Raw genomic sequence first — 93,388 nt, 5'->3', positions numbered from 1 at the left:
TACAGGATAGGCGGGAGCCATTGAAACCGGAGCGCTAGCTTCGGTGGAGGCGCTGGTGGGATACCGCCCTGACTGTATTGAAATTCTAACCTACGGGTCTTATCGACCCGGGAGACAGTGTCAGGTGGGCAGTTTGACTGGGGCGGTCGCCTCCTAAAGTGTAACGGAGGCGCCCAAAGGTTCCCTCAGAATGGTTGGAAATCATTCGTAGAGTGCAAAGGCATAAGGGAGCTTGACTGCGAGACCTACAAGTCGAGCAGGGACGAAAGTCGGGCTTAGTGATCCGGTGGTTCCGCATGGAAGGGCCATCGCTCAACGGATAAAAGCTACCCCGGGGATAACAGGCTTATCTCCCCCAAGAGTCCACATCGACGGGGAGGTTTGGCACCTCGATGTCGGCTCATCGCATCCTGGGGCTGTAGTCGGTCCCAAGGGTTGGGCTGTTCGCCCATTAAAGCGGTACGCGAGCTGGGTTCAGAACGTCGTGAGACAGTTCGGTCCCTATCCGTCGTGGGCGTAGGAAATTTGAGAGGAGCTGTCCTTAGTACGAGAGGACCGGGATGGACGCACCGCTGGTGTACCAGTTGTTCTGCCAAGGGCATAGCTGGGTAGCTATGTGCGGAAGGGATAAGTGCTGAAAGCATCTAAGCATGAAGCCCCCCTCAAGATGAGATTTCCCATAGCGTAAGCTAGTAAGATCCCTGAAAGATGATCAGGTTGATAGGTTCGAGGTGGAAGCATGGTGACATGTGGAGCTGACGAATACTAATAGATCGAGGACTTAACCATATAATATGAAGCGATGTTATCTAGTTTTGAAAGAATATAAAAAACTTGTTGACTTTCAAAAGTAAATGAGTTAAAATAATTCTTGTCTTAAATGAATACAGTCTGGTAATGATGGCAGAGAGGTCACACCCGTTCCCATACCGAACACGGAAGTTAAGCTCTCTAGCGCCGATGGTAGTTGGGACCTTGTCCCTGTGAGAGTAGGACGTTGCCAGGCAAATGGAGGATTAGCTCAGCTGGGAGAGCACCTGCCTTACAAGCAGGGGGTCGGCGGTTCGATCCCGTCATCCTCCACCATTTAGCCGACTTAGCTCAATTGGTAGAGCAACTGACTTGTAATCAGTAGGTTGGGGGTTCAAGTCCTCTAGTCGGCACCAGAAATCATGGCGGTTGTGGCGAAGTGGTTAACGCACCGGATTGTGGCTCCGGCATTCGTGGGTTCGATTCCCATCAGTCGCCCCATTTTTCTTAAATAAATTAATATGCGGGTGTGGCGGAATTGGCAGACGCACCAGACTTAGGATCTGGCGCCTTTGGCGTGGGGGTTCGACTCCCTTCACCCGCACTTTTAATTAAATAACTCATACATGTCTTGCGGAAGTAGTTCAGTGGTAGAATACAACCTTGCCAAGGTTGGGGTCGCGGGTTCGAATCCCGTCTTCCGCTCCAATTTTCAATATGACATGCCGGGGTGGCGGAACAGGCAGACGCACAGGACTTAAAATCCTGCGGTGGGTGACCACCGTGCGGGTTCGACCCCCGCCCTCGGCACCATATGCGCCCGTAGCTCAATTGGATAGAGCGTTTGACTACGGATCAAGAGGTTAGGGGTTCGACTCCTCTCGGGCGCGCTTTTATTAACGGGAAGTGGCTCAGCTTGGTAGAGCACCTGGTTTGGGACCAGGGGGTCGCAGGTTCAAATCCTGTCTTCCCGATATTCCCAAAAAACATGGGGCCTTAGCTCAGCTGGGAGAGCGCCTGCCTTGCACGCAGGAGGTCAGCGGTTCGATCCCGCTAGGCTCCACTTATATTAATAACATTTATGGCGGTGTAGCTCAGCTGGCTAGAGCGTACGGTTCATACCCGTGAGGTCGGGGGTTCGATCCCCTCCGCCGCTACCATAAAGGACCTTTAGCTCAGCTGGTTAGAGCAGACGGCTCATAACCGTCCGGTCGTAGGTTCGAGTCCTACAAGGTCCACCATTAGACGTATATATCTCGGAGGTATACCCAAGTTCGGCTGAAGGGATCGGTCTTGAAAACCGACAGGCGGCGAGAGTCGCGCGGGGGTTCGAATCCCTCTACCTCCTCCATTTTTTCTAAAGTGAATATTTTATCATCGCGGGGTGGAGCAGCACGGTAGCTCGTCGGGCTCATAACCCGAAGGTCGCAGGTTCAAATCCTGTCCCCGCAACCAAATGGTCCCGTGGTGTAGTGGTTAACATGCCTGCCTGTCACGCAGGAGATCGCCGGTTCGACCCCGGTCGGGACCGCCATTTTTTACATAAAGGCTCGGTAGCTCAGTCGGTAGAGCAGAGGACTGAAAATCCTCGTGTCGGCGGTTCGATTCCGTCCCGAGCCACCATTTTGAAATCACGAGCCGACTTAGCTCAATTGGTAGAGCAACTGACTTGTAATCAGTAGGTTGGGGGTTCAAGTCCTCTAGTCGGCACCACTTTCAAAATGAGCCATTAGCTCAGTTGGTAGAGCATCTGACTTTTAATCAGAGGGTCGAAGGTTCGAGTCCTTCATGGCTCACCATTTACAATTTAATGCGGGTGTAGTTTAGTGGTAAAACAAGAGCCTTCCAAGCTCTGGTCGAGAGTTCGATTCTCTTCACCCGCTTTTCAATTATGGGCCTATAGCTCAGCTGGTTAGAGCGCACGCCTGATAAGCGTGAGGTCGATGGTTCGAGTCCATTTAGGCCCACCATAATTGTTCCGCAGTAGCTCAGTGGTAGAGCTATCGGCTGTTAACCGATCGGTCGTAGGTTCGAGTCCTACCTGCGGAGCCATATTTATAGAGAAGTACCCAAGTGGCTCAAGGGGCTCCCCTGCTAAGGGAGTAGATCGCGAACGCGGTGCGAGGGTTCGAATCCCTTCTTCTCTGCCAGAATTGGCCCGTTGGTCAAGTGGTTAAGACACCGCCCTTTCACGGCGGTAACACGGGTTCGAATCCCGTACGGGTCATACTAAAAGAGATAGCATAATCTGCTATCTCTTTTTTGTTGTATAAAGGTGGACTTTGGATAGTCTGCATCTTTTATGCAATAGAAGAAATATGAAGTATGGGCTGTTGCAGTTGGGTATATAGAGCCGTAAATACAATCATGTTGTTTATTTGGGCCTGTATGAATATGAAGGAACTATCTATCTAATAAATGATACCTCAAGTTGAACTTTTACCCCAGCTGTATGGCTATAGCCTCCTACACTTGGAGAAACCGATGAAAATAAATAATATATAGAAGAAGCTGCTTTCTCTCAACAGGTGTGATCTACTGAAGACAGCTTTTTTATGTTGTCAGTATTGTCGAGTTTTGTCGGTAAGTCGATATATTGCAAAAATCGCTGATATAATTTGAGTTACGATCGATAAATTTTAATAATCGCTGATATATTTGGAGTTACGGTCGATATATTCTAAAAATCGCCGATATAATTTCACTTACCGATGAAAAACACAAGAAAAACCCTTTCACAATCTAAAGAAAACGCCTCCATTGAAATGGATTCCACACCTGTTCCAATAACTTTACACTCTATGTGAAAAAGTTCACAAATAGGTCATAATTTGTGAAGTAATTCACAATAATACGTGCTACAATATGAATGTAAAGAAGTTAAACAACATTAAATTAGTATTTTAATTAATTACTTAAACAATCATAAAAAAATATATGTGAACAATAGAGAGGGGAAATTACCATGAAAAAAGGTATCAATCGTGTAGTATTAGTAGGAACAGGAGCTGTAGGTTGTAGTTACGCTTACTCAATGATCAACCAAGGTGTAGCTGAAGAATTCGTATTAGTAGATGTTAATGAAGCAAAAGCAGAAGGGGAAGCAATGGACTTAAGCCATGCGGTACCATTCTCTCCATCACCAACAAAAGTTTGGAGCGGTAGCTATGCAGATTGTAAAGATGCAGATTTAGTAGTTATCACTGCTGGATTACCACAAAAGCCAGGTGAAACTCGTTTAGACTTAGTTGAGAAAAATACAAAGATCTTTAAACAAATCGTTCGCGGCATTATGGATAGCGGATTCGATGGAATCTTCTTAATCGCAACTAACCCAGTTGATATTTTAACTTACGTAACTTGGAAAGAATCTGGTCTACCAAAAGAGCGCGTAATTGGTTCTGGTACTACTTTAGACTCTGCTCGTTTCCGTTACATGTTAGGTGACTACTTAGATGTAGATCCACGTAACGTTCATGCTTACATCGTTGGTGAACACGGTGACACTGAACTTCCAGTATGGAGCCACGCTACTATCGGTGTACAAAAATTAGAAACAATCTTAGCTAACAACGAACAGTACAAACAAGAAGACTTAGACAAAATCTTCGAAAACGTACGTGATGCAGCTTACCATATCATCGAGCGTAAAGGTGCAACTTACTACGGAATCGGTATGTCACTACTTCGTGTAACTAAAGCAATCTTAAACAACGAGAACAGCGTATTAACTGTATCTGCATACCTTGAAGGTCAATACGGCGAGAAAGATGCTTACGTAGGTGTTCCAGCTGTAATTAACCGCGAAGGTGTACGTGAAATCGTAGAACTTGAGCTAAATGAAGAGGAAAAAGCGAAATTCGCTCATTCTGTAAAAGTATTAAAAGAAACAATGGCACCAGTACTATAATAATTGCTAAATAATTCAGAGGTGGGAAACTGCTTCTTACCTCTGAACTTATATAATTTAATATAAATTCCTTTTCCGGTTTCCCTTGTATATCCCCAATATACCCCTTTTGCTGGATAAGGGTCGTTTATAGAAAAGAGCACTCTATTTTACGTAGAGTGCTCTTTATTATTCCGCTATTTGCCGGGCAGTAAAAACCCACTGATTAAAGTTTCATTTTATTATTTTTTAGGTGTTAATCCTAATTTCTTTAAAATATCTGCCAGTGTACCGCTTTTGGATTTTTCTACAGGTGTTTGTGATTTAGATGCATCTGGACCTTTTTTCAAGAAGTTCCTTTCAACGAAGCGAATATCTTTTTCGTCGACAATACCATCTTTATTAAGGTCTCCGTCTTTTACAGTTAGTCCTTTTTTACCATAGTTGCTAGCGATAATTTCAGCATCTTTAATATCGATTACTTTATCAGCATTTACATCGCCGGCAAGGTTTTCGTCAGGTCTTGCATAATAATATTGGCCAAGCAGCTTACCGTCTTTTTCAGTACCAAGTTTCGTTGTTATGCGGCTTGTTAAATGTCCTGGCACCTCTACATATAAGTTATAGTCGCGTTTATTAACTGGAAGTCCATTTAGTTTGAAGTATCCGTATTTATCTAGTGAGCCTTCAAACTTATGACGGTAAGAATCAGTCGCATATACTTTTACGCCAAGCTTTGTATAATCGAACTTTTCATCTAAATATTCGCGTTCATTTAAGAACGCACCAGGTTTAATATTTCCTTCTACTAGTGAGTTTAAGGACATAACTGAGAATGTTTGATCTTGAAGTACACGCATTCTATTTGGTTCTGATTCACCTTGTTTCCAGTAAACAAAAATTGGTGACTCTAATTGAGCGTTTGCTTCATAAAATTCATCATTTTCTACTTTGAAAGTTACATCAATGAACGGGAAATCACCATCTAATCCAGCAAAGTTTTTGTCATCGATAGCGCCGCCAACTGTAACAGAACCTGCCTCTAATTTCGGTTCATTTACTTTTGCGGTTACTCCTTTTTCGGAAAGTAGCTTTTCAAAAGCAGGATTAAATTTCGCATTTCAATAACATTGTGACAAAAAATATTGAGAAACATTTTTTTATGACAGATTATTTTGTTTTGATTTTGAGTGGAAAATAGCATGAAAAATAGGATAAACATAATAAAATAAAGGTTGAGAAAAAATAATTGGTAAAAATATAGAAGAATAATAAAGCGTTTTCAATGAATATTCGTCAAAATTCGATATTTTACACGGAAATGTGAAGAAAAACTAACATTTTTAAGAAAAAAACGAATGTTTTTTATAAATTAACAAGGATATTGCAGTTTTTCGCAGAAATAGTTAAAGTATAAAAAATTCTGTCATCTAAGTGAGGTGAGCATATTGAGTGTAATAAATTGTGAAGAAGTGAAACGAGATGAGTTTCATACAGAAAAGTACTATGAAAGTTATAACATCTTTGGCGCACATGTTGTGACGGAAGATGAGATTCAAGGGGTACGATTTACAGTCTGGGCTCCTCATGCGAAAGCAATGAGTGTTGTTGGAGATTTTAATGAGTGGGATTATGAGCAACATAAGATGCTACAAGTGACAGAAGAAGGCATTTGGTCCTTATTTATACCGCATATTGAAGAAGGAGAAATATATAAATATGCGATTGAAACGTTGGCTGGTGACGTCATTTTAAAGGCAGATCCGTATGCTATATATGCAGAAGTAAGACCGAATACGGCATCTGTAGTTTTTGATATAAAAGGATATGAATGGAATGATAAAAACTGGAATCGTAAGAAAAAGAAAAAACCGATTTATAAAGAAGCGATGACAGTTTATGAATTACATTTTGGTTCTTGGAAAAAGAAAGAAGATGGAACACTATATTCTTACAGGGAAATGGCAGAAGAACTCATTCCGTATGTGGTGGAACATCAATTTACACATATTGAAATTATGCCGCTTGTTGAGCATCCATATGATCGTTCTTGGGGATATCAAGGAACGGGATATTATGCAGCGACGAGTAGATTTGGTACACCGCATGATTTAATGTATTTTGTCGACGAATGTCATAAATATGGAATCGGTGTCATTTTAGATTGGGTACCGGGGCATTTTTGTAAAGATGCTCACGGTTTATATTTGTTTGATGGCACACCGACCTATGAATATAAAGATAAAGATGTACAAGAAAATCTAGTATGGGGAACTGTCAATTTTGATTTAGGAAAGAGAGAGGTACGTAATTTCTTAATTTCAAATGCGTTATTTTGGATGAGATATTTCCATATTGATGGTTTCAGAGTAGATGCAGTTGCGAACATGTTGTACTGGAATAAAGAAGGACAAGAGCAAAGTAATGAGTACGCTGTGTCATTTTTACGGGAGTTAAATGAAGCAGTGTTTGCAGAGGATGAAGATTTTCTTATGACGGCAGAGGATTCAACAGCTTGGCCACTTGTAACAGCACCAACGTATGAAGGTGGGCTTGGATTCAATTACAAATGGAATATGGGCTGGATGAATGACGTGCTGAAATATATGGAGTGTGCGCCAGAGTACAGAAAATATATTCATGAGAAAATGACGTTCTCTTTACTATATGCTTACTCTGAAAACTTCATATTACCCCTTTCTCATGATGAAGTCGTTCATGGGAAAAAGTCGTTATTAAATAAAATGCCAGGTGATTACTGGGATAAGTTTGCTCAGCTTCGTTTGTTATATGGATATTTCTTTACTCACCCAGGAAAGAAATTACTTTTCATGGGAGGAGAATTCGGGCAGTTTGATGAGTGGAAAGACCTTGAAGATTTAGATTGGAATTTACATGATTTTGAAATGCATCGTTATATGCATGATTACTTTAAAGAGCTCATAGCATTGTATAAGCGCTCAAAACCACTTTGGCAGCTTGATCATTCGCCTGAAGGTTTTCAGTGGATTGATGCTAATAATAACGAGCAAAGTATTTTCTCGTTTATCCGCCAAGGGGATAAACAAGAAGATGCATTAGTTATCGTATGTAATTTTACGAAAGCTACATATGAAAACTATAAAGTAGGTGTACCAGATTTCGAGTATTATAACGAGATTTTAAATAGTGATGCTGAGCAATATGGCGGGTCAGGGCAAGTAAATAAGAAACGTCTGAAGGCGATTCAAGAACCGTTTCATAATCAAGCAGCACATGTAGAAATTACAATTCCACCATTTGGCGTATCCATATTACGACCAGTGAAGACGAGAAAGGGGAGCAAAAAACAAGATGGCTCAAAAACAAAAGTGCGTAGCAATGTTACTAGCAGGGGGAAAAGGTAGTCGTTTAAGTGCATTAACAAAGAATTTAGCCAAGCCAGCTGTTCCATTTGGTGGTAAATATCGCATTATTGATTTTACGCTAAGTAACTGTGCGAATTCTGGTATTGAAACGGTTGGGATTTTAACGCAATATCAACCACTCGAACTTCATAATTATATCGGAATCGGAAATGCGTGGGATTTAGACCGAGTAAACGGTGGGGTCACAGTGTTACCTCCTTATGCGGAGTCTTCAGGGGTTAAGTGGTATACAGGTACGGCAAGTGCCATTTATCAAAACTTAAACTATTTAAGTCAGTATGAACCGGAGTATGTTCTCATTTTATCAGGCGACCATATTTATAAAATGGATTACAGTAAGATGCTAGATTACCATATTGAGAAAGAATCGGACGTATCCATTTCTGTTATTGAAGTACCTTGGGATGAAGCAAGTCGCTTTGGCATTATGAACACAAATGAAGAAATGGAGATTGTTGAGTTTGAAGAGAAACCGCAATTTCCAAGAAGTAATCTTGCATCAATGGGAATCTATATTTTTAATTGGTCAATTTTGAAAGAGTATTTAGAGATGGATGCAAGAAACCCTGAATCTAGTAACGATTTCGGAAAAGACGTACTTCCGCTTTTATTGGATGAAGGGAAGAAGCTAATGGCGTATCCGTTTGAAGGATATTGGAAAGATGTTGGAACGGTGAAGAGCTTATGGGAAGCGAATATGGATTTGCTTCGCGATGAAACATCACTGAATTTAAATGATCGTAATTGGCGTATTTACTCTGTCAATCCAAACGAACCGCCTCAATATATTGCTGAAAAGGCGAAAGTAGAAGAATCGCTTATTAACGAAGGGTGCGTCATTGAAGGGGACGTGAAGCATTCTGTGTTATTCCAAGGAGTGACGGTGGAAGAAGGAAGTATGGTGATTGATTCTGTCGTTATGCCAGGGGCTAAGATTGGTAAAAATGTTGTGATTGAAAGAGCGATTGTTGGATCAGAAATGGTTATCGAAGATGGAACAATCATTCGTCCAGAAAAGAATGTTGACGATGTAGTATTAATTGCTGAAGGGAAATAGAAAAGGGGGATGAAATGAATGGGAGAAAAAATGTTAGGAATTATTAATGCAACGGGAAGTTTTCCTTCCTTAAAGAAAGTAACAGGGCATCGTTCACTAGCGGCGTTACCGTTTGGGGGCCGTTATCGACTCATTGATTTCATGCTTTCAAATATGGTGAATTCTAGTATTCATAGTGTGGCAGTTTTTACAAGCCATAAAAATCGTTCGTTAATGGACCATGTTGGTTCAGGAAAACAGTGGGATTTAGATAGAAAACGAGACGGACTATTTTTATTCCCGCCAAACTGCCAATGTGACCAAGATGAATTTGGGTCTTTTGCACACTTTAGAAGACATATTGATTATTTTCTAAGAAGCAGAGAAGAGTACGTTGTTATTACGAATAGCCATCTCGTAACAGCATTAAATTTTCAAGCGGTGTTAGAGCGACATATACATACGGCAGCTGATATTACGGAAGTTTGCCATGAAGGGGTTTCGCTTCAAACATATGTGTTAAAGAAACAATTATTGTTAGACTTATTTGAGTCATATAAAGATGTGGAACAATACAGTTTATTTGATGTAGTGAGAGAAAAGCGCGGGAAATCATTACACATTGCTACATATGAACATACTGGATATGTAGCAATTATTGACTCGATTGAAAGTTACTATAAACATAGCTTAGAAATTTTGCAACCTGCTATTTGGAAGCAATTATTTAAGAAAGAAGCACCGATCTTTACGAAAGTAAAAGATGAGCCACCAACTCGTTATCTAAAGGGTGCAGTCGTGAAAAATACAATGATTGCAAACGGTAGTATTATTGAAGGGGAAGTCGAAAACAGTGTTGTTTCCCGTTCAGTTAAAATTGGAAAAGGTTCAATTATTCGTAACAGTATTATTATGCAAAAGAGCCAAATTGGAGATAACTGTATAATAGACGGTGTTATTATTGATAAAGACGTGAAAATTGGTGACGGTGTTGTACTAAAAGGAAACGCCGATGAGCCATACGTTGTAGAAAAAGGAAGCGTTCAAAACAGTACGATTAATAGTTATTCTTAAAAGAATCAGTGGGGGTCTTCCTCCACTGATTAAAGTTTTAATTCAAATGAAAACTCGAAGGGAGGAAGCTGCAAGAGGAGTAATAAAAACTTTTCGCGCAGTGGGACAACAAGTGAATATTTTATTTGCAGTATCAGAATGTGTACCGTTTGTGAAATCGGGAGGATTAGCTGATGTAGCGGGTGCGCTCCCAAAAGAGCTGAAAAAATTAGGAGTGGACGTTCGTATTATACTTCCGAATTATAGTCTCATTCCGCAAAAGTTAAGAGATGGATGTACGTTACATAAAGTAATTAACGTCCCGCTTGGGTGGAGAAATCAATATTGTGGAATTTTAAAAGGTGAGCAAGACGGGATTACGTATTACTTAATAGATAATGAGTATTATTTTAAGAGGGATTCTCTGTATGGTCATTATGATGATGGAGAGCGTTTTTCTTATTTTTCGAAAGCAGTTTTAGAGTGTATTCCGCATCTTGATTTCGAAGTGGATGTTCTTCATAGCCACGATTGGCATACAGCTATGGTTAATTTTTTACTACGTGAAAAGTATCAAGATAACCCATTATATGAGCATATTAAAACGGTATATACAATTCATAACTTGCAGTTCCAAGGTGTATTTCCTCCTGAAGTGATGTACGACTTGTTAGAACTTGGTGATGAATATTTCCATAGTGAGCAGTTAGAGTTTTATGGAAATGTGAACTTTATGAAGGGCGGTATTATCGCTTCTGATCAAATTACAGCGGTTAGCCCGACATATAAAGAAGAAATTCAATATGAATTTTTCGGTGAGAAGTTAGATGGGTTGTTACGAAAATATAATGATAAGCTTAGCGGCATTGTAAATGGAATTGATACGAGCGTATATAATCCAGAAACGGATTCGTATATTACTGCTCAGTACGATGCAGAGTCATTAGAGGAAAAGAATGAAAATAAACGCGCCTTGCAGCGTTATTTCGGTTTGCCAGAAAAAGAAGATACGCCGATTATTTCAATGGTAACGAGATTAACGAAGCAAAAAGGTCTTGATTTAGTACGTACTGTATTCCGTGAAATAATGGAGGAAGATGTACAATGTATTATTTTAGGATCAGGTGATTCGGAATATGAGCAATTCTTTGAGTGGATGGCATACGAGTATCCTGAGAAGGTAAAAGTGTATATCGGCTTTAATGAAGAATTAGCTCACCAAGTATATGCGGGAAGTGATTTATTTTTAATGCCATCACTGTTTGAACCGTGTGGACTTGGACAACTTATCGCATTAGCTTACGGTACGATTCCAATTGTAAGAGAAACAGGCGGATTAAATGATACGGTACAATCTTATGATGAAGAAACTGGAGAAGGAAATGGTTTCAGTTTCACGAACTTTAATGCACATGACATGTTGCACACAGTTCTTCGTGCAATTGAATTTTATCATGATAAACCGGTATGGGAGCAGCTTGTAAAGCAAGCGATGACGGAAGATTATAGTTGGGAGAAGTCAGCTCTTGCTTATAAGAAATTGTATAAAAGTCTCATGGAATAACATGTAGGTGGTGAAGAAATGTTTACTCATGTTGAAAGTTTCAAATCAGCTTTTCTAGAAAAGTTAGAGACGATGTATGGTAAAAGTTTCAAAGACTCTACAACTCGTGATCAATATAATACACTCGGCCATATGGTACGTGAGTATATGAATGGTCAATGGATTGCAACGAACGAGAGTTATCGATCCGGAGAGCAAAAGCAAATGTATTACTTGTCTATTGAGTTTTTGCTTGGACGTTTGCTTGGAAGTAACATCTTGAATTTAGGTATTCGAGATGTATGCGAGCAGGGGTTATCTGAACTAGGGATTTCGTTACAAGAGTTAGAAGAAGTGGAAGCAGATGCAGGTCTTGGAAATGGTGGACTTGGACGATTAGCAGCCTGTTTCCTTGACTCACTTGCATCGTTAAACTTACCAGGTCATGGTTGTGGCATTCGTTACAAACACGGCTTATTTGATCAAAAGATTGTTGATGGTTACCAAGTTGAATTTCCAGAACAATGGCTTCTTCATGAAAACGTATGGGAAGTAAGAAGGCATGATCAAGCTGTAGAAGTAAGTTATTTCGGCAATGTTGAACCGCTATACATTGATGGACGTTTAGAGTTTAGGCATACGAATGCAGAAGTGATTATGGCAGTACCATATGACGTTCCGGTAGTAGGTTATGAGACGAGTACTGTAAATACACTTAGACTTTGGAATGCTGAACCAGTTCCTTTCCCGCAAAATTGCAAAGATATTTTGAAATATAAGCGTGAAACAGAGGCGGTATCGGAGTTTTTATATCCAGATGATACGCATGATGAGGGGAAAATACTTCGTTTGAAACAACAGTATTTCCTCGTATCAGCAAGTTTGCAAAATATCGTTCGTATGCATAGAGAAAGATATGGTGATCTTCGTCAATTACATGAGAAAATTGCGATTCATATTAATGATACACATCCAGTTTTGGCGATTCCAGAATTGATGCGTATTTTATTAGATGAAGAAAAACTAGCATGGGAAGAAGCTTGGCACATAACGACGCAAACGATTTCTTATACAAATCATACGACGTTATCAGAAGCGCTTGAGAAGTGGCCAATTCACATTTTTAAACCGTTATTACCGAGAATTTATATGATTATTGAAGAGATTAATGAACGTTTCTGTCATGAGCTTTGGGAACGTTATCCGTATGAATGGCATCGTATTGAAGAGATGGCGATTATTGCACATGATCTTGTGAAAATGGCTCATTTGGCAATTGTCGGTAGCCATAGCGTAAACGGTGTAGCAAAAATTCATACGGAAATTTTAAAGCAACGTGAAATGCGATTGTTTTATGAGTTTTATCCAGATAAGTTTAATAATAAAACGAATGGGATTGCTCATAGACGCTGGTTAATGAAGGCGAATCCACAGCTGACAAACCTTATTTCAGAGGCGATTGGAACAGAGTGGAAGAAAGAACCGATTAAGCTTCAAGAGCTACAATTAGTTCAATACGATGCGAGTTTCCAAGAGAAATTTGCAGAGGTAAAACAAGAGCGTAAAGAAATTTTAGCGGCGCTCATTCATAATAAAATGGGGATTACAATTGATTCTAATTCTATTTTTGATGTGCAAGTAAAAAGACTGCATGCTTACAAACGACAATTACTAAACGTTCTTCATATTTTATATTTGTATAACCGTCTGAAAGAGGATGCTAGTTTTACATTTTATCCGCGTACTTTTATTTTTGGAGCGAAAGCATCACCTGGCTATTATTACGCGAAAAAAATTATTAAATTAATAAATGAACTCGCAAGAAAAGTGAATAATGATCCGTACGTAAGCCAATATATGAAAGTTATCTTTCTAGAAAACTATCGAGTTTCTGTAGCGGAAGATATATTCCCAGCGGCCGATGTAAGTGAACAAATTTCAACTGCGAGTAAAGAAGCATCGGGAACAGGGAATATGAAATTTATGATGAATGGTGCGATTACACTCGGAACGCTAGACGGAGCGAATATTGAAATAAAAGACAGGGTCGGTGATGATAACTGTTTCATTTTCGGTTTAACAGCAGAAGAGGTTCTTCATTACTATCAAAATGGTGGATATCGTGCAAGTGATTATTATCACCACAATGGGCACATTAAAAAGGTAGTAGATCAGTTAACGAATGGTTTCTTTGCACAGTCGGGAGCCGAATTTGAAGCAATTTACGATTCTCTCGTTATTCAAAATGATGAATATTTCGTTCTGCGAGATTTTGGTCCATATGCTGAAAGACAAGAAGCTGTCGGTAGAGCTTATGAGAACCGAACGAAGTGGCTAGAAATGTCGATTTTAAATATTGCACAGTCTGGTCATTTTGCGAGCGATCGAACGATTTTGCAGTACAGTAATGAAATTTGGGGTATTGGTAATGCTGTTAAACAGTTTTAAAGAGGTTGCTATATTGGGAGATATATTATCGATTTACCAACAGAAATGGATATTAATAAATAAAACGGGCTTAATAAAATTAAGCTCGTTTTATTTATTTTGCTTAAGAAAGAAATGGAACAGTGGTATATATGATACCTGCCCCATCATACTCTCCTGTCGCAAAGTATGAAAATGTAAAGAAACCTGTAACCGTAAAAATTACAATAAGGAAAAATGCGAAGATAAATTTTAACATGTAAGGTCCCCTCATCCAAAAATAACTTCATAGATTATTATAGTATACGAATATTTTATTTCCAATTGTTTACTGGTTAAAAATGAGAAGTCAGACATGTTTTGTATGTTGTAATGGAATGATTATTTGTAATGGATTTTGTGTTTTTTGTAAATGTCATGTTGTGATGGACGTGTGCATACTCCCAGTCATGATCATTAAAATTTATGTTTCGGGGAGGGAGAAGTGGAACGACATCGAATAAGTTGACGAAACGAAAGCTACTAGCTACTTGTAGTTTATAATAATTTCGAAAAGCGATATCTCCTACTTTTGGAGAAGCGAATGTATAAAGTCCATACTGTGCGAAGGCAGTATTTATACGTGCATCTAATATGTGTAATGTGGCAAGCGCGCCACCTAGACTATGCCCAGTAGCTAGCAGTTTTTTATGTGCTGGCAATGATACGAGCATATCCATAATAGAATCACGACAAGACTCATAAATAGAGAGAAAACCGTTATGGACATTTCCGCCATTTAAAGCATAAGGATAAGGTTTTTGATTGACGAGAGAATCAATAATCCAATCTGGATCTGTTTGAGTGCCTCTGAAGGCAACGATAATTGTATCCTCAGATTCTAATATAAATCCGAACCATTCTGTTGTTTGAATGGCCTTTCCTTGAAAACCTTGTACATATTGAAAACCATCTGGTATTTCGAAAATACCATTTTGTTTATATTGTTCATACGTTAACTCACAACAAGAAGCTAACAGTATGGCAGTTTCTTTATCAAAGGATAAAGGAGTACGCATTAAGGTAGCCCTCCTTAAGAAAAGGTATAGTTTAATATATGCGGTGAGGAACTTGATTCATTCTTTTGGAGGTGGGGAATAGCTTGTATCGCTTACCTAAATCAGTGGAGGAAATTATAATGTCAAAATAAAACAGTGCCTGATAAGGGCACTGTTTACTCTTTTTCATCTCAAGGAATCGACTTTTTTAGTTATTCTTAATGAACTGACGCATGCGTTAGTTGCATAAGTAAGAGGTTTGAAAAAATAGCCTGTATATATTTGAATGATGAATAACTTACCTATTTTCTTGTGTTTGTTTGCGTTACATACAGAAAAAATTCGGAAAATAAAACATATTATTTATCTGTTTGTTTTTGCTTCTTTTTCAAATACTCCATACGCAATTTTTCAAGTTGCTGCTTTTTATCAAATTTGGCAGGCTTCTGTTTTTCATGGAACTTTGCCACAGCTACCTGACTTTTGGAATCCAATTGATATTTTCCCACTTTGTTCACCTACTTTTCTTGTCTCTAAAGAGAATCTACTCAACAAATATAATATACCTTATTTTCCTGAAGTAAACCTTATTACTTTATTTTAACTGCTTTTTCTCGTTTGTAGACGTAAATTAAAACACCCTTTCACTTTATTACTGCAAGCAAGGGTGTTTTAATTTTATTATTTTATTAGTTGATGGCCATGCCCACATAAGGGCACAGTTTACTCTTTCCCATCTAATAAACGACCAAGGCCACCTAATACACTACCTTCACCAGTACTTTGCGCTGCTGGGCTTGTAAGGCGTGCTGCTAATCGGCTAAGTGTTAAGGACTGAATCCAAACTGTTCCAGGTCCTTCTAACGTTGCGAAGAATAAACCTTCGCCGCCAAATAGAGCTGTTTTTACTTTTCCAACGAACTCGACATCATAGTTAATGTCTTTTGTCATAGCAACGAGACAACCTGTATCAATGCGAAGTTTCTCACCAGGTTTTAATTCACGTTTATATACAGTTCCACCTGCGTGCATGAAAGCAAGACCGTCACCTTCAAGTTTCTGCATGATGAAACCTTCACCACCGAAGAAACCAGTTCCTATTTTTTTCGTAAATTCAATTCCGATAGAAACACCTTTTGCGGCACAAAGAAAGGCATCTTTTTGACAAACTACTTTTCCTTGATATTCTGTTAAATCTACAGGAATAATTTTACCAGGATAAGGAGCAGCAAATGAGACGTGGCGTTTGCCGTGACCTGTATTTGTAAATACAGTCATAAACATACTTTCGCCTGTAACGAGACGCTTACCAGCGCCCATTAATTTTCCGAATAAACCTCCAGATGGGCCAGAACCATCACCGAAGATTGTTTCCATTTCTATGTAATCTTCCATCATCATCATTGCGCCAGCTTCTGCGATCACGCTTTCTTCTGGATCTAACTCAATTTCAACAAACTGCATATCATCTCCGTATAACTTATACTCGATTTCATGTGCTCTCATTTTTTTCACCTCGTATGTAATAGATACTTATATTGTACAGAATTTAATAGGATTAGAATACTTTAGTTTTGTTAATTTTCAAATAAAGTAGGGCCACCCAAAACGGATTAGCAGTTCCCGCCAATCAAGCTGCCCGTAAATGGTGGGATAAAATATGAATATGGAAATTCAACATTATATTAAAATTATAAAAAAATGGTGGAATGAAAGTGTTCTCATTTGACGTTTTGGATATAGCGTGATATAGTGAAATCACTATTGAGCTACATAATGTGGTACGGAAATAAAGCACGTTGAATTAAAGGCTGTAAGCTTGTTATACATTCATGTCCTTTATATCCACCTTTTCATGTGGATTCATAGTTTCATTTTTATTTAGGAGGTACATGACATGCAAACAGGTAAAGTTAAATGGTTCAACAGCGAAAAAGGTTTCGGTTTCATCGAAGTTGAAGGTGGAGACGATGTATTCGTTCACTTCTCAGCTATCCAAGGTGACGGATTCAAAACTTTAGAAGAAGGTCAAGAAGTTTCTTTCGAAATCGTTGAAGGTAACCGTGGACCACAAGCTGCTAACGTTACAAAAAACTAATTAGCTAGCGATAAAAAGCATTCCGATTTTCGGAATGCTTTTTTTTATTCTTTGGAACTCGACTCATTTGAAGATAATTCGCCCTTAAAGGTACGCTCTTCAAAGTCATCAAGCATTTGCTCATATTCTTCATGTTCTTCCGTAGCGAAAACTTGCGGATTTTTTCCATACATATCTGTACCGATAAAGTTTTCGAAATCCTCTACGTAGCCTACGTTTTCTTCACTATTTACGTACATGCCATTATAGTTTTTCGAATCTTGTCTTTCTAAATCAGATGGTGTTTCAGATGTTCCGTAATTAGCAACATCTTGCCATGCATCTTCTGCATCATATTCAACAGAACGATCTTCATCATGTTTGTGGAAAGAAGGAGATAACACTTCTTCTTCGACTGGTCGTGTATTCATATTTAGCTTATTTGTCGCGTGCTGGATGCATGTTGTAGCAGTCGGCATTGCTTCTAATCTTTCAAATGGAATTTCTTCGCCAGACACTTCGCAAATGCCGTACGTACCCGCTTCTATTTTTTGCAAGGCATGTTTCGTATCCTCTAGCTGTTTATGCCAAAGTTCAATAAGCCCGAAGTCTTTTTCACGTTCATATAGCTCTGTTGCCATATCAGCTGGATGGTTATCATAGCTAGATAATTCTCCAACAGACTCACGTTCAGATGCACGATCTTCATTTTCGTGTGTTTGTATCGTTTGCTCTAGTTCGTGTTTTTGTTTTTCTAAAACGGATTTAAATTGATTTATTTGTTGTGGAGTTAACATAGTCGTCCACCTTCCTACAATTCAGTTTCTTTACATAGTATGAGCGTTGCGAGTAGGAATTATGAGAGGAATTTCAGATATGAATTTCAGATATGAAAAAGGAGCCGCATAAGCAGCTCCTTTTATAGAAAGTATCCAAGTAATAATCCGATTCCCATGAGGAGACCGAAGATCGTATTTGTTTTTGCTGTTGCAATCATCGCAGGTACCATTTCCATTGGAATGCTTTTGCCGATAAAGCCTTTCGTCGCTTTAAATGCTTTCGGTGCACTTAAAAATACGATAAGCATCCATGGTGATACGATGCCCACGATAATTAAAGCAATTGTCCAAATGTAGGAAACGATGAACATAGAAGCAAGTACACCAACCGCTCTTTCACGTCCAACGAGAATTGCTAACGTTTTACGACCGTTTTCTTTATCGCCATCTAAGTCACGAATATTATTAGCTAGTAAAATGGCACCAATTAAAATGGAGCTTGGAATAGATAGTAAAATGACTTCTGATGTTACAGTTCCAGTTTGAATAAAGAATGAAATTCCAATAATGATAACACCCATAAATAATCCGGCTGTTAACTCTCCAAATGGTGTATAGGCAATGGGAAGTGGGCCACCCGTGTAAAGGTAAGCAACGGCCATACAAACAAGACCGATTGCAGCAAGCCACCAGCTAGAATTCATACAAATATAAACACCTAATAGTATTGCGATGCCGAAAAATCCAAATGCTAAGTTAAGCACTGTTTTTGGCTGAATGCCATCGCGAACGATAGCGCCGCCGATACCAACTGAACCTTCGTGATCGAGTCCTCTTTTATAATCAAAGTATTCATTAAACATGTTTGTTGCTGCCTGAATGAGAAGACAAGCAAGAAGCATTATAAGGAAAAGAGGGAGATGTATTTGATTTATACCTCCGACCTGCATTGCATAGGCTGTTCCGATGAAAACAGGAACGAAAGCTGCTGTTAATGTATGGGGACGTAGTAAACTCCACCAAATGCGCCAGCCTGTTTGCTTGCTTGGTTTTGGCGCCGTAGGAGAGGAATTCGTTTCGACGTTCATTTCCATGTTGAATCCTCCTTTGGTCACATATTGTACACAACTAAGTGTAGAAAAAGCATCATTTAGTGTCAACGTTTATTTTCTAGGAAGAGAAGGTGAATTTCTCAGAAATGCTAAACGTTGACAGGCCTTTCGTTTGAGGTGTATCTTAAAATCAAGCGTAATTATGACTATTTTTCGCCCATAGGGGGGAGACAATTGTGATTCAAACGAAACAAAAAGGCTTGCAAGAAGTTCTTAGTGCAGCCATTAAGCATGCAACTGATGAAAAAATATTGGTTAGTTTTGTAAAACAAATAGACTGGATGGATCCGCTTCTGTTTTATGCAGCAGGAAAAAGGATTGCATTGGAAAATAGATGTTATTTTGCAGATCCAGCTCAGCATGTAATATTTGCTGGAATTGGCTCTGTTTTCACTATAGCAAATTCTTCTCACAAACGCTTTCAAGCGGCTCGTGACGAGTGGGATAAAGTAAAAGAGAAAGCATTTGTACAAAGAGAAAAATATGAATTTGGAACAGGTCCTCTTTTATTTGGTGGATTTTCATTTGACCAAGAAAAAGAGAAAACGGACTTATGGAAAGAATTCGATGATACGACATTTTCACTACCAGCATTTTTATTAACTGTAAAAAATGAAAAAGCATGGTTAACAATGAATACATTCGTTTCAGCAACAGATTGTGCAGAAACTCTTTATAACGAAATTGTTTCTTTAGAAGAGAAAATTTTGGGGGAGAGTAAATGTGCATTAGAAGGATCGAAATTAACAGTTACTTCTAAAGTGGAAGTAGATCCAAAAAGCTGGATGAATGCCATTGAGAAAGTGCAAGATGAGATGAAGCAGGGGAACGTGCAGAAGGTTGTATTAGCGAGGGAGCTAAAAGTAGAAATGGATCATCATATTGATTCTGCTCTCGTTTTAGAAGCACTTCGCATTGGGCAACCGGATTGTTACGTATTTTCTTTTGATTATAAAGGAGCATGCTTCTTAGGAGCGACGCCAGAGAGGTTAATTCGCAAAGAAGATGAGAAGTTTACTTCGATGTGTCTTGCTGGTTCAACTGGTCATGGTCAATCTATAGAAGAAAGTAAGCGAAATAGTAATGCGCTTCTTCATGATGAAAAGAATTTAGCTGAACACGGTTATGTTGTAAACATGATTCGAGGAGTATTAAATGAGCACTGCGAATCTGTTAATATTCCGGAAAGTCCGGGCTTATTAACAACGAAAAACTTAATTCATTTATATACGCCTGTAGAGGCAAAGGGCGATGCGAGTCTTTTAACAATGGTAGAAGAATTACATCCAACACCAGCTCTTGGCGGGACACCTCGTTTGGAAGCGATGAAACTGATTCGTGATGTTGAATTGTTAGACAGAGGATTATATGGCGCACCGATTGGCTGGATAGATGATGAAGGAAATGGTGAGTTTGCGGTTGCACTCCGCTGCGGGTTATTAAATGGCGAGAAAGCATCATTATTTGCTGGTTGCGGGATTGTAATTGATTCTGTACCGCAACTTGAATATGAAGAAACAAGTTTGAAGTTTAGACCGATGCTTGGTGCTTTGGAGGAATTAATGAAATGAACAATCATATAGAAGCATTATCATATTATTTAGGCGCGTTCGTGGATGAACTGACGCGTCTAAATGTATGTGATGTTGTCATTAGTCCAGGCTCACGGTCAACGCCGATTGCTCTACTAATGGAACAACATGAAGGAATGAACACTTATTTACATGTAGATGAAAGATCTGCAGGATTTTTTGCGCTCGGTATTGCGAAAGCAAAAAAACGCCCAGTAGCATTATTATGTACGTCAGGAACAGCAGCAGCGAACTATTATCCAGCTGTATGTGAAGCTTTTCATTCAAGGGTCCCGCTTATCGTCTTAACAGCGGATAGACCGCATGAATTAAGAGATGTGGGTGCACCACAAGCAATGAATCAATTTAATTTATACGGTACTTTTGTGAAACAATTTACAGAGATGGCACTGCCAGAAGCAAGTGAGGCGATGTATCATTACGCTCGTATGACGACGCAGCGTATAGTAGCAAATGCTTGTTTAGCGCCGCAGGGTCCTGTTCATCTTAATTTTCCAGTTCGCGAGCCGCTTATCCCTGATTTCTCACTAGAAAGCTTATGGGATAAAGGACGTAGTGAATATACAGGAGTAGTTCAGCAAGGAAACGCGGTGATGCCGAGTGAATATGTAGATTCTCTTGTAGGGCGCCTTTCACATATGGAAAAGGGGCTTATTATTTGTGGAGATGATAGTCATGCAGAAATTGCAATGTTTGCAACGCAATTAGCTGAGAAAACTGGCTATCCTATATTAGCAGACCCACTTTCTAATATTCGTAGCGGACACCACGATAAAACGATGGTAATTGACTGTTACGATACATTTTTACGAAATGAACAGTTAAAAGAAACATGGAAACCGGACGTTTTAATTCGCTTTGGTAGTATGCCTATTTCTAAATCATTAACGCAGTTCATAAAAAAACAAACAAAAGCAGTTCATATCGTTGTCGATGAATCAGGACAATGGAGAGATCCAGCTCTTGTTGCGACAGAAGTTGTGCAAGCAAGTGACATTGAATTCTGCAAGGCATTAATAGAAAAAATGCCAGTTATGAAAAAGAATGATTGGTTCAGTATGTGGCAACATATAAACGAAAAAACGAAGGAAACGCTTCGTGAAATGGAAACATATGAAACTGCATTTGAAGGAAAGGTTATTACAGATATTGTGCGCGTATTACCAGAAGACGCAACGTTATTTGCGAGCAATAGTATGCCAATTCGTGATACAGACTCATTCTTCTTCACATCGGATAAAAATATCCATGTGATGGCAAATCGTGGTGTAAATGGTATTGATGGAATCATTTCGACAGCTCTAGGAGCGAGCGTTATTTGCGACCCACTTGTATTAGTGATTGGTGATTTATCATTTTATCACGATTTAAATGGACTGTTAGCAGCGAAATTACATGAATTAAACATAACAATTGTCGTTGTAAATAATGATGGCGGGGGTATTTTCTCATTCTTACCACAGTATGAGAAAAAGGAACATTTTGAATCATTATTTGGAACACCAATTGGACTTGATTATGAGCACGTTGTCAAAATGTACGGTGGTTCATTTAGCCGTGTAAACGGTTGGGAGCAATTCCGAGAAGAGGTACAAAAGGGAACAAGGGCGGAAGGTTTAAACGTTGTGGAAATTTGTACGAATCGTGATGAGAACTTAACATTGCACCGTACATTATGGACAAAAACGATGGACGTAATTACTACATCTTTACAAGGTGAATCAAAATGAAAGTAACGCTGCAAGGTGTATCGTATGAATATGAAGTAGTCGGAAGCGGGGAACCACTTCTACTTCTTCATGGTTTTACGGGAAGCATGGAAACGTGGCGTTCTTTTATCTCTTCATGGAGTGAGCAGTTTCAAGTTATTGTAGTGGATCTTGTTGGACATGGAAAGACCGAGAGTCCTGAAGATGTTGCGCATTATGACATTCGAAATGTGGCATTGCAAATGAAAGAACTATTAGATTATCTTCATATTGAAAAAGCACATATACTTGGCTATTCAATGGGCGGTAGATTGGCGATTACGATGGCATGTCTATATCCAGATTATGTACATTCTCTTTTATTAGAAAATTGTACAGCTGGGCTCGAAAACGAAGCAGATAGAAAAGAACGTCGTGAAAAAGATGATCGACTTGCCGATAAAATTGAGCGAGAAGGCATAGAAAGTTTTGTATCGATGTGGGAAAATATTCCGCTTTTTGAAACGCAAAGACGTTTAGCAAAAAACGTACAAGAAGCGGTGCGAAAAGAACGACTTGCTAACAACCCAAAAGGGCTCGCAAATAGCTTGCGAGGCATGGGAACTGGGGCTCAGCCTTCATGGTGGGATGAGCTGAAAAACTTAAAAATACCTGTTCTTTTAATGAACGGAGAGCATGATGAAAAGTTCTTTCGCATATTAAAAAACATCGAAAAATGCGTCTCTGACGCGAAATTTGTCAAAATTGATGGTGCTGGCCATGCAATTCATGTGGAACAACCGGAAAAGTTTGATACAATAGTAAAGGGATTTCTAAAAACTATGCAGTGATGCTTTTTTCAGTTAAGAATGAAGTTACACTTATAGAGGAAATCAGAAATATACAAGGAGGTAGTTGTAATGGCTATTGAATGGATAAAAGAAGGCAATTACGAAGATATTATTTATTCAACATACAATGGTATCGCAAAAATTTCGATTAACCGTCCTGAAGTACATAACGCATTCCGTCCAAAAACGGTAATGGAGTTAATCGACGCTTTTGCACAAGCTCGTGATGATGCAAATGTTGGCGTTATCATTTTAACAGGTGAAGGTGGACGTGCATTCTGTTCTGGCGGCGACCAAAAAGTTCGTGGTCATGGTGGATATGTAGGTGACGACCAAATCCCACGTCTAAACGTATTAGACTTACAACGTCTAATTCGCGCAATTCCTAAACCAGTTATCGCAATGGTAGCAGGTTATGCAATCGGTGGTGGACACGTACTTCATATCGTATGTGACTTAACAATCGCTGCAGACAACGCTGTATTCGGACAAACAGGTCCTAAAGTAGGAAGCTTTGACGGTGGATACGGAGCTGGTTACTTAGCTCGTATGGTAGGCCACAAGAAAGCTCGCGAAATTTGGTACCTATGCCGTCAATACAGTGCTGGGGAAGCGCTTGATATGGGCTTAGTAAATACAGTAGTACCATTAGAACAACTTGAAGCAGAAACAGTACAATGGGCACAAGAGATCTTAGCAAACAGCCCAATGGCACTTCGTTTCCTAAAAGCTGCATTCAACGCAGACACAGACGGTCTAGCTGGTATTCAACAATTAGCTGGAGATGCAACGTTATTGTACTACACAACTGACGAAGCAAAAGAAGGTCGCGACGCGTTCAAAGAAAAACGCAGTCCGGACTTCGGTCAATTCCCTCGTTTCCCTTGATCAAATCAAAAGCGGAAGCGGCTCGCTTAGAATGTGAGGGGGATGGAGCTTCTGACGTAGAGGCGTTTTTTGCCTCGTAGGAAGAAGTGAAGCCACCGAACATTCTAGCTGCTGTAGCTGGATGAAACCAAAAGCGGAAGCGGCTCGTTTAGAACAAGAGGGTGTTGGAACTCCTGACTTAGAGGCGCTTTTTGCCTCGTAGGAAGGCGTGAAACGACCGACTGTTCTAGCCGCTGTAGCTGGATGTGACAAACCGGAAACAAAACAACTAAGAGACTTGATGTCATATCAAGTCTCTTTCTTTCATGAAAGGAGAATGTATGATGGAAACTATGCCAAATTGGTTAATGCAACGTGCGTTTTTAACACCAGATCGAACTGCAATTGAAATAGAGGAAGAGAAAGTTACTTTTATGCAGCTGCATGAAACAGTAGTATCTGTTTGTGAACGTCTCACGCATGTTGGAGTGAAGCGAGGGCAAAAGGTGGCTGTTCTGATGAAAAATGGTATGGAGATGATTACAGTTATTCACGCCCTATCGTACGTAGGGGCAGTAGCTGTGCTTTTAAATACACGTCTTTCAAGAGAAGAGCTACTTTGGCAAATGGATGATGCTGAAGTTATTTGTTTAGTGACCGATCAAGAATTTGATGCTAAAGATGTTCCTGTCTATTCATTCGCCGAAGTGATGAATGGACCAAAAGAGGAAGCCTCTATACAAGAAGAATTCTCTTTAGAAGAAGCGATGACGATTATTTATACGTCAGGGACGACAGGAAAACCGAAAGGTGTTATTTTAACGTACGGCAATCACTGGGCAAGCGCGGTTGGCTCTTCGCTTAATTTAGGACTTCGTGATGATGATTGCTGGTTAGCGTGTATGCCGATGTTCCATGTTGGCGGGTTATCTCTTCTAATGAAAAATATTATGTACGGCATGCGCATTTTACTCGTTCCGAAATATGATGCTGATTTTATTCATACAGCACTTCAAACGAGAGGCGTAACGATTATTTCAGTCGTATCAAAAATGTTAACTGATTTATTAGAGAGACTTGGAGAAGAAACATATCCATCTTCTTTACGATGTATGTTACTTGGCGGAGGACCAGCGCCGAAGCCGTTATTAGAAACGTGTGTAGATAAAGGAATTCCTGTGTATCAAACGTACGGTATGACAGAAACGTCTTCGCAAATTTGTACGTTGTCCGCAGATTACATGTTAACGAAAGTAGGATCAGCTGGAAAGCCACTATTTCAGTGCCAACTTCGTATTGAAAAAGATGGCGTAGTAGTGCCGCCACATGCGGAAGGTGAAATCGTAGTAAAAGGACCGAACGTAACAGGTGGTTACTTTAACCGTGAAGATGCGACGCGTGAGACTATTCAAAACGGATGGCTTCATACTGGCGACCTCGGTTATTTAGATGAAGAAGGATTTTTATACGTATTAGATCGCCGCAGTGATTTAATTATTTCTGGCGGAGAGAATATATATCCGGCTCAAATTGAAGAAGTGTTGCTGTCCCATCCAGCGATAGCGGAAGCTGGTGTTGTAGGTATGACTGATGATAAATGGGGACAAGTACCCGCTGCTTTTGTTGTGAAAAGCGGGGCGGTAACAGAAGAAGAAATTCTTCGCTTTTGCGAGGAGAAATTAGCGAAATATAAAGTGCCGAAGAAAGCATGTTTCTTAGAGGAATTACCACGTAACGCTTCGAAAAAATTGTTAAGACGAGAGTTAAGAGAATTAGTGGAGGAGAAAGAAACAGTAAACAAAAACATAGACAAAAGTAGGCATATATAATAAAAAGTAATTATGAAACAATATAAACCAAAAGAATTTTCAGAAATGCTTAATGTCTCTGTTAAGACATTGCAAAGGTGGGACAATCAAGGTGTTTTAACTGCTTACCGAAACCAAAAAGGAAGATGATACTATACAGAAGAACAGTATAAGGAATATATGGGTATTCAAGAAGAAAATAAAGTAGGCAAAGTAGTTATTTACACAAGAGTATCAAATCCAGGTCAGAAAGATGATTTAGAAAATCAGGTTGAGTTTTTAAAAACATTCGCAAATGCACGAGGGATGATTGTAGATGAAGTTATCAAAGATATTGGTAGCGGATTAAACTACAAAAGAAAACAGTGGAATAACCTGATTGACAGTTGTGTGGAAAGAAATATTTCGACTATCATCATTGCACACAAAGATAGATTTGTACGTTTTGGATATGAGTGGTTTGAAAAGTTTCTTCGTAAAATGGGAGTGGAAATTATGATTGTTAACAATGAAAAACTATCTCCTCAAGAAGAACTTGTGCAGGATTTAATATCTATCATTCATGTATTTAGCGGTAGAATATATGGGTTGAGAAAATACAAAAAGAAAATGTCGGAGGATGAAGATTTATGAAAAGAGCATATTTAATAGAAATCAAACCGACAACTGAACAAGTTAGTAAAATCCGTCAAACTATTGGGGTGTGTCGATATGTATATAACCTGTATATCTCTAAAAATAAAGAGGCATATGAGTCGGATGGGAAATTTCTTAGTGGCTATGACTTTTCTAAATGGTTAAACAACATTCATACAAAAGAGTGTGACCAGTGGATTAAAGAAGTGTCGAGCAAAGCGGTAAAACAAGCGATTATGAATGGAGATAAAGCTTTTAAGCGATTTTTTAAAGGTTTATCTAAGTTTCCACGATATAAAAAAAGAAGAAGCAAGATGTGAAGTGCTACTTTCCGAAAAACAACAAAACAGATTGGACAGTAGAAAGACATAGAGTAAAAGTCCCTACAATTGGTTGGATAAGGTTAAAAGAGTATGGATATATTTCAAAAAATAAAACTGTAAAAAGTGGTACAGTATATCAAAGAGCAGGAAGATACTATGTGTCTATACTCTGTGAAGTGAAAGAGGTAAAACCAAATTCAATTCTCAATGCAGTAGGTATAGGAATTGATTTGGGAATTAAAGACTTCGCTGTACGTAGCGATGGAAAAACTCACAAAAATATAAATAAAACAGTACAAGTAAAAAAGATAGAAAAACGGTTAAAACGTGAACAACGCTCTTTATCACGCAAATTTGAAAATATAAGAAAGAGAGGTGAACAACCTGTTACTAATAAAAGAGCGAATATAAACAAAAATATTCTTAGGGTGCAACAGCTACATGCTAGGCTAGCAAATATTCGATTAGCGTATGTAAAGTCTATTGTAAATGATGTGGTGAAAACCAAGCCAATGTTTATTACAGTAGAAGATTTGAATGTGAAAGGTATGATGAAGAACAAACATCTATCTAAAGCTGTAGCGCAACAATGTTTTTATGCTTTTAAAACATGGTTATCAACGAAATGTAGGGAATATGGAATTGAACTACGGCAAGTGGACAGATTTTATCCATCTTCTAAAATATGTTCATGTTGCGGTCAAAAAAAGTCGGATTTAAAGCTGTCTGACCGAGTATATACATGTGATTGTGGAAATGTAATGGATAGAGATTTAAATGCATCTATCAACCTTTTACAAGCAAAAAAATATACAATACTAACGTAAATAGATTGTATATATGTACGGTGGGCTACATCGGAATTTACGCCTGTGGAGTGTCACAGCAAACTGTAGTAGCAAGTGATTAGCGAGGCAGGGCACGTAGAAGCAGGAATACTCTAAGAATATACATTTGTCTATATTTTTAGTAGCAGATGTAGGTGGAAATAAAAAAAGCGACACTTCATATAACAGAAATGCCACTCGTAATCCCGTTTGCTGCAAGCTACGGAACGTATGAGAAGCGTGAGAGCATCGTTATTAAATTAGAGGATACGGACGGATACATTGGATTTGGCGAAGTCGTCGCCTTCTCTGAACCGTGGTATACGGAAGAAACAGTGAAGACAGCATTGCATGTACTGCAAGATTTTTTATTACCTGATTTATTAAAGGCTGAAATTTCTCATCCGAATGAAGTGCCAAGTTTGTTCCAGCATATAAAAAGAAACCGAATGGCAAAGGCAGGAATAGAAGGAGCTGTTTGGGATTTATATGCGAAGCGACAAAAGAAGTCATTAGCGACATTACTAGGCGGGACTAGACCTGAAATTGAGGTCGGTGTTGTAATTGGTATCAATACAATTCCGGTTATGTTAAAACAAATCGAAAAGTACGCAGAAGAAGGGTACGAGCGTTTTAAAGTGAAAATAAAGCCAGAGCATGATTACGAATTATTGAAAGAGATTCGAAAAGAGTTTCCGCATATCCCGCTAATGGCAGATGCAAATTCAGCATATACATTAGGGGATACGGAGAGGCTGAAACGACTAGATGAATTCCAATTAATGATGATTGAACAACCGTTAGCCGATTATGATTTTCTTGATCACGCGGAGTTGCAAAAGAAAATTGAAACGCCGATTTGTTTAGATGAAAGTATTCATAGTTTAGAAGATGCACGCGTTGCGATTACCCTTGGTAGCTGCCAAATTGTGAACATTAAACCAGGGCGAGTGGGCGGATTAACAGAATCGGTTCAAATCCATAATTATTGCATGGAGCACAACATACCCGTTTGGTGCGGCGGTATGGTGGAGATGGGGATTTCAAGAGCACAAAATGTTGCGCTTGCCTCATTGCCGAACTTTACGATTCCAGGCGATATATCTGCTTCTAGCAGACATTGGGAGCAGGATATTATTTCGCCGGAAGTGACGCTTAAGGGCGGAAAAGTTATGGTGCCGCAAAGTGTTGAAGCTGAGTATGAAGTAGACCGCGGAAGGTTGGCGGAGATCACGAAACAGCGAATTGTTTTGGAGCGGTAGGTTGAGTCTTTCAAATAGCGGGCGAATTTCGTCGGTAATTGTCGGTAAGTCGATATAACTGAAAAATCGCTGATATAATTCGAGTTACGGTTGATATAATTGGAAAATCGCCGATATAATTCAAGTTGTGGTCGATATATTTGAAAAATCGCCGATATAAATTTCATTTACTAAGGTTACTCCCGCGAGTAACCTTTTCGTATTGTACAAATTGGATAGACTAGTTTACAATCGAGCGTATAAAGGGGGAGTAATATGAAGCGCATTTCAATTTTAATAGCGGATGATGAGGCAGAAATTGCCGATTTAATTGAGATACATTTAGAAAAAGAAGGTTACCACGTCGTGAAGGCAGCGGACGGGGAAGAGGCTGTTCATATTATTGAAACGCAGCCAATCGACTTAGTGGTTTTAGATATTATGATGCCGAAAATGGATGGGTATGAAGTGACGCGTCAAATTCGCGCGAAGCACCATATGCCAATCATTTTCTTAAGTGCGAAAACTTCGGACTTTGATAAGGTGACAGGTCTTGTATTAGGCGCAGATGATTATATGACGAAACCTTTTACACCGATTGAATTAGTTGCACGTGTAAATGCACAATTACGTAGGTTTCTTACATTAAATCAGCCGAAAGTAGCGGAGAATAAATCTGCTTTAGAGATAGGCGGAGTTATTATTGATCCTGAGCGAAGAACAGTGAACGTCTATGGAGAGCAAATTGAGTTAACACCGAAAGAGTTTGATATTTTATATTTATTAGCGAGCCATCCGAAGAAAGTGTATAATGTGGAAAATATTTTTCAGCAAGTATGGGCAGATGATTATTATGAAGGCGGAAATACAGTTATGGTACATATTCGTACGTTGCGGAAAAAGCTTGGGGAAGATAAAAGAAAGGATAAATTAATAAAAACAGTGTGGGGAGTAGGTTATACTTTCAATGGCTAATATGATGAAAAGTTTTCGATTTAAAATGATTGCCTTATTTGCGTTAAGTATGGTGCTTGCAGCAACTGTAACTTATATAATTTATAAAGGATTGCAGCTGTATTATAAAACGATGGTTCGCTACGAAGAGCCTTTAGCGCAATTTAGGTCAGTGGTAAGGGAATTTGGAGACATTAACTTCTTTTTAATTTTCTTTATTCCGTTATCTATTATCTTTTTCTTCTTTTTGACAAAACCGTATTTAAAGTATTTTAGTGAGATTTCTAACGGGATTCATCATCTTGCGAACGGTAACTTTACGAATAAAGTTCAAGTTTCATCAAACGATGAGTTTGGAGATATCGCACGTGAAATAAATGTTGCGAGTGAAAAGTTAAAAGAAGCGGTGGAAAGAGGAGACTTTGCTGAAAGTAGTAAAGATCAGCTCGTTGTAAACTTAGCTCATGATTTAAGAACTCCATTAACATCCGTGTTAGGGTATTTAGATTTAATTCTTAAAGATGAGAATTTAACAAAAGAACAAATTAAACATTTCTCCACAATTGCATATACGAAATCGCAAAGGCTCGAAAGTTTAATTGATGAGTTATTTGAAATTACACGTATGAATTATGGCATGCTAAAGCTGGATAAAAAGCCGATTGATATAAGTGAACTACTTATACAGTTAGATGAGGAATTGTATCCTTTATTAGAGAAACATCATTTACAAGCTAGGTTGAATATTGATCCTCATTTGCCAATTAACGGTGATGGAAAATTGTTAGCTAGAGTATTTGAAAACTTGTTAACAAATGCCGTTCGATACGGATATGATGGGCAATTTGTTGATCTGAATGGGTATATCGATAATGAAGAAGTTGTCGTACAAGTTATAAATTATGGAGATAGTATTCCAGAAGAAGATTTACCGTATCTTTTTGATATGTTTTATACAGGTGATAAATCGAGAACTGAGAACCGTGGCGGGACAGGCCTTGGACTGTTTATTGCGAAAAATATTGTTGAGCAGCATAACGGTACAATTTCTGCTGAAAGTAATGTAGTTAGAACAATGTTTGAAGTGCGATTGCCAAAAGACGAGAACTTAACAATTTAATAAAAATTTAAACTTTACCCCACTTTTTATTTTAATAGTTTTTTCTATTCTATACGTAAGTTACGTTAAGGAGGAACTAGAAATGAAAAAGTGGGTATTTATTTCTTTTTTTATAGCATGCACAGTATGTGTAGGCTTTTATATATCACCGTTATTTCAGAAGGAAATCGATGTTAAAATTGTCGGAAAAGATGAGCTAGTAAAGGCGACAAATACCGAGAGGAAAGAGATTACGAAGGAACAAATTTATAAGGGTGATTTATTATTAGTTAATAGGGATTATCCAGTAAAAAAAGATAGTATTAGGTCTGATATTATAAATGTAAATCATAATAGTGAATTAGTGAGAGGCTACGTAATATTTGATAGAAATCTTCGTTTATCAAAGTATGTTGTAAAAAAGTTTTTGAACGTTGTCGATGCGGCTGGAAAAGATGGCGTACAGCATTTCTTAATGAGTAGTGGGTATCGAGATTTTAAAGAACAAAGTAAATTATATAAAGAAATGGGATCTGATTACGCGCTTCCAGCAGGATATAGTGAACATAATTTAGGATTATCACTAGACGTTGGATCAACGCAAAAGAAGATGGAGAAAGCGCCTGAAGGAAAATGGATCGAAGAGAACGTATGGAAGCATGGCTTTGTATTACGTTATCCGAAAAATAAAAGTAACATTACTGGAATTCAATATGAGCCATGGCATATCCGTTATGTTGGCCTACCTCATAGCGCAATTATGCAAAAAAAAAATTTCACACTAGAGGAATATTTAGAGTTTTTAAAAGAGGAAAAAGAGATTTCAACTGAAGTAGAAGGTAAGAAATATACTGTTTCTTATTATAAAGTTTCTGAGAATATGAAAGTGAACGTTCCAGCAAACAAGCAGTATGAAATTTCCGGGAACAATATGGATGGGGTTATTGTGACGGTTCAGGAATAAAGAAAAAGGCTGTGCCATTTGGGACAGCTTTTTTTATATAAGAAAGGAATTGACGTTTCTTGTCGGTAAATCGATATTCCTTGTCGAATCGTTGATATATTATAAGTTATGATAGATATAATTGAAAAATCGTTGATATATTGTAAGTTATGATAGATATATTCAAAAAATCGTTGATATAATTTCCTATACTATTACCATTTTGGAGGAGCATCTTTTTATTCACTTTCAAACATTATAACGTTATATTTACTTCTCCCTTTTTTTGTGTTACGCTAAACGTGTGAAAGACATATAAAATGAAACTTTAATGTAAGCGTATTCTTATGGCTTCTTATAGAAAAGGGTGGAAGTACAATGACAGAACGATTCGTACTACGTAATGTAAAACGTGTGAACGGGGAAGAGATTGACATTGTAATTGAAAATAATAAAATCGCACAGGTGACGAAAGCTGGTGCTGGCGAAGGTGGAAAGGTTCTTGATTACTCAGGTACTTACGTATCGAGCGGCTGGATTGATTTACATGTTCATGCTTTTCCGGAGTTTGATCCGTATGGCGATGAGGTGGATGAAATTGGCGTTAAGCAAGGGGTAACGACAATTGTTGATGCGGGCAGCTGCGGAGCTGATCGTATTGCAGATTTAATAAAAAGTAGGGAGCAGGCAAAAACGAATTTATTTGCCTTTTTAAATATTTCTCGCATCGGTTTGAAACGAATTGATGAATTATCCAATATGGAATGGATCGATAAAGAGAAAGTAATAGAAGCAGTAGAAAAGTATAAAGATGTAATCGTTGGGTTAAAGGCGAGAATGAGTAAAAGTGTCGTTTGTGACAGTGGAATTGAACCGCTTCATGTTGCACGCTCGTTATCTCGTGAAACATCATTGCCGATTATGGTACATATCGGTTCAGCACCTCCTCGCATAGAGGAAGTTGTACCTCTTTTAGAAAAAGATGATGTCATTACACATTACTTAAACGGGAAAGAAAATAATTTATTTGATGAAAAAGGAAAACCGCTACCTGTATTACTAGATGCAGTGAAGCGCGGTGTTCATTTAGATGTTGGTCACGGTAATGCTAGTTTTTCTTTTAAAGTAGCAGAAGCGGCGAAGCGTCACGATATCACCTTTAATACGATTAGTACAGATATTTACCGGAAGAATCGTATACACGGTCCCGTGTATAGTATGGCTCACGTTCTTTCGAAATTCCTTTACTTAGGTTATCCGCTAGAAGAAGTAATTGATGCGGTTACGAAACATGCGGCAGAGTGGCTGAAAAAACCAGAGCTTGGTCGTATTCAAGAAGGCGATATTGCAAACTTAACTTTATTTACGGTGAAAGATGAGAAGGTTACGTTAATTGATTCAGAAGGGGATCAGCGCATTGCTGAAAGAAGAATTGATACGAAAGGGGTTGTCATCAATGGGTCATTCATTGAATGCTAAGTACGGATTAAAAAGAGTAATTAATGCGAGCGGTAGAATGAGTATTTTAGGTGTATCCGCTCCGACAGATACAGTGATGGATGCGATGAAACATGGTGGACAAAATTATGTGGAAATTGCTGATTTAGTAGATAAAGCGGGAGACCATATTGCGAGAATTCTAGATTCAGAGGCAGCGGTCGTTGTGAATTCAGCATCGAGCGGAATTGCACTTTCTATCGCTGGTATCGTGACAGAAGGAAATCGCCGTAAAAGTGAAAGACTTCATCAAGAGGTCATCGCGAAAAACGAAGTGATTATGTTAAAAGGGCATAACGTTCAATACGGTGCTCCAGTCGAAACGATGATTTATTTAGGCGGCGGTAAACTTGTAGAAGTTGGCTACGCAAATGAAGGGAAAGCAGAGCATATTGAAGATGCAATTGGTGAGAATACAGCAGCGATTCTTTATGTGAAATCCCATCACGCCGTGCAAAAAAATATGATTTCTGTTGAAGAAGCATGGGAAGTTGCGCAGCGAAATAACGTACCACTTATCGTTGATGCGGCAGCTGAAGAAGATATTCAAAAATATGTGAAGTATGCAGACCTTGCCATTTATAGTGGTTCAAAGGCAATTGAAGGACCTACTTCTGGTATTGTTGGCGGGAAACGAAAATATATTGAGTGGCTGAAAGTGCAATTACATTGCATCGGAAGAAGTATGAAAGTTGGGAAAGAAACAACTTTCGGCTTACTTCAAGCGCTTGATGAGTACGGCGTAAAAGAAGATAAAAGTGAGCAAGAAAAAGAATTGCTACAAGTACTTATGCCGCTAAAAGAATTAAAAGGTGTAAATGTAACGATCGTTCAAGATGAAGCTGGAAGAGCAATCTTTAGAGCACGTATTCATATTAGCGAAAAAGAGTTAAATAAATCGGCAAAAGACGTTGTGACAGCATTACGCGAAGGGGAAATCGCAATCTATACACGTGATTACGGAGTAAGACAAGGATTCTTTGATATTGATCCACGTCCACTTCAAGGTGATGACATACATGTAATTGAAGAAAAATTGAGAGAAATTGTAGGGGGAAACTAAAATGACAAATATTCAAAAACGTTTTTATAAAGGCCGCGTAGCATTAAATGTATTAGCGAACAATACCCGAAATGCGAAAGATATTTTTGAAGCAGCAGAAGGTTATGTAGTAGTGGGAGTGTTATCAAAAGACTACCCAACAGTAGAAGAAGCTGTTACAGCGATGAAAGCATACGGAAAAGAAATTGATGACGCTGTATCAATCGGACTAGGCGCAGGAGATAATCGCCAAGCGGCAGTTGTCGCTGAAATTGCGAAGCATTATCCTGGTAGTCATATTAACCAAGTGTTCCCTTCAGTTGGAGCGACACGTGCAAATCTTGGCGAAAAAGATAGCTGGATTAATAGTTTAGTATCGCCAACAGGAAAAGTAGGTTACGTAAATATTTCTACTGGCCCAATTAGCGCAGCTGGAGAAGAAAAAGCAATCGTTCCAATTAAAACAGCGATCGCACTTGTACGTGATATGGGCGGAAATTCATTGAAGTACTTCCCGATGAAAGGGCTAGCTCATGAAGAAGAATATCGTGCAGTTGCGAAAGCTTGTGCGGAAGAAGGATTCGCATTAGAGCCAACAGGCGGAATCGATAAAGAAAACTTCGAAACAATTGTACGTATTGCGCTTGAGGCAAATGTAGAGCAAGTTATCCCGCACGTGTACTCTTCTATTATTGATAAAGAAACTGGCAATACGAAAGTAGAAGATGTTCGTGAATTATTAGCAGTCGTGAAAAAGTTAGTTGATCAATATGCGTAAGAAAATTGCAGCATTTGGTGAAGTAATGATGCGCCTGCAAGTACCAGGATATGAATTGTTGTCGCAAGCTAACACATTAAATTACTCATTTTCTGGTACGGGTGTGAACGTTGCAGCAGCACTTTCTCATCTCGGTCATGAAGGCTTTCTTATTTCAACTTTACCGGAAAATTCTGTTGGGGATGCTGCAGTATCACATATTCAAAAGTTAGGCATTCAGGCACCGTTTATTTCAAGAAGCGGTAAATATGTCGGCATGTACTTTTTAGAAAATGGATTTGGCGCACGGGCAAGTCGCGTTACATATTCGAATCGATTAGAAAGTAGTTTCAATACGGCATGTGAAGACATGTATCAATTTGAAGAAATCGCAAAGGAAATTGATATCGTTCATTTTTGCGGAATTACACTTGCGATGAATGATACGGTGCGCCATCATATGAAATCTTTAGCGAAAGCAGTGAAAGAAAGCGGAGGCACTGTCGTCTTTGATTGCAACTATCGTCCATCTCTTTGGGGAGAAGATGGGTATGAGCAGGCGAAACCACATTATGAAGAAATGCTGGCTCTTGCTGATATCGTTATGATGAATGAAAAAGATGCAATGTTCGTTCTTGGAATGAAAACAGAGGAGACGGAGCGAGAAGCACAACTTATTGATCTTATTCCAAAGGTGGCTGAAACATATCATATCGCTACAATCGCTGGTACACATCGCTCTATTAATAGTGATAATACACACTCGCTTCGCGGATTTATATGTAAAGATGGTGCGTTCACTTTTGCAAAAACACTTACGTTTTCTGTATATGATAGAATAGGTGCTGGAGATGCTTATACGAGCGGGATTATTCATGGCGAGATAAAAGAGTTTGCACCAGAGAAAGCTGTTTCATTTGCGTCAGCAGCTGGAATGCTTGCACATACAATCGTCGGTGATACGCCAATGTCATCAGAGAAGGATATACTTCGGGCAATGACGGCATCAGTAGGTGATGTAGAAAGGTAGTGGGTGTAACGGTGAACGTAACGAGGAAAAAAGGACCATTATATTTACAAATAAAAAATATTATTCGTGATCGAATATTGCATGGTGTATATGCGATTCATACGAATATTCCTTCCGAACCGCAGTTAGAAGAAGAGTTCAAAGTGAGCAAAATTACAGTGCGTAATGCAATTAAAGAACTCGCTCAAGAAGGATATTTAGAAAAGAAAAGCGGTAAAGGAACGAAAGTTATCCGTAATACTTCTGCGACAAAGTTGTCAAAAGGTAAGAAATTTACAGAAGTGTTAGTGGAAGAAGGATATAAAGTACAAAAGAAATTGCTAAAAGCAGAAATCGTTCATAATGAAGAAGGAACGGTGCCATTTCGATTATTCGGCAAGGAGAGTTTTCGTATTGAACGTTTATATACGTTAAATGATGCACCTTACATTCATTATACGCACTATTTCTCAGCAGGAATGGCAAGTACAGATTTATCGGACTTTGACTTGCAATCGCTTTATGATTTAGTTGAAGACCGAGGCATTCACTTAGAAAACTTCAGAGATGAATTCGCTGTTGGACTCGCGCCTAGTTTCGTTTCAGAAGCGCTAGGTGAAAAAGAGGGGACAGCGTTATTAAAACGTATGCGCTATTCTTATGATGAAGTTGGCGAAGTAATTGAATATAGCGAAGGCTACTACAATACAGAAATGCAGCATTATGTAGTGAATTATGACGTATAAAAGAGGGGATGTTCCCTCTTTTTTTATAAAGTAAAACTTTAATTAGTGGAGGAGGGCATCACCCACTAATTATTAGCCCACACCAATCGGGATAAAAGTAAGGAGAATGAGAGATGGATATATACTTATTAATCGTCACATTACTTGCAATTGCGATTGTTATTTTAGGGGTATCATGGTGGAAATGGCATGCATTTATTAGTTTAACAGTGGCGAGTTTATTTTTAGCTATTATGTCTGGACTGAATTTGACGAAAATAGTGACTGCCTATGAAACTGGTGTTGGTAGTGTACTAGGGCATCTAGTTGGTATTTTAGCCCTCGGAACAATTTTAGGAAAAATGATGTCCGATTCAGGGGCGGGCATGCAAGTGGCAGACTTCTTTATTCGATTTTTCGGTGTGAAGAAACTACCTTGGGCTATGTTATTTGCAGGTTTTGTTATAGGGATTCCAGTGTTTTTTGAAGTGGGGATCGTCATATTATTACCACTTGTTATTTCGATTCGAAAAACGACGAAGCAAAATATATTATTAATTGCGTTACCTGTTATTGCTGGATTATCTATTGTGCACGGGCTTGTGCCACCACATCCAGGGGCGATGACAGCAATCGGTATTTATAACGCGAACTTAGGAAAGGTACTTTTATATTCATTACTTATCGCGTTACCAGCAGCCATTATCGCAGGACCGATATTTGCAAAGTGGGTACATAAAAGGGTTATACCCGAAAATGAACCAGAGCTTGTTCGAGTTACGACTGTATCAACAGATTTACCAAGTCGTAAAGTTTCATTTTTCATTATTTTATTACCAGTTGTATTGATGATTTTATCAGTAGTGGCACCATATATTTCATTACCGAAAAAGATAACTGAATTTTTAGTATTTATAGGAAGCCCAGTAATTGCTTTACTTATTTCATGTTTCGCAGCATTTTATTTACTTGGAATAAGACAAGGGATTAATAAAAAGATGATTAAAAAGTTAACGGATGAAAGTTTATTACCAGTCGGTTCCATTATTTTAATTATCGGTGCAGGCGGTGGGTTTAAACAAATATTAATTGAAAGCGGCGTTGGAACAGCGATTGCGCAAATGGCAGAACATATATCGTTATCACCGATCGTGTTAGCTTTCATGGTAGCTGGATTAATTCGAATCGCAACAGGTTCAGCAACAGTAGCATTAACGACGGCAGCAGGAATTGTTTCACCAGTTATTCAGCACATGTCAGGTGTAAATTTAGAATTGCTCGTTATAGCAACAGGTGCGGGATCATTAATGTTTTCTCACGTAAATGATGCAGGATTCTGGCTTGTAAAAGAGTATTTAGGATTAACGGTGAAGGAAACGTTTAAAACGTGGACGGTACTTGAGACATTGTTATCATTTATTGCATTTGGTTTTGCACTTTTATTAAATATGTTTATTTAGAAGATACCTTAATTGGTATCTTTTTTTGATGAAGCCCATTTCCGAAAACAAGCCCGTTTTTAAGAAAGCCAAGCTTCCTATTCGCCCTGAAAACATACTATAAATGGAATCCCCTCATTTAGAGCAAGGTGAACTTGTTATGAATGATACTAAAGGAGGAATAGAGTAATGAGCGAAAAGTGTGAACACAGACATGATGATTGTAACCGCAGACATGGGTGCGGAGGCGGTTTTGCGCTTCTAATCGTATTGTTTATTTTATTAATTATCATCGGTGCTAGCTGCTTCGGCGGAGGCGGCGGTTGTGGTTATGGTGGTTACGGCGGTTATGCTGGTGGCTACGGCGGATATTGCTGCTAATTATTAAAAACTATTGAAAATGGCCTTGTGCAATATGCACAAGGCCATTTTATTCATATTTTTATATGCTGTGATAATTTATTAATGTACAGAGAGCGGATTAAGAAGAAGAAAATAATCTCGATAATCCCGAAAAAGGTGAGTACGATACATGTCTCTTTTAGTAATGAGAAAGAAAACATGCTTTGTAAAAACTTAACCGCAAATAACGTGTGAACACCAGCAACGATGTAAGGAACGAAAAATAAAATTCCTAATTGAATGGTAGCAGAGCGAAACATTTCTGATTCAGTTAAGCCAAGCTTTGTAATCGTAATATACTTTTGTCTTTCAGTTGTTAAGTCATTATACATACGGAAGTATAGAACACTAGCCGCACCGATAAAGAAAATAAAGCCGAGAAATGCCCAAATAAAGAATTGAGCAACTGCATTTCCTTTACCGTAAATAAGTTCATCCGTAGCCGTATGTATGAAGAAAGGAACTTGAGCTTTCTCTTCAGTATGCTTTTCGTAGAACTCACGTGCATCACCACTAATAACACGTAACATATTTTTTGTTGGAACGATTGCATTTTCCCAGTTTTCTACGAAGTAGTTATAGATTACAGTTGTTTCAATATGAGGAATCATATTATCAAATACATAATCTTGTACGACAGCTAAATGAGGGAATGCAAATGATGGTTCGATTCCTTTATTAATAAACCCTTTAATATGAAATTCTTTTTTATTAGATCCAAGTGTAATCGTATTTTGCTTTGCAAATGGATTAGATACGAGATCGAGAAGTTCTGGTGAGTGGCGAGAAATAATATACACTTCTGTAGAATCAATTGTTATTTCCGATCTTTTCAATTGTTTAGCAATTGCGTTATAATCACTCATCTTCATAAGCATAATATCTTCTTTGGAAGCTGTATCTTTTAATACTGTAAACTTATATTTTTTGTAAAGAAAATTATTAGTTGTAAGCTCCGTTTCAATTGTAGAAATATGCTTTTGTTCAAGGGAATTGTCACCTTCTGATGTATACGTGAAGGGAACGGGATATCGCTCTAGTACTGATGCCTTCGTATTGTTATTAGCGGCGAATAATCCAATAATAATCGTAAATGCAAGTGCAGATAGCATAGAAACAATAAAGAGTACATTAATATTACTGCGTGTACGAGAAACTAAATCTGAAATCCATAACATATTTATTTGTTTCAAATAAAACTTTCTGCGCTTCTTTAAAATATAGATGAAAAGAAGGAATGTTTGTGAAAAGAATAAATATGTCCCGACTATTACGAGCGGTAAAATAGATAACATAATAAAAAAGACAGATCCATTTTGCACATTTTTTTCCGTTACGTAGCCTTGCGGATAACCAGCGATATAATAGCATAGCCCTAAACAAATTAAAGCGAATAAAGAGATGAGTATAGATGGTCTTTTTTCAGCTGGCATTTTCTTGTTCCCTTTAATGAGGTGGGCTGTTTTTCGAGTACGAATAAACATTGGTGTAAACGTAGAAACGATTAAAAATAAAATGATAAACGTTACGGTTGTAACGATAATCGCTTCTGTTGGCCAATATAAATAGAGACCTTTCGCACTTGTTAATTTCGAAGTGACTAATAAGAAAAAGTTAGAAAATACAAGTCCACCTTGAATGCCGATAAAGATAGACAATATCCCGATTATCATATTTTCAGTAAATAACAGTCTCTTTAATTGTCTCTGTGAGATACCGAGAATGGTGAGTATCCCGAATTGCTGCTTCCGTACATTTAAAAATGTTCCAATTGAATATAAGAGAAAGAAGAACGAGAACATAACGATCACAAGCTGTGCTGTACTAGCTAAGTTCATTAGAGGATCACGTTCTTGGAAACTTTGTACACTTTGTAACCGCGGGTGATACGCGTATACAGTAAATGAAAAGAAAACCATGATAGAAAACGCACTACTTACAAAGTAGGCGAAATATGCTTTCGAATTACGTGAGACATTTTTAAATGCGAATTGCCAAAATGTCATCCACGTCTTCCTCCTAATAATGCTAAAACATCTAATATTTCTTGATAAAATTTCTCGCGATATAATCCGCGGTGCAGTTCATTGTAAAGTTCGCCATCTTTAATAAAAATAACACGGTTACAATAACTTGCTGCAAACGGATCGTGCGTAACCATTAAAATCGTTGCATCTTCTTCTTTATTTAATTTCGTAAATAACTCCATTACGTCAATTGCCGCTTTTGAATCTAAGTTTCCTGTCGGTTCGTCGGCTAGTAGAAGTGAAGGATGATGAATAACAGCACGTGCTACTGCGGTACGCTGTGCTTGTCCTCCAGAAACTTCAAAAATACGTTTGTCCAAAATATGATCAATTCCAAGCTTTTTTGAAATGTTATCAAGCTTTTCATCCATTTCTTTTAATGGAACATTATCTAATGTTAAAGGTAGTACGATATTTTCACCGATTGTTAGTGTATCTAGTAAGTTAAAGTTTTGGAAAACAAATCCTAACTCTTGTCTTCGGAAAATAGCTAACTTCTCTCTACGAAATGTGTGCGGTTTTTTTCCGTTAATCACGACATCACCAGAAGTCGGAGAATCGATTGTAGAGATAACGTTTAAAAATGTAGATTTTCCGCTACCAGATGGTCCCATAATGGCAACGAATTCCCCTTTATCCACGTGTAAATTTATATTTTTTAAAGCAGTATGAGGGACTTTTCCCTCATATACTTTTGAGACGTTTTTTATGTGTAATACTTCTTCCATAGTAATCACCTTTCTACTTTTTAAAACTTAATGTGTTGTGATAATTTTTGCATATAAAAGGAACGAATTAAAAGGAAAAATAAAATTTCAACTGTTCCAAAAATCAACAGTACGACTGTAATTTCAGCGAAGAACGAGAGATGTAATATTTCTTGTAGCATCTTTGTCGCAAACATCGTATGGATTGATGCCATAATGTAAGGTACGAAGAAAAGAATCGCAAGCTGAATTGTCGCTGAACGTTTCATTTCAGTCTCAGTTAAGCCGATTTTCGTAATCGTTATATATTTTTCTTGCTCATTTGTTAAATCTGTATACATCCGGAAGTAAAGAACACTGCCAGCACCGATAAAGAAAATAACTCCTAGGAAAGTACCAATTAAGAAGAACGAAGCGACATTTAGTTTTGTCTTATATAGAGAATCGCTCGCTTCACTTGCATGGAAAGGTGGATGCTCTGCTTGAATTGCTGCATTATCGTTATGGATTTTTGTTATAAACGATGAACCGATATTATGTGCTTTTTCCCAATCTGTAACTTTGAAGTTATATACACTCATTTGTTTGGAAACGGTGGATAAGGCTTCTACATTTTCATCAGATAGTATGAGTAATTGGTATATTAAGCTGTTTGGGAATGGGCTATAACTTTTATATTCTTTCACTTGTAGTTGTAAATTGTTTTGAGTAAGTGTAAGAGTATTTTTCTGTTCTTTATTATGGAGCGTTCCAATAACTTGATCATCTAAGTCTTTCATAAGAATATAAGATTCATTCTTATTGACCGTGAGCGTTTCCCAATTTAAAGCCTTAGCAAGTACATTATAGTCACTTTGTTTAATGGCATAATAGAGCTGCGTGCTATCTTCAGCCGAAGATACTTCATATATATCCGTTTTAAATTTTGTATAAGTAAAGTGCTCTTCATTAAATTTCTGCTCTAACCAGTTTAAATGTTCATCAGCTAACGTATTTTCAGTATGCGATAAATAAGTAAACGGGAAAGGATTTTGTCTAATCGCATCAAACTTTGTAAATTTCCCGAATCCATATAAGAATGTAATCATTGTAAAAGCGAGCGTCGATAGCATCGCCACAATAAAGAGCATATTAATATTCGTCCGAATACGTGATGCTAGATCAGAAATCCAAAGCATATTAATTCGTTTCATATAAAACGTTCTTCGTGTTTTTAAAATACGAATAAGTAAAAAACTAATTTGTGAAAAGAAAAAGTATGTTCCAGCTGCAATAAGCGATGGGATGACAAATATACTAGAGACGGCATATAAAAGTCCAATTATGTCACCTAGCGACATAAAATACAGCGGATTTGCGGCTAACGCATATCCACATATTAAACAGATCGCACCAAATAGAGAGATGAGCACGGATGCTTTTCTTTCTTTTTGTTGTTTTCCTTCTTTTAAAAGACGTACGGCTTTTCTCGTGCGAATGAGCATCGGTGTAAAAGATGATACGAGAATGAAGAGCCCGAGAAAGATGATGATAGTTAAAACGATAGCACTTGTAGGCGGATATAAATATAAACCAGGTACGTGTGTAATTTTAGCGGTAACTAACAAAAAGAACTGTGAAAAGACAAGTCCAAGTTGAATGCCAAAAAATATAGAAAGAGCACCAATTAACATATTTTCTATAAATATGAGTCGCTTTAATTGTTTTTGAGATATGCCAAGTACTGTTAAAATCCCGAACTGTTTTTTTCGTACTTTTAAAAACGTCCCGATTGAATACAGTAAAAAGAAAAATGAAAAGAATACAATGACAACTTCTGAAATTGTCATTAATATGTTCAGAGAAAAATTCACGTCTGTCATATGCAATTTAGGATGAAATAAATAAACTGCAAATGAGAAAAAGATTGCGATGGAGAACGCACTGCTTACAAAATAGGCGAAATAAGCTCTGGCGTTTCTTGTGACGTTTTTAAATGCAAACTGCCAAAATGTCATTCACCTAAACCTCCTAATAGTGTGAAGATGAAAAGATTATGAGAGATACTCTTTTCATCAAGTTTGTTTTAAATATTTTGTCCACTCGTGTAATGTGATAGTTTTTGCATATAAAGTGAACGAATGAATAAGAAAAATACGATTTCAACGAATCCAAAAATAATAAGAACGGCTGAAACTTCTTTGAACAAAGACAGACCAATTACATCTTGTAGCATTTTTGTTGCGAACATTGTATGAATGGATGCCATAATGTACGGAACGAAAAATAAAATACTAAGTTGAATGGTTGCAGATCGTTTCATCTCTGTATCTGTTACACCGATTTTAGAAATCGTTATATATTTCTCTTGTTCGTTCGTCAAATCTGTATACATTCTAAAGTAAAGAACGCTACCAGCTCCAATGAAGAAAATAACTCCTAAAAATGTCCCGATTAGGAAGTACGCGGCACTGCCTGATGTTATTTTGTATAACGATCCCGCTGATTCAAAGGAGCGAATAAGTGGTCCTTCATACTGGTATTTATTTCGATCTTTTTGCACCTTTTCTATAAAATTATCAGCAATTTCATATGTCTGTTCCCAGTTTTGAATTTTGTAATTGTATGCTGATATATGCTTTACGGTGCTAGGTAAGTTATTTACGATAACATCAGGCAAAACTATCGTTTGATATGAAAAGCCAGATGGAATTGCATTTACATGCTCATAGCCTTTAACTCTTAATTTCGTATTTGTACTAGAGAGTGTAATGTAATCTCTATTGTAGCTTTGCTCAAATTCGTTGAATATGGTGATATAAGATGTCCCTGTTAACACATATGCTTCGTTATCATCCATAAATAGTTGTTTCATTCGTAAAGAATTCGCAAGTTTGTTATAGTCACTTTGCTTAATTGCGTATACGTCATTATAAATAGCTATATCTTTATCTTCTTTTAGTGGTGTTTCATATATATCAGCTTTTATTTTTTGATAAGGGAAATGCTCTTTTTGTAATTGTTGCTCAAGCCAATTTAAATGCTCTGTAACAAAAGGGTTCGCATCATAAGAGAAATAAGAAATTGGGAAAGGGGAAGTTCTATTCACCTCTAGCTTAATAAATTTCCCGAATCCATATAGGAACGTGATCATTGTGAAAGCAATTGTAGAGAGCATCGCTACAATAAAAAGCATATTAATATTCGTCCGAATACGGTTTGCTAAATCTGAAATCCAAAGCATATTAATCCGTTTCATATAAAATCTTCTTCTTTTCTTTAAAATATAAATCAGTAAGAAACTAATTTGAGAAAAGAAAAAATATGTTCCTATTGTAACTAGCATTGGGATAACGAAAATACTCGAAACCATATATATAACACCGATTTGCGGGCTTACTGATACGAAATATTTAGGATTTCCAGCTAACGTATAACCACCAAATAAACAAATCGCACCAAATAATGAAACAAGTATGGATGGTTTTCTTTCTTTTTGTTTTCCACCATTTGTTTTTAAAAGGTGTACCGCTTTTTTTGTACGAATAAGCATTGGTGTGAATGCAGATACAATGATAAAAAGACTAAGGAAAACAATGGTTGTTAAAATAAACGCGTTAGTAGGACCGTATAAATATATTCCTGGAACATGCGTAAGTTTGGCTGTTACTAATAAGAAAAATTGAGAAAAAACAACTCCAAACTGCATGCCGAAAAAGATAGATAAAATCCCGATTAACATATTCTCCATAAAAACAAGACGATGTAATTGTTTTCTCGATATTCCTAAAATGGTCAAAACACCAAATTGTTTTTTTCTAACTTTTAAAAAAGTACCAATGGAATATAGTAAAAAGAAGAAAGAGAAAAATACAATTACTACTTCTGAAAATATCATTAATCCTGAAATTTCAGAGGTCATGTCAAAGTTTTGTAATTTCGGATGGAATAAGTAAACAGCAAACGAAAAGAACACAGCAATGGAAAAGGAACTACTTACAAAGTAAGCAAAATAAGCTCTCGAGTTGCGCGTGACGTTTTTAAATGCAAATTGCCAAAATGTCATAGATTATACCTCCGGCTAGAAGATATAGAAGTAGTTGTATTGCAAAAAATGTATGAGAGTGAGTTCTCATACATTTTGCTTGCATATGTTACGATCATGCTTCGGTCACCTTCTCCGTATGTTCTGCTTGATTATTTGCAGCGTTGTGGAAGATGATTTTAATCGTCGTTCCTTTACCAACTTCAGAATCTAGTTTGACAGAGTGACCTAAATAATCACAAATTTTACTTACAATATAAAGTCCCATACCAGTAGATTCTCCGAATGCGCGACCGTTTTTCCCAGTGTAAAATGGTTCAAATACTCTTCGAATATCTTCTTGTGGAATACCAACACCTTCATCACGAACTTCTAAAATAATATCTTTTCCGTTTCGGTAAGCAGATAAGAAAACTTTCTTTCCGCGCTCACCAGAGTAACGAACAGCATTTGTCATTAACTGATAGATGATAAATTTTAGCCATTTCGCATCAGAAGCAACTTTTAAATCAGAATGGACTTCTAAAACAGGGAAGACACCATTACGAATGAATAGTTCTTTTAATCCGTTAATATTTTTTGTTACCGTATCTTTTAATGAAATCGTCTCAACATGGAAATCTTCATGGAAGTTATTTAGCCTTGCCATATATAAAGCCATATCGAGTCCTTGATTTAGTCGCTCTAATTCTTTTTTGAATTTCGGAATCAAATGCTCATCTTCCATTTCGAGCACCATAAGCTGCATAACGGAAACAGGTGTCTTCATTTGATGCACCCAGTGGTTAATGAATAATTGATGTTCTTGTTGTTTTACTTCATACGATTGTAGTTCTTTTTGGAAGAGACGGTATTGCGTGCGCACGAGTTCATTTACACCGTGAGGCATCGGAGCAGTTGCTCTTTCAATAAACGCATCTTCCATTTTCTCTGGTTGCTCGCTTAATCTATGGTACATTCTACGATTGCGAACGTAACGGTAAGCGAGGAAACAAATAAATAAATATAAACTTAAAACGACGAAATAAAATTTATTGTTTTGAAATCCATCTACTGCATCATAAAGAACGAAAATGATACCGAAGTTTAAAACGTACAGTAGGAAAAATGCAAAATGATCACGTAAAAATAGCTTCATGCTTATTCACTCCAAGTTGCGTTAAAGCGATATCCAAGTCCACGTACTGTTTCAATAGAGTTCTCAATACCAAGCTCATTAAACTTTTTACGAAGACGCGTAATGTTTACGTTTAATGTATTTTCTTCAACGAAGCTTTCGTCATCCCAAAGCGCAGCTAATAAATCTTCACGGCTTGCTGTACGAGGGAATTTAGATAATAACATTTCAGCTAAAATAGCTTCTTTTTTCGTTAAAAGAACTTGTTCAGATCCGAAGTGAATTTCAGGACGTTCTGGGAATAGTTTTAAACCTTCTACTTCAACGATACGTTCAGAAATATTTGGTGCATAATCACCGTAAATACGGCGTAATTGTCCTTTAATTTTTGCCATTACAACGTCGTAGTGGAATGGTTTTGTAATGTAATCATCCGCACCGCTTTCAATTGCCATAATTTGTTCCATCTCACCAGCACGCGCTGAAATGAAAATAATTGGACAAGTAGATTCATGACGAATTTGACGGCACCAATAGAAACCATCGAATTTCGGTAAGTTTACATCAAGTAAAACAAGATGTGGTTTCACAGCGTTAAACGATTCCATAATATCATCGAAATTCTCTGCAACAACAGCTTCATAACCGTACTTCTGAATGTGAGATTGCAGTAATGATGAAATATTTGGATCGTCTTCAACGATTAAAATTTTATACATATGTATATTCCTCCTCAGAAAAACAATTGTAGCTATAGTGTATCATGTGTTTCAAGTCTTTTCATTATGTTGAAAGATAAGCTAGTAAACAGTATAGGTTAAAAGTGAGAAAAGTAAAAAGGGCACTGGATACAATTGACAAATAACAGTAATCGGTTTAACATTTAGATAAATATCTAAATGTCTAATTATCGAAAGGAAGAAAGACATTGAATCAAGCATTCAAAGCATTAGCAGATCCAACAAGGCGAAAAATTTTAGACTTATTAAAAGAAGGTGATTTAACCGCTGGTGAAATCGCTGAACATTTCAATATGACAAAACCAAGTATTTCACACCACTTAAGCGCACTTAAAAATGCTGAACTTATTCAAGATGAAAAGAAAGGGCAATTTGTTGTGTACTCTTTAAACACAACTGTCTTTCAAGATTTATTAACTTGGGTGTTTACATTTACGAATAAGGGGGAAGAGGGGAAATGAAAAAACATCTTTTTGCAATCTTATTAATTGTTATAACTTGTTTAGCTTGGGCGTTTGCTTGGCCACATTTGCCGGATACAATTGCAACGCATTGGAGCGGCGGTAAGGTAGATGGATATTCTTCTAAATTTTACGGAATGATTTCTATGGTCGGAATTATGATTGCATTATATATATTTCTAAATGTGATACCAAAGATTGATCCAAGAAAAGCAAATTACGAGAAATTTTCTAAAGCCTTTATGATGATGAATAATGGTGTACTATTGCTACTATTTGTAGGAAATATAGATATTATTACAAGTGGATTAGGATATAACTTATTCATTAATCGGGTGCCTGAATTATTAGTTGGTGTTTTATTTTTAGTAATGGGTAATTATTTACCACAGTGTAAGCCAAACTTTTTTGTTGGGATGCGTAATCCATGGACGTTAAGTAATGAAGAAGTATGGCGGAAAACACATCGGTTTAGCGGAAAAGTATTTGTGGCGTTAGGAATTATTATGATTATAAGTGTTTTCGCTCCGGCTGATTGGAGAACTTATATGATGCTTGGGATTATAGTAGTTGCTGTCATTATAACGAATTTATATTCTTACGTTTTGTATAAAAAAGAAATACAAATGTGAGCTATATTAGTCAAATTTTATATTTATAGTTTCTATGTGTTAAGAGATTTTAATACTCAGTGGGAATAATGAAAAGCTCACTGAGTAAATTTTTCGTTTTAAGGTCTGAAAATTCAATCGAAAAGGTGATTTGGGGGGATTTACATGTTAGAAATTATAAATTTTAGCAAGACATATAAAGACGGTAAGAAAGCAGTTGATCATTTGAATATTACTGTTAAAGCAGGGGATATCTTTGGATTTATTGGACATAACGGTGCGGGGAAAAGTACAACAATTAAGTCGTTAGTAGGAGTTATAGATTTTGAAGAGGGTGAAATTTTTGTTGATGGACATTCAGTAAAAAAGGATCCGATTGCATGTAAGAGAGTAATGGCGTATATTCCTGATAATCCAGATTTATATGAGCAATTAACAGGAATTCAATATTTGAACTTTGTTGCGGATGTGTTTAAAGTGCCTGCGAGGGATCGGGAAGAACAGATACAGAAGTATGGGGATGCTTTTGAGATTACACCGTACTTAGGGGACTTAATATCTTCTTATTCACACGGTATGAAACAAAAAGTAGCGATTATATCGGCGGTTTTACATAAACCGAAATTATTAGTTTTAGATGAACCTTTCGTTGGTCTTGATCCAAAGGCAGCCGTAGTATTGAAAGGTATTATGAAAGAGCTTTGTGAAAAAGGAAGTGCGATTTTCTTTTCTACACACGTTTTAGATGTAGCTGAGAAGTTATGTAATAAAGTAGCAATGATTAATAGAGGGAAATTAGCACTTTCAGGAGAAGTAAATTCTTTAATAAAGGAAGGCTCATTGGAAGAGCTCTTTATGAAGGAGCTTGCTAATGAATACTAATAGTTTAGGTCTTTTGAAAATTCGGTTGATAACGCAGCTCGGTTTAAACACCTTTAAATACGAAAAAGATAAGAGAAAGAAGCAGAATAAGATTTTGCTGACAGTATCTATTGCTCTAGTTGGTGTCATGTTAATGTTATATTGCGGAGCTTCGGCATATGGATTGATAAAAATAGGAATTAGTGAAATTATTCCCGTCTATGCACTAGTTATTAGCAGTGTATTAACGTTGTTTTTCACTATATTTAAGGCAAATGGAGAAATTTTTGCTTTTAAGGATTACGACTTTTTAATGTCATTGCCGATTCGCGTAAGTACTGTTATTGCAAGTAGGTTTTTGTATTTATACTTGCTGAATACAATCTTTTCAATCATAATCATGCTACCAATGGGAGTTGTGTATTGCATACATGAAAATCCATCAGTTTCTTTTTACTTTATGTGGTTCATCAGTATGTTTATAGCATCTTTAATCCCAACAACAATCGCAGCAATCTTTGGAGCTTCGATTACGGCAATCGCTTCTAAATTTAAAAATACGAATAAAATAACTACGATTTTAAGTTTTATAGTAATTATTACATTCGGTTCCTTTATGCTAAAAAACGGAAATGCTCAATATAGCCTTAATGATATGAACGGAATTGGTGCAATTGTTTCGGAGCAATTAACTAAAGTGTATCCATTAGCTAACATGTTTCAAAAAGCAATTGTTAATGCTGATATGGTAGCTTTCATCTTATTCGTGGGGATATCAGTGATTTGGTATTATCTTTTTGTAAAAATACTTTCGTTAAAATATAAGCAAATAAACACAGGGATCACCACTTATCATATGCTTTCAAATTATGAGATTAATAGCATGAAAAAAGAGAGTGTATTGGTCGCATTGTATAAAAAAGAGCTGAAACGTTTCTTCTCTTCTACAGTGTATGTCATAAATAGTGGAATGGGAGTCGTGATGGCGCTAGCTTTCTCGCTAGCTATAGTTGTAGTAGGACCAAGCCAATTAATAGCGTATCCTGGAATTGAGCCCCTGTTGCAAAAGATTGCTCCATTTGCTATTGCAGCAGCGATTTCGATGACATGTACAACATGTGTGTCATTGTCTTTAGAAGGAAAAAATGTATGGATTATTAAATCATTGCCTATAGCGCCAAAGATGATTTATGATAGTAAAATTCTTATGAATCTTTCATTGAGTATACCTGCATCACTTATTAGTGCTGTATTACTGATAATCGGGTTAAAGCTAGATGTTTGGAGCTCTCTTTTCATCGTAATAACACCGATAACATATTCATTATTTTCAGCAGTATGGGGGATTTTCATTAATAATCGATTTGGTTATTATGATTGGGTATCAGAAACTCAAGTAGTAAAACAAAGTATAGGATCGTTTGTTGGTATGTTTGGTGGCTTAATTGTGGCGGTTATACCTGCCTTGTTAATTGGTACTGCTACTATCTCGAACTACAGAGTATTTACTTTTGCAGTTATTATAGTGCTTACGATTATTACTATTTTCTTGTATAAGAACGAGTCGAGAAGAAGTATAAAATAAAGGAGCTGCTTTTCCTTTAAAAAGGAAGAGTAGCTTCTTTATTTTGAAAAGGTTAGACTCTTATATTACTTTTTTAAAACAGGTACCCATATTTCGCTTCTGAAATTCGGAGAGGATACGTCTTTGCTTTCATTCCACAATATCTCCGGTCCTTCCGCTAGTTCATAGTTCGAAGAAGGGAACCATTCAGAATAAATACGTCCCCATACATTTTGTAGTGCATCAGGAAATGGACCGACAGCTTCGAATATAGCCCATGTTGAAGCAGCAACTTCAAGCTGTTTAAACTCCTCTGGACAATCCTTTGTTGTGGCTACTCCAATATAGTGATCGAGTTCGCCTTTTTCCTCCATTCTTCCTTCAGAAAAATTAGTAGAAGCACTAATAATTCCAGTAGGTTCAATGTTTGAAAGGGACTTTAATGTTTGAATAGACTCTGGGTTTAAACTTTTCCACATAGAAGCAATTTCTTCATTTACACCGTTAAAAACAATTGGTACTCGTTTTGTAATACCTATAATTCGAAATGGCTCTTTTTCTTCAATTCGATAGTTCATTTCATTTCCTCCTTGAATGGATAACTGGAAGGTCATTGGTGAATAAGCTTTCAAAGAACGGCTACTATTTCGGGCTTCAGAAGGTGTTATACCGTGCAAGTTTTGAAATGCACGAGCGAATGAATCTGGTGAGTTGTAGCCATATTTTATAGCGACATCAATGACTTTTGCATTGCTATTTTTTAGTTCAAAGGCAGCAAGAGTAAGACGTCTACAGCGAATATAATCAGATAGTGATATACCTGCTAAAAACGAAAACATTCTTTTAAAGTGATACTCAGAACAGAGAGCTAGCCTCGCAACTTCTTTAAAATCAATTTCATTCGTAAGGTTATCTTCAATATAGCGCATTGCAGTATTCATATTTTTAAGTGAATCCATATTATGACCTCCTCTGTACATAGAATAGCAGGAACGAAATAGCTCCATCCGACATTTCGTGCACAACTTTGTAGGGGACATTTTTAACCTTACAAAATTGTAATGTTCCTGTAAGGAGAATGAATGGATGGTATGATATCCCAATGTTATAGTAACAAAGTACTTTTGTTCAGTAGGTTAAATTTTTATATCTTTACTTATGCGTCTTACATAACTGTCATGTTTGTGTAAGAAACATCGATAGTGGCAAGAGTAGAGAGTGTATATAGTTGAAAATAGAGAATAGAAGAAATGAGGGATGTCGAGATGAAAACAGTGTTAGAAGCAAAAAATATTGAAAAAGTGTACGACACGGGTGGGAATAAATTTGCAGCGTTAAAAGGTATTAACTTACAAGTAAAAGAAGGTGAGTTCGTTGGAATTATGGGACCTTCTGGTTCTGGTAAGACGACTTTACTAAATGTTCTTTCTACAATTGATAATGCGACGAACGGTGAAATTTTAATTGATGGAAAAGATATTGTAAAGATGAATGATGATAAGTTAGCGTTATTCCGCCGTGATCATTTAGGTTTCATTTTCCAAGATTATAACTTATTAGATACGTTAACGGTGAAAGAGAATATCGCTTTACCACTTGCGTTATCAAAGGTGAAAGCGAGTGAGATTGATCGCCGCGTTCTTGAAATCTCAAAGAAATTCGGTATTGATCATATTTTAAGTCAGTTCCCATATCAAGTATCTGGTGGGCAGAAGCAGCGCTGTGCAGCATCGCGTGCAATTGTTACGAATCCAAGTATGATTTTCGGAGACGAGCCAACTGGAGCACTTGATTCTAAATCTGCAACAGATTTACTTGAAAGTATGAAGTCGTTAAATGAATATGATAACTCAACAATTTTAATGGTAACGCACGATGCATTTGCAGCAAGTTATTGTAAACGAGTTATTTTCATTAAAGATGGTGAACTCTATAAAGAATTACACCGCGGTGAATCGACGCGTAAACAGTTCTTCCAAAAAATTGTTGACGTAATGTCTTCTATTTCTGGAGGTATGGCTGATGACCTTATCTAGCATTGCCCTCCGCAACATACAGCGGAACTTTAAAGACTACTTTGTATATTTTGCATCTATGATTTTTAGTATCGTTATTTATTTTACATTTAAAGCACTGCAATATAATTCACAAATGGAAAAAGCAGCAGAAGCTTCTAAAAAGATTAGCGGTGCGTTTCAAGTTTCCAGTGTGATGCTTATCATTTTCGTAGCAGTGTTTATTATATATTCGAACGGATTCTTTACACGTAAACGTAAAAAAGAAGTTGGATTATATTCTTTACTAGGTATTCGGAAAAGACAAATTGGTAAAATGCTCTTTTATGAAAATATGTTAATGGGATTAATGTCATTAGTAATTGGGATTGCGATCGGTAGTGTCCTTTCAAAATTATTCCTTGAGTTATTAGTAAATATGATGGGATTAAATTTAAACGTTCATTTTGAAGTACCGGTGGCTGCCATTATTGATACAGCAATTATTTTCTTTGTGATTATTTTATATACATCACTTCAAGGATATCGTTTAATTTATCGCTTTAAGTTAATTGAACTTTTCCGTGCAGAACGTGAAGGAGAAGCAATGCCAAAAGGATCTGTCATCATGGCATTAATTTCAGTTTTCTTAATCGGTTCAGGTTATTTTTTAGCATTAATGTACATGAAAGCAGTTATGTATGCAGACTTTATGGTCGTTGCATTATATATTTTATTAGCGACAGTAGCAGGGACTTATTTACTGTTCATGTTCTTCACAGTATTTGTATTGAAACGTGCAAGAAATAATAAGTCAGCATTTTATAATGGTATGAATATGGTAACGACATCGCAGTTACTATATCGTATTAAAGGAAATGCGAAATCACTGGCGACAATCGCTATTTTAAGTGCAGTTACATTAACAGCGGTTGGTACGTCAGTTACGATGTATTACAACACATTTACGCAATCAAAAGTTGCTGCGCCGTATAGTTATTCCTATGAGAAAAAAGATGCAGCATTAGATAAAAAAGTAAATGAAATACTTGCTGGAGAGAAGAATAATCACCCAGTCACATATGAATCAGAAGTTGAAATGATTCCTGTGAAGGGAACATTTAAAGGTGAAAGAGCTGATCAAGTTCTGAACACACACTATAATGTTACGAATCAGTACCAGCTTATTTCTCAATCAAGCTTTAATACACTTGTGAAACATTTAGATGTAGAACCTGTAAATTTAAGTGCGAATGAAGCTTTCGTATATGATAGCTTATATATTGAGAAACTTGATTTTGGTCCTCTTTATACAGGAAATACAGCTGTATTCCCTGTTGGAAACGAGTCAAAAGAATTAAAAATTAAAGGTGTAAATAATAGAAGCCTTACAAATTTAAATGAACTATTTGTAATCGTTCCTGATAAAACATATGAGCAAGTGAAACAAGTAAACGAAACGCGTACTGTAAAAAATATTGATGTAAAAGGTGAGCGAAATAGTAAAGAGTTAACAGCAAAATTAGCAAGCATTATGCCAGCTGGAGAATCAGAAGTTTTAAAACCATTTAACGATTTCTATACAGGATTCCAAATGGGGCTTGAAACAACAGGCTTAATGATGTTTATTGGGTTATTCTTAGGATTAGTATTCCTATTAGCAACAGGCTCAATCATTTACTTTAAACAATTAACAGAAGCAAGTGCTGACCGTGATCGCTACGTTGTTCTTCATAAAATTGGTGTAACGAAGCAAGAGATGAAGAGAGCTATCGCAAAACAAGTGAGCTTTATCTTTGCTATTCCATTAATTATTGGTATTTTACACAGTTTATTTGCACTAAAAGGTTTGTCAAATATATTACCATTTGAAATTATGATTCCGCTTCTCATTAGTATTGGAGTATACGGCGCGATTTATATTGGATATTACTTCTTAACGGTTCGTTCTTATTATAAGATCGTGAGTGCGAAGTAATAAGGGACAGCTATCGCTAGAGACGATAGCTGTTTTTTTATTCTTCATAAAATCTTAAGAAATCTCCTCAATTTTTGTTAAGAAATAATAGTTATACTTAGAAACAAGTTAAAAACTATTGAACGAATGAGGAGAGGTTTATATGCAACTCATAACATTCTTACATGAATTTATTAAACATCCGAAACATACTGGTGCAATTGCGCCAAGTTCAAAAATATTAGCAAAGAAAATGGTAGATGTAATTGATTTTAATAAAGCGAAATGCATTGTAGAGTTAGGTCCTGGTACAGGAGTCTTTACGAAAGAAATTATGAAGAGAAAGAAGAAGGAAACAATATTTCTTCTTATTGAAATTAATGAAGTGTTTTGCAAGGAGCTAAAGAGAAAATTTAAAGATGAGCAGAACGTCATTGTTGTACACGGTTCAGCCGAAAATATAAAAAAGTATATAGAAGATCTCAATATAGAATGCGTGGATTACGTTTTATCGGGATTACCTTTTACCTCTTTACCAGAAGAAGTTTCAAAGCGTATTTTAAACAATGTAATGGAAGGGATACATGAGAATGGTGAATTTATTACATTTCAATATTCACTTGTGAAAAAAGGATTTATACAGCACTTCTTTCCTGAAATTACGCTAGAGAAAGTGTGGCTCAATTTCCCACCAGCGTATGTCTTTAGCTGTAAAAAAGAGCTAAGGAGAGCATATGCATAATGGAATTACATGAATTATTATCTTATATTGAACAATACGGTTATTGGGCATTATTTTTCTGTTTATGGTTAGGTATTATTGGTATGCCAATTCCAGACGAAATGATCGTAATGAGTGGTGGCTTTGTATCTTCACTAGGGATATTAAGTGTCATTCCTGCATTTTTATTAACATATTTAGGTGTTGTATCTGGGCTTTCTTTAGGCTATATATTAGGGAAAATATTTGGTACGAAAGTACTTGATAAGCTAATGAAAAAGAAAAAGGCGAAATATCTTTTGAAATCTCAACAAATGGTAGAGAAGTATGGTCATTATGCGTTAGTCACAAGTTACTTCATACCAGTTGTAAGACATATCGTACCGTATTTAGTTGGAATGAATAACATGTCATTTAAGACGTATGCTTTGTATTCTTATACGACAGGATTTGTTTGGACACTCGTTTACTTTGTGCTCGGTGCTTTATTTGGAAAACATATTGAAAGTATTGTAGCGATCGCGATAGAATATGGCGTGTATTTTGGCGTGATTGTTTTTATAGTTACAGGTATTCTTTATTTATATAGACAAAAAAGAATCACGCTGATGAGTAAATAGAAGTAAAGAAAGTTTCTTCCAGTATGAAGGACAAGATAGGATTATAAGTATAAAATTATCTTTATTTAATGGTAAAATATAGGTAAGTAGTTAAGGAAGGAAGAGCGTTGTGCTACTCATTTTTAGCCTTATCTTAATTGGAATTATGTGCAGTATGAAAATAGTATCCTTACACATGATAGAACGACAAAAGGTAGAGGAACGATATGTATATTGTCCAAAATGTGATACGAAAATTAGAAGAGGAAATTCAGCTCCTTTTTGTTCGAAATGTAATTTAATATTTTAAAAATAAAAAGTCCGAAATCACTTTATATAGTTTCGGACTTTTTATTTTTAAGTAAACATTAATCCACCTAGTTCTCTTTCGTTTGTTTATTAGCTAAAATGGATTATGAATAACAATAGTATGTAAACGAAAATAAATATAAATGTACACATGGAGTGTTATATTTGGAGATTTTAATCATAGTAGGATGCCTATTAATAGGAATTATTTTGATTAGTATAAGTATCTATCGATTTGTTAAAGAAATAAAAGAAAAAAATTCAAAGAAAGAGAAATGGAAAGTAGTAGCTGGAAATTTGATAGAGTTATTTAGTGATCCATTGCACGGAGCACCGTTCTATTTTTTAACTGGGGGTCTCTTTTTTGTAATCGGGCTGTTATTTCTTTCTATGGGAATGGGATGGCTTGAAATTGATTAAGGCGTATTAACAAAGATGTTTCATAGTTGTATTGCGAAGAGGAGAGAGCAAATGCCGGTTATAAGAGATATACAATTGAGTTTTCTAAAAGTAAAAGAGCATACTAGAAGCACTGAGACATTACAGTTAGCATCTACAAGCAACTACGATGAAGATATCTCTTTTGGTAAAGAGACGAGCTGTATTACTTCTTTATATTGTCGACATATGCCAAAGTTAAGAATGGAGTATGAGAAAGGTATTTTGATTCATTGTGTGGATGATATTTCATTACTCGATGAGTGGGAGAAGAAATATCGAATTTTCCCTGAATATATGAATGCTTTTGTGGAATATGGGAGTGTGAGGGATTTTCCATATTTATCAGATAGAGAGAAAAAAGAATTAGCCCTTCAAATCGTTCATGCGGAAATGAAGCGTTTAGCTGTGAAATATGATTGGGATATAGAAGAGTTAGAAAAAGTGAAGAATAAGATACTAGAATTGAATTATAGAAACGAGTTCGTATATATAAAAAAGAGTAGTCCGAATAAAAAATACGTATGTAATATAACATGTCAGCATGAAGTGGCTTATGCTGACGTGTACTTAGAAATAAGAGAGTATAGAACGAGGCGGTTAATCAAAAAGGAAAAGCTTATTAGAGAAGAAGATATGTATAAGATGTTTGATCATGTTAGTAAAGTGGCTTGGAAGTTAAACCATAAAGTACTGCTGATGAACGATAAAGGAAAAACTGTATGGATGTTAACCTTCTTAGAGAAAGATATCCCAGCTAATTTAGTTTGGAAGATTGAAAGAATAGATTGAAAATAGATGAGAAGTGGAGTGCATATGATGGAGACACAAATCGTTATTGGAGTACCTGGTTTATGGAAAGATAGAACAGAATTAATACAAGAAGTTGTGAGTAAAAGTAACTATATATTAGCGGGAAATGTTATGCACCATAAGGAGAAAGAGATTGGCTTTGAAATTGATATATATGAACAAGACCCTTCTTTGAGAGAGGCTTTCTTCTATGCAGGTGGTGAGCGTTTTGATGAAGAATTGCTTCAGGAGTTGGAGAAGCATACTTATACAGTGTATGTTATTGCAAAAGTTGACGATACAGAGAGATTACAAGAAGTAATTGATGTAGGAATGGAACTTTTAAATGCAGGTGGACTTGCTTTAAAAGTTGAAACAGCAGGTATGGCTTATTCGAAAGAAGAATGGCAAGAGCTTGCAGAGGATAAGGAAATATTCCCGATGTATTCGCACCTTGTAACTTTAGTTGGAGATGAAGAGGACGGCTACTATTCATGTGGAATGCAAGCATTTAATCTACCAGACGTTGTTTTAGACGGAGGGATAGATCCGGAAGTAGCTGTAGATTTATTAAATGATTTTAACCTACATAATATATTGGAAAAACCTAATTTGAAAGATGGAGATACAATTAGTTTCACAGAAGATGCTCCAGTGTATCTTTTATCTCATTATATAGATAATCGTTATGAACAAGAGGATCCATTTTATAATCCGTGTGGGGTATGGAAGTTAGAGAGTGCTTCGGCAAAGAAATCTATCTTTCAAAAATTGGGGAGTGTGCTAAAAGGATGGAAACATACATAAAAGAACAGAGGAGTATATGTGATAAATATAAAGCGGAGTATGTAGAATCTCCGAATGACTTGAAATTAGGAATAGCGCAAAATGTGAAAGATGGTATCGCTCCGATTAATGGGTTACGAATGCCTATAGAAAACGGAACGACAGGTTGGTACATTTGGGCTGGTGAAGAAATGGGGACAGAAGAAGATTTCTTTCTTCCTTTACACGTTCAACATATTGATGAATGGGCACCTGAAATAAAGAAGTATTTAGGGTTACCACCTGGTTGGAGATTTTTAATTGCTGGAGATTACGAGGACGTGTGGTATGATCCGAATTTGTTTGATGAAGATTTAGAAGAGGATGCAGATGAATGGGAAGAAAACATGCTACAAGAGTATGGATGGTACATGCATAGCATATTAGCAGAAGATATTGATGGCATCCATGCTAATTATCATACGCATGGTCTAAGAGATAACTTTAATCATCAAGATTTACAAATAGCATTAAATATGGATCCTGAAGCCGCGCATAGTGTTTTTTGTACCATAATAGAAGAAATAAAGAGCGGAAAAAAGTTTGAACAAGGGATTGAGTATACGAATATTATTGAAGGATATCCCATTATTATGAAGTCTTTCGTAGAGATGGATCGAGAAGTTTTGAGGGTTTTATTACCTGATGAAAGAGGAATTCTTCCTACGAGGCCAGAGTGTGATGAATGTTATAAGACTCAATTGGATGATATTGAGGAGAGTTGATAAAAAAGAGCTTGAAACTATTCAAGCTCTTTTTTTATCACTATTTATGTCCTAAAATATGCTCAATCTCATGCAAACTTAATTTACTTGCCTTAGCAATCGTTTCAAGTGGTATACCAAGATCATACATATTTTTAATCATTTGAATTTTTCCCTGCTGAACTCCTTCTTTTCGACCTTGTTCAATGCCCTGTTCAATGCCCTGTTCAATGCCTTTTTCAATGCCTTTTTTAATTCCTTGTTTCATCCCTTGTTCCATTCCTCTTTTTATTCCTTCTGTCTCTGCATGGGCGAATTTTGCTGCTTCATCCATTAAAACTTTCTCCCTTGCGTCATAGGCTTGTCGGAAAGATGAATCTTGACTCATACGTTCCCATTTATTTATCGCTTTTTGTAAAATAGGGTCTTGGTTCATAGCAATATCCTCCAATAGTTTAGTTAAGTGCTCATCCTCATTTGCTGAAAGCAATAAAAGCCAACGAACAAATGGATCTTTCCACGGATTTACTTTTTCTTCATGCCATTGTTCAGTTAACTTTGGAATTTCTATAATGTGGATTTCAATGTCGTCACTCAGGAGTTTTTGTTGTTGTGTATTCCATAATATGCTTGTTGTTTGGAAGGCTGGGTGTTCCGAAAACATTACGAAGTTTAGTAAGTTTATGGTGATGGTTTTGTGAAGTGCACTGTAGGGCATCCCTTTTTGTAGTTGAGATGTGTATAGTCTTCCCCAATAATATAAACTGCGTTTAACCATATCGTGATTATTATTGAGTTGTATTTCTACATTGACTTTTGTTCCTGTGTCTAATGTCGCTGAAATGTCTAAAATAGATAACTTATCCTCTTCATATTCCCTGTGTAAATGTGGATCTTCTAGTTGTAGAGAAGCAATGGGCGACTCTAAAGACTCTTGTAACATAGCATTTAAAAATGCAATTAGAATATCTTCGCTACCATTCGTACCAAACAATTGTTTAAATGCAAAATCAATGCGTAAATTAACTAACTGTTGGTTGAACAAAGTTTGTCCTCTCCCTTATATGAAGGTGCTTCTTTCCTTCATTGTACATAAAAAGAACTAGAGTATGCAAACAAGCCATTCTTCTATTTTTTAGTAGTTTTATTAGAACGTCACAGGTAAGTATGGTTATGTTATACTCTAGTGAAATTAAAAAAATATTTTTGTTTATATCGGGGTGAAGATGATACATATGCAAAAAGATATTTTAAAACTATTAGATAAAAAGCAAAGTAACTATGAATTTCCTGCCTTTGATAATGAATATATGGATATTTCACAAGTGAAATTTTCTCTTTTCTTTAAAGATGCTAAGGATTGGCTAATGGTGTTTCAAATTGTTGGTGTAGGTTCATTAGGTGTATGTAATGATATTCAAGTATATGGCGATAGAATTACTCATTCAATGGGTGATGATTGCATTTTACAATTAAATAATGGCGATTATGAGTTGTTTGATGATGAAGGTGAATTTATACCGAATATTTATAAAGGAAGTTTGAAAATTCGCGAGCATCATTTTGAATATGAATTTACAGAAGAGGATTATATAAATAATGGAATAGAAGTACAAACGACAGAACATTATCCAACATACTTTATGCGTATGCTTGCTACTAATGAAGAAGCTCAAAAATTATTGTGGTGGGATAAAGAAGAAATTTTAGAAGAGTTCGGTTTAGAAGGCGACTGGGAAGTAGCGTATGAAACGGAAGAATGGAAACATGTTGAAGACGAAAAAGTAAGTGAAAATGAATTCTTCCAATCAGTAGCCGCTGCAATAGAGAAGAAAGATCCAAGTGTTATTGTGACTGAAAATGCTAATACGCATTGGAAAAATTGGGTGGAGTTTGATTGTGACTGAAAAGGATAGGAGAAAGAATAACAAATGAAAAGAAGAAGAAAATCCGGAGAAAAAGTACAAATGCATCGTTTTGCACTACCTCTATGCTACGGAAGTGAAGCACCATATTATTATTACGAGGTAGCGCCCCATGAAAGAGAGGAACGCTTCCATTTAACATCAGATCTTTGTGTAATGGATGATGAACATTATTTTATTAGAGGATGTTTAGAGATTCCTATCATTGATTACCACGAAAATTTTATTTGGACTGTGTGGGTATCACTTAGTAAAGAAAGTTATGATGAAGTATTAGAAAAGTGGGATGAGAGAGGCCGAGAAAATAGTGATCCTTATTTTGGTTGGTTATCTGTAGAAATACCAGTTTATCCAGAAACATTAAATTTAAAAACAAATGTACATATAAGAGAAGTAGGAATGGCACCGTATGTTGAATTAGAGCCAACCGAGCATCCTTTAGCGATCGAACAAAGAAATGGAATTACTTTAGAGAGAGTTAAAGAAATAGAGGAAATGATCCAACAATATAACTAGATTAGAAGAGAAAAAACGAGTGCTAGCACTCGTTTTTTTATTACACAACCGCAGGATTATAAATCATCGTAAAGTGTCCTGGTAATAATTCAATGTGACCAGGTGTATGAAGCGAACTTTCTCCATCTGTATCTACTTCTTTTTCTTCTTTCGTTTCAATATGAATGGATTTCGCTTTTACGTGGAAGATGTCATTTTCATTTGAGTCTTCAAATAGTTTCTTTCCGATGTAATCTTTAAATGCTTGAATACCTGTTGATTTGACTACAAAAATATCAAGTGTTCCGTCATCACATTTTACGTTTGGAATAAAGGATGGAATACCACCAAGATATTCACCATTTCCAACCATGACAAGGACAGCTTCGTCTTCATATACTTGTCCATCGTAAGTGATTTTTACTGGGAATGTTTCAGCATTTTTGACAGTTCGAATTGTGCTTAAGTAGTAACCGATTTTACCAAGCTTTGCTTTTTCTTCTGCATCAATATTGTTTGATACTTCAGATACGAGTCCAATGCCCCAGAAGTTTAAGAAATGTTGTCCGTTTGCTTTTGCAACGTCAACTGGTTTTATGTGTTCTTTTGTAATAAGTTTTGCCGCTTCTGCAATGTTTTGCGGAACACCAAGTGTGCGAGAGAAGTCGTTGCAAGTTCCGCCTGGAATGATTGCAAGTGTAGGTCTAGTTTCGAGAGGTGCTAAGCCATTTGTGCATTCAAATACTGTTCCATCACCACCAAAGACGATAATTAAATCTACTTTACTAGCAAACTCTTGGCAATATTTTGTTGCATCACCTTGTTTTTTCGTATGAAGGATATGTAGATCAGGAAAAGCTGCGGCAAGAGGTGGTACGATTTTCGTTAAATTTGTATGTAAGTCACCTTGACCAGCTTTCGGATTTACGATGAGGAGTACTTTTTCAAATTTTGTCTTTGTCATATTTCATCTCTCCCTGTAGTTTGTAAATGGAAAGAAAGGAGCTGTTCCCATGTATTTTAGAACAGCTTCTCCCTATTAATTGGGCGCTAAGATTGTCAGTTATTGTCGGTAAGTCGATATATTTAAAAAATCGCCGATATAATTTGAGTTACGGTCGATATATTTTGAAAATCGCCGATATACATTTTATGTACTATCGATTTTTTAAGTTATACGATTATTCCGTTACAACTGAAGCAATGAATGGTAAGTTACGATATTTTTCCGCACAGTCGATACCGTATCCAACGATGAATTCGTCTGGAATTTGGAAGCCAACATATTCAGCTGTTAAGTCTACTTTACGACGTTCTGGCTTATCAAGTAATGTACAGAACTTGAGTGCTTTTGGTTTATGCATAAAGAAGTGGTCTTTTAGGAAATGAAGTGTTAAACCAGAATCGATAATATCTTCTACAACAATTACGTTTTTCCCAGTAATGTTTACGTCGATATCTTTTAGTAGTTTCACTTTTCCTGTTGTTTCTGTTTGATTTCCGTAGCTAGATGCAGAAATAAAGTCAATTGTTACATCATTTTTGATGTGACGAATTAAATCAGCAGCAAATACGAATGAACCTTTTAATACTGCGATAACTACGATTTCTTCTCCTTCAAAGTCACGTTCGATTTGAAGTGCTAATTCTTTAACTTTTGCTTGTAATTGTTCTTCAGAAATTAAAGTGTCTTTTATTTCAATATTCATTGTAATCCTCCTACAGTGTAAAACTTATGAACATTTCGACTGTAAAGGATAGAATAGAAAAAGTCAAAGGAGATAGTAATTTTTTACAAAGATAACGACAAAATCATCTGATGATATGATATACTAAGTATATTAAGAAAACGCTTCCATAAAGGGTGAATATGATGAAGAAGAAACAGTACACAAGTGTAACATTTATAAAAGCATTACTTTTAACAATTGTTCTTGGCCTGTTGGCTTACGTAATTGATGTACCTGCGATTCGTATTTCATTAATTGGAATGACTTTAGTGTTAGGAGCAATTTCGCACGGTATGATGTCGCAGCTAAAAGAAGCTGGACTTGATGATATGAGAGATCATATAGATAAAAAGTAAGAAACCTTCATTATATAGAGTGAAGGTTTTTTTGTTTCTTACAAAAATGTAAGGTAGTTGTAAGGCAAATCGATAGTTGCATAAGAGCATTTTGGATAAACTATGGGTGTAAGGTAAAAGGCAAGCATATTTTAGGTAAATTAAGTTTTAGGCACTCTATATGTGAAAAAGGAGTAGGAGGGCATGGAGAAACGTTGGACGACCTTTTCTTTTTTAGCGACTAGTAACACCGTAATGCTAGATGGAAAAATGGATTTTTTGCACTTGTTTGATCGTGAAGATGATCATTCTTCTTCTAAATTTACAATGAAATGGAATAAATGGAGCGAGAGTTGTAGGTTTGAAGAAGAGGCCCCTAACGAAGAGCAAAAGATTATTTTAACAAACCCTATTAAAGCGTGGGTTGTTCAACGTCGTAAGTGTAACGTCAAAAATCACTTCAAGAAAACTGAGCCGAGACAATTAGTTATCGCTCCGGCCCGTTCTACTTCCAAATCACGCGAAAGTAACATGTAAATAATTGAGACACACACCCGAAAAAAACATCGTACATATTGCGATGTTTTTTTCTTTTTCTACAATGAAATCTTTAAATGAAATATATTTCATCTGCATCTTATATTTATATCTCTTGCTTATTCTAGTAATACATCCGATGCGAGTTGATGTGAATAAAATATAAGGAGAGAGTGAAAATGAAAAAGAAACTATTACCAATTTGTGCAATGGCACTTTTAACAGTAGGATATTCTTCAGTAGCGAGTGCGGATACTGGAACAGTAACAAAGGAAGAAGAAGCGCAAGTACAACAGGATAAAGCTAAAAAAGAAGAAGCAATTAAGGAACAGCAAAAAAGTGAAGTAGAGAAAAAGCAAGCGGCACAAGTACAAGAAAAAAATGATATGGCTAAAAAAGAGGAAGCAATAAAAGCTGAGAAAAAAAGTGAAGAAGAGAAAAAGAGAATAGCGCAAGAACAGTTAAAAAACAATATGGCTAAAAAAGAAGCAGCGATAAAAGCCGAGCAAAAGAATGAAGTAGCTAAAAAAGAAGAAGCAAAGCCAGTTGTACAAGGTGAAAAATTACCAAATACAGCATCAAATAATGTAGTAATGATGGGATTAAGTGCATGTCTTGTAGCGGTAGGTACATTATTTGGTTTGAATCGTCGCAATAAGATTAAAGCATAAATAAAATATTTTCCTATAAAGAATGGGATAATTTCATATATTAAAAATGGTAGGTTACTCCTACCATTTTTGGCATGGAGGGATGAAGAATGAAGTTACTTAATTATATCGGTATCATATTGATGGCTATAGGCCTATTCATGGGGTCCTATTACGCTGTGGAATGGTATAAAGGAAAAAGCTCTGCCGGGCAATTAACGGCAGAAGAAATAAAGAGCCTTAAAAATATACAAGATACTCAACTTTCTCATGAAACACCTGTAACTTCTCAAGTGCCTTCTTCTCAAACAGAACATAAAGAAGGAGAAAAGGTAGCGATGTTAAACATACCGAAAATAAAGAAGAAGTTTTCTATATATTGGGGAGCAGATGATACGACTTTGAAAAAAGGAGTGGGTATGTTCGTTAGTGATTTAACGACAACTCCATCTGGAGGGGGACATACTGTACTGAGTGGACATCGAGATACTGTATTTACAGATTTAGAAGAGTTGAAAGAAAAGGATACCCTTGTTTTAGAGTATGATAATAAAACGTACACATATGAAATTCAAAAGACATGGATTACTCATGCGGATGATCGTACTGTTATTATAAAAAAAGAAGAACCGATATTAACACTGACAACTTGTTACCCATTTGATTATATAGGGGATGCACCAGATAGATATATTATCGAGGCGAAGTTAACTGGCAGTTATTCAAAGTGAAATTATAGTTTCTGAAAGCGAGAGGGGGATATATAAGTTATGTCAAAAAACATTTTAATTGTTGAAGATGAAGACATATTACGTGAAATATTAAAAGATTATTTTTTAAGTGAACAATATGTAGTGTTTGAAGCGAGGGACGGGAAAGAGGCTTTAGTTGTATTTGAAGAAGAAGAGGTTGATTTAGTTATTTTAGATATTATGTTGCCAGAACTCGATGGATGGTCTGTTTGCCGAAGGATTAGGAAGACGTCCGAGGTGCCTATTATTATGCTGACGGCGCGCGTAGATGAAGACGATACGTTACTTGGTTTTGAACTTGGAGCAGATGACTATGTGACGAAGCCGTATAGTCCTCCAATTTTATTAGCAAGAGCGAAACGATTATTAGAAAGTAGAAAAGCATCGAAGAAACCTTTAGAGAACGAAGATGATACGTTATCGATTCATGGCATCCATGTCCATTTTCCGTCGCGTACTGTTACTGTTGATGAGGCAGATGTTAGTTTAACGCATACGGAGTTTGAAATATTGGTGTATTTCATGAAAAATCAAGGAATCGTTTTAACGCGAGAGCAACTCATTTCAAGAATTTGGGGATATGAATTTGCTGGCGATGATCGAACGGTGAATAGCCATATTCGTAATTTAAGAAATAAATTAGGAGAGAAAGCAAAGTATATTACAACTGTAGTACGAACTGGTTATAAATTTGAGGGGAATGTATGAAGAAAGGAATTGTACTAAAATTATTTACTCTTACAACAGCATTATGTATGTTGATTTTAGCGACGATATTTATTGGACAAACGATATTTTTTAAACAATATTATGCGAATCGAAAAGTGGAAGATATTAAAGTAAATTTAAATTCCTTTGAGAAGAATTATTTAAATTATGCAGGAAATGCAGAAGAAATTCAGAAACTAGAGCAAGACTTTTTAAGAGAAAATAATACGTGGATTACGACATTAGATAAGAACGGGAATTTAAAACATACAGATGATTTTTATTTTGAAGTAACGATAGATCGTAGGCAACAAAAGAGCTTTGGACAACAAATATTTAAAATTCCCTTAGGTAATCTCGTCAATATAGAGGAAATTGATAATAAATTATCAGAGCAGTTTTTAGGGCAAGAAATTTATTTTTCTGGAGTGAAAAAAGAAGATAGTTTTATTCCATTCTCTTTTTCTTTATCTAAGCAGAATTTAAGTGGATCTAATAAACCGTTAGAAAAAGCATTTAATGAGAAAATGAGTAAATTAAATGAGGAGAAAAAGAGAGCAGCTGAGGAACAACTTGTTAAGGAAAAGAAACCAGCTGTTCAGGAGCAAGCTGCTCAAGAATCAAATGTTTACATAGGTGGACGTGTTACAAAAGTACAGTTACCAGATGTAAAAGGTCCTGTGAATCCAATTTATAAAAATGGCATCTTCTTAGATAACATAAAAGAATTTCAAACTGATTTATTATTAAAAGAGAACAAACACATACAATATACAACACAAACAATGGACTATGAAAAGAATGATATAAAATATAAATTATTAATGAAACCAATAAAAGAAAAAGACGGATCAGTAACATATATTTATGCGATGGCTTCTTTACAGCCCGTAGATGAAGCTGTACAAATGGTGCAAGATTACTATATCTACATCATTGCATTTGTAGTCGTTCTTATTTTTTTAGCTTCGTTCTATTACTCAAAACAAATTGCCAAACCGTTATTAAAAATAAATGATACGACGAAGAAAATAGCACAATTAGATTTTACAGAAAAAATACCAATTACTTCAAAAGATGAAATTGGGGATTTATCGAAAAATATTAATGTGCTATCAAATAAACTCCATTCCCATATTGGACAGTTAGAAGAAGATATTGAAAAGGAAAGAAAGTTAGAAAGGACGCGAAAAGAATTCATTTCTGGTGTTTCACATGAATTAAAAACACCGCTAAGTATTATGAAAAGCTGTATTTCTATTTTAAAAGATGGAGTAGCTGAACATAAAAAAGAGTATTATTTTCAGGCAATGGAAAGAGAAGTAGACAAAATGGATACTTTAATTTTGGATATGCTTGAGTTAGCTAAATTTGAATCTGGTACATATAAAATGAAAAAGGATTCGTTTTATATTGATACAGTAATTGAAGATATATGTGAACATCTATCTGTGGAAATAGAGAAAAAAGAACTTCATGTTCATAAAAATATATGTTCATTTGAAGTGATTGCAAATCAAGGCCGGATTGAACAAGTCATCGTGAACTTCATTACGAATGCCATACGTTATACACCAAATAAAGAAGATATTATTATTTCTACAATAGATGAGAAGAATCGTATAAAAGTTTGTATTGAAAATAAAGGTACTCACATTGAAGAAGAACAATTAGATAAAATTTGGGATCGTTTTTATCGCGTGGATACAGCTCGTCAGCGTTCACAAGGTGGGACGGGACTGGGGCTTGCTATTTCTAAAAATATTTTAGAATTACACGATGCTGAATATGGAGTGAAAAATACAGAAGACGGTGTATTATTTTACTTTTACTTACCGAAAAAAGCGTAGATAATGCATGCTACGCTTTTTTAATTTATTTTCATATTATCTTTACCTAATCTTTATTTTTAATCAGTATAATTTGTTTAGAATATGAGGTTATGTAAGGAGTCGATGAACCGTGCATAGCAATTGGCTAAGTATAATGGTATTTATTTTCTTTTGCGCATTTATTGTATTTTTAATTAATATTACGATATGAAAAAAGAGCGCTCATTAAGCGCCCTTTTTTTGTGTATTCATTTGATAAGCACTGATGCTTTTGAATAAGCGTGGTGAAGTGATAAATAAAAATATAAGTAAAACGGTACATAGAATATAGGAACCAATCATTGTACTACCGTTAAATATTAAAGAATATAGGAAAGCCGATTGGCCTTTTGGTGCATATTGTCCCCAGAAAATGATACCAGCGATAAAGTGACAGAAGTAACGAGCTAGACTACCGATAAAAGTAGCGACGATAATGTATCCAATTACTTTCTTTCCTTGGTTTGGTTTTGATGAAGGTTTGTCTTTACGGTTACCTAAATTTGATTGCTCTTCGCTATTATCATTGGAAGTTAAAAGTGCTTTTTGAATTGGACGATAGAATAAACCAGCAAATCCAATGAATGCGAAAGCAACAAAGTATTCAATTAGTACTTGAATTGGTGTGACGATAATGGCATCGCCTACGACAATTTGTAATAATCCCCAAATTAGGCCCCCTAAGAAAGCCATTTTGAAGCCCCAGCGGTATGCGATAATAAAAATAGGAATCATAGCAAATGAAATGGAACCGCCTGTTGCTGATATTTTTATTGAAAGTGGTAAAATGTCGATGACCAAGGCGAAGGCTGCAAGAATAGCAGATTCGATCATCGCTTGTAAATTAGTGTTACGCATGTTGTCTCCCCCTAAATCCAAGTTGTACAAAAAAGAATAGATATCATAGGAGGATACGAAATACGTAAATAAAAATGAGGTATGTATTTCGGACGTTTGCACAATCCCTGCGTTAGCATTAACTAACAGGTTCGAAGGGTCGGAACGAAGTGTTCCCTCTCAGCGACATGGCTCCCCCAGTGATAACGAGATTCTTTATTTGCTATTGTTTATTGTAAGCGAAATGGATGAGAATGGCAAACGAATACAGTATGACAATAATTGAAATAGAATTGTAGCGAAATGTTAATAAATATGAAGCAAAAGGGTATAGTACAAGAGAAATTGGGTGTGGTATAATTTTTTTGAAAATAATTATCATTCTCTTCTGAGGGGGAAGGTTATGAGCTTAGTAGATATTAAAATTGGAGAGAAAGTGTTAGTAAAAAGTATTCAGTCTTTAGATCAGCTATTAAAGCGTAGACTAGCTGCTTTCGGTCTTGCTGAAGGAAGCGAACTTCGCCTGAAACAGAAAGCGATGTTTAAAGGTCCTTGTACATTGGAGTGTCGTGGACAGTTAATTAGTATTCGTCATTGTGACGCGAAAATGATAAAGGTGGAATTAGCGTGAATAAGGTAGCTTTGCTAGGGAATCCGAATACAGGGAAGACATCATTATTTAATGCACTTACTGGTTCTTATGAGTATGTAGGAAACTGGAGCGGTGTAACAGTAGAAAAGAAGGTTGGTAAATTAAAAGATAGACAAGGAACATTAATTGATTTACCAGGTGTTTATGATTTAAATCCAGTTTCACGTGATGAAGGTGTTGTAACAAACTTTCTATTAACAGAAGAATTTAATCATATGTTAAATATCGTAGATTCCTCGCAGTTTGAAAGAAATATGCATTTAACGTTGCAGTTACTTGAATTTGGTAAGCCAGTCTCAATTGGTTTAAACATGGTTGATGTGGCGAAGCAAAGAGGAATTGTCATTGATGTAAAACGATTATCAGAACTATTAGGTGTAACAGTCGTTCCTGTTGTTGCAAGGAGTGGAAAAGGCTGTGAAGAACTGCTTACGACTCTTAAAGAAAATGACAAAAAAGAGAAAAAGCCATTCCTTATTTCATATGGTGTACAAATGGATGAAGGAATTGGAGAAGTAATTGCTCTTTTAGAGACAGTGAATTACGAGCATCCGAGATGGTTAGCACTTCAATTTTTAAGCAATAACGAAGTAGTAGAAAAAGAAATGAAAGCATTACCAATTTATAAGGAACTCATAGCCATTCGATCTCGCTTAGAAGGAAAACTTGATTGTACGTTAGAAGAGCACATTTACAAAACTCGTGAAGCGTATATTGAAAAGTTAAAAACAAATGTTATGAAGCATGAGAAAGAAGGGAAAATTCCTTTTTCAGAAAAAATTGATAGATTAATTACACATAAAATTTTAGGACTTCCAATCTTTTTAGCAGTTATGTTTTTTATTTTTCAGGTTACGTTTACGTGGATTGGTACACCTTTATCTGATATGTTAGATGAGTTTTTTGGTGGCCAGCTTACGGATTGGGTGACGGCTGGACTTACAAGTATTGGAGCTTCTCAGTTTATTCAAGCACTCGTTACAGAAGGTATTATTGCCGGTGTTGGTGCTGTATTAGTATTCGTACCACAAATCTTTGCACTATTCTTTTTCATTTCATTATTAGAAGACTCAGGGTATATGGCGCGAATTGCGGTTGTTATGGATAGAATTATGGAGTTTTTCGGCTTAAACGGAAAAGCTTTTATTCCGATGATTATCGGTTTTGGATGTAACGTTCCAGGTATTATGGCTGCGAGAACGATTGAACAGGAGAAAGAACGTTTACTTACCATTTTAGTAACACCATTTATGTCTTGTTCAGCACGATTACCTGTATATGCATTATTTGCGGGCGTATTCTTCCCGCATAGTCAGGCGACTGTTGTATTTTCTTTATATGTTGCAGGGATTGTTCTTGCGTTATTAGTTACAAAAATTATGTCTCTTACGATTTTGAAAGCGGAAAAGTCTATTTTCGTAATTGAATTACCTCCTTATCGTGTGCCACAAGCAAAAACGTTATGGCTGAGCACATGGGAGAAAGGAAAAGGATTTGTTCGTAAAGCTGGTACATTCATCTTCGGTGGTTCAGTTATCATTTGGTTATTAAACTATGCAGGTCCATCAGGATTTGGTGTTGATATGGGAGACAGTTACTTAGCGATGATTGGTGGATTTATCGCACCGCTATTTGCACCGCTCGGCTTTGGAACGTGGCAAGCTGCAGCATCCCTTTTAACAGGATTTTTAGCGAAGGAAGTTGTCGTTTCAACAATGGCAATTATTTATGCAGTTAAAGAAGATGTGCTTGGAAACGTAATGGGAGCACATTATACAGCATTATCAGCTTATGCATTTATGTTCTTTATTTTATTATACGTTCCATGTTTAGCGACGGTGGCTGTTATTAAACGTGAAACAGGATCAGCGAAATGGACGATTTTCTCAGTCGTTTACCCGCTTGTTGTTGCGTATGTATTAACGCTTATTATATACCAAGTTGGATCTTTACTAGGATTCTAAAAGGAGATGTATAATGATGGTCAATATTATAATTGGAGCTATCATTTTTGGTTATGCAGCATACACGTTAGTTAATTTTGTAAAGAGAAGTAAAAAAGGAAAATGCGCAGCATGTTCTTTAAATAAGTCATGTCAGTCGAAAACTTGTAGTCCAGATATGGAACAAGTTGCTCATAATAAATAGAAAAAAGCTTTGCGAATTTCGCAAAGCTTTTTTGTTTTACTTTTTAATTTTTACAAGTTGAGAAGCTTCGACGCCGTTGTAACCAGGGAATTCTTTACTTGGGTCTTTATCAAATTTTAATACACCTACAGATTTTTCATCACCTTTTACATTGTTGTAAGTTGCGTCATCGACAATCGCATACATATCTGTATATGCACGGCCACTTCCGATAATTGTGTTGCCTTCATATTTTAATTTGGCTCCATCAAGTGTAGCATTTTCTACTTTTTCTTTTGCAAATAATACACCTTGTTCTGTTGTTACAGCTGGTAATTTATCAAGTGGTTTCGTGTTGTCTTTTTCATCAACTTTGCTAAGTAACTCTTTTTTCACTAGTTCCTCACCAGTTTTCTTATCCATTACAAGAACTTTTTTACCATCTAATGTTGTCATTTTCATTTTATAGAAGTCTTTTTCTTTCACTTCTTTTTTGTTTTTATCTGTAATTTGCTGAACTTGTTCTTCTGAGCCGTACAGTACAAAACCGTTCGCTTTCTCTCCTAATAAAGAACAACCTGATAATGCTCCAAGTGAAATTGCTGCTGCTAATCCGATTCCTACTAATTTTTTCATGATGATTTCTCCTTTTATATGTTTTATATTAAATACAATTTTTGTATTGTTGCTTACAAGTGAAGAAGCTTGTTTGTTGCTTCTGGTATTAGTGTATAAGAAATATCAGAATGCAACTATCGAGTTAGCTTACAGTAACATTACACTTATGTAATTTAGTGAAATTGCACAAAAGTAAGTTAATTTCAAAGAGGGATAATGAGAATATATTAGAAATACAATATTGTATATAGAATGTCATATTATAATGGATGTATTTTGGAAATAACATGTAAGGACATATTAGTTTTGTTATAATAAACACATAGGCTGTAAAAATGAATATTCTTTACTGTAAAGGGAGATTTTTCAGTTTTCCAAGTAGTGAATTTGAAATATGAGGTATATCATAGGAGGAATTTAGATGTCTGTATTCAAACGATTAAGAGATTTAACAATGTCGAATGTATATTCATTAATTGAAAAAGCGGAAGATCCAGTTAAGATGACTGATCAATATTTACGCGATATGCAAGCGGATGTACAAGAAGCTGAGAAAAGTGTAGCAGCTCAAATCGCGCTTGAGAAGAAATTCAAAATATTATTTGAAGAGCAAGAAGCACTTGTGAAAAAACGTGAAGAGCAGGCTCATATGGCTGTTCAAGCTAATAACTTAGATCTTGCGCGTCGTGCATTAGAAGAGAAACAAAATGCAGAACAAAAAATGAATGAGTATAAAGCAAGCTACGAGCAAAATAAAGCTGCTGCTGATAACCTGCGCCTAAAGCTAGAAGAAATGCGCAAGCAATTAAATGAGCTAAAAAATAAGCGTGAAACACTTGTAGCACGTGTAAATGCGGCGAAAGCACAAAAGAATATTAATCAGGCAATGTCTGGATTTGATTCAAACTCAGCAAAAGCTGGTTTAAGCCGTATGGAAGAGAAAGCTCTTCAATTAGAGGCTGAAGCAGAAGCAAGCGGTGAAGTTTATAAGAAAGAAAAATCATTAGATGATGAATTCGCAAGCTTAAACAAAAATTCTGCTGTTGACGATGAATTAGCTCGTATTATGAAGCAGTATGAGAAATAATATAGAATAGAGACAAATGAACCGACATGTCTAAATATATTCATGTCGGTTTTCTATTATATTTAGAGGAGGTTTTGCAATGACATGGATGAATGTAGTTGCCATGCTTGTATGGACTGGAGCGAGTGCAGTACTTTTATTTGCAATTATGTGGGTTGATTCAATTTTTACAAAATACAATGATTTAAAAGAAATTAAAAATGGAAATACAGCTGTAACAACTCGTTTTATTATGAAATTATTTGCACAAGGGTACATTTTATCCCAATCAATTACGAAAGCAAATGACTTATGGCAGGCACTTCTTGCTTCAGCAGTTTCTTTCGTTATTTTATTAGTGGTAGAAATGTTTATCGAATTTGTATTAAAGAAAATGTCTGGTCTTGATTTAGAAGAAGGTACGAAAGAAGGTAGCGTTGCACATGCGATGTTAGCCGGATCATTACATATTGTTGGTGCACTAATTTTAGGTGCTTGTTTATAAAGAGAAAAGGAGGGGTAGATCATGAGTTTATTTAAACGAATTAAAAATATAATGAAAAGCCCAGAGCCACCGAAGCCGGAAAAGAGTCTTTTAACGTTAGCTCCTGGCGATATGATTGAAGTGTCATTAGTTATGTATGAATTAATCGGGAAAACGAGTATGCATTCGCGTAAGGAAATTGTTTTGACATTGCAAGATGGAAAAGACATTCGTTATTTAAAAATTGAAGATCGTGAAAATACGTATTACAAATTATATACACCAATTGATGGTCGCTTAGATTCAATTGATGAAATTCCGACGACAATTGAAATGGATGATACCGAGTACCATATGGAAGAACAATATAACGGACGTGTTGTTGTTATGGGAAAAACTCCATTCTCAGCTTCAGAAGAACAGTACGTATGGGAATTCCAATCAGATAATCGAAAATTATTGCGTATTGAATGGCAAAATGGTCGGACAATGATGTATGAGGGAGAAGCAATCATTCCTGCTGATGTACAAATTATAAGAGCAACGTAAGGGGGCGTAATCATGTCAAACCGATTGTTTACCATGATTAAATCGTTTGTAATCCCTATACTTGCTATCGTTATATTACTTGTTGTTGCTGGTTATGCCTTATCAGGTTGTCAAGGCGGGCAGACAAAGTCGATTCAAGACCGTTATCCACTTGAATCTGTTGCCAAGGAAGGTAAACAAGAATCTTACGTGTATAGGGCCGCCAATCGGTCAGTTCCTGAAGTAGCGAAGGAACTCATTAACGAAAGAGAACCGAAGCAAGCATCTAAAGAAGACGAAAATCAAATGTTCCTCGTTTATTCTGATAAGATTTATAACCTGCAAAAGGATAAAGAGAAACCATCTGATACGTTAATTGAAATAAGTAACAAAGAATTTGTCCGTCAAAATTACCAACCGTCCTTCTTGCAAGGATATATTATGGGTAGCATATTAAACGATATATTCGGTTCACGAAAATCATCATACGGTGATTATCGAGGATATAACGATAGACAAAATCATAAACCAGTTATTCCAGAAAGACCACCTACAAAAGAAGAAAAGAAAACCCCACCTCCAATTACGAAGGAAGGGAAAGGGTCTATCATTAAGCGAGGCGATAATGTAGATTCGAAACCATCAGTAGGTGATAAGGGAAGTATTACTGAAAAAGGAAGTAATACGACGCCCCCACCTTCTACTGGAAGCAAGGGGAAAATTACGAAAACACCAGGTGGTTCAAGCGGATCAGATGTGAAGCCAAAATCATCTATTAAAACGCCGCCAAGGAATACATCTCCTCCGAAAACAAGGGTCGGTGGTTCAGGGAAAATTACAAAGAGAAGATAGTATAGAGACCGAAAAGTTGAATTTGCTTTTTGGTCTTTTTTCGTGTTGTGGGAATTAATTCCTTTTAGTTGGTGCAATTTAGGCATAAGGGGGCGAGTAAAAACATATCAGCGATTATTAGAATATATCGACCGCAATTTAAAATATATCAGGGATTATTGGAATATATCGACCACAACTTAAAATATATCAGCGATTATTGAAATATATCGACTTACTGACAAAAACTAACAACGATAGCAACTTAATAATAAAAAGAGGGTGTGCCAAAATTTTGGCATACCCTCTTTTATATAACGATTAATGAATATCACGTTTCTTGAAATTACCGCCTTTTACTTCTGCTACGTCATAAACTGTAATAAAGGCGTGTGGATCGATTTCATTAATAAGTTCTTTCATTTTACTTTCTTCTAAACGGTTAATTACGCAAGAAATTTCTTTGAATTTCTCTCTTGAATAACCACCGTATACTTCGTTATATGTTGCACTTCGGCCTAAACGATCGCGAATTGTTTCTACCATTAATTCAGGCTCTTTTGTAATAATTTTAAATGCTTTTGAACCACTTAAACCAACTTCAACGATATGAATCACTTTCGAAGCGATAAAGTAAGCAATTGCCGAAAGGATAGCTCCTTGAAGACCGAATACCGTTGATACGAAAATAAATACGAACATGTTTAAGAATAAAATAAGGTCACTCGTTCCAAATGGTAACTTACGAGAAAGCAATACAGCAAGCATATCGATTCCATCTAATGCCCCACCGTTACGTAATGCTAGTCCCATACCAAAACCGATGATAATACCACCAACAACTGTAACTAATAATGTATCGCCTTCAATAATAGCTGGTATTCCGTGCATGACAACGGTACCTACTGCTAATGAAGCAATTCCGATAATAGAATAAATCGCAAAGCTTTTACCGATTTGCTTATACCCTAACCAAACGAAAGGAATGTTAATAACTGCGATTAGAGCTCCTAATGGCAATCCAAATAATCTTGAACTAACGATACTTAAACCAGTCACACCACCGTCCGATACGTTATTTGGAATTAATACTGCTTCTAATCCGTACGCTGTGATAAATGCCCCAATAATAATCATCAAAGCTTTTGAAGCAATTTTTAGCTTATTGGGCTTGTTTTTGATAATTTTCTCCATATAATTTCCTCGTTTCAAACTAGTTTCTTATTTGTTACGTCATTCACACCTAAATTTTATTTTAACATTTAATTTGAAAAAATTCTCCTTTAATGGGTGTATGCAGGGAATATTATCACCATATTATCTTTAAAATATTTTTGAAATCAGTATAAGAAATCCCATCCTTTCAAAGGATGGGATGCTATTAAGAAAATATAAAACTAAGTATTGATACGAATAAAGCGAAACCTAAAATAGTTCCACATATTTTCATATGGCGCTTACGTCCCATTACGACAATCGCAACATATTCGCGAATCATTGCGTTAGGCCAGTAATAAAATGCAGTTTTTGACCCGATTCCTTGGCTATTAAGACCAGCTTGTCTAGCGTATATGCCAGCGCGGAAAAGGTGGAAATTATTTGTGGTAAAAATACTTTTATATTTACCTTCAGGTTTTAAAGAATCCATAATTTCTTTAGAGAACAACATATTTTGATATGTGTTTACAGAGCGATTTTCTTGTACTGTATGTTCAAGAGGAATTCCTTTTTCAACAGCATAATTTTGCATTGCTTCTGCCTCTGGAAGACCTTCATCTGGACCTTGACCACCAGAGAAAATAATTGTTGGTGGTGTATTTACAGCTGCTTGTTTCCAATAGAAGTCGATAGCTTTATTAATGCGGCTTGCAAGTAATGGTGGTACTTTATCATTAATTAAGCCGCTACCAAGAACGATAATGAAATCTTGATTACGTCTTGGTCTGTTGAATTGGTATAAAAAATATGCGCTTAAGAAGTTAGATAAGTGTATAAAGAAATAGAAGCTTATAAGAGAAATAGCTGCAAAAATAGGCTCTAAATGCGATGAGACCAAACTTGCTGGGTTTATGATAGGGAGTAACATAAAGAATAACATCCCTAAAGCAGCAAGGAGTGTTAAACAGTTAGTGAACCGTCTTCCTTCTCGCTTCATTAAAATTCTAGCATTAAGAAATAGCCCAAACATTAAAGCAACAATACCGAAAGGAAGCATAATAAGAAGTGCTAAAATAGGTAAAATTATAATATAGCGTAGGACATCACTACTTGAATTTACAGATATAATCACACAAAAAAGAAGGAAAAAACAGACAAAGGAATTAAATAAAAAGCCGTTTATTATTTTTCGCGGATCTTTTAAATATGAGATAAGAAAAATAATAAATAATATAAGAGGAATAATTCCGAAATACATCATAAATATAGTACACCTCAATTTGTATAAGAATTTGACATACCTTTTATATTACATGATTTTATAAGTGAAAATGAAAGAAAAAGGATTTTGAATTTTCTCAATAAAATATATGGATACATATGTTACAATATATTCAAAGCGATATATTAAAAGTAAAATGGTTGAAAAGGCACTCAGTAGAGTGCTTTTTCTTTTTGTATGCAATTGTGCATATTATATTTTTTTTCAAATGAAGAGGATTACAATATAATTTGTAGACAGACTTTATAAAGCAGAATTTAATACAAACATTTCCCTCTACTTTTTGTATCTAACAATCGTATAACAATAAATAATTCTGTTTTATAGTGTCTGTTTTTGAAAGGCACCTTTTTTTATTAGTATAGATAGTTTTCACTGTTAGCATAGTGTAAACTATCTATACTAAACATTAGCAATCTTCCGTATAAATATTATCAATTTACTATATATTCCAGTGGTGTTAACCTACATATGAAAGGCTTTCTTTTTCAAAATATTACCCCTAATAAAATTTTGAAGAAGTCAACTGTCTCCAAACTTGTCTTTATGCTTAAAGAAAAAGCACTCAAATTGAGTGCTTTTTCTTATTGAAACATGCTATTTTTCTAGGCGATTTTCATAAAATAAAAGTAAAGAAATGAAAGTGGGTGACAAAATGCCGGCAGTTGTGGAAGGTGTTATTATTGAAAACTGCAATGGAACAATTAATGTAGGTGACAAATATAACGTACAGCCGATTGAAAAGACGAAGGCTTATAATGGATCGGGATCATCAAATACAGGAATGAAAGTACAAACGTTTAGCGGGATTAGTACAGCTGATGTATGGGATAATGATGCGAATGATCAGGGGATACAGTTTACTTTATAGTACAGTATGTAAAATTGCATAAAATGATGAAGTTGCCCTATGATACAATCTAGCTGTGAGCTGTTAATGATTCTTCTGTATTATAGTTGTTAGATTAGAAATATAACATCTTATCGAAAATCATACGTACAAAAAAAGACACTTCAAACGAAGTGTCTTTTGTATTTTAGTGATATCCTTTAGCAGAGTCTTTATGAATTTTATTTTTAAAAATACTGTAGCTCCAAAGCTGATATCCAATAACGATTGGTACCATGATCATTGCAACGAAGAACATAATTTTTAAGTTTAATTGACTACCAGCTGCGTTGTATAACGTTGTACTGTATGCATCGTTAATACGAGATGGTAACATTCTTGGGAACATACCTGCAAAGCCAGTTGTCATAAACATTGCGATTGTTAGGCAAATGAATGTGAATGCAAGGCCAATTTTATGTTTGTACACCATAATAAGTGCGAGTACACTCATTAGCATTGCAAGTACTGGAAGAATGAATAGTACCGGATATTCCGTAAAGTTTTGGAATAAGTTTGTCCGATTAGCAGTTGCTACATAGAAGATAGCTAAAATAATAGCAGCTGCCATTGAAAATGGTCTTGCGATTTTATAAGCACGATCAGATACTTCACCAGTCGTTTTAATCATGACCCAAAGGGCACCGGATACGACAAATATAGCAGTGAAGAAAAGACCACCTAATATACCGTAATGGTTTAGTAAGCTAAGTAAATTTCCTTCATAGCCATTTTTTCCGATTTGTAGTCCGTAATAAAGATTAGCGAATGTAACACCGAATAAGAAGGCGATTAGGAAACTGCCAATTGCAAATGCCCATTTACAAGTTTTTTGCCAAATTGGTGAATCATCTTTATGCATGAATTCCAGTCCAGCGGCACGAGCAAATAGTGCAAGTAATACTAAGAATAACGGTGTATATAAATAACTAAACATATTAGCATATGTGACTGGGAAGGCAGCAAATGTTGCGCCACCAGCTGTAATTAACCATACTTCATTACCGCCCCAGAACGGGCCAATTGCTTCTTGTAATTGATTTCGTTCTTGTCGGTCTTTCGTAACGAAAGGAAAAATCATTCCGTTACCAAGTGCATACCCGTCAAGAATGAAGTAAACTGTCCAAATCACGCCCCATAAACCGAACCAGATGATTGCAAGCATATCATGAGACATGAGCCACACCTCCCTCAGTAGCAGGTTCTTCTAATGCGGCAGGTCCTTTTTTCGCGAACTTTAGCATTAAGTATACGTCTGCAATTAAAAGTAAAGTGTAGAATAAAATTAAACTAATTAATGAGAACCAAATTTGCGGGACAGATATAGGTGATACAGATTCTGCTGTACGCATTAGTTTATATACTGTCCATGGTTGACGACCTACTTCAGCGACAATCCATCCTGCGTTAATTGCGATATAAGGAAGTAAGACAGACCATATTGTAATTTTTAAATAACGTTTTGAGTTTTCTAGTTTTCCTTTTCGGTTTAAATAGAAGCCATACCAAGTTAATGCCATAAAGAACATACCGAGTGCAACCATTAAGCGGAAGCTATAATACACAAGGTTAACATTTGGACGTTCATCTTTCGGAATATCTTTTAAACCAACAATTTCGCCATCAAATGAATTTGTGTAGAAGAAGCTTCCGAGTTTTGGAATCGTAAGGAATTCAAAGTTCTTCTCATTTTTTACATCAGGAATTTGAACAATTGAGAAGCCTTGTCCTTTTCCAGTTTCCCAAACTGCTTCCATCGCAGCTCCTTTTGCGGGTTGATATTTAGCTGCTGATACACCAGATTGATGTCCCATAAACGGTGTAATTGTTGCGGCGAATAAGCCTAACATTAAACCAAACTTAAATGATTTTTTGAAGAATTCTACTTCATTTTTACGTAATAAGTGATAGGCACTAATTGCCATAACGAAGAAAGCACCTACGATATAACAACCAACTACAGTATGGAAGAACATATTCCAAGCGTATGGATTCGTAACGAGTGCCCAGAAATCATTTAATTCAGCGCGGCCGTTACGTACTACGTAGCCAACAGGGTTTTGCATAAAGCCGTTTGCTGTAATAATCCAAAGGGCGGAAATGTTTGTTCCAAGTGCAACCATCCACATACAGAAGGCACGGAACTTTGGTGAAATTTTGTCTTTACCGAATAACCATATTCCCATGAAAGTAGATTCTAAGAAGAAGGCAACAAGTGCTTCGATTGCGAGAGGTGATCCGAAAATGTCTCCCATATATTTGGAGTACTCAGACCAGTTTGTTCCAAATTGAAATTCCATCGTAATCCCGGTTATAATCCCCATTACGAAGTTAATTGTAAATAATTTACCCCAGAAATTTGCCATTTTACGGTATGTTGGATTCAATGTGCGGGCGTATTGAGTTTCCATACATGCTACTAAAATGACAAGTCCGATTGTCAAAGGTACAAATAAAAAGTGATAAAAAATAGTAATTGCAAATTGAAAACGACTCAGTAACAGAACGTCGGACATAATAAATATTCACTCCTTTTTTACATTATCTACAATCAGTTTATAGTGAAAATACGTTTAAAGTATGTGAAACTTGTTACAAAGCTGTGTGTATATTTTGAAAGAATTATGTCGATTATCTGAAAATATCTTATTTTTACTATAAAGCGATATCCTTTTTGAGTTTTTCATATTTTGGTACACTATTTATGTAGTGTAAATGAGAGAAAAGAGGGTCCTTTACTATGAAGTCATTAGAAGAGATTTTGCAGTACAATGAGAAATTTGTTGAAGAGAAAAAATATGAAGAGTTTGTAGCGGGGAAATTTCCAAACAAAAAGATGGTAATTATTTCTTGTATGGATACACGACTTGTTGAACTATTACCGAAAGCGATGAATATGCGTAACGGTGATGTGAAAATTATTAAAGTAGCAGGCGCTGTTATTTCACATCCATTTGGAAGTATTATGCGTAGTATTTTAGTCGCTGTATACGAACTTGGTGCTGATGAAGTATGTGTAGTTGGTCACCATGATTGTGGTATGGCAAAAATTCAAGCAAGGAGTACGATTGAGAAAATGAAAGAACGCGGTATAACAGAAGAGAAATTAGATATGCTTCGTTATTCTGGAATCGATTTAGAACAATTCTTGCGCGGTTTCTCTAGTGTGGAAGAAAGTGTAGAACATAGCGTATCGGTACTTCGCAACCACCCATTACTTCCGGAAGAAGTACCTGTTCACGGTCTTGTTATAGATCCTGATACAGGAAAATTAGATTTAGTTGTGAATGGTTACGACAATTAAGAATTTACTTTGTCATCCTTTTTATCTGGGACAGGATCAAATCCTCCCGGGTGGAAAGGGTGACATTTTAATATACGCTTACAAGTAAGCCAAAAGCCTTTGAGTGCACCATGTTTTTGAAACGCCTCTAATCCATAATGAGAACAAGTTGGATAAAAGCGGCATGTTGGTGGTGTCATCGGAGAAATGAACTTTTGATAAAAGCGTATAATCCCAATAAAAATCTGTTTCATAACGGTCTCCTTTTCAGCATACTCTTAAAGTATTATAGCACGACTGTACATAATACTTTACTAATGTGCATTTCCGTTATATCATATTGGATATAACGGAATTAAATTAAAAGCGGGAGAGATGTTGTATGCCATCAGTAGAAAGCTTTGAATTAGATCATACGATTGTAAAGGCACCTTATGTAAGACATTGCGGAGTTCACAATGTAGGTAGTGACGGTATTGTAAATAAATTTGATATTCGTTTCTGTCAACCGAATAAACAAGCAATGAAACCAGATGTTATTCATACGTTAGAGCATTTATTAGCATTTAATTTACGTAAATATATTGATCGTTATCCGCATTTTGATATTATCGATATTTCACCGATGGGCTGCCAAACAGGATATTATCTTGTAGTGAGCGGAACGCCGACAGTTCGAGAAATCATTGATTTATTAGAACTAACATTAAAAGATGCGGTTCAAATTACAGAAATTCCGGCTGCAAATGAAACGCAATGTGGTCAAGCGAAGCTTCACGACTTAGAAGGAGCACAACGCTTAATGAACTTCTGGTTAAGCCAAGATAAAGATGAACTTGAGAAAGTTTTTGGATAAAAAGAAAAACTGCCTGTGAAAGGGCAGTTTTTTTATTGTGCTAAGAGCGGCCATACTCTTCTTTTTTATGAAAATATATTAGATACTCCAACATATAAAACAAAGGCAGAACAGAGAAAATAAATAAATGCTTTCGTTTTTTGCTGCTGCTTTATTTCATCGATTCCAAAAAGGATACACATAATACTTAAAAGGATGAACACGTAAGGTAAAAGAATAGTGAAGTTTGCAAAGAAGCTAAATAGGGCGAGAGAAAGAGCGATAGTGGCGATTATAATTCGAATGTTTTTTAACATGGAATCCCCCTTAGTAGAAAGACATAGTTACTGAGAGAAAATAATTATAAATGCTAAATTGGTCAAAATTTCATTCTACATGTAGTGAAAGTAGTTCGATATTAAGAAGAAGAATATAAGACCAGAAACGAAAAAATACGGGATACTCATTGATTTTCGTCCGGATTTTAATTCATTAATTCCTAGAAGAATAAAGGAACAACTGAGAATAAATTGTAAGTATGGAAGAAGTGAAAAATTATCGGTAACATGGACATAAGTGCTTAAAGTGAGTAAGAGAAGCATGAGAAATGCTAAAAAAATCCGTAATATAGTTAGAGTTAGCATTGTATGGCCTCCTTTAGACCATTTACTAGAATATTTCTGTGAAACCAATAAATAAAGCAGCGGCTCCTGCTAGTAGAGCGAGCAGACTACCTCCTGTTTGTCGTTTTAATATTTCCTCTAAACTTATGGTGAGGGCCATACCTCCTAAAAAGATGAACATATAAGGCATTATTTCTCTACTACCAGTAAAAAATCCATAGGTTGCTATACATAAGGCAATAAGTGATAAAGTAATCCGGACTCCTTTTAGCATAAAAGACCTCCTCTATTTTATGTAGGTAATAATGAGAACAATCCAAATGAAGGCACCAGCAATAATACAAATAAGTCCAGTTGCTAATTCCTTTTTCTTTATTTGTTCAAATGCGATGAGAAACATTAAAACCCCTAATAGAAATTATGAAAGAGGTACAAATTTATTTTGACCTGTATATAATCCAATTGCCGACATAACGATCACAGTGAGGGCGATTGTGATGCGGAGTATACGAAGCATATTATGAATCCTCCTTATTCTTTTTTGTATAAGGATTATCTTCTAGTTTATCGACCGAATGTTTATAAGCATAGCCTTTATTAATTGTCATGATGGAGAGTACGAGGATGATTAGGACGATGATAATACCGATAATTAATATTTTGAACATAAAACCCCTCCTTTTCTTTATTTTACATAATTTTGTAATTGATGAAAACAATAGAAATTAAAAGGATGAAAGAAGGGTGTTACATGGATACGAAAAAAACATATTATATATCAATAGGAAACGGTCAAATTTCACAAGTGAAGACGGCGGATACTTATAATTTTGAGATTTCCGCAAATGATGAAGAAATTACGGAATTAAGAGAGCACTTCGATCAAGCATATGTAGAAGATTTAGGGTCATTTGTACGCTCCCACGTTCCATTTGTTGAGTATCATCACGATTCAAATAATGACCGATATGATGAACAACTACAAAAAGCATATAAAATGATTTATGATTTAGGAAATCATGAGACGAAAGAATTAGTCGCGCAAATGGGAATAATCAATGGATTGTAATTGGATAATATTATGCAGAAAAGCGAGAATATGCTACAATTTGTGGTAGGAAAAACTTGTAACCATCAATAGGGGAGTAATGGCATGTACAAATTTAAAGATTATTACCACAACACTGTACAATTATCGTTTGAACGTTATCCATTTTCTCCTGAGCCAAAGCATGTTTGGGTTGTATGCCGGTACGGGGATCAATGGTTATTAACGCATCATTTACGTCGCGGTCTTGAATTTCCAGGTGGTAAAGTAGAACTAGGGGAAACACCGGAAGAAGCGGCAGTTCGAGAGGTTCATGAAGAAACCGGCGGCATAGTTTCTGATTTAACTTACTTAGGACAATACAAAGTATCTGGAAAAGACAAAATAATCATTAAAAACATTTATTTTGCAACAATTAGTGCGGTAGAAGAACATACGCATTACGAAGAAACGAAAGGGTCTGTTTTATTAAAAGACATTCCTGACAACATTAAAACGAATAGAAAATTTAGCTTTATAATGCGCGATGACGTATTAGCGCGTACGATGAAACATATAGAAGAAATCGGCTGTTTTACGAAGTAAAGTAGCCGGTTTCTTTTTTTGTATGTAAGAATAAATGTAAATATATCTTTATATTATTTTGGGTATATTATACAATTTTGTAAAGATATATTTACATTTTAGGAGGGGAAAGATGGATAAAAGAAACGACTGTTACTGTTTCGATGGTTAAATTAAACTTTTCTTTATTTTTTATAATAATTGCTTTGTCGTTTGGAATTGGTTATTTGCATATATTTCTTTCAGGTGGGGGCGGATTAAAGTTTCACTTTATCTCCACCTCTAAAAACGAAAGCACCTCCAACAAATCATCTACGATACGTGAATGCTTAAAATTCCCCCAAAACGAATCTTTTTTCCAAACACCAAGAATCCCTACTTGTTCAGAACCAAGCACATCGTTTTCTGGATGATCTCCAACATAAAGACATTCTTCTGCCTTCACATCTAGTCTTTGCAAAGCACGTTCGAAAATTTCAGGATGAGGTTTTTTAATTCCTTCAGCTTCCGAAACGAGAATGGCGTTTGTATACGTATGTATATGTAGTGCTCGAAGGTTGCTCATCTAAAATTCAGTAAAACCATTTGTAATAATACCAATTTTAATGTTTCGCTGTTTTAACTGTTGAAGTAGTTCATGCGTGTTTTTGAAAGGAATACAATGATGTTGGAAGTTTGTAATATAGTCGTGTAGTAGTTGCTCTTGCGTTAAAGTAGTAATGTTGTATTCGGAAAGGAGAGTAGCATATACTTTATCCTTCCACGTATAGCCATTATTATCGAGTTCAAGAAATCGAGAACAATACTCTGATTTCTCTATGCTCTTCAAATGTGAGGCGAAGCGATTATATTGCTCACAAATAAATTGTTCTAAAGATTGGCGCCGATCTAATAGTGTTCCATCTAAGTCGAATAAGATTGCACGAATCATGGGAAGCCTCCTTGCAGTTTTTATAATTAATTATCGCATATTCGCAAAAAAATGATTATGATATTTTGTAGAATGGAATAATGGGGGATTGTATGAAGAAACTGTATGGCAAGTTAGTGTGTTGTATTATAGCAAGCAGTTTAGTTGCAGGATGCGAGAGTGCTATCGAGGTTACGAAAGAAAAAGAAATTTGTAAAACAGAAGAAGAGTGCACGCAAATAGGAGATAAAACATTACAAAAAGTATATAAAAAGATAGAGGGACTTTCAGAACTTGAAAAAGTAGAGGATTATGACATAGAAGAGTATGAAAGTATGAATATGAAAGAGGCGGAACAGAAAAAAGAAGAGGATGACAATTACTTCTTTTTAGCTTCTTATTATATCGATGATGATGAAATTGTAGATCCTTATTTTGAAAAATTGGATCGTAAGAGATTGAATAAAGTTTTTGCAGATGACGAAGTAGCAAAAGATGATTTGTTAAGCCAGCGACAAGATAGAGAGTATCATGAAACGTTATGGGACATGTATCGCACTCTCATTCCAGTGAAATATCGTGAGAATATAACGGGGGTGGATTTAATAACGGATGGTTATGACGGCGTTGTTGCCCATGTCATGCCAAGTATGGATGACCCGAGAGATTGGTTGCTTAGTTTAGACGTGCTCGATTCTGGGGTGAATATAGATGAAGTGATGAAAACATTAATTCATGAAACGGCTCACGTATTAACGATTGGGCATAAACAAGTACCAGTGGATAGGAAATATTTAGAGGCGTTTGATGAAGAGAAAGACATTTCATCATATCGAAATAAATGTAACACGGTGTTCTTGAAAAATGGATGTGCGAGAAAAACTTCGTATATTAACCAATTTTATAATGAATTTTGGAAACCAATTGAGCAAGAGTGGACAGAAAAGAAAGTAGAAGAAAGTGAAGAGGCACAAATTAAATTTTATAAAGAAAAGCATGATGAGTTTGTATCGCTGTATGGAACAACAAATGTAACGGAAGATATCGCAGATACATTTACAGCGTTCATTTTACAAGATTCAAAAAAGGTGAAAGAAGGAACAGAGTTAAAATATAAGAAAATTGCTTTCTTCTATCAGTTTCCTGAGCTTGTAAAAATGAGAGCGGAAGTGCTGTCGGGATTATATGGTGTTTCAAAAACGATAGAACAACAAAGTGGAGACTAATGTGAGTTATGCATTCGATATAGTTTCGTTAAAGAAAAGCGTGAAGAATTTTTAATTCTTTGCGTTTTTTTATGTTGATAAAATTGAAAATTCTGTATTTTATTAAAAAGAAGAAGGAACTTGCGGTATAAAATAGAATTAGTATAAAAATGTCACAATTTAGACACAATTATAATGCGCGTGTTGTAGGGACTATAAGTTTACTCTCGAGGAGGTAATGAAACGTATGAAAACGATTCTTGCTGTTGCTGGTCTCATTTGGGTAATGTCTCACGGTTTTCCGATTTTTGAAGGGGAGCAAATTCGTAGTGCTTTGAATGAAAAGTTTAATGATTATCATGTGATAGATCGAAAAGATAATGTCGTTACAGTACGTGTGAAAGACTGTTTCCATACAGTTACGGTTGCGGATGGAAACATTACAAATGAAACGAAAATGTGTGATAAAAGGTAAAAGAAAGAAGCTGACTATAGCGCACTGTTTTGAGTCAGCTTCTTTTTCTTTTTCCAATTAGAATTTTTTCAAATGCCTCAACAAATACATACATAAGAGTTGCAAGAACACATGTGAGTAGTACGCTAAGTAAGACGAGTGTGAAGTTAAAGACTTGGAATCCGTAGCTAATTAAGTAGCCAAGTCCTTGTTTGGAAACGAGAAGTTCTCCGAAAATAACACCGACCCAGGATAAACCAACATTTACTTTTAACGTTGAGATAATTGCTGGAAAGGATGCAGGGAGAACGACTTGCTTATAACATTGCCATTTATTTGCGCCAAATGTGTCCATCACTTTTATATAGTTAGAATCGACTTCTTGAAATGCACTGTAAATAACGAGAATGGTAATGATGATGGAAATGATTACTCCCATTGCGATAGAAGATGAAATGTTTGGACCGAAAATAACGATGATGATTGGACCGAGTGCAACTTTTGGCATTGCATTTAGAACGACGAGGTAAGGATCAAGTACGCGGGCTAGAAGTGGCATCCACCAAAGAAACGTGGCAATAATAGCACCGAGTACCGTTCCGAGAATGAAGCCTACTCCTGTTTCCAGCAATGTCGTCCATATGTGGGCCCAAAGTGAACCGTCGATCCATTTCGTTAAGAAGAGGTCCCAAATACTCGAAGGAGAACTAAAGAGTAAAGGATCGATCCATTCTTTTTTGCTAGCTATTTCCCATAGTGCAAAGAAAAGAATAAGTAGTAAAAGCTGTAATGAGCGAGCAATCCAAGCACGCCTGCGTTCTTTCTTTCGAAATTGTTCATGTAGTTGTTTTATATTATCCAAGTCGTTCCAGCTCCTTCCATATATCTTGAAAGAGGGCTGGGAAATCGTAGTGATGGCGTGCTTCTAACGGTGATAAAGAACGGATACTTTCCGGGACGATAAAGGTTTTTGCGATTTTTCCAGGATTCGCTTGAAGTAAATAAATACGATCACTCATCGCAATCGCCTCTTCAATATCGTGAGTAACAAGTAGTGATGTTTTCTTATATTTATTTAGTAAGTTGAAAACGAGTTCTTCTAGTTTTAATTTCGTTTGATAATCGAGTGCGGAGAATGGTTCATCTAGTAATAAAATTTTCGGATCAGTTGCTAACGTTCGAACGAGAGCAGCACGTTGACGCATACCGCCGGATAGTTCACGAGGATATTGTCCTTCTACCCCATGTAGACCGACTTGTTGTAAAAGATTTAAAGTATGTTCTTTCATCTGTTCATCATAAATCTTTCGAATATGAAGTCCAAGCATAATATTTTCTTCAATCGTTTTCCACGGGAATAAGTAATCTTGCTGCAACATATATCCCATAGATGAAGTTTTCGTTGTAATTGGTTCACCATCTAAAAAGACGATACCATCAATTGGATCAAGTAGTCCAGCAATGATTGAGAGGAGCGTTGTTTTACCGCAACCACTTGGGCCGAGTATAGAAATAAATTCGCCTTCTTCCACTTGTAAGCTCATATCTTCGAGAATAAGTTTGGCATTCTCTTTTGCGAAAAAACAGTGAGAAACGTTACGTATTTGTAAAAAACTCATACACTTCGCCTCTATTTCTTAATAACGCTTTCGGCAATTTTTGTATTGACGAGCGCTTCATGTGGGACTTCTTTTTGTAATTCACCAGCGTCTTTCATAATCGTTTGGAGCTGTTTCCATTCTTCCGCATCTAGTAGTGGATTTGTCGCATAAGAATGTTGTTTTTTATACCGTTCAATTACTTTTACTGTAATGTCTTTCGAAGTGTCTTTAAATAGCGGAGAAACAGCATCAGCAATCTCTTCTGGACTATGTGTATCAACCCATTGCTGTGCTTTATAGAGCGCACTTGTGAACTTTTCAGCAGCAGCTTTATCTTTCTTTAAGAAACTTTCTTTTGCCATGAACGTTGTATAAGGAACAGTACCAGATTCATTTCCGAATGAAGCGACGATATAACCTTTACCTTCTTTTTCGAATATGCTTGCAGTCGGTTCAAAGAGCTGCACAAACTCTCCTGTACCAGATGCAAAGGCATTTGCAATATTAGCAAATTCGATATTTTGAATTAAGTTCGTATCTTTCCGAGAATCAATGCCATTTTTCTTTAAAACGTATTCCCCAACCATTTGCGGCATGCCGCCTTTACGCTGTCCTAAAAATGTAACACCTTTTACGTCATTCCAATTAAAAGAGTCTAGTTTTTTACGTGAAACTAAAAATGTCCCATCTGTTTGTGTAAGCTGTGCAAAGTTAATGACAGGGTCTTTCGCTCCTTGTTGATGAACGTAAATAGACGTTTCAGAACCGACGAGAGCAATATCAATTCCGCCAGATAATAGGGCGGTCATCGTTTTATCGCCACCAGCTGTTGTTTGTAGGTCAATATTTAGTCCTTCATCTTTAAAAAATCCTTTTTCAATCCCGACATATAATGGGGCATAGAAGAGAGAATGGGTAACTTCGCCAACGCGAATGTTTTGAGTTTGTTCTTTCGTACTTTCTTTTTTACTACTACAAGCAGCAAAAGTAAAAACAGCTAGTAACATGATGCAAAAAATCGCGATTAATTTTTTCACTATATAACACCTCCTAGAAGTCACTCTACAAGCATGATATGTAGGTAAGTGCCCATATGTGAGTGTAGATAGCAGGAATTTTTTGGGTGGTAAAGAAGTACAAATATAAGGGGTGATAAAATGGAGTACGAATACGATGATAGCGTACATTTACATCTTGATTATTTCGGGACAGAATGTGATATGGAATCGATCGCTTATAAGAGGAAGAATGAAGACGTATGGGATGTGTATTTTAATTTTGGAGTATACGGTATTCAGAAAGACGATGTAGAGTTAGGTAGGTTTATGGACGAATATGCCGGTTATTACGTTTTTTCTGTACATGCTCGCGATCTTAGTTGGGAATTTGGAAGTGCCCAGTTTGAAGAGTGGGTTTTGAAAAATCGGATAGTAGAAAAAACGCTACAAAAATAGGAGGAATTTTGTGATTGGATTTCTCATCTTAGTATTTATTTTTGTGGCCGGATTTTTTATTATGCAAATGCTTATTTAACGATTTGCAAAGAAAAACATCCATAAATATACAAAAATAAAATGGTTTCATATGTGGCTACATATGAATATGAAAAAGGCCCGAGATTAGATTTTTTTGATTTTGTGGTTATAGTAATAGTTGTAAAAAACTTGCATTTATACGTAAAACAGTGAGTGGTGTTGTGAAAGATATTTTGACAAATACAGACACACATACATACGGAATTAAAGTGTGATTACAGAATGGACAAATTGGCCGTGTGTAAAGTGTGGGGGAATAAGAAAGAGGTCGTCCAACGGTGGACGACCTCTTTCTTATTATGCTTGATTAGTGCGGAAGAATGGAAGCTTCTGCACAATGTGAATTAATCCGTATGCAAGAATTAAGCACATAAGAGGATTAATGAAAAATCCATAGCGATTAATTGCTAAGAATAAGTTTGAGAAGATAATGTAAATAATTGAACTTGCTACTAGCATCATAACGCGTTTATGTTTAAATGAATTTAGCATGAAGCAGAAGCTGCTCAAGAATGTACCGATGATAAACACTCTATGACATAGTTGCATAAAGTTGTGAATACGATATTGGTCTACAGCAGGAGCTGTTTTGAATAATTCAATTGTTTTACCGACAGTGAACCAAGAGAACCAATAAGTGAAGTCCGTCTTAAATCCGTTCTTAATTAATTCTTTTGCGTATGCACCTTTGTCATCTAAGCCTTTAGCTCTCATTTCATTTACTATATTTTCATATCCAATTTTATTAAATGGATCTGCACCGGCAATTAGTGGATCTGCACCTTGGGTTGAGAATAAAATAAATTGGTTGAGTGCTAAGTAGTTACGAACAACCCATGCGCCAATAATAAAGAAAGGTCCGATAAACCATAACAATCCGATTCGAATGGATTCTTTAAATCCATATGTAAATAACACAACAAGAACAGGAATAAGCATCATTGGAGCTGGATTTGGACGGAACATAAGTAAAATTGAAACGACAATTCCAAACCATATATGGAATTTCACTTTATTGTATTTCCATGCGAGAACAAATACATATACACATAACGCCAATAAGAATATGGATGGAACTTCTGTTAGCAATGTACGGAAGTATGTATAGTTACTTGGATAAATAGCATATAAAATACTTGCAACAATTCCATAAATGTTTTTTTCGAACAATTCTTTTCCTATTAAGAATACTAATAGCACTGTGCAAAGGTTCATGATCATGTTAATAACAGTTGCTACGTAATAGTAAGGAATTGATGTAATATCAGAAATAATCATAGCGCCAGCTAATAGTAATGGCTGACCTGGTGTAATATATGCATTTTTCCCTGGAACTTCACTAGGTTCTAAATACACATAACCAAATACACCATGTTTTAATAGTTGTTCAGCTGTTAACGAATAGTTAAAGGCATCATTTGCACCATATGTTACTTTGACTAACTCTCCATCTAATCCTGGCTGTTTTACTAAACAAAAAACGTGCAACAGGAAAGAAAGCGCCAAAATTGCATATACCGCTTTAGGCAAACTCTTAAACTTAGTAAGCAAAAATGAGCAACTCCTTTTTTATTAATTCTTTCGTATTTTTATGTGAAATCTTTAATAGTATTAAGGATTTCCAAAACATAGTTATTATATCATAAAGTGGAATGCTGAAATTAAGTTTTTCAAGAATGAGTAATTTGTATACCACAATTTAACTGTTGATTAAGGGAATATTAAGACAATACATTTATAGTAGAAGCAAGTATGCAGACGAAATATGTAATATATGTTATTTTAATAGAAATAGTTCTTTCGATGCGGGGGAAATTAAGACATAGAAACGAGGGAATGAATTGAAGTATGGTTCTACACTTTTTCATCTTCCAAAAAGAAATATATTAATTTCTAGCATTATAAGTAGTATGGTGACTTTATTAGTAATAACTATGCTGTTTATGATTTTAAAGGTTTTTAATTTAGACATGATGAAAGATCATTTAAATCAAAAGCTTGTTTTAAGTGTTATGATGATTTTCATATGGGGCATAACGTTTTATATTACGCATTTCAATAAAAAAGAGATGTCTATACTTAGAGCATCCCTGCGAGTGCATTTTATATTACTTTTATTAGCTCATACAGTAGCGTTATTTTATATTGTCATGCAAGTTAATATGAGTTTCATAGAGGCAATGAATTGGATTTACTTTTATAATATGCAGTTTATATTAAGTTTTGTAGTAATTTATGCAATATATATTCTTGTATATAATTTAATAGGTAAGGTTTTTCTAAGTATGGTTTTAACGAGCTGTACGTTAGTCATTTTATGTATTGTGAATTATTTGAAGCTTATTTTCAGAGGTGATCCGTTATATCCTTCTGATTTCACACAAATTACGCATATGCAATCTGTTATACCGATGGTGATGGACTATTTTAGTTGGAGTTATATTTTTGTCATTATCGTAAGTATCGTAGCTTGTATTGTAGCAGGGATATATATGAGAAGGTATATTCAAAATGTAAAGATTCATCTAGGAATAAGAGCCTTATTAGTAGTAGGATCTATTTTTGTTCTATATGCGTACGGTAATTTTGCGAAT

Annotated in this window: 90 protein-coding genes, 22 tRNA genes, 2 rRNA genes, 9 pseudogenes and 1 riboswitch (2 of these 124 running past the window's edge); of the genes and pseudogenes, 89 read left to right on the top strand and 34 right to left on the bottom strand. The window is 36.1% G+C overall.

Annotated elements, in window-relative coordinates; genetic code table 11:
• From MHB52_RS25295 to MHB52_RS25180, 24 genes are all read left to right on the top strand, one after another.
• A 23S ribosomal RNA gene (locus MHB52_RS25295) occupies positions 1–789 on the top strand; it begins 2,134 nt to the left of the window's first position.
• Between the two features lie 101 nt (positions 790–890).
• Positions 891–1,006 (top strand): 5S ribosomal RNA (gene rrf, locus MHB52_RS25290).
• 4 nt (positions 1,007–1,010) lie between these two features.
• Positions 1,011–1,086 (top strand) — tRNA-Val (locus MHB52_RS25285).
• 4 nt (positions 1,087–1,090) lie between these two features.
• Positions 1,091–1,166: transfer RNA gene (locus MHB52_RS25280), tRNA-Thr, on the top strand.
• 9 nt (positions 1,167–1,175) lie between these two features.
• A tRNA-His gene (locus MHB52_RS25275) sits at positions 1,176–1,251 on the top strand.
• Between the two features lie 22 nt (positions 1,252–1,273).
• Positions 1,274–1,354, top strand: a tRNA-Leu gene (locus MHB52_RS25270).
• Positions 1,355–1,383: 29 nt separating this feature from the next.
• Positions 1,384–1,458 (top strand) — tRNA-Gly (locus tag MHB52_RS25265).
• Positions 1,459–1,474: 16 nt separating this feature from the next.
• Positions 1,475–1,563 (top strand) — tRNA-Leu (locus MHB52_RS25260).
• A 3-nt stretch (positions 1,564–1,566) separates the two neighbouring features.
• Positions 1,567–1,640, top strand: a tRNA-Arg gene (locus MHB52_RS25255).
• Between the two features lie 10 nt (positions 1,641–1,650).
• A tRNA-Pro gene (locus MHB52_RS25250) sits at positions 1,651–1,724 on the top strand.
• A 16-nt stretch (positions 1,725–1,740) separates the two neighbouring features.
• Positions 1,741–1,813: transfer RNA gene (locus MHB52_RS25245), tRNA-Ala, on the top strand.
• Positions 1,814–1,833: 20 nt separating this feature from the next.
• Positions 1,834–1,910: transfer RNA gene (locus MHB52_RS25240), tRNA-Met, on the top strand.
• Between the two features lie 4 nt (positions 1,911–1,914).
• Positions 1,915–1,991: transfer RNA gene (locus tag MHB52_RS25235), tRNA-Ile, on the top strand.
• A gap of 17 nt (positions 1,992–2,008) precedes the next feature.
• A tRNA-Ser gene (locus MHB52_RS25230) sits at positions 2,009–2,101 on the top strand.
• Positions 2,102–2,128: 27 nt separating this feature from the next.
• A tRNA-Met gene (locus MHB52_RS25225) sits at positions 2,129–2,205 on the top strand.
• Positions 2,206–2,208: 3 nt separating this feature from the next.
• A tRNA-Asp gene (locus MHB52_RS25220) sits at positions 2,209–2,284 on the top strand.
• Positions 2,285–2,297: 13 nt separating this feature from the next.
• Positions 2,298–2,373: transfer RNA gene (locus tag MHB52_RS25215), tRNA-Phe, on the top strand.
• Positions 2,374–2,387: 14 nt separating this feature from the next.
• Positions 2,388–2,463: transfer RNA gene (locus tag MHB52_RS25210), tRNA-Thr, on the top strand.
• Positions 2,464–2,473: 10 nt separating this feature from the next.
• Positions 2,474–2,549: transfer RNA gene (locus MHB52_RS25205), tRNA-Lys, on the top strand.
• Positions 2,550–2,562: 13 nt separating this feature from the next.
• Positions 2,563–2,633, top strand: a tRNA-Gly gene (locus tag MHB52_RS25200).
• A 10-nt stretch (positions 2,634–2,643) separates the two neighbouring features.
• Positions 2,644–2,720, top strand: a tRNA-Ile gene (locus MHB52_RS25195).
• Positions 2,721–2,727: 7 nt separating this feature from the next.
• Positions 2,728–2,802 (top strand) — tRNA-Asn (locus MHB52_RS25190).
• A gap of 7 nt (positions 2,803–2,809) precedes the next feature.
• Positions 2,810–2,900 (top strand) — tRNA-Ser (locus tag MHB52_RS25185).
• Between the two features lie 5 nt (positions 2,901–2,905).
• Positions 2,906–2,977 (top strand) — tRNA-Glu (locus tag MHB52_RS25180).
• Between the two features lie 100 nt (positions 2,978–3,077).
• Here MHB52_RS25180 and MHB52_RS25175 read toward each other — a convergent pair.
• Positions 3,078–3,244 (bottom strand): annotated as a pseudogene (locus tag MHB52_RS25175) (IS4 family transposase); the annotation flags it as partial.
• A 471-nt stretch (positions 3,245–3,715) separates the two neighbouring features.
• Between MHB52_RS25175 and MHB52_RS25170 the strand changes: the two are divergent.
• Complete coding sequence (locus tag MHB52_RS25170; protein WP_000715339.1) at positions 3,716–4,660, top strand: L-lactate dehydrogenase; 945 nt, start codon at positions 3,716–3,718, stop codon at positions 4,658–4,660.
• A gap of 221 nt (positions 4,661–4,881) precedes the next feature.
• Here the strand turns inward: MHB52_RS25170 and MHB52_RS25165 are convergent.
• Positions 4,882–5,760: pseudogene (locus MHB52_RS25165) on the bottom strand (dockerin type I domain-containing protein); the annotation flags it as partial.
• 327 nt (positions 5,761–6,087) lie between these two features.
• Between MHB52_RS25165 and glgB the strand changes: the two are divergent.
• The 5 genes from glgB to glgP all read left to right on the top strand — a co-directional run bounded on the left by glgB (position 6,088) and on the right by glgP (position 14,126).
• On the top strand, positions 6,088–8,025 hold the full coding sequence (glgB, locus tag MHB52_RS25160; RefSeq protein ID WP_000111397.1) for a 1,4-alpha-glucan branching protein GlgB: 1,938 nt from the start codon (positions 6,088–6,090) through the stop codon (positions 8,023–8,025).
• A complete protein-coding gene (gene glgC, locus MHB52_RS25155; RefSeq protein WP_000057604.1) occupies positions 7,973–9,103 on the top strand; it encodes a glucose-1-phosphate adenylyltransferase in 1,131 nt (376 codons plus the stop codon). The genes glgB and glgC overlap by 53 nt, the downstream gene beginning before the upstream one ends.
• A gap of 18 nt (positions 9,104–9,121) precedes the next feature.
• Positions 9,122–10,156 carry a glucose-1-phosphate adenylyltransferase subunit GlgD gene (glgD, locus tag MHB52_RS25150; protein ID WP_000504163.1) on the top strand — a complete coding sequence of 345 codons (1,035 nt, stop codon included), beginning with the start codon at positions 9,122–9,124 and terminating at the stop codon, positions 10,154–10,156.
• A gap of 112 nt (positions 10,157–10,268) precedes the next feature.
• Entirely contained in the window at positions 10,269–11,699 is a 1,431-nt protein-coding gene (glgA, locus tag MHB52_RS25145; protein WP_033683981.1) for a glycogen synthase GlgA, read from the top strand.
• A gap of 18 nt (positions 11,700–11,717) precedes the next feature.
• Positions 11,718–14,126, top strand: a complete 2,409-nt coding sequence (gene glgP / locus MHB52_RS25140) for a glycogen phosphorylase (protein ID WP_061664531.1) — start codon at positions 11,718–11,720, stop codon at positions 14,124–14,126.
• Positions 14,127–14,229: 103 nt separating this feature from the next.
• Here the strand turns inward: glgP and MHB52_RS25135 are convergent, their stop codons facing one another.
• The 4 genes from MHB52_RS25135 to MHB52_RS25120 all read right to left on the bottom strand — a co-directional run bounded on the left by MHB52_RS25135 (position 14,230) and on the right by MHB52_RS25120 (position 16,648).
• Positions 14,230–14,364 (bottom strand): hypothetical protein, encoded by a 135-nt coding sequence (locus tag MHB52_RS25135; RefSeq protein WP_000911065.1) that lies wholly within the window; start codon positions 14,362–14,364, stop codon positions 14,230–14,232.
• 76 nt (positions 14,365–14,440) lie between these two features.
• Positions 14,441–15,163 (bottom strand): lipase family protein, encoded by a 723-nt coding sequence (locus MHB52_RS25130; protein WP_001260134.1) that lies wholly within the window; start codon positions 15,161–15,163, stop codon positions 14,441–14,443.
• Positions 15,164–15,501: 338 nt separating this feature from the next.
• The gene (locus tag MHB52_RS25125; protein WP_000521638.1) at positions 15,502–15,651 is read right to left on the bottom strand and encodes a hypothetical protein; all 150 of its coding nucleotides are present in this window, start codon (positions 15,649–15,651) and stop codon (positions 15,502–15,504) included.
• A 214-nt stretch (positions 15,652–15,865) separates the two neighbouring features.
• Positions 15,866–16,648 (bottom strand): TIGR00266 family protein, encoded by a 783-nt coding sequence (locus MHB52_RS25120; protein ID WP_001201257.1) that lies wholly within the window; start codon positions 16,646–16,648, stop codon positions 15,866–15,868.
• A 391-nt stretch (positions 16,649–17,039) separates the two neighbouring features.
• Between MHB52_RS25120 and cspD the strand changes: the two genes are divergently transcribed.
• A complete protein-coding gene (gene cspD, locus MHB52_RS25115; protein ID WP_001193054.1) occupies positions 17,040–17,240 on the top strand; it encodes a cold-shock protein CspD in 201 nt (66 codons plus the stop codon).
• Between the two features lie 44 nt (positions 17,241–17,284).
• Here cspD and MHB52_RS25110 read toward each other — a convergent pair whose 3' ends face one another.
• Positions 17,285–18,016, bottom strand: coding sequence for a yteA family sporulation protein (locus MHB52_RS25110; RefSeq protein WP_000957365.1), 732 nt, complete (start codon positions 18,014–18,016; stop codon positions 17,285–17,287).
• 122 nt (positions 18,017–18,138) lie between these two features.
• Positions 18,139–19,092 carry a 1,4-dihydroxy-2-naphthoate polyprenyltransferase gene (locus MHB52_RS25105; protein WP_000425740.1) on the bottom strand — a complete coding sequence of 318 codons (954 nt, stop codon included), beginning with the start codon at positions 19,090–19,092 and terminating at the stop codon, positions 18,139–18,141.
• Positions 19,093–19,286: 194 nt separating this feature from the next.
• Here MHB52_RS25105 and MHB52_RS25100 point away from each other — a divergent pair, with 194 nt between their 5' ends.
• The 18 genes and pseudogenes from MHB52_RS25100 to MHB52_RS25015 all read left to right on the top strand — a co-directional run bounded on the left by MHB52_RS25100 (position 19,287) and on the right by MHB52_RS25015 (position 38,789).
• Positions 19,287–20,681: an isochorismate synthase gene (locus tag MHB52_RS25100; RefSeq protein WP_061664533.1), complete on the top strand. Its 1,395-nt coding sequence runs from the start codon at positions 19,287–19,289 to the stop codon at positions 20,679–20,681.
• A complete protein-coding gene (gene menD / locus MHB52_RS25095; RefSeq protein WP_061664535.1) occupies positions 20,678–22,432 on the top strand; it encodes a 2-succinyl-5-enolpyruvyl-6-hydroxy-3-cyclohexene-1-carboxylic-acid synthase in 1,755 nt (584 codons plus the stop codon). Before MHB52_RS25100 ends, menD begins: the two co-directional genes overlap by 4 nt.
• The gene (gene menH / locus MHB52_RS25090; protein WP_000869211.1) at positions 22,429–23,241 is read left to right on the top strand and encodes a 2-succinyl-6-hydroxy-2,4-cyclohexadiene-1-carboxylate synthase; all 813 of its coding nucleotides are present in this window, start codon (positions 22,429–22,431) and stop codon (positions 23,239–23,241) included. Before menD ends, menH begins: the two co-directional genes overlap by 4 nt.
• Before the next feature lie 69 nt (positions 23,242–23,310).
• A complete protein-coding gene (menB, locus tag MHB52_RS25085; RefSeq protein WP_000963870.1) occupies positions 23,311–24,129 on the top strand; it encodes a 1,4-dihydroxy-2-naphthoyl-CoA synthase in 819 nt (272 codons plus the stop codon).
• Between the two features lie 323 nt (positions 24,130–24,452).
• Positions 24,453–25,937 (top strand): o-succinylbenzoate--CoA ligase, encoded by a 1,485-nt coding sequence (locus MHB52_RS25080; RefSeq protein ID WP_044796384.1) that lies wholly within the window; start codon positions 24,453–24,455, stop codon positions 25,935–25,937.
• Between the two features lie 12 nt (positions 25,938–25,949).
• A pseudogene (locus tag MHB52_RS25075) lies at positions 25,950–26,549 on the top strand (IS607 family transposase).
• Positions 26,546–27,702 (top strand): annotated as a pseudogene (locus MHB52_RS25070) (RNA-guided endonuclease InsQ/TnpB family protein). Before MHB52_RS25075 ends, MHB52_RS25070 begins: the two co-directional pseudogenes overlap by 4 nt.
• Positions 27,703–27,857: 155 nt before the next feature.
• Positions 27,858–28,964 carry an o-succinylbenzoate synthase gene (gene menC / locus MHB52_RS25065; RefSeq protein WP_044796388.1) on the top strand — a complete coding sequence of 369 codons (1,107 nt, stop codon included), beginning with the start codon at positions 27,858–27,860 and terminating at the stop codon, positions 28,962–28,964.
• Positions 28,965–29,219: 255 nt separating this feature from the next.
• The gene (locus MHB52_RS25060; RefSeq protein WP_000822512.1) at positions 29,220–29,918 is read left to right on the top strand and encodes a response regulator transcription factor; all 699 of its coding nucleotides are present in this window, start codon (positions 29,220–29,222) and stop codon (positions 29,916–29,918) included.
• Positions 29,911–31,017 (top strand): HAMP domain-containing sensor histidine kinase, encoded by a 1,107-nt coding sequence (locus MHB52_RS25055; protein ID WP_000002609.1) that lies wholly within the window; start codon positions 29,911–29,913, stop codon positions 31,015–31,017. The genes MHB52_RS25060 and MHB52_RS25055 overlap by 8 nt, the downstream gene beginning before the upstream one ends.
• A gap of 82 nt (positions 31,018–31,099) precedes the next feature.
• A complete protein-coding gene (locus MHB52_RS25050; RefSeq protein WP_016118793.1) occupies positions 31,100–31,960 on the top strand; it encodes a D-Ala-D-Ala carboxypeptidase VanY in 861 nt (286 codons plus the stop codon).
• A 357-nt stretch (positions 31,961–32,317) separates the two neighbouring features.
• Complete coding sequence (locus MHB52_RS25045; protein WP_061664537.1) at positions 32,318–33,418, top strand: amidohydrolase/deacetylase family metallohydrolase; 1,101 nt, start codon at positions 32,318–32,320, stop codon at positions 33,416–33,418.
• On the top strand, positions 33,396–34,499 hold the full coding sequence (locus tag MHB52_RS25040; RefSeq protein ID WP_061664539.1) for a DgaE family pyridoxal phosphate-dependent ammonia lyase: 1,104 nt from the start codon (positions 33,396–33,398) through the stop codon (positions 34,497–34,499). Before MHB52_RS25045 ends, MHB52_RS25040 begins: the two co-directional genes overlap by 23 nt.
• A gap of 1 nt (position 34,500) precedes the next feature.
• A complete protein-coding gene (gene dagF, locus MHB52_RS25035; RefSeq protein ID WP_000181937.1) occupies positions 34,501–35,256 on the top strand; it encodes a 2-dehydro-3-deoxy-phosphogluconate aldolase in 756 nt (251 codons plus the stop codon).
• Positions 35,249–36,265 (top strand): sugar kinase, encoded by a 1,017-nt coding sequence (locus MHB52_RS25030; RefSeq protein WP_061664541.1) that lies wholly within the window; start codon positions 35,249–35,251, stop codon positions 36,263–36,265. Before dagF ends, MHB52_RS25030 begins: the two co-directional genes overlap by 8 nt.
• Positions 36,265–36,990 (top strand): GntR family transcriptional regulator, encoded by a 726-nt coding sequence (locus tag MHB52_RS25025; RefSeq protein WP_000539263.1) that lies wholly within the window; start codon positions 36,265–36,267, stop codon positions 36,988–36,990. The genes MHB52_RS25030 and MHB52_RS25025 overlap by 1 nt, the downstream gene beginning before the upstream one ends.
• A 113-nt stretch (positions 36,991–37,103) precedes the next feature.
• Positions 37,104–38,429, top strand: a complete 1,326-nt coding sequence (gntP, locus tag MHB52_RS25020; protein ID WP_061664543.1) for a gluconate permease GntP — start codon at positions 37,104–37,106, stop codon at positions 38,427–38,429.
• Between the two features lie 168 nt (positions 38,430–38,597).
• A complete protein-coding gene (locus tag MHB52_RS25015; RefSeq protein WP_001290392.1) occupies positions 38,598–38,789 on the top strand; it encodes a YjcZ family sporulation protein in 192 nt (63 codons plus the stop codon).
• 53 nt (positions 38,790–38,842) lie between these two features.
• On the opposite strand, the gene MHB52_RS25010 is transcribed toward MHB52_RS25015, so the two are convergent.
• The 6 genes from MHB52_RS25010 to MHB52_RS24985 all read right to left on the bottom strand — a co-directional run bounded on the left by MHB52_RS25010 (position 38,843) and on the right by MHB52_RS24985 (position 47,404).
• A complete protein-coding gene (locus MHB52_RS25010) occupies positions 38,843–40,816 on the bottom strand; it encodes an FtsX-like permease family protein (RefSeq protein ID WP_061664545.1) in 1,974 nt (657 codons plus the stop codon).
• The gene (locus MHB52_RS25005) at positions 40,813–41,565 is read right to left on the bottom strand and encodes an ABC transporter ATP-binding protein (protein ID WP_000393250.1); all 753 of its coding nucleotides are present in this window, start codon (positions 41,563–41,565) and stop codon (positions 40,813–40,815) included. The genes MHB52_RS25010 and MHB52_RS25005 overlap by 4 nt, the downstream gene beginning before the upstream one ends.
• Before the next feature lie 20 nt (positions 41,566–41,585).
• Positions 41,586–43,541, bottom strand: coding sequence for an ABC transporter permease (locus MHB52_RS25000; protein WP_000144972.1), 1,956 nt, complete (start codon positions 43,539–43,541; stop codon positions 41,586–41,588).
• A gap of 68 nt (positions 43,542–43,609) precedes the next feature.
• Positions 43,610–45,589 carry an ABC transporter permease gene (locus tag MHB52_RS24995; RefSeq protein WP_061664547.1) on the bottom strand — a complete coding sequence of 660 codons (1,980 nt, stop codon included), beginning with the start codon at positions 45,587–45,589 and terminating at the stop codon, positions 43,610–43,612.
• Between the two features lie 94 nt (positions 45,590–45,683).
• A complete protein-coding gene (locus MHB52_RS24990) occupies positions 45,684–46,706 on the bottom strand; it encodes a sensor histidine kinase (protein WP_000765341.1) in 1,023 nt (340 codons plus the stop codon).
• Positions 46,707–46,708: 2 nt separating this feature from the next.
• A complete protein-coding gene (locus MHB52_RS24985; protein ID WP_000276738.1) occupies positions 46,709–47,404 on the bottom strand; it encodes a response regulator transcription factor in 696 nt (231 codons plus the stop codon).
• Between the two features lie 209 nt (positions 47,405–47,613).
• Between MHB52_RS24985 and MHB52_RS24980 the strand changes: the two genes are divergently transcribed.
• The 4 genes from MHB52_RS24980 (at position 47,614) to MHB52_RS24965 (ending at position 50,943) form a co-directional block, all read left to right on the top strand.
• Positions 47,614–47,886, top strand: a complete 273-nt coding sequence (locus MHB52_RS24980) for an autorepressor SdpR family transcription factor (RefSeq protein ID WP_001070531.1) — start codon at positions 47,614–47,616, stop codon at positions 47,884–47,886.
• Positions 47,883–48,518: an SdpI family protein gene (locus tag MHB52_RS24975; RefSeq protein WP_000716347.1), complete on the top strand. Its 636-nt coding sequence runs from the start codon at positions 47,883–47,885 to the stop codon at positions 48,516–48,518. The genes MHB52_RS24980 and MHB52_RS24975 overlap by 4 nt, the downstream gene beginning before the upstream one ends.
• A gap of 144 nt (positions 48,519–48,662) precedes the next feature.
• A complete protein-coding gene (locus tag MHB52_RS24970) occupies positions 48,663–49,379 on the top strand; it encodes an ABC transporter ATP-binding protein (RefSeq protein WP_000889756.1) in 717 nt (238 codons plus the stop codon).
• Positions 49,369–50,943, top strand: coding sequence for a hypothetical protein (locus tag MHB52_RS24965; RefSeq protein ID WP_001095689.1), 1,575 nt, complete (start codon positions 49,369–49,371; stop codon positions 50,941–50,943). Before MHB52_RS24970 ends, MHB52_RS24965 begins: the two co-directional genes overlap by 11 nt.
• 65 nt (positions 50,944–51,008) lie before the next feature.
• Here MHB52_RS24965 and MHB52_RS24960 read toward each other — a convergent pair whose 3' ends face one another.
• Positions 51,009–51,881 (bottom strand): AraC family transcriptional regulator, encoded by an 873-nt coding sequence (locus MHB52_RS24960; protein WP_025966501.1) that lies wholly within the window; start codon positions 51,879–51,881, stop codon positions 51,009–51,011.
• Between the two features lie 306 nt (positions 51,882–52,187).
• Between MHB52_RS24960 and MHB52_RS24955 the strand changes: the two genes are divergently transcribed.
• From MHB52_RS24955 to MHB52_RS24915, 9 genes are all read left to right on the top strand, one after another.
• The gene (locus tag MHB52_RS24955; protein ID WP_000859655.1) at positions 52,188–52,958 is read left to right on the top strand and encodes an ABC transporter ATP-binding protein; all 771 of its coding nucleotides are present in this window, start codon (positions 52,188–52,190) and stop codon (positions 52,956–52,958) included.
• Entirely contained in the window at positions 52,945–54,894 is a 1,950-nt protein-coding gene (locus tag MHB52_RS24950) for an ABC transporter permease (RefSeq protein WP_044796400.1), read from the top strand. The genes MHB52_RS24955 and MHB52_RS24950 overlap by 14 nt, the downstream gene beginning before the upstream one ends.
• Positions 54,895–55,036: 142 nt before the next feature.
• Positions 55,037–55,615 carry a class I SAM-dependent methyltransferase gene (locus MHB52_RS24945; RefSeq protein WP_001176053.1) on the top strand — a complete coding sequence of 193 codons (579 nt, stop codon included), beginning with the start codon at positions 55,037–55,039 and terminating at the stop codon, positions 55,613–55,615.
• Positions 55,615–56,214, top strand: coding sequence for a DedA family protein (locus MHB52_RS24940; RefSeq protein WP_000418924.1), 600 nt, complete (start codon positions 55,615–55,617; stop codon positions 56,212–56,214). The genes MHB52_RS24945 and MHB52_RS24940 overlap by 1 nt, the downstream gene beginning before the upstream one ends.
• A gap of 109 nt (positions 56,215–56,323) precedes the next feature.
• Positions 56,324–56,503, top strand: a complete 180-nt coding sequence (locus MHB52_RS24935) for a hypothetical protein (protein WP_001986677.1) — start codon at positions 56,324–56,326, stop codon at positions 56,501–56,503.
• 164 nt (positions 56,504–56,667) lie between these two features.
• Positions 56,668–56,922 (top strand): hypothetical protein, encoded by a 255-nt coding sequence (locus tag MHB52_RS24930; protein ID WP_000404319.1) that lies wholly within the window; start codon positions 56,668–56,670, stop codon positions 56,920–56,922.
• A gap of 51 nt (positions 56,923–56,973) precedes the next feature.
• Complete coding sequence (locus MHB52_RS24925; protein ID WP_001144128.1) at positions 56,974–57,732, top strand: hypothetical protein; 759 nt, start codon at positions 56,974–56,976, stop codon at positions 57,730–57,732.
• 27 nt (positions 57,733–57,759) lie between these two features.
• Positions 57,760–58,539 (top strand): DUF4261 domain-containing protein, encoded by a 780-nt coding sequence (locus MHB52_RS24920; protein WP_061664549.1) that lies wholly within the window; start codon positions 57,760–57,762, stop codon positions 58,537–58,539.
• Positions 58,524–59,282, top strand: coding sequence for a DUF4262 domain-containing protein (locus MHB52_RS24915; protein ID WP_061664551.1), 759 nt, complete (start codon positions 58,524–58,526; stop codon positions 59,280–59,282). The genes MHB52_RS24920 and MHB52_RS24915 overlap by 16 nt, the downstream gene beginning before the upstream one ends.
• 40 nt (positions 59,283–59,322) lie before the next feature.
• Here the strand turns inward: MHB52_RS24915 and MHB52_RS24910 are convergent, their stop codons facing one another.
• On the bottom strand, positions 59,323–60,306 hold the full coding sequence (locus MHB52_RS24910) for an Rpn family recombination-promoting nuclease/putative transposase (protein ID WP_061664553.1): 984 nt from the start codon (positions 60,304–60,306) through the stop codon (positions 59,323–59,325).
• A 190-nt stretch (positions 60,307–60,496) separates the two neighbouring features.
• On the opposite strand from MHB52_RS24910, the gene MHB52_RS24905 reads away from it, so the two are divergent.
• Both MHB52_RS24905 and MHB52_RS24900 read left to right on the top strand, forming a co-directional pair.
• Complete coding sequence (locus MHB52_RS24905) at positions 60,497–61,168, top strand: DUF7003 family protein (protein ID WP_061664555.1); 672 nt, start codon at positions 60,497–60,499, stop codon at positions 61,166–61,168.
• Between the two features lie 24 nt (positions 61,169–61,192).
• Positions 61,193–61,702, top strand: a complete 510-nt coding sequence (locus MHB52_RS24900; protein WP_061664557.1) for a DUF2199 domain-containing protein — start codon at positions 61,193–61,195, stop codon at positions 61,700–61,702.
• A 40-nt stretch (positions 61,703–61,742) separates the two neighbouring features.
• Here the strand turns inward: MHB52_RS24900 and MHB52_RS24895 are convergent, their stop codons facing one another.
• Complete coding sequence (locus tag MHB52_RS24895; protein WP_061664559.1) at positions 61,743–62,645, bottom strand: diacylglycerol/lipid kinase family protein; 903 nt, start codon at positions 62,643–62,645, stop codon at positions 61,743–61,745.
• Positions 62,646–62,862: 217 nt separating this feature from the next.
• Positions 62,863–63,390, bottom strand: coding sequence for a hypoxanthine phosphoribosyltransferase (gene hpt / locus MHB52_RS24890; RefSeq protein ID WP_001019295.1), 528 nt, complete (start codon positions 63,388–63,390; stop codon positions 62,863–62,865).
• 161 nt (positions 63,391–63,551) lie between these two features.
• Here hpt and MHB52_RS24885 point away from each other — a divergent pair, with 161 nt between their 5' ends.
• From MHB52_RS24885 to MHB52_RS24860, 6 genes are all read left to right on the top strand, one after another.
• Positions 63,552–63,767, top strand: coding sequence for a hypothetical protein (locus tag MHB52_RS24885; protein ID WP_002001286.1), 216 nt, complete (start codon positions 63,552–63,554; stop codon positions 63,765–63,767).
• Between the two features lie 183 nt (positions 63,768–63,950).
• Positions 63,951–64,283 (top strand): hypothetical protein, encoded by a 333-nt coding sequence (locus tag MHB52_RS24880; RefSeq protein WP_000415613.1) that lies wholly within the window; start codon positions 63,951–63,953, stop codon positions 64,281–64,283.
• Positions 64,284–64,462: 179 nt separating this feature from the next.
• Positions 64,463–64,954: an LPXTG cell wall anchor domain-containing protein gene (locus MHB52_RS24875; RefSeq protein ID WP_016118782.1), complete on the top strand. Its 492-nt coding sequence runs from the start codon at positions 64,463–64,465 to the stop codon at positions 64,952–64,954.
• A gap of 89 nt (positions 64,955–65,043) precedes the next feature.
• Positions 65,044–65,664, top strand: a complete 621-nt coding sequence (locus tag MHB52_RS24870) for a class D sortase (RefSeq protein WP_000771572.1) — start codon at positions 65,044–65,046, stop codon at positions 65,662–65,664.
• Positions 65,665–65,703: 39 nt separating this feature from the next.
• A complete protein-coding gene (locus tag MHB52_RS24865) occupies positions 65,704–66,393 on the top strand; it encodes a response regulator transcription factor (RefSeq protein ID WP_000041848.1) in 690 nt (229 codons plus the stop codon).
• The gene (locus MHB52_RS24860; RefSeq protein WP_061664561.1) at positions 66,390–68,243 is read left to right on the top strand and encodes a sensor histidine kinase; all 1,854 of its coding nucleotides are present in this window, start codon (positions 66,390–66,392) and stop codon (positions 68,241–68,243) included. The genes MHB52_RS24865 and MHB52_RS24860 overlap by 4 nt, the downstream gene beginning before the upstream one ends.
• 207 nt (positions 68,244–68,450) lie before the next feature.
• On the opposite strand, the gene MHB52_RS24855 is transcribed toward MHB52_RS24860, so the two are convergent.
• On the bottom strand, positions 68,451–69,122 hold the full coding sequence (locus tag MHB52_RS24855; RefSeq protein ID WP_001246570.1) for an energy-coupled thiamine transporter ThiT: 672 nt from the start codon (positions 69,120–69,122) through the stop codon (positions 68,451–68,453).
• An 86-nt stretch (positions 69,123–69,208) separates the two neighbouring features.
• Positions 69,209–69,310, bottom strand: a riboswitch (TPP riboswitch).
• 194 nt (positions 69,311–69,504) lie between these two features.
• Between MHB52_RS24855 and MHB52_RS24850 the strand changes: the two genes are divergently transcribed.
• Genes MHB52_RS24850 through MHB52_RS24840 form a run of 3 tightly spaced genes read left to right on the top strand, consistent with a single transcriptional unit; the run spans position 69,505 to position 71,901 of the window.
• Positions 69,505–69,732, top strand: a complete 228-nt coding sequence (locus MHB52_RS24850; protein WP_000060512.1) for a FeoA family protein — start codon at positions 69,505–69,507, stop codon at positions 69,730–69,732.
• On the top strand, positions 69,729–71,717 hold the full coding sequence (feoB, locus tag MHB52_RS24845) for a ferrous iron transport protein B (protein WP_001044845.1): 1,989 nt from the start codon (positions 69,729–69,731) through the stop codon (positions 71,715–71,717). The genes MHB52_RS24850 and feoB overlap by 4 nt, the downstream gene beginning before the upstream one ends.
• Before the next feature lie 13 nt (positions 71,718–71,730).
• Complete coding sequence (locus tag MHB52_RS24840; protein ID WP_000989593.1) at positions 71,731–71,901, top strand: FeoB-associated Cys-rich membrane protein; 171 nt, start codon at positions 71,731–71,733, stop codon at positions 71,899–71,901.
• 36 nt (positions 71,902–71,937) lie between these two features.
• Here MHB52_RS24840 and MHB52_RS24835 read toward each other — a convergent pair whose 3' ends face one another.
• The gene (locus MHB52_RS24835; RefSeq protein ID WP_000737502.1) at positions 71,938–72,516 is read right to left on the bottom strand and encodes a lipoprotein BA_5634 family protein; all 579 of its coding nucleotides are present in this window, start codon (positions 72,514–72,516) and stop codon (positions 71,938–71,940) included.
• Positions 72,517–72,919: 403 nt separating this feature from the next.
• Between MHB52_RS24835 and MHB52_RS24830 the strand changes: the two genes are divergently transcribed.
• The 4 genes from MHB52_RS24830 (at position 72,920) to MHB52_RS24815 (ending at position 75,428) form a co-directional block, all read left to right on the top strand.
• Complete coding sequence (locus MHB52_RS24830; protein ID WP_000110280.1) at positions 72,920–73,585, top strand: PspA/IM30 family protein; 666 nt, start codon at positions 72,920–72,922, stop codon at positions 73,583–73,585.
• Between the two features lie 79 nt (positions 73,586–73,664).
• Entirely contained in the window at positions 73,665–74,069 is a 405-nt protein-coding gene (locus tag MHB52_RS24825) for a DUF350 domain-containing protein (RefSeq protein WP_000220087.1), read from the top strand.
• 21 nt (positions 74,070–74,090) lie between these two features.
• Positions 74,091–74,597, top strand: coding sequence for a DUF4178 domain-containing protein (locus MHB52_RS24820; RefSeq protein WP_000051746.1), 507 nt, complete (start codon positions 74,091–74,093; stop codon positions 74,595–74,597).
• Positions 74,598–74,609: 12 nt separating this feature from the next.
• Positions 74,610–75,428: a DUF4247 domain-containing protein gene (locus MHB52_RS24815; RefSeq protein ID WP_000071190.1), complete on the top strand. Its 819-nt coding sequence runs from the start codon at positions 74,610–74,612 to the stop codon at positions 75,426–75,428.
• A 300-nt stretch (positions 75,429–75,728) separates the two neighbouring features.
• Here the strand turns inward: MHB52_RS24815 and MHB52_RS24810 are convergent, their stop codons facing one another.
• Positions 75,729–76,601 carry a YitT family protein gene (locus tag MHB52_RS24810; protein WP_000411244.1) on the bottom strand — a complete coding sequence of 291 codons (873 nt, stop codon included), beginning with the start codon at positions 76,599–76,601 and terminating at the stop codon, positions 75,729–75,731.
• Positions 76,602–76,788: 187 nt separating this feature from the next.
• On the bottom strand, positions 76,789–77,826 hold the full coding sequence (locus MHB52_RS24805; protein ID WP_000990101.1) for a YdcF family protein: 1,038 nt from the start codon (positions 77,824–77,826) through the stop codon (positions 76,789–76,791).
• A 658-nt stretch (positions 77,827–78,484) separates the two neighbouring features.
• On the opposite strand from MHB52_RS24805, the gene MHB52_RS24800 reads away from it, so the two are divergent.
• Positions 78,485–78,718, top strand: coding sequence for a spore germination protein (locus MHB52_RS24800; protein WP_002001299.1), 234 nt, complete (start codon positions 78,485–78,487; stop codon positions 78,716–78,718).
• 166 nt (positions 78,719–78,884) lie between these two features.
• Here the strand turns inward: MHB52_RS24800 and cydB are convergent, their stop codons facing one another.
• Both cydB and cydA read right to left on the bottom strand, forming a co-directional pair.
• A complete protein-coding gene (cydB, locus tag MHB52_RS24795) occupies positions 78,885–79,913 on the bottom strand; it encodes a cytochrome d ubiquinol oxidase subunit II (protein ID WP_000017658.1) in 1,029 nt (342 codons plus the stop codon).
• The gene (cydA, locus tag MHB52_RS24790; RefSeq protein WP_001286188.1) at positions 79,903–81,252 is read right to left on the bottom strand and encodes a cytochrome ubiquinol oxidase subunit I; all 1,350 of its coding nucleotides are present in this window, start codon (positions 81,250–81,252) and stop codon (positions 79,903–79,905) included. Before cydA ends, cydB begins: the two co-directional genes overlap by 11 nt.
• A gap of 224 nt (positions 81,253–81,476) precedes the next feature.
• Here cydA and MHB52_RS24785 point away from each other — a divergent pair, with 224 nt between their 5' ends.
• Complete coding sequence (locus tag MHB52_RS24785) at positions 81,477–82,040, top strand: beta-class carbonic anhydrase (RefSeq protein WP_000838158.1); 564 nt, start codon at positions 81,477–81,479, stop codon at positions 82,038–82,040.
• Here MHB52_RS24785 and yidD read toward each other — a convergent pair.
• Positions 82,037–82,273: a membrane protein insertion efficiency factor YidD gene (gene yidD / locus MHB52_RS24780; RefSeq protein ID WP_000809334.1), complete on the bottom strand. Its 237-nt coding sequence runs from the start codon at positions 82,271–82,273 to the stop codon at positions 82,037–82,039. The two genes, MHB52_RS24785 and yidD, sit on opposite strands and share 4 nt — an antisense overlap.
• A 128-nt stretch (positions 82,274–82,401) precedes the next feature.
• Here yidD and luxS point away from each other — a divergent pair, with 128 nt between their 5' ends.
• Complete coding sequence (luxS, locus tag MHB52_RS24775) at positions 82,402–82,875, top strand: S-ribosylhomocysteine lyase LuxS (RefSeq protein WP_001141371.1); 474 nt, start codon at positions 82,402–82,404, stop codon at positions 82,873–82,875.
• 65 nt (positions 82,876–82,940) lie between these two features.
• Here the strand turns inward: luxS and MHB52_RS24770 are convergent, their stop codons facing one another.
• The 4 genes and pseudogenes from MHB52_RS24770 to ytzI all read right to left on the bottom strand — a co-directional run bounded on the left by MHB52_RS24770 (position 82,941) and on the right by ytzI (position 84,145).
• Positions 82,941–83,171, bottom strand: coding sequence for a YczI family protein (locus tag MHB52_RS24770; RefSeq protein ID WP_000916676.1), 231 nt, complete (start codon positions 83,169–83,171; stop codon positions 82,941–82,943).
• Between the two features lie 352 nt (positions 83,172–83,523).
• A complete protein-coding gene (locus MHB52_RS24765; protein WP_000912057.1) occupies positions 83,524–83,751 on the bottom strand; it encodes a DUF3953 domain-containing protein in 228 nt (75 codons plus the stop codon).
• Positions 83,752–83,763: 12 nt separating this feature from the next.
• A pseudogene (locus tag MHB52_RS24760) lies at positions 83,764–83,994 on the bottom strand (DUF3953 domain-containing protein).
• A 1-nt stretch (position 83,995) separates the two neighbouring features.
• Positions 83,996–84,145: a YtzI protein gene (gene ytzI, locus MHB52_RS24755; protein ID WP_000472790.1), complete on the bottom strand. Its 150-nt coding sequence runs from the start codon at positions 84,143–84,145 to the stop codon at positions 83,996–83,998.
• 83 nt (positions 84,146–84,228) lie between these two features.
• Between ytzI and MHB52_RS24750 the strand changes: the two genes are divergently transcribed.
• The 3 genes and pseudogenes from MHB52_RS24750 to MHB52_RS24740 form a co-directional block, all read left to right on the top strand.
• Entirely contained in the window at positions 84,229–84,546 is a 318-nt protein-coding gene (locus tag MHB52_RS24750; RefSeq protein WP_000379942.1) for a hypothetical protein, read from the top strand.
• Positions 84,547–84,630: 84 nt separating this feature from the next.
• The gene (gene mutTA, locus MHB52_RS24745; RefSeq protein WP_000276385.1) at positions 84,631–85,110 is read left to right on the top strand and encodes an antimutator 8-oxo-(dGTP/GTP)ase; all 480 of its coding nucleotides are present in this window, start codon (positions 84,631–84,633) and stop codon (positions 85,108–85,110) included.
• Positions 85,111–85,253: 143 nt separating this feature from the next.
• A pseudogene (locus MHB52_RS24740) lies at positions 85,254–85,340 on the top strand (DUF3267 domain-containing protein); the annotation flags it as partial.
• Between the two features lie 14 nt (positions 85,341–85,354).
• Here MHB52_RS24740 and MHB52_RS24735 read toward each other — a convergent pair.
• Positions 85,355–86,020: pseudogene (locus MHB52_RS24735) on the bottom strand (HAD family hydrolase).
• A 92-nt stretch (positions 86,021–86,112) separates the two neighbouring features.
• On the opposite strand from MHB52_RS24735, the gene MHB52_RS24730 reads away from it, so the two are divergent.
• Positions 86,113–87,225: a hypothetical protein gene (locus MHB52_RS24730; RefSeq protein ID WP_061664563.1), complete on the top strand. Its 1,113-nt coding sequence runs from the start codon at positions 86,113–86,115 to the stop codon at positions 87,223–87,225.
• A gap of 226 nt (positions 87,226–87,451) precedes the next feature.
• Complete coding sequence (locus MHB52_RS24725; protein ID WP_000849112.1) at positions 87,452–87,679, top strand: hypothetical protein; 228 nt, start codon at positions 87,452–87,454, stop codon at positions 87,677–87,679.
• A 34-nt stretch (positions 87,680–87,713) separates the two neighbouring features.
• Here MHB52_RS24725 and MHB52_RS24720 read toward each other — a convergent pair whose 3' ends face one another.
• Genes MHB52_RS24720 through MHB52_RS24710 form a run of 3 tightly spaced genes read right to left on the bottom strand, consistent with a single transcriptional unit; the run spans position 87,714 to position 90,296 of the window.
• The gene (locus MHB52_RS24720; RefSeq protein ID WP_016118773.1) at positions 87,714–88,520 is read right to left on the bottom strand and encodes an ABC transporter permease; all 807 of its coding nucleotides are present in this window, start codon (positions 88,518–88,520) and stop codon (positions 87,714–87,716) included.
• Positions 88,513–89,277, bottom strand: coding sequence for an ABC transporter ATP-binding protein (locus MHB52_RS24715; protein WP_000009029.1), 765 nt, complete (start codon positions 89,275–89,277; stop codon positions 88,513–88,515). The genes MHB52_RS24720 and MHB52_RS24715 overlap by 8 nt, the downstream gene beginning before the upstream one ends.
• Before the next feature lie 11 nt (positions 89,278–89,288).
• Entirely contained in the window at positions 89,289–90,296 is a 1,008-nt protein-coding gene (locus MHB52_RS24710; RefSeq protein WP_061664565.1) for an ABC transporter substrate-binding protein, read from the bottom strand.
• Between the two features lie 120 nt (positions 90,297–90,416).
• Between MHB52_RS24710 and MHB52_RS24705 the strand changes: the two genes are divergently transcribed.
• From MHB52_RS24705 to MHB52_RS24695, 3 genes and pseudogenes are all read left to right on the top strand, one after another.
• Positions 90,417–90,713 carry a DUF3986 family protein gene (locus MHB52_RS24705; protein WP_000455580.1) on the top strand — a complete coding sequence of 99 codons (297 nt, stop codon included), beginning with the start codon at positions 90,417–90,419 and terminating at the stop codon, positions 90,711–90,713.
• 10 nt (positions 90,714–90,723) lie between these two features.
• Positions 90,724–90,947 (top strand): annotated as a pseudogene (locus MHB52_RS24700) (hypothetical protein).
• Positions 90,938–91,009: pseudogene (locus MHB52_RS24695) on the top strand (DUF2196 domain-containing protein); the annotation flags it as partial. The pseudogenes MHB52_RS24700 and MHB52_RS24695, both read left to right, overlap by 10 nt.
• Before the next feature lie 82 nt (positions 91,010–91,091).
• On the opposite strand, the gene MHB52_RS24690 reads toward MHB52_RS24695, so the two are convergent.
• Positions 91,092–92,345 (bottom strand): glycosyltransferase family 39 protein, encoded by a 1,254-nt coding sequence (locus tag MHB52_RS24690; RefSeq protein WP_000956220.1) that lies wholly within the window; start codon positions 92,343–92,345, stop codon positions 91,092–91,094.
• Positions 92,346–92,635: 290 nt separating this feature from the next.
• Here MHB52_RS24690 and MHB52_RS24685 point away from each other — a divergent pair, with 290 nt between their 5' ends.
• On the top strand, positions 92,636–93,388 hold the start of the coding sequence (locus tag MHB52_RS24685; RefSeq protein ID WP_061664567.1) for an LTA synthase family protein. The gene runs 1,317 nt beyond the window's last position; only the first 753 of its 2,070 coding nucleotides appear in the window; the start codon lies at positions 92,636–92,638; its stop codon lies beyond the right edge, outside the window.

Source organism: Bacillus sp. FSL K6-0073 (assembly GCF_038006085.1).
Lineage (GTDB): Bacteria > Bacillota > Bacilli > Bacillales > Bacillaceae_G > Bacillus_A > Bacillus_A cereus.
Note: the sequence above shows the minus strand (reverse complement) of the source record. Positions and strands in the feature narration are given on the sequence as shown.

Excerpts from the sequence above, each read along its gene's own strand:
- MHB52_RS25170 (WP_000715339.1), top strand. The coding sequence starts at position 3,716 with ATGAAAAAAGGTATCAATCGTGTAGTATTAGTAGGAACAGGAGCTGTA.
- glgC (WP_000057604.1), top strand. The coding sequence starts at position 7,973 with ATGGCTCAAAAACAAAAGTGCGTAGCAATGTTACTAGCAGGGGGAAAA.
- glgD (WP_000504163.1), top strand. The coding sequence starts at position 9,122 with ATGGGAGAAAAAATGTTAGGAATTATTAATGCAACGGGAAGTTTTCCT.
- glgP (WP_061664531.1), top strand. The coding sequence starts at position 11,718 with ATGTTTACTCATGTTGAAAGTTTCAAATCAGCTTTTCTAGAAAAGTTA.
- MHB52_RS25135 (WP_000911065.1), bottom strand. The coding sequence starts at position 14,364 with ATGTTAAAATTTATCTTCGCATTTTTCCTTATTGTAATTTTTACGGTT.
- MHB52_RS25130 (WP_001260134.1), bottom strand. The coding sequence starts at position 15,163 with ATGCGTACTCCTTTATCCTTTGATAAAGAAACTGCCATACTGTTAGCT.
- MHB52_RS25120 (WP_001201257.1), bottom strand. The coding sequence starts at position 16,648 with ATGAGAGCACATGAAATCGAGTATAAGTTATACGGAGATGATATGCAG.
- cspD (WP_001193054.1), top strand. The coding sequence starts at position 17,040 with ATGCAAACAGGTAAAGTTAAATGGTTCAACAGCGAAAAAGGTTTCGGT.
- MHB52_RS25110 (WP_000957365.1), bottom strand. The coding sequence starts at position 18,016 with ATGTTAACTCCACAACAAATAAATCAATTTAAATCCGTTTTAGAAAAA.
- MHB52_RS25105 (WP_000425740.1), bottom strand. The coding sequence starts at position 19,092 with ATGGAAATGAACGTCGAAACGAATTCCTCTCCTACGGCGCCAAAACCA.
- menD (WP_061664535.1), top strand. The coding sequence starts at position 20,678 with ATGAACAATCATATAGAAGCATTATCATATTATTTAGGCGCGTTCGTG.
- menH (WP_000869211.1), top strand. The coding sequence starts at position 22,429 with ATGAAAGTAACGCTGCAAGGTGTATCGTATGAATATGAAGTAGTCGGA.
- menB (WP_000963870.1), top strand. The coding sequence starts at position 23,311 with ATGGCTATTGAATGGATAAAAGAAGGCAATTACGAAGATATTATTTAT.
- MHB52_RS25080 (WP_044796384.1), top strand. The coding sequence starts at position 24,453 with ATGGAAACTATGCCAAATTGGTTAATGCAACGTGCGTTTTTAACACCA.
- MHB52_RS25060 (WP_000822512.1), top strand. The coding sequence starts at position 29,220 with ATGAAGCGCATTTCAATTTTAATAGCGGATGATGAGGCAGAAATTGCC.
- MHB52_RS25055 (WP_000002609.1), top strand. The coding sequence starts at position 29,911 with ATGGCTAATATGATGAAAAGTTTTCGATTTAAAATGATTGCCTTATTT.
- MHB52_RS25050 (WP_016118793.1), top strand. The coding sequence starts at position 31,100 with ATGAAAAAGTGGGTATTTATTTCTTTTTTTATAGCATGCACAGTATGT.
- MHB52_RS25045 (WP_061664537.1), top strand. The coding sequence starts at position 32,318 with ATGACAGAACGATTCGTACTACGTAATGTAAAACGTGTGAACGGGGAA.
- MHB52_RS25040 (WP_061664539.1), top strand. The coding sequence starts at position 33,396 with ATGGGTCATTCATTGAATGCTAAGTACGGATTAAAAAGAGTAATTAAT.
- dagF (WP_000181937.1), top strand. The coding sequence starts at position 34,501 with ATGACAAATATTCAAAAACGTTTTTATAAAGGCCGCGTAGCATTAAAT.
- MHB52_RS25030 (WP_061664541.1), top strand. The coding sequence starts at position 35,249 with ATGCGTAAGAAAATTGCAGCATTTGGTGAAGTAATGATGCGCCTGCAA.
- gntP (WP_061664543.1), top strand. The coding sequence starts at position 37,104 with ATGGATATATACTTATTAATCGTCACATTACTTGCAATTGCGATTGTT.
- MHB52_RS25015 (WP_001290392.1), top strand. The coding sequence starts at position 38,598 with ATGAGCGAAAAGTGTGAACACAGACATGATGATTGTAACCGCAGACAT.
- MHB52_RS25010 (WP_061664545.1), bottom strand. The coding sequence starts at position 40,816 with ATGACATTTTGGCAATTCGCATTTAAAAATGTCTCACGTAATTCGAAA.
- MHB52_RS25005 (WP_000393250.1), bottom strand. The coding sequence starts at position 41,565 with ATGGAAGAAGTATTACACATAAAAAACGTCTCAAAAGTATATGAGGGA.
- MHB52_RS25000 (WP_000144972.1), bottom strand. The coding sequence starts at position 43,541 with ATGACATTTTGGCAGTTTGCATTTAAAAACGTCACAAGAAACGCCAGA.
- MHB52_RS24995 (WP_061664547.1), bottom strand. The coding sequence starts at position 45,589 with ATGACATTTTGGCAATTTGCATTTAAAAACGTCACGCGCAACTCGAGA.
- MHB52_RS24990 (WP_000765341.1), bottom strand. The coding sequence starts at position 46,706 with ATGAAGCTATTTTTACGTGATCATTTTGCATTTTTCCTACTGTACGTT.
- MHB52_RS24985 (WP_000276738.1), bottom strand. The coding sequence starts at position 47,404 with ATGTATAAAATTTTAATCGTTGAAGACGATCCAAATATTTCATCATTA.
- MHB52_RS24975 (WP_000716347.1), top strand. The coding sequence starts at position 47,883 with ATGAAAAAACATCTTTTTGCAATCTTATTAATTGTTATAACTTGTTTA.
- MHB52_RS24970 (WP_000889756.1), top strand. The coding sequence starts at position 48,663 with ATGTTAGAAATTATAAATTTTAGCAAGACATATAAAGACGGTAAGAAA.
- MHB52_RS24965 (WP_001095689.1), top strand. The coding sequence starts at position 49,369 with ATGAATACTAATAGTTTAGGTCTTTTGAAAATTCGGTTGATAACGCAG.
- MHB52_RS24960 (WP_025966501.1), bottom strand. The coding sequence starts at position 51,881 with ATGGATTCACTTAAAAATATGAATACTGCAATGCGCTATATTGAAGAT.
- MHB52_RS24955 (WP_000859655.1), top strand. The coding sequence starts at position 52,188 with ATGAAAACAGTGTTAGAAGCAAAAAATATTGAAAAAGTGTACGACACG.
- MHB52_RS24950 (WP_044796400.1), top strand. The coding sequence starts at position 52,945 with ATGACCTTATCTAGCATTGCCCTCCGCAACATACAGCGGAACTTTAAA.
- MHB52_RS24945 (WP_001176053.1), top strand. The coding sequence starts at position 55,037 with ATGCAACTCATAACATTCTTACATGAATTTATTAAACATCCGAAACAT.
- MHB52_RS24940 (WP_000418924.1), top strand. The coding sequence starts at position 55,615 with ATGGAATTACATGAATTATTATCTTATATTGAACAATACGGTTATTGG.
- MHB52_RS24925 (WP_001144128.1), top strand. The coding sequence starts at position 56,974 with ATGCCGGTTATAAGAGATATACAATTGAGTTTTCTAAAAGTAAAAGAG.
- MHB52_RS24920 (WP_061664549.1), top strand. The coding sequence starts at position 57,760 with ATGGAGACACAAATCGTTATTGGAGTACCTGGTTTATGGAAAGATAGA.
- MHB52_RS24915 (WP_061664551.1), top strand. The coding sequence starts at position 58,524 with ATGGAAACATACATAAAAGAACAGAGGAGTATATGTGATAAATATAAA.
- MHB52_RS24905 (WP_061664555.1), top strand. The coding sequence starts at position 60,497 with ATGCAAAAAGATATTTTAAAACTATTAGATAAAAAGCAAAGTAACTAT.
- MHB52_RS24900 (WP_061664557.1), top strand. The coding sequence starts at position 61,193 with ATGAAAAGAAGAAGAAAATCCGGAGAAAAAGTACAAATGCATCGTTTT.
- MHB52_RS24895 (WP_061664559.1), bottom strand. The coding sequence starts at position 62,645 with ATGACAAAGACAAAATTTGAAAAAGTACTCCTCATCGTAAATCCGAAA.
- hpt (WP_001019295.1), bottom strand. The coding sequence starts at position 63,390 with ATGAATATTGAAATAAAAGACACTTTAATTTCTGAAGAACAATTACAA.
- MHB52_RS24885 (WP_002001286.1), top strand. The coding sequence starts at position 63,552 with ATGATGAAGAAGAAACAGTACACAAGTGTAACATTTATAAAAGCATTA.
- MHB52_RS24880 (WP_000415613.1), top strand. The coding sequence starts at position 63,951 with ATGGAGAAACGTTGGACGACCTTTTCTTTTTTAGCGACTAGTAACACC.
- MHB52_RS24875 (WP_016118782.1), top strand. The coding sequence starts at position 64,463 with ATGAAAAAGAAACTATTACCAATTTGTGCAATGGCACTTTTAACAGTA.
- MHB52_RS24870 (WP_000771572.1), top strand. The coding sequence starts at position 65,044 with ATGAAGTTACTTAATTATATCGGTATCATATTGATGGCTATAGGCCTA.
- MHB52_RS24865 (WP_000041848.1), top strand. The coding sequence starts at position 65,704 with ATGTCAAAAAACATTTTAATTGTTGAAGATGAAGACATATTACGTGAA.
- MHB52_RS24860 (WP_061664561.1), top strand. The coding sequence starts at position 66,390 with ATGAAGAAAGGAATTGTACTAAAATTATTTACTCTTACAACAGCATTA.
- MHB52_RS24855 (WP_001246570.1), bottom strand. The coding sequence starts at position 69,122 with ATGCGTAACACTAATTTACAAGCGATGATCGAATCTGCTATTCTTGCA.
- MHB52_RS24850 (WP_000060512.1), top strand. The coding sequence starts at position 69,505 with ATGAGCTTAGTAGATATTAAAATTGGAGAGAAAGTGTTAGTAAAAAGT.
- MHB52_RS24840 (WP_000989593.1), top strand. The coding sequence starts at position 71,731 with ATGATGGTCAATATTATAATTGGAGCTATCATTTTTGGTTATGCAGCA.
- MHB52_RS24835 (WP_000737502.1), bottom strand. The coding sequence starts at position 72,516 with ATGAAAAAATTAGTAGGAATCGGATTAGCAGCAGCAATTTCACTTGGA.
- MHB52_RS24830 (WP_000110280.1), top strand. The coding sequence starts at position 72,920 with ATGTCTGTATTCAAACGATTAAGAGATTTAACAATGTCGAATGTATAT.
- MHB52_RS24825 (WP_000220087.1), top strand. The coding sequence starts at position 73,665 with ATGACATGGATGAATGTAGTTGCCATGCTTGTATGGACTGGAGCGAGT.
- MHB52_RS24820 (WP_000051746.1), top strand. The coding sequence starts at position 74,091 with ATGAGTTTATTTAAACGAATTAAAAATATAATGAAAAGCCCAGAGCCA.
- MHB52_RS24815 (WP_000071190.1), top strand. The coding sequence starts at position 74,610 with ATGTCAAACCGATTGTTTACCATGATTAAATCGTTTGTAATCCCTATA.
- MHB52_RS24810 (WP_000411244.1), bottom strand. The coding sequence starts at position 76,601 with ATGGAGAAAATTATCAAAAACAAGCCCAATAAGCTAAAAATTGCTTCA.
- MHB52_RS24805 (WP_000990101.1), bottom strand. The coding sequence starts at position 77,826 with ATGATGTATTTCGGAATTATTCCTCTTATATTATTTATTATTTTTCTT.
- MHB52_RS24800 (WP_002001299.1), top strand. The coding sequence starts at position 78,485 with ATGAAAGTGGGTGACAAAATGCCGGCAGTTGTGGAAGGTGTTATTATT.
- cydB (WP_000017658.1), bottom strand. The coding sequence starts at position 79,913 with ATGTCTCATGATATGCTTGCAATCATCTGGTTCGGTTTATGGGGCGTG.
- cydA (WP_001286188.1), bottom strand. The coding sequence starts at position 81,252 with ATGTCCGACGTTCTGTTACTGAGTCGTTTTCAATTTGCAATTACTATT.
- MHB52_RS24785 (WP_000838158.1), top strand. The coding sequence starts at position 81,477 with ATGAAGTCATTAGAAGAGATTTTGCAGTACAATGAGAAATTTGTTGAA.
- yidD (WP_000809334.1), bottom strand. The coding sequence starts at position 82,273 with ATGAAACAGATTTTTATTGGGATTATACGCTTTTATCAAAAGTTCATT.
- luxS (WP_001141371.1), top strand. The coding sequence starts at position 82,402 with ATGCCATCAGTAGAAAGCTTTGAATTAGATCATACGATTGTAAAGGCA.
- MHB52_RS24770 (WP_000916676.1), bottom strand. The coding sequence starts at position 83,171 with ATGTTAAAAAACATTCGAATTATAATCGCCACTATCGCTCTTTCTCTC.
- MHB52_RS24765 (WP_000912057.1), bottom strand. The coding sequence starts at position 83,751 with ATGCTAAAAGGAGTCCGGATTACTTTATCACTTATTGCCTTATGTATA.
- ytzI (WP_000472790.1), bottom strand. The coding sequence starts at position 84,145 with ATGTTCAAAATATTAATTATCGGTATTATCATCGTCCTAATCATCCTC.
- MHB52_RS24750 (WP_000379942.1), top strand. The coding sequence starts at position 84,229 with ATGGATACGAAAAAAACATATTATATATCAATAGGAAACGGTCAAATT.
- mutTA (WP_000276385.1), top strand. The coding sequence starts at position 84,631 with ATGTACAAATTTAAAGATTATTACCACAACACTGTACAATTATCGTTT.
- MHB52_RS24730 (WP_061664563.1), top strand. The coding sequence starts at position 86,113 with ATGAAGAAACTGTATGGCAAGTTAGTGTGTTGTATTATAGCAAGCAGT.
- MHB52_RS24725 (WP_000849112.1), top strand. The coding sequence starts at position 87,452 with ATGAAAACGATTCTTGCTGTTGCTGGTCTCATTTGGGTAATGTCTCAC.
- MHB52_RS24715 (WP_000009029.1), bottom strand. The coding sequence starts at position 89,277 with ATGAGTTTTTTACAAATACGTAACGTTTCTCACTGTTTTTTCGCAAAA.
- MHB52_RS24705 (WP_000455580.1), top strand. The coding sequence starts at position 90,417 with ATGGAGTACGAATACGATGATAGCGTACATTTACATCTTGATTATTTC.